This window comes from Candidatus Mycoplasma mahonii, assembly GCF_030550815.1.
In the GTDB taxonomy this organism is placed as follows: domain Bacteria; phylum Bacillota_I; class Bacilli_A; order Mycoplasmatales; family Metamycoplasmataceae; genus Mycoplasma_O; species Mycoplasma_O mahonii.
Map to the genome: position 1 here is coordinate 57,672 of NZ_CP114583.1, position 115,343 is coordinate 173,014.

The 115,343-nt window shown below is 29.5% G+C and carries 108 protein-coding genes, 5 tRNA genes and 1 other RNA gene (2 of these 114 cut by a window edge); 96 read left to right on the forward strand and 18 right to left on the reverse strand.

What is annotated here, in order from left to right; all coding sequences use genetic code 4:
- The 44 genes from lgt to topA all read left to right on the forward strand — a co-directional run.
- Positions 1–939, forward strand: the 3' portion of a protein-coding gene (lgt, locus tag O3I44_RS00270) for a prolipoprotein diacylglyceryl transferase (RefSeq protein ID WP_303717202.1). 84 nt of this gene lie to the left of the window's left edge; the window shows 939 of its 1,023 coding nt (coding positions 85–1,023); its start codon lies beyond the left edge, outside the window; the stop codon is at positions 937–939.
- 1 nt (position 940) lies between these two features.
- Positions 941–1,852, forward strand: coding sequence for an NAD(P)/FAD-dependent oxidoreductase (locus O3I44_RS00275; protein ID WP_303717203.1), 912 nt, complete (start codon positions 941–943; stop codon positions 1,850–1,852).
- 134 nt (positions 1,853–1,986) lie between these two features.
- Positions 1,987–2,814 carry a DNA-binding protein WhiA gene (whiA, locus tag O3I44_RS00280; RefSeq protein ID WP_303717204.1) on the forward strand — a complete coding sequence of 276 codons (828 nt, stop codon included), beginning with the start codon at positions 1,987–1,989 and terminating at the stop codon, positions 2,812–2,814.
- A 149-nt stretch (positions 2,815–2,963) separates the two neighbouring features.
- The gene (gene secG / locus O3I44_RS00285; protein ID WP_303717205.1) at positions 2,964–3,194 is read left to right on the forward strand and encodes a preprotein translocase subunit SecG; all 231 of its coding nucleotides are present in this window, start codon (positions 2,964–2,966) and stop codon (positions 3,192–3,194) included.
- Positions 3,194–5,296: a ribonuclease R gene (rnr, locus tag O3I44_RS00290; RefSeq protein WP_303717206.1), complete on the forward strand. Its 2,103-nt coding sequence runs from the start codon at positions 3,194–3,196 to the stop codon at positions 5,294–5,296. Before secG ends, rnr begins: the two co-directional genes overlap by 1 nt.
- Positions 5,280–7,103, forward strand: coding sequence for a translational GTPase TypA (gene typA / locus O3I44_RS00295; protein ID WP_303717207.1), 1,824 nt, complete (start codon positions 5,280–5,282; stop codon positions 7,101–7,103). The genes rnr and typA overlap by 17 nt, the downstream gene beginning before the upstream one ends.
- A gap of 80 nt (positions 7,104–7,183) precedes the next feature.
- Positions 7,184–7,615: an SsrA-binding protein SmpB gene (smpB, locus tag O3I44_RS00300; protein ID WP_303717208.1), complete on the forward strand. Its 432-nt coding sequence runs from the start codon at positions 7,184–7,186 to the stop codon at positions 7,613–7,615.
- Position 7,616: 1 nt separating this feature from the next.
- Positions 7,617–8,001: a transfer-messenger RNA gene (gene ssrA, locus O3I44_RS00305) on the forward strand.
- A gap of 49 nt (positions 8,002–8,050) precedes the next feature.
- Positions 8,051–8,563, forward strand: a complete 513-nt coding sequence (locus O3I44_RS00310) for a hypothetical protein (RefSeq protein ID WP_303717209.1) — start codon at positions 8,051–8,053, stop codon at positions 8,561–8,563.
- 167 nt (positions 8,564–8,730) lie between these two features.
- Positions 8,731–10,446: a hypothetical protein gene (locus O3I44_RS00315; protein ID WP_303717210.1), complete on the forward strand. Its 1,716-nt coding sequence runs from the start codon at positions 8,731–8,733 to the stop codon at positions 10,444–10,446.
- Positions 10,439–11,011 (forward strand): diadenylate cyclase, encoded by a 573-nt coding sequence (locus O3I44_RS00320; RefSeq protein ID WP_303717211.1) that lies wholly within the window; start codon positions 10,439–10,441, stop codon positions 11,009–11,011. Before O3I44_RS00315 ends, O3I44_RS00320 begins: the two co-directional genes overlap by 8 nt.
- A gap of 13 nt (positions 11,012–11,024) precedes the next feature.
- Positions 11,025–12,401, forward strand: a complete 1,377-nt coding sequence (gene mgtE / locus O3I44_RS00325) for a magnesium transporter (RefSeq protein ID WP_303717212.1) — start codon at positions 11,025–11,027, stop codon at positions 12,399–12,401.
- A 3-nt stretch (positions 12,402–12,404) separates the two neighbouring features.
- Positions 12,405–12,495, forward strand: a tRNA-Ser gene (locus O3I44_RS00330).
- A gap of 125 nt (positions 12,496–12,620) precedes the next feature.
- Positions 12,621–14,015 (forward strand): cardiolipin synthase, encoded by a 1,395-nt coding sequence (cls, locus tag O3I44_RS00335; RefSeq protein ID WP_303717213.1) that lies wholly within the window; start codon positions 12,621–12,623, stop codon positions 14,013–14,015.
- Between the two features lie 38 nt (positions 14,016–14,053).
- Positions 14,054–14,317 (forward strand): HPr family phosphocarrier protein, encoded by a 264-nt coding sequence (locus O3I44_RS00340; RefSeq protein WP_303717214.1) that lies wholly within the window; start codon positions 14,054–14,056, stop codon positions 14,315–14,317.
- A gap of 27 nt (positions 14,318–14,344) precedes the next feature.
- Positions 14,345–16,051 (forward strand): phosphoenolpyruvate--protein phosphotransferase, encoded by a 1,707-nt coding sequence (gene ptsP, locus O3I44_RS00345; RefSeq protein WP_303717215.1) that lies wholly within the window; start codon positions 14,345–14,347, stop codon positions 16,049–16,051.
- A gap of 180 nt (positions 16,052–16,231) precedes the next feature.
- Positions 16,232–16,717 (forward strand): dUTP diphosphatase, encoded by a 486-nt coding sequence (locus tag O3I44_RS00350; RefSeq protein ID WP_303717216.1) that lies wholly within the window; start codon positions 16,232–16,234, stop codon positions 16,715–16,717.
- Between the two features lie 111 nt (positions 16,718–16,828).
- A tRNA-Gly gene (locus O3I44_RS00355) sits at positions 16,829–16,902 on the forward strand.
- 61 nt (positions 16,903–16,963) lie between these two features.
- Complete coding sequence (locus O3I44_RS00360) at positions 16,964–17,794, forward strand: pseudouridine synthase (RefSeq protein WP_303717217.1); 831 nt, start codon at positions 16,964–16,966, stop codon at positions 17,792–17,794.
- Positions 17,795–17,808: 14 nt separating this feature from the next.
- A complete protein-coding gene (locus tag O3I44_RS00365; RefSeq protein WP_303717218.1) occupies positions 17,809–18,510 on the forward strand; it encodes a glycosyltransferase family protein in 702 nt (233 codons plus the stop codon).
- Positions 18,503–19,078: a hypothetical protein gene (locus O3I44_RS00370; RefSeq protein ID WP_303717219.1), complete on the forward strand. Its 576-nt coding sequence runs from the start codon at positions 18,503–18,505 to the stop codon at positions 19,076–19,078. The genes O3I44_RS00365 and O3I44_RS00370 overlap by 8 nt, the downstream gene beginning before the upstream one ends.
- A gap of 37 nt (positions 19,079–19,115) precedes the next feature.
- On the forward strand, positions 19,116–21,098 hold the full coding sequence (ligA, locus tag O3I44_RS00375; protein WP_303717220.1) for an NAD-dependent DNA ligase LigA: 1,983 nt from the start codon (positions 19,116–19,118) through the stop codon (positions 21,096–21,098).
- The gene (locus tag O3I44_RS00380; protein ID WP_303717221.1) at positions 21,086–21,370 is read left to right on the forward strand and encodes an Asp-tRNA(Asn)/Glu-tRNA(Gln) amidotransferase subunit GatC; all 285 of its coding nucleotides are present in this window, start codon (positions 21,086–21,088) and stop codon (positions 21,368–21,370) included. Before ligA ends, O3I44_RS00380 begins: the two co-directional genes overlap by 13 nt.
- Positions 21,363–22,667 (forward strand): amidase family protein, encoded by a 1,305-nt coding sequence (locus O3I44_RS00385; protein WP_303717222.1) that lies wholly within the window; start codon positions 21,363–21,365, stop codon positions 22,665–22,667. The genes O3I44_RS00380 and O3I44_RS00385 overlap by 8 nt, the downstream gene beginning before the upstream one ends.
- A complete protein-coding gene (gene gatB / locus O3I44_RS00390) occupies positions 22,660–24,078 on the forward strand; it encodes an Asp-tRNA(Asn)/Glu-tRNA(Gln) amidotransferase subunit GatB (protein WP_303717223.1) in 1,419 nt (472 codons plus the stop codon). Before O3I44_RS00385 ends, gatB begins: the two co-directional genes overlap by 8 nt.
- Positions 24,071–25,147, forward strand: coding sequence for a YihY/virulence factor BrkB family protein (locus O3I44_RS00395; protein WP_303717224.1), 1,077 nt, complete (start codon positions 24,071–24,073; stop codon positions 25,145–25,147). The genes gatB and O3I44_RS00395 overlap by 8 nt, the downstream gene beginning before the upstream one ends.
- 622 nt (positions 25,148–25,769) lie before the next feature.
- Positions 25,770–26,888, forward strand: a complete 1,119-nt coding sequence (ftsY, locus tag O3I44_RS00400) for a signal recognition particle-docking protein FtsY (protein WP_303717225.1) — start codon at positions 25,770–25,772, stop codon at positions 26,886–26,888.
- The gene (locus O3I44_RS00405; protein WP_303717226.1) at positions 26,875–27,090 is read left to right on the forward strand and encodes a sigma factor-like helix-turn-helix DNA-binding protein; all 216 of its coding nucleotides are present in this window, start codon (positions 26,875–26,877) and stop codon (positions 27,088–27,090) included. Before ftsY ends, O3I44_RS00405 begins: the two co-directional genes overlap by 14 nt.
- Before the next feature lie 41 nt (positions 27,091–27,131).
- Positions 27,132–27,848, forward strand: coding sequence for a UMP kinase (gene pyrH, locus O3I44_RS00410; RefSeq protein ID WP_303717227.1), 717 nt, complete (start codon positions 27,132–27,134; stop codon positions 27,846–27,848).
- Positions 27,848–28,399: a ribosome recycling factor gene (gene frr, locus O3I44_RS00415; RefSeq protein WP_303717228.1), complete on the forward strand. Its 552-nt coding sequence runs from the start codon at positions 27,848–27,850 to the stop codon at positions 28,397–28,399. Before pyrH ends, frr begins: the two co-directional genes overlap by 1 nt.
- Positions 28,400–28,469: 70 nt before the next feature.
- Positions 28,470–29,375 (forward strand): phosphatidate cytidylyltransferase, encoded by a 906-nt coding sequence (locus O3I44_RS00420; protein WP_303717229.1) that lies wholly within the window; start codon positions 28,470–28,472, stop codon positions 29,373–29,375.
- A 43-nt stretch (positions 29,376–29,418) separates the two neighbouring features.
- A complete protein-coding gene (locus O3I44_RS00425; RefSeq protein ID WP_303717230.1) occupies positions 29,419–33,696 on the forward strand; it encodes a PolC-type DNA polymerase III in 4,278 nt (1,425 codons plus the stop codon).
- A gap of 72 nt (positions 33,697–33,768) precedes the next feature.
- Positions 33,769–34,203, forward strand: coding sequence for an LSm family protein (locus O3I44_RS00430; protein WP_303717231.1), 435 nt, complete (start codon positions 33,769–33,771; stop codon positions 34,201–34,203).
- Positions 34,204–34,215: 12 nt separating this feature from the next.
- A complete protein-coding gene (gene nusA, locus O3I44_RS00435; protein ID WP_303717232.1) occupies positions 34,216–35,634 on the forward strand; it encodes a transcription termination factor NusA in 1,419 nt (472 codons plus the stop codon).
- Positions 35,627–35,875: a YlxR family protein gene (locus O3I44_RS00440; protein ID WP_303717233.1), complete on the forward strand. Its 249-nt coding sequence runs from the start codon at positions 35,627–35,629 to the stop codon at positions 35,873–35,875. The genes nusA and O3I44_RS00440 overlap by 8 nt, the downstream gene beginning before the upstream one ends.
- 3 nt (positions 35,876–35,878) lie before the next feature.
- Positions 35,879–37,678, forward strand: coding sequence for a translation initiation factor IF-2 (infB, locus tag O3I44_RS00445; RefSeq protein WP_303717234.1), 1,800 nt, complete (start codon positions 35,879–35,881; stop codon positions 37,676–37,678).
- Positions 37,678–38,028: a 30S ribosome-binding factor RbfA gene (gene rbfA, locus O3I44_RS00450; RefSeq protein WP_303717235.1), complete on the forward strand. Its 351-nt coding sequence runs from the start codon at positions 37,678–37,680 to the stop codon at positions 38,026–38,028. Before infB ends, rbfA begins: the two co-directional genes overlap by 1 nt.
- A 136-nt stretch (positions 38,029–38,164) precedes the next feature.
- Positions 38,165–38,356 carry a hypothetical protein gene (locus tag O3I44_RS00455; RefSeq protein WP_303717236.1) on the forward strand — a complete coding sequence of 64 codons (192 nt, stop codon included), beginning with the start codon at positions 38,165–38,167 and terminating at the stop codon, positions 38,354–38,356.
- Between the two features lie 261 nt (positions 38,357–38,617).
- On the forward strand, positions 38,618–38,911 hold the full coding sequence (locus tag O3I44_RS00460) for a hypothetical protein (RefSeq protein WP_303717237.1): 294 nt from the start codon (positions 38,618–38,620) through the stop codon (positions 38,909–38,911).
- A gap of 83 nt (positions 38,912–38,994) precedes the next feature.
- On the forward strand, positions 38,995–39,279 hold the full coding sequence (locus O3I44_RS00465; protein WP_303717238.1) for a hypothetical protein: 285 nt from the start codon (positions 38,995–38,997) through the stop codon (positions 39,277–39,279).
- Between the two features lie 16 nt (positions 39,280–39,295).
- Positions 39,296–40,588, forward strand: coding sequence for an MAG0480 family ComEC-like protein (locus O3I44_RS00475; RefSeq protein WP_373317536.1), 1,293 nt, complete (start codon positions 39,296–39,298; stop codon positions 40,586–40,588).
- On the forward strand, positions 40,540–41,454 hold the full coding sequence (gene holA / locus O3I44_RS00480) for a DNA polymerase III subunit delta (RefSeq protein ID WP_303717241.1): 915 nt from the start codon (positions 40,540–40,542) through the stop codon (positions 41,452–41,454). The genes O3I44_RS00475 and holA overlap by 49 nt, the downstream gene beginning before the upstream one ends.
- A 79-nt stretch (positions 41,455–41,533) precedes the next feature.
- Positions 41,534–42,256 carry a DNA-processing protein DprA gene (locus O3I44_RS00485; RefSeq protein ID WP_303717242.1) on the forward strand — a complete coding sequence of 241 codons (723 nt, stop codon included), beginning with the start codon at positions 41,534–41,536 and terminating at the stop codon, positions 42,254–42,256.
- A gap of 71 nt (positions 42,257–42,327) precedes the next feature.
- Positions 42,328–44,304 (forward strand): type I DNA topoisomerase, encoded by a 1,977-nt coding sequence (gene topA, locus O3I44_RS00490; RefSeq protein ID WP_303717243.1) that lies wholly within the window; start codon positions 42,328–42,330, stop codon positions 44,302–44,304.
- A gap of 21 nt (positions 44,305–44,325) precedes the next feature.
- Here topA and O3I44_RS00495 read toward each other — a convergent pair whose 3' ends face one another.
- Complete coding sequence (locus O3I44_RS00495; RefSeq protein WP_303717244.1) at positions 44,326–44,883, reverse strand: inorganic diphosphatase; 558 nt, start codon at positions 44,881–44,883, stop codon at positions 44,326–44,328.
- A gap of 223 nt (positions 44,884–45,106) precedes the next feature.
- Between O3I44_RS00495 and infC the strand changes: the two genes are divergently transcribed.
- From infC to metG, 15 genes are all read left to right on the forward strand, one after another.
- The gene (gene infC, locus O3I44_RS00500; protein ID WP_303717245.1) at positions 45,107–45,667 is read left to right on the forward strand and encodes a translation initiation factor IF-3; all 561 of its coding nucleotides are present in this window, start codon (positions 45,107–45,109) and stop codon (positions 45,665–45,667) included.
- Positions 45,633–45,812, forward strand: a complete 180-nt coding sequence (gene rpmI / locus O3I44_RS00505; RefSeq protein ID WP_373317543.1) for a 50S ribosomal protein L35 — start codon at positions 45,633–45,635, stop codon at positions 45,810–45,812. Before infC ends, rpmI begins: the two co-directional genes overlap by 35 nt.
- A gap of 9 nt (positions 45,813–45,821) precedes the next feature.
- A complete protein-coding gene (rplT, locus tag O3I44_RS00510) occupies positions 45,822–46,175 on the forward strand; it encodes a 50S ribosomal protein L20 (protein WP_303717247.1) in 354 nt (117 codons plus the stop codon).
- Positions 46,176–46,282: 107 nt separating this feature from the next.
- Positions 46,283–46,453: a PTS sugar transporter subunit IIB gene (locus O3I44_RS00515; protein WP_303717248.1), complete on the forward strand. Its 171-nt coding sequence runs from the start codon at positions 46,283–46,285 to the stop codon at positions 46,451–46,453.
- Positions 46,454–46,685: 232 nt separating this feature from the next.
- The gene (locus tag O3I44_RS00520; protein WP_303717249.1) at positions 46,686–47,567 is read left to right on the forward strand and encodes an ROK family protein; all 882 of its coding nucleotides are present in this window, start codon (positions 46,686–46,688) and stop codon (positions 47,565–47,567) included.
- A gap of 267 nt (positions 47,568–47,834) precedes the next feature.
- Entirely contained in the window at positions 47,835–49,283 is a 1,449-nt protein-coding gene (gene eno / locus O3I44_RS00525) for a phosphopyruvate hydratase (protein WP_444542272.1), read from the forward strand.
- A 228-nt stretch (positions 49,284–49,511) separates the two neighbouring features.
- Complete coding sequence (locus O3I44_RS00530; RefSeq protein ID WP_303717250.1) at positions 49,512–49,751, forward strand: hypothetical protein; 240 nt, start codon at positions 49,512–49,514, stop codon at positions 49,749–49,751.
- A 271-nt stretch (positions 49,752–50,022) separates the two neighbouring features.
- Entirely contained in the window at positions 50,023–50,691 is a 669-nt protein-coding gene (locus O3I44_RS00535; protein ID WP_303717251.1) for a hypothetical protein, read from the forward strand.
- The gene (gene nagA, locus O3I44_RS00540) at positions 50,657–51,751 is read left to right on the forward strand and encodes an N-acetylglucosamine-6-phosphate deacetylase (RefSeq protein ID WP_303717252.1); all 1,095 of its coding nucleotides are present in this window, start codon (positions 50,657–50,659) and stop codon (positions 51,749–51,751) included. The genes O3I44_RS00535 and nagA overlap by 35 nt, the downstream gene beginning before the upstream one ends.
- A 9-nt stretch (positions 51,752–51,760) precedes the next feature.
- The gene (nagB, locus tag O3I44_RS00545) at positions 51,761–52,489 is read left to right on the forward strand and encodes a glucosamine-6-phosphate deaminase (protein ID WP_303717253.1); all 729 of its coding nucleotides are present in this window, start codon (positions 51,761–51,763) and stop codon (positions 52,487–52,489) included.
- Positions 52,490–52,519: 30 nt separating this feature from the next.
- Positions 52,520–53,512, forward strand: coding sequence for a class-II aminoacyl-tRNA synthetase family protein (locus O3I44_RS00550; RefSeq protein WP_303717254.1), 993 nt, complete (start codon positions 52,520–52,522; stop codon positions 53,510–53,512).
- A 10-nt stretch (positions 53,513–53,522) separates the two neighbouring features.
- Entirely contained in the window at positions 53,523–53,699 is a 177-nt protein-coding gene (locus O3I44_RS00555; protein ID WP_303717255.1) for a hypothetical protein, read from the forward strand.
- Between the two features lie 101 nt (positions 53,700–53,800).
- Complete coding sequence (locus tag O3I44_RS03630; protein ID WP_373317544.1) at positions 53,801–53,884, forward strand: desulfoferrodoxin family protein; 84 nt, start codon at positions 53,801–53,803, stop codon at positions 53,882–53,884.
- Between the two features lie 95 nt (positions 53,885–53,979).
- Complete coding sequence (locus O3I44_RS00560) at positions 53,980–54,801, forward strand: tRNA1(Val) (adenine(37)-N6)-methyltransferase (protein ID WP_303717256.1); 822 nt, start codon at positions 53,980–53,982, stop codon at positions 54,799–54,801.
- Complete coding sequence (gene metG, locus O3I44_RS00565; protein ID WP_303717257.1) at positions 54,794–56,329, forward strand: methionine--tRNA ligase; 1,536 nt, start codon at positions 54,794–54,796, stop codon at positions 56,327–56,329. Before O3I44_RS00560 ends, metG begins: the two co-directional genes overlap by 8 nt.
- 1,032 nt (positions 56,330–57,361) lie before the next feature.
- On the opposite strand, the gene O3I44_RS00570 is transcribed toward metG, so the two are convergent.
- Complete coding sequence (locus tag O3I44_RS00570) at positions 57,362–57,631, reverse strand: FKBP-type peptidyl-prolyl cis-trans isomerase (RefSeq protein ID WP_303717258.1); 270 nt, start codon at positions 57,629–57,631, stop codon at positions 57,362–57,364.
- Positions 57,632–57,789: 158 nt separating this feature from the next.
- Here O3I44_RS00570 and O3I44_RS00575 point away from each other — a divergent pair.
- Both O3I44_RS00575 and O3I44_RS00580 read left to right on the forward strand, forming a co-directional pair.
- Positions 57,790–57,876, forward strand: a tRNA-Leu gene (locus tag O3I44_RS00575).
- A 4-nt stretch (positions 57,877–57,880) separates the two neighbouring features.
- Positions 57,881–57,956 (forward strand) — tRNA-Lys (locus tag O3I44_RS00580).
- Between the two features lie 36 nt (positions 57,957–57,992).
- Here O3I44_RS00580 and O3I44_RS00585 read toward each other — a convergent pair.
- A complete protein-coding gene (locus tag O3I44_RS00585) occupies positions 57,993–59,183 on the reverse strand; it encodes a phosphopentomutase (RefSeq protein WP_303717259.1) in 1,191 nt (396 codons plus the stop codon).
- Between the two features lie 82 nt (positions 59,184–59,265).
- Here O3I44_RS00585 and pfkA point away from each other — a divergent pair, with 82 nt between their 5' ends.
- The 5 genes from pfkA (at position 59,266) to O3I44_RS00610 (ending at position 65,180) form a co-directional block, all read left to right on the forward strand.
- A complete protein-coding gene (gene pfkA, locus O3I44_RS00590) occupies positions 59,266–60,234 on the forward strand; it encodes a 6-phosphofructokinase (RefSeq protein WP_303717260.1) in 969 nt (322 codons plus the stop codon).
- 992 nt (positions 60,235–61,226) lie between these two features.
- Positions 61,227–62,642 (forward strand): pyruvate kinase, encoded by a 1,416-nt coding sequence (gene pyk / locus O3I44_RS00595; protein ID WP_303717261.1) that lies wholly within the window; start codon positions 61,227–61,229, stop codon positions 62,640–62,642.
- A 702-nt stretch (positions 62,643–63,344) separates the two neighbouring features.
- Complete coding sequence (locus tag O3I44_RS00600) at positions 63,345–63,485, forward strand: hypothetical protein (RefSeq protein WP_303717262.1); 141 nt, start codon at positions 63,345–63,347, stop codon at positions 63,483–63,485.
- 205 nt (positions 63,486–63,690) lie between these two features.
- The gene (locus tag O3I44_RS00605) at positions 63,691–64,233 is read left to right on the forward strand and encodes a hypothetical protein (RefSeq protein ID WP_303717263.1); all 543 of its coding nucleotides are present in this window, start codon (positions 63,691–63,693) and stop codon (positions 64,231–64,233) included.
- Between the two features lie 59 nt (positions 64,234–64,292).
- Positions 64,293–65,180, forward strand: a complete 888-nt coding sequence (locus tag O3I44_RS00610) for an RluA family pseudouridine synthase (RefSeq protein WP_303717264.1) — start codon at positions 64,293–64,295, stop codon at positions 65,178–65,180.
- 78 nt (positions 65,181–65,258) lie between these two features.
- On the opposite strand, the gene O3I44_RS00615 is transcribed toward O3I44_RS00610, so the two are convergent.
- Both O3I44_RS00615 and coaD read right to left on the reverse strand, forming a co-directional pair.
- A complete protein-coding gene (locus O3I44_RS00615) occupies positions 65,259–65,969 on the reverse strand; it encodes a type III pantothenate kinase (protein WP_303717265.1) in 711 nt (236 codons plus the stop codon).
- Positions 65,969–66,391 (reverse strand): pantetheine-phosphate adenylyltransferase, encoded by a 423-nt coding sequence (coaD, locus tag O3I44_RS00620; protein ID WP_303717266.1) that lies wholly within the window; start codon positions 66,389–66,391, stop codon positions 65,969–65,971. The genes O3I44_RS00615 and coaD overlap by 1 nt, the downstream gene beginning before the upstream one ends.
- 157 nt (positions 66,392–66,548) lie before the next feature.
- On the opposite strand from coaD, the gene O3I44_RS00625 reads away from it, so the two are divergent.
- The gene (locus tag O3I44_RS00625) at positions 66,549–67,304 is read left to right on the forward strand and encodes an MIP/aquaporin family protein (RefSeq protein WP_303717267.1); all 756 of its coding nucleotides are present in this window, start codon (positions 66,549–66,551) and stop codon (positions 67,302–67,304) included.
- Positions 67,305–67,432: 128 nt separating this feature from the next.
- Here the strand turns inward: O3I44_RS00625 and arcC are convergent, their stop codons facing one another.
- The 4 genes from arcC to O3I44_RS00645 are packed head-to-tail and all read right to left on the reverse strand — an operon-like array spanning position 67,433 to position 72,266.
- On the reverse strand, positions 67,433–68,362 hold the full coding sequence (arcC, locus tag O3I44_RS00630; protein ID WP_303717268.1) for a carbamate kinase: 930 nt from the start codon (positions 68,360–68,362) through the stop codon (positions 67,433–67,435).
- Complete coding sequence (locus tag O3I44_RS00635) at positions 68,362–70,002, reverse strand: hypothetical protein (protein WP_303717269.1); 1,641 nt, start codon at positions 70,000–70,002, stop codon at positions 68,362–68,364. Before O3I44_RS00635 ends, arcC begins: the two co-directional genes overlap by 1 nt.
- Before the next feature lie 26 nt (positions 70,003–70,028).
- Positions 70,029–71,039 (reverse strand): ornithine carbamoyltransferase, encoded by a 1,011-nt coding sequence (argF, locus tag O3I44_RS00640; RefSeq protein WP_303717270.1) that lies wholly within the window; start codon positions 71,037–71,039, stop codon positions 70,029–70,031.
- Between the two features lie 3 nt (positions 71,040–71,042).
- On the reverse strand, positions 71,043–72,266 hold the full coding sequence (locus O3I44_RS00645) for an arginine deiminase (RefSeq protein ID WP_303717271.1): 1,224 nt from the start codon (positions 72,264–72,266) through the stop codon (positions 71,043–71,045).
- An 869-nt stretch (positions 72,267–73,135) separates the two neighbouring features.
- On the opposite strand from O3I44_RS00645, the gene O3I44_RS00650 reads away from it, so the two are divergent.
- Complete coding sequence (locus O3I44_RS00650) at positions 73,136–73,561, forward strand: iron-sulfur cluster assembly scaffold protein (RefSeq protein WP_303717272.1); 426 nt, start codon at positions 73,136–73,138, stop codon at positions 73,559–73,561.
- A gap of 79 nt (positions 73,562–73,640) precedes the next feature.
- On the opposite strand, the gene O3I44_RS00655 is transcribed toward O3I44_RS00650, so the two are convergent.
- Positions 73,641–73,716 (reverse strand) — tRNA-His (locus tag O3I44_RS00655).
- Positions 73,717–73,915: 199 nt separating this feature from the next.
- Here O3I44_RS00655 and O3I44_RS00660 point away from each other — a divergent pair.
- Positions 73,916–74,149 (forward strand): hypothetical protein, encoded by a 234-nt coding sequence (locus O3I44_RS00660; RefSeq protein ID WP_303717273.1) that lies wholly within the window; start codon positions 73,916–73,918, stop codon positions 74,147–74,149.
- 474 nt (positions 74,150–74,623) lie between these two features.
- Here O3I44_RS00660 and O3I44_RS00665 read toward each other — a convergent pair whose 3' ends face one another.
- From O3I44_RS00665 to O3I44_RS00675, 3 genes are all read right to left on the reverse strand, one after another.
- Positions 74,624–77,791: a PDDEXK-like endonuclease domain-containing protein gene (locus O3I44_RS00665; protein WP_303717274.1), complete on the reverse strand. Its 3,168-nt coding sequence runs from the start codon at positions 77,789–77,791 to the stop codon at positions 74,624–74,626.
- Positions 77,792–78,529: 738 nt separating this feature from the next.
- The gene (locus tag O3I44_RS00670; protein ID WP_303717275.1) at positions 78,530–79,084 is read right to left on the reverse strand and encodes a DUF402 domain-containing protein; all 555 of its coding nucleotides are present in this window, start codon (positions 79,082–79,084) and stop codon (positions 78,530–78,532) included.
- Positions 79,078–80,937, reverse strand: coding sequence for an MYPU_1760 family metalloprotease (locus O3I44_RS00675; protein ID WP_303717276.1), 1,860 nt, complete (start codon positions 80,935–80,937; stop codon positions 79,078–79,080). Before O3I44_RS00675 ends, O3I44_RS00670 begins: the two co-directional genes overlap by 7 nt.
- A gap of 30 nt (positions 80,938–80,967) precedes the next feature.
- Between O3I44_RS00675 and trmB the strand changes: the two genes are divergently transcribed.
- The 5 genes from trmB (at position 80,968) to O3I44_RS00700 (ending at position 84,544) form a co-directional block, all read left to right on the forward strand.
- Positions 80,968–81,573 carry a tRNA (guanosine(46)-N7)-methyltransferase TrmB gene (gene trmB, locus O3I44_RS00680; protein WP_303717277.1) on the forward strand — a complete coding sequence of 202 codons (606 nt, stop codon included), beginning with the start codon at positions 80,968–80,970 and terminating at the stop codon, positions 81,571–81,573.
- 35 nt (positions 81,574–81,608) lie between these two features.
- A complete protein-coding gene (locus O3I44_RS00685) occupies positions 81,609–81,794 on the forward strand; it encodes a hypothetical protein (RefSeq protein ID WP_303717278.1) in 186 nt (61 codons plus the stop codon).
- The gene (gene ychF / locus O3I44_RS00690; RefSeq protein WP_303717279.1) at positions 81,794–82,897 is read left to right on the forward strand and encodes a redox-regulated ATPase YchF; all 1,104 of its coding nucleotides are present in this window, start codon (positions 81,794–81,796) and stop codon (positions 82,895–82,897) included. The genes O3I44_RS00685 and ychF overlap by 1 nt, the downstream gene beginning before the upstream one ends.
- Before the next feature lie 13 nt (positions 82,898–82,910).
- Positions 82,911–83,432, forward strand: a complete 522-nt coding sequence (locus O3I44_RS00695; RefSeq protein WP_303717280.1) for a dephospho-CoA kinase — start codon at positions 82,911–82,913, stop codon at positions 83,430–83,432.
- Between the two features lie 146 nt (positions 83,433–83,578).
- Positions 83,579–84,544: a phosphotransacetylase gene (locus O3I44_RS00700; protein WP_303717281.1), complete on the forward strand. Its 966-nt coding sequence runs from the start codon at positions 83,579–83,581 to the stop codon at positions 84,542–84,544.
- Positions 84,545–84,890: 346 nt separating this feature from the next.
- On the opposite strand, the gene O3I44_RS00705 is transcribed toward O3I44_RS00700, so the two are convergent.
- Positions 84,891–85,625 (reverse strand): hypothetical protein, encoded by a 735-nt coding sequence (locus tag O3I44_RS00705; protein WP_303717282.1) that lies wholly within the window; start codon positions 85,623–85,625, stop codon positions 84,891–84,893.
- A 407-nt stretch (positions 85,626–86,032) separates the two neighbouring features.
- On the opposite strand from O3I44_RS00705, the gene O3I44_RS00710 reads away from it, so the two are divergent.
- From O3I44_RS00710 to O3I44_RS00735, 6 genes are all read left to right on the forward strand, one after another.
- Positions 86,033–89,881: an endo-beta-N-acetylglucosaminidase gene (locus tag O3I44_RS00710; protein WP_303717283.1), complete on the forward strand. Its 3,849-nt coding sequence runs from the start codon at positions 86,033–86,035 to the stop codon at positions 89,879–89,881.
- Between the two features lie 133 nt (positions 89,882–90,014).
- Positions 90,015–90,971, forward strand: a complete 957-nt coding sequence (locus O3I44_RS00715) for a carbohydrate ABC transporter permease (protein ID WP_303717284.1) — start codon at positions 90,015–90,017, stop codon at positions 90,969–90,971.
- A 1-nt stretch (position 90,972) separates the two neighbouring features.
- On the forward strand, positions 90,973–91,902 hold the full coding sequence (locus O3I44_RS00720; protein WP_303717285.1) for a carbohydrate ABC transporter permease: 930 nt from the start codon (positions 90,973–90,975) through the stop codon (positions 91,900–91,902).
- Positions 91,889–92,425: an RDD family protein gene (locus O3I44_RS00725; RefSeq protein WP_303717286.1), complete on the forward strand. Its 537-nt coding sequence runs from the start codon at positions 91,889–91,891 to the stop codon at positions 92,423–92,425. Before O3I44_RS00720 ends, O3I44_RS00725 begins: the two co-directional genes overlap by 14 nt.
- Position 92,426: 1 nt before the next feature.
- On the forward strand, positions 92,427–94,319 hold the full coding sequence (locus O3I44_RS00730; protein ID WP_303717287.1) for an ABC transporter ATP-binding protein: 1,893 nt from the start codon (positions 92,427–92,429) through the stop codon (positions 94,317–94,319).
- Between the two features lie 85 nt (positions 94,320–94,404).
- The gene (locus tag O3I44_RS00735; RefSeq protein WP_303717288.1) at positions 94,405–96,072 is read left to right on the forward strand and encodes a type 2 periplasmic-binding domain-containing protein; all 1,668 of its coding nucleotides are present in this window, start codon (positions 94,405–94,407) and stop codon (positions 96,070–96,072) included.
- A gap of 38 nt (positions 96,073–96,110) precedes the next feature.
- Here the strand turns inward: O3I44_RS00735 and O3I44_RS00740 are convergent, their stop codons facing one another.
- From O3I44_RS00740 to O3I44_RS00750, 3 genes are all read right to left on the reverse strand, one after another.
- Positions 96,111–96,821, reverse strand: a complete 711-nt coding sequence (locus tag O3I44_RS00740) for a LicD family protein (RefSeq protein ID WP_303717289.1) — start codon at positions 96,819–96,821, stop codon at positions 96,111–96,113.
- Between the two features lie 48 nt (positions 96,822–96,869).
- Complete coding sequence (locus O3I44_RS00745) at positions 96,870–97,241, reverse strand: GNAT family N-acetyltransferase (RefSeq protein WP_303717290.1); 372 nt, start codon at positions 97,239–97,241, stop codon at positions 96,870–96,872.
- A gap of 168 nt (positions 97,242–97,409) precedes the next feature.
- Positions 97,410–97,631, reverse strand: a complete 222-nt coding sequence (locus O3I44_RS00750) for a hypothetical protein (RefSeq protein ID WP_303717291.1) — start codon at positions 97,629–97,631, stop codon at positions 97,410–97,412.
- On the opposite strand from O3I44_RS00750, the gene O3I44_RS00755 reads away from it, so the two are divergent.
- The 16 genes from O3I44_RS00755 to O3I44_RS00830 all read left to right on the forward strand — a co-directional run bounded on the left by O3I44_RS00755 (position 97,619) and on the right by O3I44_RS00830 (position 114,197).
- Complete coding sequence (locus tag O3I44_RS00755; RefSeq protein ID WP_303717292.1) at positions 97,619–98,269, forward strand: glycosyltransferase family 2 protein; 651 nt, start codon at positions 97,619–97,621, stop codon at positions 98,267–98,269. The two genes, O3I44_RS00750 and O3I44_RS00755, sit on opposite strands and share 13 nt — an antisense overlap.
- Before the next feature lie 312 nt (positions 98,270–98,581).
- Positions 98,582–99,943, forward strand: coding sequence for an FAD-dependent oxidoreductase (locus tag O3I44_RS00760; protein ID WP_303717293.1), 1,362 nt, complete (start codon positions 98,582–98,584; stop codon positions 99,941–99,943).
- 114 nt (positions 99,944–100,057) lie between these two features.
- Positions 100,058–100,654, forward strand: coding sequence for an MBL fold metallo-hydrolase (locus O3I44_RS00765; RefSeq protein ID WP_303717294.1), 597 nt, complete (start codon positions 100,058–100,060; stop codon positions 100,652–100,654).
- Positions 100,655–100,683: 29 nt separating this feature from the next.
- Positions 100,684–101,871: an acetate/propionate family kinase gene (locus tag O3I44_RS00770; RefSeq protein WP_303717295.1), complete on the forward strand. Its 1,188-nt coding sequence runs from the start codon at positions 100,684–100,686 to the stop codon at positions 101,869–101,871.
- A 136-nt stretch (positions 101,872–102,007) separates the two neighbouring features.
- Positions 102,008–103,558, forward strand: a complete 1,551-nt coding sequence (locus O3I44_RS00775) for a phospho-sugar mutase (protein WP_303717296.1) — start codon at positions 102,008–102,010, stop codon at positions 103,556–103,558.
- Between the two features lie 68 nt (positions 103,559–103,626).
- Positions 103,627–104,607 carry a UDP-glucose 4-epimerase GalE gene (galE, locus tag O3I44_RS00780; protein WP_303717297.1) on the forward strand — a complete coding sequence of 327 codons (981 nt, stop codon included), beginning with the start codon at positions 103,627–103,629 and terminating at the stop codon, positions 104,605–104,607.
- An 82-nt stretch (positions 104,608–104,689) separates the two neighbouring features.
- Positions 104,690–105,718 (forward strand): 2-hydroxyacid dehydrogenase, encoded by a 1,029-nt coding sequence (locus O3I44_RS00785; protein WP_303717298.1) that lies wholly within the window; start codon positions 104,690–104,692, stop codon positions 105,716–105,718.
- A gap of 79 nt (positions 105,719–105,797) precedes the next feature.
- Positions 105,798–106,871 carry a class I SAM-dependent RNA methyltransferase gene (locus O3I44_RS00790; protein ID WP_303717299.1) on the forward strand — a complete coding sequence of 358 codons (1,074 nt, stop codon included), beginning with the start codon at positions 105,798–105,800 and terminating at the stop codon, positions 106,869–106,871.
- A 55-nt stretch (positions 106,872–106,926) separates the two neighbouring features.
- Positions 106,927–108,015 carry a DNA recombination protein RmuC gene (rmuC, locus tag O3I44_RS00795; protein ID WP_303717300.1) on the forward strand — a complete coding sequence of 363 codons (1,089 nt, stop codon included), beginning with the start codon at positions 106,927–106,929 and terminating at the stop codon, positions 108,013–108,015.
- A 969-nt stretch (positions 108,016–108,984) separates the two neighbouring features.
- Positions 108,985–110,862 (forward strand): DNA polymerase III subunit gamma/tau, encoded by a 1,878-nt coding sequence (gene dnaX, locus O3I44_RS00800; protein ID WP_303717301.1) that lies wholly within the window; start codon positions 108,985–108,987, stop codon positions 110,860–110,862.
- A gap of 11 nt (positions 110,863–110,873) precedes the next feature.
- Positions 110,874–111,167 (forward strand): YbaB/EbfC family nucleoid-associated protein, encoded by a 294-nt coding sequence (locus tag O3I44_RS00805; protein WP_303717302.1) that lies wholly within the window; start codon positions 110,874–110,876, stop codon positions 111,165–111,167.
- 17 nt (positions 111,168–111,184) lie between these two features.
- Positions 111,185–111,748 carry a recombination mediator RecR gene (gene recR / locus O3I44_RS00810; protein ID WP_303717303.1) on the forward strand — a complete coding sequence of 188 codons (564 nt, stop codon included), beginning with the start codon at positions 111,185–111,187 and terminating at the stop codon, positions 111,746–111,748.
- Positions 111,748–112,365 (forward strand): dTMP kinase, encoded by a 618-nt coding sequence (gene tmk, locus O3I44_RS00815; protein ID WP_303717304.1) that lies wholly within the window; start codon positions 111,748–111,750, stop codon positions 112,363–112,365. Before recR ends, tmk begins: the two co-directional genes overlap by 1 nt.
- Positions 112,366–112,389: 24 nt before the next feature.
- Positions 112,390–113,328 carry a DNA polymerase III delta subunit-related protein gene (locus O3I44_RS00820; protein WP_303717305.1) on the forward strand — a complete coding sequence of 313 codons (939 nt, stop codon included), beginning with the start codon at positions 112,390–112,392 and terminating at the stop codon, positions 113,326–113,328.
- Complete coding sequence (gene rsmI, locus O3I44_RS00825; protein WP_303717306.1) at positions 113,321–114,013, forward strand: 16S rRNA (cytidine(1402)-2'-O)-methyltransferase; 693 nt, start codon at positions 113,321–113,323, stop codon at positions 114,011–114,013. Before O3I44_RS00820 ends, rsmI begins: the two co-directional genes overlap by 8 nt.
- On the forward strand, positions 114,003–114,197 hold the full coding sequence (locus O3I44_RS00830; RefSeq protein WP_303717307.1) for a DUF951 domain-containing protein: 195 nt from the start codon (positions 114,003–114,005) through the stop codon (positions 114,195–114,197). Before rsmI ends, O3I44_RS00830 begins: the two co-directional genes overlap by 11 nt.
- A gap of 22 nt (positions 114,198–114,219) precedes the next feature.
- Here the strand turns inward: O3I44_RS00830 and pyrG are convergent, their stop codons facing one another.
- Positions 114,220–115,343: the 3' portion of a CTP synthase gene (gene pyrG, locus O3I44_RS00835; protein ID WP_303717308.1), read on the reverse strand. The gene runs 475 nt beyond the window's last position; 1,124 of the gene's 1,599 nt are visible here — the last part of the coding sequence; its start codon lies beyond the right edge, outside the window — the gene reads right to left on this strand; it ends in the stop codon at positions 114,220–114,222.

Below are 115,343 nucleotides of genomic sequence, written 5' to 3' on the forward strand. Positions count from 1 at the left end.
TTGGGAATTATATTTTCATTTCTTACTATTACTTACTTTTGAAAAAGACAAAAATATTCTTGAGAAATATTGCAGATGTTATTAATTATAGTTATTCCAAGTTCTATATTAGGAGCAAGAATATGATTTGGTCTTTCTGGTAGTCTTAATATTTTTTCATCAACTAAGAGTTTCTTTGAGTTCAGAGGATTATCAATTCATGGAGGAGTTTTAGGTGCAATCGCTGCCGGTGGATTTTATCTTTTATTTAGAAGGCATGTTGTTGATATAAGGACCGTGGCAGGAATCATTATTCCGTCAGTATTGCTTGGTCAAGTAATTGGTCGTTGAGGGAATTTTGCTAATCATGAAGTTTATGGAAAAATAGTGGAAAATCCATCATCATTAGATTGATTAACCTTTATTAAGCCTTACATGTTTATTGATGGCCATTTCCGTCAACCCTTCTTCTTCTATGAATCTATGCTAAATCTATTGGGTTACATAATAATTGTTTGAGTAGTTCTAAGAAAAAATAGTTTGAAGCCCGGGACAACTGCTGCTCTATACTTAATATGATATGGGATTGTTAGAGTTATCATGGAACCATTGAGAGACAAAGCGGATATCATGATGTGAGGCACATTTCAAGTTTCTGTCCTTATGTCTATATTATGATTATTAGCAGGAGTTATACTATTTATTTGATTCCAATTCTTTACTAATCCAGGCAAGTTGATTAAGAAATATTGTCCATGAATTAAAGATAGATTTAAATTAATACAACCAGTTAAGACAAGAAAGTTATTTTGATTTGGTAAAAAATCTGACACAAAAAAAAAATATATATTTTGAGGAAAAGTTATACCCAATAAGATTAATATATGATTGCATATATATAATTCTGAAGAATGATCAAAAAGAGAATTAAATAGAGTAGCAAAAGGTAAAGGTAGGTAACATGGCAAGCAAATATGATGTAATAATTATTGGTGGCGGACCAGCTGGTTTAACAGCAGCCGTTTATGCTGGAAGAGCAAATAAGAAAACAGTATTTATTGAGAAAGATGCACCTGGAGGAAAAATGGTTAAGACCCACCTTATTGAGAATTGACCTGGCGAAGAATCCATTAATGGAGCAGATCTTTCAATGAAGATGCTTAATCATGCACTTGTTAGTGCGGACTTTAAATATGGCAATGTAGTTGGCATAAAAAATGCTGGACCATTTGAACACATTGTTAAATTAGAGTCCGGTGAAGAGGTTGTAGGAGAATCTGTGATCATTGCAACTGGTACGACAGAAAAAATTCCCGAGTTTGTTAAAAACATTAATGTATTCGATGGTAAGGGAGTTTCATATTGCGCTATTTGTGATGGTCCTTTGTTTAAAGATAAAATAACTGCTGTTATTGGTGGTGGTGACTCTGCTGCTGAAGAATCAGTGTACTTATCATCAGTATCTAAAGAAGTTCATGTTTTCGTGAGAAAAAACCACATGAGAGCATCTAAACCAGCGATAAAAAACGTTGAATCTAGAGACAATATTATTATCCATTATTTATCTAATGTTCAAGAAGTAAAAGGTGGAGATTTTTTAGAAGAATTAACATATGATGAAAAAGGTGAAACCAAAACAATGAAAGTAAATGGATTATTTCCCTATATTGGGTTGTTTGCAAATACTGATTTTCTTGACGGATTAGGTATTACTGATAAGCATGGTTATGTTGTCACTAATGAAGATATGAAGACTAAGATTGAAGGAATATTTGCAATTGGTGATGTAAGAAACAAACTTATTAGGCAGATATCCACAGCAGCTTCTGACGGAACTATTGCTGGAAAATTAATTGCAAATAGAACAAGATAACAGCATAAAACATTGATGGGTTAATTACTACATGCATTTGGAATAAGTGAAAATATGAGATTCTGACATAATTATGTTGTAAAATAGCTCTCTTATTTTATTTGTTTGCATGTTTTTTATTTTATAATTTCTTTGTGTCATTCGCTTTAGAAATTAAAAAAGAAATTTTAAGTCAGGAATTCAATGAGGCTCAAGCCCAAGAATTTCTTGACGGGATAATCTCAACAGCTGGTTTCAACCAAATGCAAGAGACAATTATAAAAATTAATAACAAAGATATCTCCAATGTTTTAAAGGATATGCTTGGACAACTATATATACCATATGATAATACATACGAGAACAGGAATTGAATCATAGTAGAAGAAAGAATACCATTAAAAGAAAATAAAATCAAACTGCCCGGTTATTATTTTGCTGGCGCTTTTCTAGGAGGTGGTTCTATTTCCAATATAGATTCAACATCCTATCATCTAGAGATACAAATGTATTCTAATTTATCCGCAAATATTATTAAGAATTTTCTAAATAAATATAATTTTAATTTTAACTTAATTCAAAGACGCCAACTATGAGTTTTGTATATAAAAAAGGCAGATGAAATTTCTGATTTCCTAAAAGCAATTCAAGCATTTCAATCAATGCTTGCCTTTGAAGATTCAAGAATTAATAGGGATCTGCTAAGCATGGTGAATAGGTACTCCAACCTTGATATTTACAATCAAAAAAAATTAGTTGATTCTTATTCAGCATTTATGGACGATTATTTATATATTCAGAAACATAATATGCAAAAAAATTTCAGGGATCAAGAGCTATCTTTTTATGAACTCAAGAGTAAAAATCAATACAAATCATTAAACGAATTAATTCCTCTTTATAATAAAAAAAATAAGATTAATAAAACTAGATCAGCACTCAACCATTATTTAATCAAGTTGAGAAAAAAAGCTAATTCATAACATATGCTATTTTATTTGGAACCAAGCACAAATTTTGTTTCATTCCGACTAAAAACCACTAGACTGAAATTAATAAAAATAATAAGTATTTATTAATCATTAGCAAAAAAACCAATAACATATATAATTAAAAAATAAAAGGAGGTTAAATGACAATATTAATTTGAATATTATTTGCTGTATCAGCAGTTTTGATTGTTGTATCATTTATAATGGCCCCTTCATCAAATGCCTTCTCTGGTGCTTTGGTTGGTTCTTCTGACCTAGATTTATTTAAAGTCTCTAAAGAACGTGGTTCTAAGAAAATTCTTAAATGGATAATGTTTTCAGGAGGAATTGTTTTGATGATTACGGCTTTAATTATTAGATCGTTTATATAATGTTTGATAAAAATGAACTATTTAAAATACTAAACAATAAGACAATATCATTTATACAATTAACAAGACAAATGAATATTCCAAGAAGCAAAAATAGAGATTTTTCTACATTTTTGTTTTCATTAGTTAAAAAAGGCAAATTATTTAGTACAAAAGATGGTGATTATTTTGTGCCTGAAATTATTAAAACAGAAGAAGGGATAATTAGGTTAAATTCTAGAGGCTTTGGGTTTGTCGATCAAGCAAAAGAATCCATCTTTATTCAAAAGCCCAATATTCATGGAGCCATGGACAATGATAGAGTGGTTTTAGATGTCTTTCAAGATCCTATGAAAGATGGATCTCTTCAAGGTATTGTTAAGGATATTGTAATTAGAAACAGGACTAAGTTTGTTGGACTTTTGCAAAAATTCCAAGGCGAATTTAGTATTTTACCTGATGACATGAAAATAATCGGCCCCTTTAAGTTTGATGATGAAAAAAATTTGAAGATTGATTATGTTGCTAAAGTTCAAATAATTGAATTTGGGAAAGTTAAAAGAATAAAATTATTATATTTACTTGGTCAAAAAGATGATGTTTCAATTGACATCTTATCTTCAATCGAAGATGCTAATGTCCCATTTATCTTTGATCCTAAAACCCTGATGGAGGCTAAAAACATTCCGCTTGATGTATCAAAAAAAGATATAGAAGGTAGAAAAGATTTAAGAGAAGAGTTAATTGTAACAATAGATGGGGATGATACAAAAGATTTTGATGATGCAATCGAGGTTAAGAAATTAGATAATGGTAATTTTATTTTGTCAACACATATTGCAGATGTTACTCATTATGTTACCGAAAATACTCAACTCGATAAAGAGGCCCAAAGAAGAGGTACATCAATTTATCTTGCAGACAGAGTTATACCGATGTTACCCGAAGAGTTGTCTAATGGTATTTGTTCATTGAATCCACATGTTGATAGATTAACATTATCATGTGATATGATCATTGATAAAAATGGTCATACAATTGACTCTAAAATATACCCATCAATTATTAACTCTCGTCACAGGCTAACATATAATGAAGTTAACGATTTCTATTTTGGTAAAAGTAATTTTGAAGATAAAAAACTTGAAAATATGTTAAAAAATGCCAAAGAACTTTCAAACATTTTAAGACAGTTCAAAATAAATCAAGGTTATATAGATTTTGAAATTGAAGAATCAAAAATAATAATCAATGAAAAAGGTAAGACAAAAGACATTATCGTTAAGGAAAGAGCATTTGCAGAAATAATGATAGAAGATTTTATGGTCAGAGCAAATGAAACTGTTGCTGAAACTATCGCCAATAAAAAACTTCCATTTATCTACCGTATTCACGATACTCCTGAAGCCGATAGACTAAAAGGATTACAAAATGTTGTTGATGTATTAGGAATTGATGTGAAAATACCAACTACAAAAAAACCAATGGATTTTGCTCGGGCCGTCTTAAAGTTGAAAGAACATAGATTTGATGATTTTATTAAAGTGATGATGTTGAGAACAATGGCAAAAGCCATTTATTCAGAAAAAAATATAGGTCATTTTGGATTAGCTTCAACATCCTACACACACTTCACATCACCAATAAGAAGGTACCCCGACTTAATGGTTCATAGAATGCTAAAGGCTTATTTATTTGATAATAAAATAAATCAAGTAAAGCATTTTACGGATATTTTGCCAACTATTGCTGCAGATGCTTCTAATACGGAACAAAAATCTGTAACACTCGAAAGACATGTTGCTGATATTAAAAAAGCAGAATTCTATGAAAACAAGATTGGACAGAAATTTAATGCCGTCATTGTCTCTGTTATGAAGTTTGGTTTCTTTATTGAATTACACAATAAAGTTGCAGGTCTTGTTCATGCTAGTAATCTAATGGATGGCAGATATAATCTTGACAAAACTAACCTAAAGTTAGTTTCTGGTTCTAAGAAATTTGTCGTAGGGCAATCAGTTATAGCCATTGTTGTTGGTATAAACAAAAGGGAGGGTTCCATAGATTTTGTTTTAGAAGAGCATTATACTTCATGAAAAAAATCCAATGGCAAAAATGAATAATAAAACAAAAAGAATTATAAATGTTGCCGTAATAGCACATGTTGATGCTGGCAAATCTACCCTAGTAGATGCTTTGCTTGAACAGTCAGGAACTTTTAATGAAAGAGATGAAAAGATTGAACAAATAATGGATAGCAATGACCTTGAGAGAGAAAGAGGAATTACAATTTATTCCAAGAATTGTGCTATCGATTATAAGGATATCAAAATAAATATTGTTGATACACCAGGGCATGCAGATTTTTCAGGAGAAGTAGAAAGAATTATTAAGAATGTTGATACTGTTTTTTTATTGGTAGATTCATCTGAAGGACCAATGCCTCAGACAAGATTTGTTCTTGAAAAATCTTTAAAGCAAGGATTAAAACCTATTATCATTATTAATAAAATGGATAAAGACGAAGCTAGACCTGCTGAAGTTCTTGATATGATTTTAGAATTATTTATGGAATTGGGTGCTACAGATGAACAAATGGAATTCCCGGTTTTATATGGAACAGCAAAAAATGGAATTATGGATAGTGAAATTAGTATGACATCAAACAATTTAATACCGTTATTTGATGTATTATTAAAGCATGTTCTGGAATATCCTTTCAGTGCTTCAGATGAAACACAAATGCAAATTACATCTTTAAAATATGATAATTATTTAGGAAGAATGGGTATTGGAAGATTAAGAAAAGGCATGCTGACTTCGAAAGATAAATATGCTCTTATTAATCATGATGGTATTACAAAAAATGTTAAATTCTCCAAGATGTTTGTTAACAAAGGTCTTGATCGAGAAGAGGTATTAGAAGTTTATCCTGGTGATATTGCTATTGTAGCTGGAATAGCAGATATTACCATCGGAGATACTATTTCCGTTATTAGTAATCCTTCCGCTATGGAAAAGATCAAAATTGAAGAACCAACTATTTCGATGAATTTTCTTGTTAATAAGTCCCCACTTTCTGGTCAAGAAGGGAATATGTTAACTTCAAGAAATATTCAAGATAGACTAGAAAAAGAACTTGAGACAAACGTCTCCTTAAAAGTTGATATGCTATCCACTGATGATGAGGGATTCAAAGTTTCAGGTAGGGGAGAGTTACATTTATCAGTCTTAATAGAAAACATGAGAAGAGAGGGTTTTGAACTTTCAGTATCCAAACCAAAAGTTATTTATAAAGTTGAAGATGGAACTAGAAAAGAACCATTTGAAGAAGCTGTTATAACTTGTTCTTCTGAGTTTGCTGGAGCTGTTATTCAACAATTATCTGAAAGAAAAGGATTAATGCAAGATATGAACAATAATGGGAGTCAAACAAGAATGGTATTTCATATTCCAACTAGAGGATTAATTGGCTATAGACAATCTTTCATTACCACAACAAAAGGTACAGGGGTTTTAGAAAAAACATTTTATGAATATAGACATTTCGCTGGCGAAATTGAATCTAGAAAAAATGGTGTACTTGTTTCAACTGTTAAAGGTGAAGCAATGGCTTATTCATTATGAAAAATTTCTGAAAGAGGTGATTTATTTATTAACCCCCAGACAAAAGTTTATGAAGGTATGGTCATAGGAATTAATTCTCGAGCACAAGATATGGATGTTAATCCCATTAAAAATAAAGCTATGACTAACGTTAGATCTGCTGGGACTGATGATGCCATTAGAGTGCCAAAAGCAATTGTCTTAAGCTTAGAGGAAGCACTTGAGTTTATTGAACCAGATGAATTAGTGGAAGTAACTCCATCATCAATTAGATTAAGAAAAAAAGTGTTAAACAAAAAATATAGACACATGGAGACTTATTAATATAAATAAATAGTCCATATCTAATAACATGTTCTTTTGTTGTATAATATCATTGTCATGAAAGTGGCTAGAGAGTTTATATGGCAAAAGTGATATCCAAAAATAAAGATGCATTCTTTAATTTTCAAATATTGAGTACTTTTGAAGCAGGAATTGAGTTAAATGGTTGAGAAGTTAAATCAATTAGAGATGGTAATGTTGTCCTGAGGGGTTCTTTTTGTTCATTTGTCAAGGACGAATTATTTGTTTCAAATATGAATGTATCCAATTACATGAGCATTCCTGGCAACAGAACAAGACCAAGAAAACTTTTGTTACACAAAAGAGAACTAAGAAGATTGAAAGAAACTGTTAAAGTTAAGGGTAATTCTATTGTTGCCATAACTCTCAAATGATCAAGAAAAGGTAAGATAAAGTTAGACATCGGAATTGGTAAAGGTAAGAACAGGGCTGACAAAAGAGAAGTTATTAAAAAAAGAGACTTCGAAAGACAAAGACGTAATAAATACTAATGGGGATGTAATGGATTCGACATATATTTCCTGTTATTGACTGCAGTGGTTTGGTAGACCATAATACTACTAGGTTCCAATTTAAACGGAAACAAAAACAGTTGAAGCCACTTGAGACATCTTTCTTCAACCTTCAACCAAAACTCTCTAGCTTTTGCGTAATTGCTTGCTAGCGGATACTTAATCTCTCTCATAGATTATTTGTCTGTATTATTTTTGAGATATATTAGTGGATCCAATTAAAGCTAATGAACTCTAATTGGTCAGATTGAATATGTTTTGTTTTGATTCATATCAATTTGGTCTTTAAAAATCATAACTAAACTGTAGATGTCAATAACTTAGAAATATAATGGACCCGGGTTCGACTCCCGGCATCTCCACCATATGTTTTTCACCAAAATTTTGTATATAATTTTAACTAAGGAGATATTCATGAAATACAAACAGAAGATTTTAGCTATATTTCAATTTATATCCTTTTTTGGGATTATTTTATTTTTAATTGGAATTGCAGCATTAGGATATTCCATTATTGAAATGGATAATTCTGACCAGTACCAGTACATATGATCGGCATCAAAATGAATCTCTAATTTTAGAGATACCCTTGCATGTGAAAATAATCTAATCACAGGTATCACTAGTAGTGTATTCTTCTATTCATCATTCATCCTATTTATTGTTTCATGGATATTTGCATGAAAAATATTTAAGACTGAAGAAAGAAAGTTGTTTGATTCATTATTTCTCTTGTTTTTTGTTGTGCCTGTTTTATCTAATGTTTTTGCATTTATTGCTCAATTAGACACTAGAAGATTATTATTTACAGATGCAACTATTAACAAAAAGAAAATAATTAAGGATGAGACTATGCTTTTAAAAATGCAAATGAGCAATGATTTGAAGACGCCCGTAAATAAAGCTGCAAATTCTAAAAAGAAATAGAATACTCAGATGGTAATTTTCTTTATAATTTAAGCATGCTGATCATACACACACTATTAATAACAATACTACTCCTCGTGTTTATGCTCGTACTATATTTTTCTATAGAAAAAATAAAGGATTTAATTGTTTATACACCCTTAAATAAATTCAAAATTTTTAACAACATGATTGAAGGATTTGTGTATGGTGGTTCTATAATTATTTTTAGTATTTTCTTAAGAATTATTTATAGTGATTTTAATATTTTTGTATTTATAGCTCCATCTGTCATGTTACTAGTGGTTAGAAATGAGGGTGTTTCATCATACTCGTTGATTGTTTCATTAATTTATTGGGTATTCATGTGAGAATCAGGAGTAATCACATATATAATTTTGTCAATATACTTAATATTTTTATTTGCTGTTATTCTTTGGAAATTCTTTTGAAATATTAGAAAGATTCTTTGGATAATTTATCTTATCATGATTACAATTTCTTGAATTGGAATCATGATTGCATTTTTTTGGTTTGGATATTCATTTGATGAGGCATTAGTTTCCAAAATATTATTTACAGTTTTGGGAAGTATTATTCTTGAAGTATTTATCAACTACTTTATTAAAACATCTATTGCTGCAAATGTTTTATATGAATCATCAAATTATAAATATTTATCATTTTATAAAGCGCCACTATCTATAAGTGCAATAAGCAACAATATAAAAAAATACAAAATTAAAAAAGCTGTTTATGGGATATTTAACATTAATTTTAGTATTGGTAGCCCAAAAATGCTTAACAAGGAAATATCTGATGCTGTTTTAAGAGAAATAGAAAAGCAATTTGGTGATGGTTATATTTTATTTAATATCGATAAAGATAATTATGGTTTTTTCAAGAAATGAGAAAGACTAATGGATATTCATTTATGTGTTAAAAATAATTTAAAAATAGAAAGACCTATTGATGATCCATTAAATGAATTGGAGTTTCTACTTACTAAATGTAGTAAGACATTTGTTATTTCATCAGGAGAAAAAATAAAAGCAAACATATCTGCATCTGTTGCAATTTATGGTATTCAGTCTTCATCCATTAATGACTTAGAAAACATGGCAATGTTTTCTAAACAATACCTAGGAGCAGCAAAAAATAAAATATGGTTGTATGATTCAAAAGAATATAAAGATAGAATAAATGATTTCATTGATACTGAAGAGCTTGGCAATGTATTTAGCTTTGATGAATTATCATTAAAGTCTTCGCCTGTATTCAATATAAATAATGACATTTTATTCAATTATTTTGAGTTCATAAATGTATCAGAAGATTTCTTAATTAGTTCTCCATCTGATTTTGCTTATGAGTCAGGTGTTTTTGATTCATTTAATAGATACATATCTTTAGATGCAATTAGGAATAGTCACGGCAGAAAAAGTATTGCCGTTGCATATTCATGAAATTTTTTGAATAGGGAATTTGATATTGATAAATTTGAAAATAAAATTTCCATTATGAAAAAAACCCCCTCAGATTTAATGCTTATTTTTAGTAACAAGGAAATTAGTAATAATAAATTGAAAATAAGCAACATAGAAAAATTAAGAGAGAAAGGTTTTATAATAGGCTTGATAAATACAACAACTAATCAATCAAATATTATTTCTGAGATTAACCCTGACTACATATTACAAGAAAAATTGTTAAAGTCATCTTTTATTTTAAAGGAGAAGACAATTCTTCTAAATGTATCTTCAAAAAATCAATTAAGATTTGCATACAAAAATGGTGTAACATTATTTTCGGGGCCCTTGTTAGGAAGATTTAATAAACGAAAAATGAATAATACTAATATAATAAATATTAGAGATATAATTAAGGAGAACATAAATGACTAACGAATTAATATTTTTAACAATAATAATAGCTTTTTCTTTATTAGCTTTTTTCCTATTGCTACCTTGAATAATTAATTTACTAAGAATAATTTTTAAAAAAACAAATTACTCATCTTTAGGACAATCATCAAAAATGAGGCTTATACATAGTTTATATGAAGCTTGTGGAAATTTATCGGAAAACAAAACTGGAGCAATTATAACAATTATAAATAAACAAGATTTGATTAACTTCAGAACCGATGGCGTAAAAATCGATGCTAATATTTCATCGTTATTAATTGTCTCTTTATTTCAAAAAGAATCTCCACTTCATGATGGGGCAATACTAATTGAAAATAACAAAATTACATACGCGGGTACATATTATAAAATCACATCTAAATCCGTTGACAATAAATATGGCGCACGACATAGAGCGGCATTAGGCATTTCTGAACAGACTGATGCCTTAACAATAGTTGTTTCAGAAGAGACTGGAAGAATTACTTTTGCCTATGAAGGTAAAATAATTCCCGTTAAATATTCAGAATTTCAAGAAAAAATAACTGATTTCTTAAGCTAAAAAAAGGGGAGACATGAGTCTAAAATCCGCGATAGCCAGAAAAAATATTTCTGAAATAAGAAAAATTGCAAATGAGCATCCCACTGTTGATATAGCTGAATTATTTGAAGGCTTATCTCAAGCAGAAAGAATGATTTTTTTTAGGTTGCTAAATACAAGTTTTCAATCTGAATTATTTTCCGCTATTGATTCAAACTTTCAAGAACAATTATTGAAATCATTTTCTAATACAGAATTAAAATCCATAATTGATGATTTATACACTGATGAAATTGCGGATCTTATCGAAGAGGTTCCAGTTGATATTTCCAAAAGAATTTTATTAATGACTTCTAACGAAAGAAGAATCACAGTTAATAAAATATTAAGATATTCAGAAGATGAAGTCGGATCATTAATGTCTGTTGATATTGTAACTCTCAAACAAATAATGACCGTTAAAGATGCAATTCAATATATAAAGGTTAATAAAAATGATGCACGTCTTGCACATTATTTTTTTATTACCAATAACAAAAATAATTTACAAGGTTTTATTGCAATTGAAGATTTATTATTTTTGCCCCATTCAAAAAAACTTAAATCTTTCATGAAACCAGTTGCCTATGTTTATACGACAACTGATAAGGAAAAGGCTGCCAATATATTTGCTGATCAAGATATGTCAGTTTTACCTGTTTTAAATATTCGAAAAGAAATTATGGGCATGATTACATCTGATGATGTAATTGATATTATTATCGATGAGGCAAATGAAGATATTGAAAAAATGCATGGTATTGAAAATGATGGAGATCAAACTTATTTAAAAACGCCCAGTTATCAAATATTTAAATCAAGAGTCTTCTTATTAATGTTATTAATGATATCTGCCACACTTTCACAAATAGTTCTTGACTTATTTTTATCTTTATCAAAAACATCTTTGGCTGCTCCTTTGATTACAACGGCTATGGTGGCGATTTTCCCCTTTATTTCCTGAGCTGCAGGAAATGCCGGCAGTCAGTCTTCAACAACTATCATAAGGTCGCTAGTATTAGGGGAAATAAAAACAATGGATTACTTAAAAGTATTATTCAAAGAATTAAAAATTTCTACAATAATGGGTTTATCTCTCGGAATCGTAAACTTTATCAGGCTATTAATTTATTATCTTGCAAAAGATGATTTTACAACTGATTATATTATTCTTTCTGCAGTCGCATCTTTTGCACTATTTATTGTGATTATTTTGGCTAAACTTGTTGGAAGTAGTTTGCCTCTGCTTGCAAAAAAAATAAAAATTGACCCTACAGTTATGGCTGCACCGTTGCTTACCACGTTAATTGATGCTTTATCAACTACGATATTTTTTGGAGTGTCAATAGGTATAATGTTATTGGTTTTATAAAATGGGTAAGTACTCAAGTTGGTGAAGAGGCGTCCCTGCTAAGGATGTAGGTCGAGCGATCGGCGCGGAGGTTCGAGTCCTCTCTTACCCGCCATATGACAAAGTTAACCTAATGGTTAGCTTTTTCTTTATAATTTAAATATGAAACATTTATCTAACTTTTTTTGATATATTATCGTAATGTTATTTCTTGTATCCATAATATATGGGTTTTATTTTATGTTTATCATTGGATTATCTCGTCCATTATTAATAATCCTTTCATTTTATTTATTAACATTGATATTCAATTTATTGATACTTATTCAAAATAGACACTCAGAAGCTAAACTGTCTTGAATTATTGTTATGACTATTTTTCCTGTATTTGGCCACATTATTTTTATTATATTTGGTCAAAGATATAAGAATAGAATTTCCAAAAATGATTATTATAAAAAGGAAACATTTAAATTAGAAAAATTCAACAATAAAAATGATTTAATTATTCAAAAAAAACAATCAGAAATATCTCATCGAGGCATTTATTCCGCAAATATTAAAATACATAGAAGAGAGCAGGATATTTTTAATGCTTTATTTAATGATATAAAAAATGCTAACAAATTTATTCACATAAATTACTACATACTAAAACCGGGCGAGATATACGAACATTTTAAAAAAATATTAATTAAAAAGGCTGCACAGGGTGTTGAAATTAGATTTATTGTTGATGATTTTGGTCGTTGAGCAATGCCTTGATATGAAATAAAAGAACTTGAAGAATCAGGCATTAGAGTAGCTATTTTTGGGAAAGTTTATTTTCCATTTATCGGATCAGAAAATGGATACAGAAATCATCGAAAAATGGTCATTATTGATGGGGAAAAAGTCCATGCTGGTGGTATAAATATTGCTGATGAGTATGCTAATCTTAACAAGACATATGGTGTTTGACTCGACTATCAGTCAATTATTACGGGCGAAGCCGTCAGATCATATTCCTTGTTATTTATTGATGATTGACAAATAGTAAAAAAGGAAAAGTTAGACCCCAAAAAATATGTATTAGAGACAACTGGGGGTAATTCCAGAAATATTTTAGTTGAAGATTCTCCAGAAATTAATGAAAACATAATTGAAAAATCAATTGTTCAATGAATCCTCAATGCCGAGAAATCCATTAAATTGACAACACCATATTTTGTGCCTAGTCATGAAATTATATCCGCACTCAAAACAGCTGCAATGTCTGGGGTTGATATCACAATCTATATCCCGGGAAAACCAGATAAAAAAATTGTGCTCATTGTTTCAAAATATAATGCTTCTATTCTTTCAAAGTATGGAATCAAATTTAAAGAAACAAAAGACATTCTAATACATTCAAAAATCGGTGTATTTGATGACTGTTATGCATACTTTGGAACTGCAAATATAGATTTACGATCATTTTATTCTCAATTTGAGTTTTTGAATTTAGTATCTGGTCCTGTCATTCAAGAAGTTAATAATTTATTTGAGTTTTATGACAAATTTGCTGAAGATATGGTTTTTAAACCCATAAATAAATTTTCTTTAAAAGGATTCTTAACAAGATTAGCAGTATTTATCTTTTCACCTATAATGTAAAAAAATGTATAATGAATTATGAAAATAAAGGAGAAATAATGACATCATTCACAACAATTATAAAAGACCCAGTCGGGTTACACGCAAGACCAGCATCAGTAATTGTTGCAGCAGCATCGAAATTCGTGTCAAACATTACAATTGAATCAGAAGGCAAAACAGGTAATTTAAAATCAATTATGAATGTTATGGCCTTAGGAATTAAACAAGGTGCATCTATTACTATAACAGCTAATGGAGATGACGAAGCAGAAGCGCTAGCAGCAATTAAAGATGTGATGACAAAAAATAACTTGATTTAAGTTATTTTTATTCATAAAGGAGCAATAATGAAAATAAAAGGCATTGGAGCATCGTCTGGAGTTTCTCTAGCTAAGGTTTTTGAATTTATTGAAAAAGAAATAAAAATTACAAAAACAGAAGCTGACCCAAAAGAAGAATTAATAAAATTAGATAAAGCAATTTTAGAGACTATTGATCAAATCAAAAAAATAAAGTTAGTTGCACTTAAGAACCTAGGTGAAGGAGAAGCTGCAATCTTTGATGCCCATATTCAAGTTGCATCTGATCCAACAATGATTGATGAAATAAAGGAATTAATTAAGAGCGAAAACATTAATGCCATTTTTGCTACTGATAACATTTCTAAAAAATATTTTGATATGTTTGCAAATATGGATGATGCTTATATGAAAGAAAGAGCAGCTGATATTAAAGATGTTTCTAAAAGAATTATCAATTCTCTTGCTGGCGTTAGCCCACAAGATCTTTCAACCATTGATGAAGAAGTAGTTATTGTAGCTCATGATTTAACTCCATCTAACACGGCTCAGTTAAATAAAAAATTCGTTAAAGGATTTGCAACCAACATCGGTGGAAAAACTTCGCATTCAGCCATTATGGCAAGATCACTAGAAATTCCTGCAGTCCTTGGTTTGAAAAATATTACAGATAAAGTCAAAACTGGAGATTTTGTAGTAATAGATGGTGATCATGGTGATGTAATTATTAACCCATCTAGTAAGGTGATTGAAGATTTTCAAGATAAACAAGAACAAAATCTAAAAGAAATAAAAGCTGAAGCAAAATTCAAAGGGAAGCTTTCTATAACAAAAGACGGTCACATGGTCGAACTTGTTGCTAATATTGGTTCTGTAAGAGACGTAGAGAATGTTATCAAGAATGATTCCGAAGGTGTTGGTCTATTCAGGTCAGAATTTTTATATATGGATGCAAAGGACTGGCCTACCGAAGGAGAGCAGTTTGACTCATATTCAAGTGTTTTAAAATCAATGAATGGTAAAAGAGTTATCATAAGAACCCTTGATATTGGTGGTGATAAAACACTTTCTTATTTTAAATTCCCTGAAGAAATGAATCCATTTCTAGGATATAGAGCAATAAGATTGTCTCTTGATAAGGTCGATATATTTAAAACGCAATTAAGAGCATTAATTAGAGCATCTGAATTCGGAAAATTAGCAATTATGTTTCCTATGGTTGCCACAATAAATGAATTCAAGGAGGCTAAGGCAATTTATGATCAGGTCTTTAAAGAGGTTATTAAAGAATACCCAAAAATATCAACAAAAATAGAGATCGGCGTAATGGTAGAAGTGCCATCAACTGCAATCATAGCAAAACAATTTGCTAAATATGTTGACTTTTTATCAATTGGCACCAATGATTTAATGCAATATTCTATGGCGGCAGACAGAATGTCAGAAAAAGTTTCATACCTATATCAACCATTAAACCCCTCTATTTTAAATTTAATAAAAATGACAATTGATGGAGCCCATGCAAATGGTAAATGAGTTGGTATGTGCGGCGAAATGGCCGGGGATACAAATGTCATTCCATTCCTTATTGGACTGGGACTTGATGAATTTTCAATGGCAGCAACATCAATTTTAAAGGCCAGAAAACAAATTTCACAAATTGATTCAAAAGATGCTAAAATTTTAGCTCTAAATGCTATTTCAGCTGAGACTCAAGAAGATGTTCAGTTGTTATTGAATGAATTCAATCAATAAAACTATTTGTTAAACGGGGTATTTATGTATAAATATTTAGATATAATACCAGACATAGTAGTTAATATTTCTTTTGTCCAGACATAAAGAAAATAACCAACATTATTAGTGAATAATGTTGGTTATCTAAAAAAATTTGTTGTAAAAATTATATTAAAATAAATATATAATGAATAAGTTATGAACTTTACTAAAATAATAAACATGCAAAGAGAACTTGATAAATCTATTATCTCTACTCACAAAATAGAGGAATCAAAAGTAGTTAACGAAAGAATCTTGGCGCTTTTAGTGGAGGTTGGTGAATTTGCAAATGAATATGAATCGTTTAAATACTGAAAGATAAAAAAAAGTATCAATAAAAGCAAATTAATTGAGGAATTTGTTGATGGTATTCATTTTTTCTCATCTTTATTTATTTATCTGAATATCGAAAACAAAATTGTTGAATCCATTGTTACTTCGGAAAATAAAAACCTTCAATTAATGGAAACATTTAAGGCTATTGTGGCAATGGGGGACGATCTAAATGAAGCCACCGTTAGGTATGCTTTTGGCGTTTATCTAGGTAATGCTAGATTATTAAAACTATCAAATGAGGAAATTGAGAAATCATATATTATAAAAAATAAAGTGAATTTTCATAGAATAAAAAAAGGCTATTAATTATATATTTGCATTACTCTCTTGATAATGAGTGTTGTACAACATTAAATAAAATTGGTTATATTATTTTTTGCTAATTAGTTTATTTATGTATAATTATTTAGCATAAACGCAGGCATAGTTTAATGGTAGAACTTCAGCCTTCCAAGCTGACTATGAGGGTTCGATTCCCTTTGCCTGCTCCAATCACGAGAGTGATCAATTAAAACATTAGTCAATAATGTTTTTTATAGGTAAAATATAAATATGAAAAAATTTATAGCAACATACAACGATGACGGTAGAACCCTTACAAAATTTGTTAATAAGATGTTTCCTGGTGTTCCAAAATCTAGAATCGAAAGAGCATTCAGGCAAAAAGATATTAAAATAAATGGCAAGGGGACAAAAGATAAAACATATGTCATAAAAGAGAGAGATGTTATAACTATTTATGCACTTGTTGTGGAAGAAAAAAAAGGAATCAAGGAAATTAAGGCTAATATTAATTTTTCAAAAATATATGAAGATGATAATATTTTAATCGTTAATAAAAAATCTGGGGTTGTTGTTCATGATTCTCCTAACTGTCTAGACAACCAAGTGCTTTCGTATTTAAAATTTAAACAAACAGATTCATTTACTCCATCACATGTTGGCAGACTAGATAAAAAAACATCAGGCATAATGCTTTATGCAAAAACATACAAGGCATTAAAAATGTTTAATGAAAAAGCTGATAAACAAAAAAAAATATATGAATTTAAATCAGATCTAAAGAGTAACATTATAACAACATTCAAAATAGAACATGATGAAAATTACCAAAGAGAAAGATGTGGGAAATTTGGTAAAGACACAAAAACACTTTTTTGGATGGAAAATAATAAGCAATATGCTGAGCTTGTCACTGGAAGAAAACATCAAATAAGGGCATCGTTGTCCAAGTTAGGTGTACCGATTTATGGTGATCAAAAATATGGTGGCAAACCAGCTATGAGAATGTTTTTACATTCAGCATATTTAAAAATATTTGGACTAGAAGGTGAATTGGAACATCTAAATGGACAGGAATTTTGGTCTCGGCCAGATTGGTAGGACTAAGGATTTATATGAAAACTATTTTAATAATGCCAGTAAAAGACATTGGCGAAGAAATAATCGAAACAATTGATAATATAAAATCTAGTGCTGGAAATGTTGATTATTTATTAATTGATTATGGAGCAGACGATAGAACAAAACACTTATTGAAGAATAATAATTTTCAAAGATTGATAATCCCCATTGAATCAACATATGACAATGCTTTAAAATTAGGAATAAAGTATGCATATGAAAATAAATATGACAATTTAATTGAGTTTAATCCTGTAAAAGGTTTTGATCTTACTGACATATCATATTTTACTAAGACGATGGCCTTCAAGAAGGTGGATCTCTTAATTGGTTCAAGATTTGTTGAAGAAAAAGCTCCCCACAAATTAAGGTATTTTTATACAAGGTTATTGAAATATGCAATAGGTTTTATTTCTTTTAGAAAAGTCACTGATGCAAACATTGATTTAAGAATGATTAATAGAAGAACAATGAAGGCTTTGATGGACACAAATGAATCCATTACTCCATCATCGGTTACCTACTTAATTAGATCAAAGCATTCATTCATTGAATTGCAAATTAAAGTTAAAAACAAAAAGAGTAGACAAGCAAAATTTAAAGGCTTGAAATTAGCAAAATATATTTGACATCAAATATTATTAATATTATTTGTTCAACCATTTAAAAGAAAGGGGAATACTAAAAATGTATAACAGGCCTTGACAAGAAGAATTGGGCAATGTCATGAATCTTGGATTGCCTATATTTTTATTAATTATTGCTATATCATCTTTTGTATGATTTACAATTGAGGTTAAAAGAAAGAAAATTGAATTAAAAAATATGATTGGGTGGTTAACAACAAATATCATCTTTACCTTATTTGTTATATATATTCTAATTGTTTCCATTCTGCACTTGTTTAATATTGATAATATTCCTAATATATTCAACATGATTGCTTATTATATGTTTGGAATAAAAATGGATAACGCAAAGCAATGGATAATTTTATTAATTTTAGGATTTATTGCATACATTCTCTTAAAATCATTGAAGAATTCAATTGAAATTGCTAAGTTAAATAAAAGAGTTGACATGTTAGGTAATGAAGTTTCTATTCTTAAAGGTAAAATAAATAAAACTACAAAGTTTAATATTAAAGTACCAAAAGTTGAAAAATCAGTCAAAGTGATTAAAGATGAGTTAAAAGAAAAACGCAAAATTGCAAAAACGCTTCAAAGACATAATAAAAAAATTAATGATATAAACAATAAATAAGATATGTTCATAGGAACATTTTCTTTATAATTTATATATGGAAAACTTAAGAGATAAAATTATCAATTTAAATAAAAAACTGATTGCATGATCTAAAACATATTATTTAAATAATAATCAAATGGTTTCTGACGAGGAATATGATGGAACATATATCATTTATTCAAACCTGATTAGAAATAATCCTAAATTAGAGCCAACTGATTCAATTCTAAAGAAAGTTGGAGCAAAAGTGGATAATAGATTCCATAAGGTTACACATAAATATAAAATGTTTTCTTTAGCGAATGCTTTTAGTGAGGATGATTTATGAAAATTCGATAAACATATTAAGGATTTACTTCACATAGATTTTGATTTGGAATATATTTTAGAATACAAAATCGATGGCTTATCTATTTCTTTAATTTATGAAAATGGGGAACTTATTAGAGCCATCACTAGAGGTGATGGTTTGATTGGCGAAGATGTCACACATAATATTAAAACCTTGAAAAGTATTCCACATAAAATCAACTATAAAAAAGAAGTGGAATTCAGAGGAGAGGTTTTCATGTCAAATGATGCCTTTGATAACCTAAACAAAAATGGGAATAATTTTGCTAATCCCAGAAATGCAGCATCTGGTTCTTTAAGACAACTGAACTCATCGGTTGCAGCTAGCAGAAATTTATCTGCATTTATTTATGAGGTTCCAAACAAAAAAATTGAAGTAATCAAAACACATCAAGGACTTTTGAATTTCATCAAAAAAAATAAATTACCAATAAACAATGAAATAATCCCAGTCAAAGGTATTCAGGAGGTTATAAATACTATTAAGGAAATGTCAGAAAAAAGAAATGATTTAGGATATGTTGTTGATGGAATAGTCATTAAAGTTAATGATATTTCGCTTTATGAAGATATAGGTTATACGGTTAAATTCCCAAAATTTATGATTGCATACAAGTTTCCTGCGGAAATTGCGGCGACTACTTTAGAAGACATTTTTCCATCTATCGGGCGAACTGGTAGGGTTACATATAATGCCAAGCTATCACCAGTTAGAATTTATGGTTCCGTTATTTCTGCAGCAACCCTTCATAATGCAGATTACATAAAAAAATTGGGTATTAATTTTGGGGATATTGTTAATGTAAAAAAAGCAGGAGATATCATCCCAAAAGTGATTAGTATAAAAACAAAAAATAATGATGAAATATGAATCGAAACTAACACTTGCCCTTCATGTGGATTTCTTTTAAAAAGATTCGTTGGGGAAGTTGATCAGTATTGTATTAATGAAGATTGCATAGGAATAAAAACGGCTTCACTAGAACATTTTGTTTCTAAAAAAGCGATGAACATTGATGGAATTTCCACGGAGACAATCAAGATACTATTAGATAAAAAATTTATTACTGATGCAGCTTCAATATTCACTCTTGCCAGTAAGAAAGACAACCTTTTAAAATTGCATGGTTTTAAAGAAAAATCTGTGGATAAAATGATATCTTCTATTGAAAATTCCAAAAACACTGATTTAGGTAACTTTCTTTTTGGGTTAGGAATTAGACATTTAGGCGAAAAAGGATCAAGAATTTTAGCTAAACGTTTCAGGTCAATAGAAAATATAATAAATTCATCACAAAAAGATTTTATGTTAATAAGGGACTTAGGAAAAAAAGTATCTGATTCAGTTGTTGAATATTTTTATTTAGAAAAAAATATTAATCAAATTAAAAAAATGTTTTCATATGGTTTAAATCTAACTGAAGTTTCCGTGACTAGTTCAAAATTATTTGAGAACAAGACATTCGTTATAACCGGCACTCTTTCTAAACCAAGAAAAGTATTTCAAGACATTATTGAGAATAATAGTGGGAATGTCTCTTCTGCTATATCAAAAAATATTGATTATCTTTTGATGGGAGAAAATCCAGGAAACAAATCACTCAAAGCTAAAGAACTAAATGTTAAAATGATTAATGAAAATGAATTTAAAAGTATTTTGGAGGTGGAATCATGAAAAGAATAGATGAAGTTTCAATGAAAATAATGTTTAAAATAGATAAACAATTTTCTAATGAATTAATTAACACATGAGAAGAAATACAATCAGATATTAAAAAAATGAAGAAATATAACACCGATAACATTGAACCAATGATTACGATATTTGAAGGAAAAACAACATTTTTAAGAAGTGATATCCCTGGAAAAACTATGCCGGTTGAAGATATTATTAGCAATGCACCTGATCACAAAGGTGATTTCATCTTATTACCAAAGGTGGTTAAAAATGATTAAAAACCAGGGTAATTTTGAAAAAGCAAAAAATGAATTGAAGAATGATCTGAATAATGCTGTTGCACATATTTATGAAAAAAAGAATAAAATTAATGGTCCTTTAAGTAACGTTGTAATAACACTTAAGGATTTATATGCAACTGATGATGCACCAACCCAAGCGTCTTCAAAAATATTGGAAGGATTTGAACCCAAATATAATGCTGAAATAGTTAATAAATTGCTAAATGCAGGAGCAAATATAGTGGGAAAAATGCATTTAGATGAATTGGCTCTTGGTGGAACTGGTATGTACTCTTCCTTTGGAAAAATTAATAACCCAATCGATTCAAAAAGAATGCCTGGAGGTTCATCGGCTGGTTCTGTTGCTACTATGACAAAAAATATTTCAATTGCTATTGGTTCTGATACAGGAGATTCTATTAGACTTCCGGCAAGTTATTGTGGACTAGTAGGGTTTAAGCCTTCATATGGGGCTGTATCAAGATTTGGAATGTATCCTTTTGCTTCATCATTAGATGTTGTTGGGTGATTTTCTCATAATGTTAATGATGCAATAGAAGTTTCTAAAATTCTATATGGATTTGACAAAAAGGACTTTTCATCTACTGATGTTGAAAAGCCGGTTCTTGAATCATTAAAACCGCAAAAAATAATATTTTTAAATATGAAAAATATGCTTTCGGATAACGTTTCCCAAGAATACGATAAATTAAAATCACAAATAAAATCCGATAAAATAGAAATTATAACTATTGAGCCAAACATAGAACTGTTTGATTTATTTGGGATTGTGTACTCTATTATTTCATTTTCAGAATCATCATCAAATAATTCTAATTTATCAGGCATCCCGTTTGGTAATAGAATTGATGGCAAGAATTGAGAAGAGATAATTATAAAAACAAGAACAAACGGCTTTGGAAGAATGGTTCAAAAGAGATTTGCTTTAGGATCATACTTTTTGCTTCCAGAAAACAAAGATTTATTATTAGGGAAAGCTCAAAAAATAAGAAGATTAATCAAGAATTATTTTGATGATATTTTTCAAGATTCAATTTTAGTTTATCCGACTGCAGGAATAGCTCCACTTTGAACGGAGAGTATTAAAGAGAATTGATATAAATATTTCCTAACATATTCGAATTTTATCGGCAACCCCTCAATATCCATTCCGTGAATAAAAGATGAATCAATGCCTGTTAATCTTTCCATAGATGGAAAGATATATGATGATAAAAAGTTGCTTTCCTATTCTCTTTACATAGAGAAATTATTGGGGGACTATAATGAATAATCTTGAAGTAATAATAGGTATAGAAATACATATTGAATTAAATACACAAACAAAGATGTTTTCATCCGCACCTAATGTTTTTGGTCAGAAGGAAAATACCCTAGTGGATAAAATTGATTTAGGCTATCCTGGTACATTGCCCGCTGTCAATAAAGAAGCGGTCATAAAAGGGATTAAGTTAGGGAAAGCTCTTAATATGAAAATAGACAAGTTGTTGAGATTTGATCGAAAACATTATTTTTATGCAGATCTACCCAAAGGTTACCAGATCACTCAAAATGATTATCCAATTGGTTCAAATGGTTTTATTCCAATAAAAATTAATTCAATTAGTAAAAATATACAAATTGAAAGAATACAATTGGAAGAAGATACAGCTAAGTCATTTCACACGGAAGAAGGAACGCTATTGAACTATAATAGGGCAGGGGTTCCATTAATAGAAATTGTAACAGATCCCGTTATAAGAAGTGCTGAAGAAGCAACGGAATATGTAAAATCAATAAAAAATTTAGCTCTTGCATTAAACATTTCTGAAGCCAAAATGGAAGAGGGATCCATGAGGGCAGATATAAATATTTCATTAAGACCATATGGATCCAATGTTTTGGGAACAAAGGTAGAAATAAAAAATATTAATTCTCTTTCAAATATTAAAAGTGCCATTCAAAATGAAATTGTTGAACAGACTCAACAAATTTTATTGGGGCAAAAAATTAGTCAATCAACCAAACGCTTTGATGAAGAAACAAGAACGAACAAAATAATGAGGATAAAAAAGGAAGCATTAGATTATAGATTTATCCCGGAACCAAATATAAACCCCATTTCACTTACAAATAATTTTATAGATTCTATTCACATAAATGAATTGCCATGGGAACGGGAAAAAAGATATATAAGTTATGGGATTGATCATTCATATATAGAGAAATTATTATCAGATTATGACCATGCTAATTATTTTGATCTTATTAAATCAGATGATAAGGTCAATCTAGCAAAGGTTTTTTTCTCGGAAATAGTTTCTTTGGCAAACTTAAAGAATATGAAAGTTTCTGCTCTGGATATTGATCCTACACAAATAGAGTTAGCCATTAAATTAGTTAAAGATGGAAGTATAAGTGGAAAGCACTTGAAAACAATAATACCACTTCTTTCAGAATCGTCAAAGAATGTTGTGGATATTATTAATGATGAAAATATGAAACAAATTTCTGAAGAATCACAAATTAATATTTTAATTGATGAAGTAATAAATAGCAATATTTCCTTTATAAATAATAATATTGATAGGAAAGAAAGAGTGATAAAATATATTGTAGGAAATGTCATGAAAATTTCAAAGGGACAAGCCAATCCCGTTGTCACAAGCAACCTTGTAGAGAAAAAAATAAAAAAATATGTTTAAAAAAAACAAACCAAGAGCAGGGTATCAAACTAAACCTGAGAAAAAAGCAAAAGTTAAGAAAAATCGCGCTATGCATGACCTTTTAGTTAGCACTAAAACAAACAAAATATTTTGAACAGAGCGGCTTGTGAAATTTCTTATTTATATATCATTAAGAATCGTAATTAGACCAAAAAAATGAAAATACCCTAAAAAAAATATTGAAATAATAAATAGAACATATCGTAGAATCATGTCGAATGATTTTGTGTATATACCATCTTCAATTGCCTTCTATTTGATTATGGCATTTATGCCCATATTATCATTGATAGTAATATTTAATATGATACCTGAAGCCGATGCCTTTTTCATAAGTCTATCAACAGATGGCAAAAAAAATGCTATAGCTGAAATACTTAGTAAATTTATTCCTGGTGCATCAACTATTTTTAATCAAATTAAAGAAGCTGTAGGCAACAAAAATATTACAACATCAGCATCTATTCTTACTATTCTTTCAATTCTTATTTCTACATGAATTGCTTCCAATGGATTTTCTAAGTTAATTTATACTCAATCATATATTTATGAACATAAATATCTTGGAGGATATTGAATGAATAAATTTAAAGGAATGTTTTTAGTTATTGTTTTTACATTATTTCTATTTTTTATTCTTTCTGTTAATGTGTTATTCACAAAATGATTGTCAACTTTTGAAATAGAAGACATACTCAAGGAAGCTCTTTTATATATATATCTTTCTTTTGGGATGTTTATAGGTTTTTTTGTTGGTTTTATATTGTTGTATAAATTTTCGCCCAGATTTAAAATTAAAATTAAACACGTTGTTCCTGGGGCAATGGTATCAACACTACCTACAACCGGGTTTCTAATATTATTTGGTTTCATTTCATCTCTATGAAGTTATGATTCATACGGTGTTATAGGTGCAATCATGTATATTGGCATGTCGTCCTTAATAGTAACCTATTTTATATTTGTGGGGATATCCGCAAATGCCGCTTATTATAAAACGTTTGTCAATGATGGTTTGAAAAACAAATGAACAATATCTAAAAAGTAATGATTTAAGTTAATGTGGATGTATTTCCATTCTAAATATTTACTGATTTGAATTTGGTATATTCATTTGGTAACCTTTTAGCAATAAAGTGAAATTATGAAATAGTTCAAACTTGTAGTTATTTACAATAAAGTGTAATTACGATTGATGAATGGCACTGCAATATATGGTTATATTTTAGCATAAAATTAATTATTAAAATATAATATAGACTATAAAACCTATAACAAAAGGCTTTTAATGACTAACTTGCTAGGTAAACAATCATGAAATCTCAGAATAAATTAATAAACTTTTATAGTTTATGTATTTCCAATAAAAGATCCAACAATCTAAACATCACAAAAACTAACAAAATTGCAAATAATTTATGGTAGAAAACATCAAAAAAATATTGAGTAATTGAAAACTTAGTTTTCAATTAGAATATTTATGAAAAGACAATGTCTATGAAGTGATGGTGTCAGGTTTCTGTATTCTAATCGTATTGTAAATGAGAATTCTCAGAGTTCTTATTTATTCTTTTGCAAAAAAAATGACAAACATAAAAATATGTTTTATTAATTATAAATGTATTTAATCGCACTAACTTATTCATACTACTTTTATATATAATATTTTTATGGGATTTTTTAAAAAATTAAAAGAAAGACTTTTAGCATTAGAGGGTATTGACCCTAAAAAAGAAACTAAACCAAAACCTATCAAAGAAGGTCTTGCTGATTTTGCAATTTATAAAAGAGAAAATAAAATTAATAAAAAAAATGAAAAAAAGAAAATACAAATTAGAAAAAAAGAAAAAAAACTTGACAAGTATATTGTTGGTATGTCTAAATCAAGATCATCATTTTCAGAAAAAATAACAGAAATACAAAGTAGACATAACGAGATAGATAAAGAATTTTTTGAAGAGTTAGAGGAAATATTAATAATGTCTGATATATCAGTTAAGCTTGTAATGGACATAATTGACGAGATAAAAAAGGAAGTCAAAAAAGAGAATGTACGAGACATGTCCTTAATTGCAGAAATTATTGCAGATAAAATATTTGTTATATATACAAATCAAACAATAGTTGACACAACTTTAGATGTCAAAAACGAAAGAGTAAATGTTATTTTAATGGTTGGTGTGAATGGAGCCGGTAAAACAACAAGCATTGCTAAGTTAGCTAGTAAATTTAGCACGGAAGGCAAGAATGTTTTGATTGCAGCTGCCGATACATTTAGAGCAGGTGGCGTAGAACAGTTAAGTATTTGGGCAGAACGAATTGGTGTTGATATTATAAAATCTGAAAAACAAAATGCAGACCCAGCATCTGTTGTTTTTGATGCTGTTAAAAAAGCAAAAGAAGATAAATATGATATTTTAATCATTGATACAGCAGGAAGGTTACAAAACAAAGTTAATCTTATGAATGAATTAGCCAAAATGTCAAAAATAATTACAAAAGAAATTCCTGGAGCTCCACATGAATCATTATTGGTTGTGGATGCAACCACAGGTCAAAACGGTGTTTCACAGGCCAAACATTTTAAAGATGTAACTCCTATATCAGGAATAATTCTCACAAAAATGGATGGAACTTCAAAGGGAGGCATTATTTTAACAATCAAAGATGAGTTGGAAATGCCGGTTAAATTTATTGGATTAGGAGAATCCCTAGATGACTTGCAAGAATTTAATTTAGATGCATTTATTTATGGGATGACAAAAGGACTAATTGATGAATCTAAATAAACGAGAAGAATTAATTCATTTTTTTGAACAATACAATAAAATGTTAACGCAAACACAAAGACAAGCTTTCCACCTTCACTATATAGAAGACTTATCATTAAAAGAGATATCAGAAATAACTGCTACAACAAGAAGCGCAATTTTTGATGCAATTAAAAAAGCAGAAAAAAAATTGCTTTCCATTAACGAAAAACTTTCATAACTCATTATTTTAGTATAATTAAGTAGAAAAAAAGGGGTAATATGTCAAGAGAGAGAGTTATTATTAAATTATCTGGTGAGGGACTAGCAAATAAGAAAAAGAATTTAGCTATTGATCCAGAAGTTGTATCAGGCATCGCTTTACAAGTAAAGAAAATGCTTAAAAATGAATTTCAAGTGGGAATTATCGTTGGCGGAGGAAATTTTTGAAGAGGAGCTTCTGCTGAAAAGAATGGAATACCAAGAAATAGAGCTGACTACATTGGAATGTTGGCAACACTTATGAATGGTTTGGCTGTTCAATCAGGATTTGAAAAAGAGGGTATTATCACACATGTTCAATCTGCAATAAATATTGATGAAAAAGTAGCAAAAAATTATGTCAATGAAAAAGCCATAGCAATGCTTGAAAATGGTGATGTTGTAATCTTTGCTGGAGGAACCGGAAGACCATTTTTTACAACTGACACCGCAGCAACGCTGATTGCCTCAGAGATTAATGCTAAGAAGATTTTGATGGGCAAAAATGGTGTTTCAGGGGTATTTGATTCTGATCCAAGAATTAATTCAAATGCAAAACAATTTGAAGAGATTACATATGATGAACTTTTAGAAAGAGGACTTACAGTTATGGATTCAACAGCCGCATCTATGGCGAAAGATAATGGAATTGAATTGATAGTATTTGATATTACAGAAAAAGATTCAATAATAAGAGCAAGTAAAGGTGAAATTAAACATACAAGGGTAATAAAATAATGGAATACAAATTATACGAATTAGAAGCGATCGAAATAATGGAAAAGGCCGTAGAGTCATATAAAAGTAATTTAAAGAAAATTACCGTTGGTCGTGCTAATCCCTCTCTCTTGGACTCGATTGTTATTGATTATTTTGACTCACCTACTCCGCTTAGTCAAATAGCAGCCATTTCAATTCCTGATTCTAGGCAGTTACTTGTAAAGCCATACGATATGTCAATAAACAATGATATAGTTGCAATGATAAATAAATCATCGTTAGGTATTGTTGCTGTTGATGAGGGTGATAAAACAAGAATTACGTTTCCTGAAATTAACACGGACAGGAGGCGCGAATTGGTCAAAATGCTTGTAAAATACACCGAGGGGTCCAAAGTTTTAATTAGAGGTGCAAGACAACATGTTAATAAAGAGATCAAAGTAGATGAAGAACTTTCGAAAGATCAAAGTAGAGATTACTTAGAAGAAATTCAACAACTAACTAATAAATACACAAATAAAATTGATGTTATTACCAAAAGCAAAGAAAAAGACTTAATGACAATTTAGGTTTTTTTATATGCCTTATTATTAAGTTACTATTTCATTCATTTATTGCTTGCTTTGTTATAATTAAACAATGATAAAAGATTTTATTAAAAAACATAATTATTTTCAAAGATACACGTCAATAGTTGGAATTCTTTTAATTATTATTCCTACTTTCTTATTGTTAATATATGGCGGTAAAACTGGTAAATACATTGCATATTCAATATTTGCATTAATAGGAATACTTGGCACCTATGAAGTATTACAAAATATGAAAATGTCAAAATATTCAGCATTATTTTTATCATCACTGATATTGATAATGGTATTTTTACCATGGGATTCACTGACTAGGCCTGTGAATGAGACGCGAGAAAATTTAGGTGGGCTAATTAAGTTGTCATTCAATTGAAAGATTTTCTTAATCTTATTTTTAACATCATTTACTCCATTGATAATTGATCGGAAATTATTCGCATCTAAAAACGTTATTGCCAACCAAATTATAATAGTATTTGTTTTATTCTCAATTTTCACTTTCGTGAAGATGGTTTGGTTAGTTGCAAACTATAACTTTTTTTGATTATTATTTTTTGTCACAATTGCTATTATTGCTGATACGGCCGGTTACCTCGGTGGGAAGTATCTTAAAAAATATATATTAAATGGTGCAAAACTTGCCCCGATGATTTCACCAAAGAAAACATGAGCTGGATTCATTGTTAGTTATGTATTCACTTCAGCCTTCATTGCATCTATGGGGTGGTACTTAGGGATATTCGAGTCAACCTCAAATCCAACAGCATTTTTAGTTACATCAATAATCATATTACCTATTATTTCTATAATTGGTGACTTAGTTTTTTCATCAATAAAGAGATTTCTCAATATCAAAGATTTTTCAAAAATGATACCAGGTCATGGTGGTTTGATGGATCGCTTGGATGCAATGTCACTAGTCTTCTTTATTGTTATGATTTTTTACTTGTTATAGTAAATTGCCAATTTTTATTAGCTCTTTTTGTTAAAATTGATATATGAATAATGCATTTGAAAAGTTAGCAAAAGAGATTGATTTTACTGTCACACAACATTTTGAAAATATTAAAGTAACTGAGGCTAAATTAGAAAAAAACAATATATTCAATATTGAGTTTTTTGTTAACGAAATCATCCCATTTTATGAAATGGAGCTTTTCCTTATTAAACTAAGAGACAATTTTCAATATAAAACTAAGTTTCAATTCAATGTGCTATCTATTATATATAATGAGGCAGAAGTTAACCGATATTTAGATTGAATTGTATCTAGTTACATGAATAAAAAATATATTTCAAAAATAATTATGGCCTCAAAAAAGGAATTTTCAGAATTAGGATGCACAATATTTCTAAAATCAAAATATTCTGTTAACCAGATTCAAGAAATTAAAGATAAAATTGAAAAAATAATGAGCAAAATGGGCTTTAATAATTTCAAGATGACTTTGGAATACGACAAGGCTAATGAAGGCCTTCTCCAAGAGGAATTTAGTAAGAATCTAGAGAATGCTAAAAACGCAATATCTGCAACCACTAACGAATCCGATGAAGATGCGACCCTAACTCGTAAAAGAGCATATCAAAAATTTGCCATAAGTGAATTACCTACATCTCAAGCAAATCTAGTTATGATTGAAGGCCAAATATTTAATATTGACACAAAAAAAACCAAAACAAGTTGAGTAATAACCACATTTTCTATAACTGATTTTCATGATGCGATATATGTGAAAGTTTTTTCAAAGAATCAAAAAGAAGTTGATCAACTTGATAAATATAATGTTGGCTCTTTTGTGACTATTAATGGTAAATACGAATTAGATGCATTTCTGAAGGAACCCATTATTACCGCTAATAAAATTTCATTAATTAAATCATTCAAGGAAATAAGAACTGATAAAGCAAAACACAAGAGAATTGAGCTAAATTGTAAAACCAGAATGAGTGCTATGGACGGAATATCTTCCGCAACTGAATTAGTTAAAAAGGCAGAAGAGTGAGGTCATGAAGCTATTGCGATTGTTGATAAAGATGGTATACAATCTTTTACTGACTTTTATAATGCCACTAAAAAATCCAAAGTAAAACCAATCTATGGGGCCACATTTGATGTAATAAGCAGAAATAATAAGTCTATCTATAACCATAGCGATAAAACACTTGAAAGAACCGATTATATTGTTTTTGATATTGAGACAACTGGCCTCTCACCTATTTTTGATGAAATCATAGAATTTGGCGCAGTCAAAATATCTAGTGGCGAAATAATAGAAAAAAAACAATTCTTTATTAAACCTAGTAAACCAATTTCACAATTTACAAAAAATCTAACAGGGATTACTGATGATCATCTTCAAAACGCTGTATCACAAGAAGAGGGTGTTCAGCTTATTCGCGATTATATCCTTGGTTATACAACTGTTGCTCATAATGCAAATTTTGATATTACATTTATTAATGAAAAACTCCATAAATATAATATTGAAATAATTACAGATCCCGTTATTGATTCTATGATTGTAGCTAGAATTGTGGAACCAGATAAAAAGCGTTTCAACTTGGGTGCTGTTGCCAAAAGGCAGGGCGTTGATTATGATTCATCTGTTGCCCATAGAGGAGATTATGATGCTGATATTCTTGCTAGAATATGGTTGAAATTTTTAAATCAATTATCAAATTTAAACCTTAAAACACAAAAGGAATTATTTGATTTTATTGATAAGTCACTTTATGAAAAAACATTTTCAAATGATATGGTTATTATTGCCAAAAATCAAATTGGTCTTAAGAAATTATTTAAATTAACATCACTTGCATTAGTTGACAACTATGCTAATGGTGCCAAATTATTTATTGATGATTTAAAAGATAGAGGAGACTTTTTGATTGGATCAGGAGGATTGAATTCAAGACTTTTAGATAGAATGTTTTATGGTTCAAAAGAGCAGATTATTAAAGAAATATCATTTTATGACTACATAGAAATTCAACCTTTACAAAACTTTAAGCACTTTATAAACAGGGGTGTGGATGTTGAGGATATTAAGTTCATAATTAAATTTATTGTTGATGAATCTATTAAGCAAGAAAAAATTGTGGTAGCCACATGTGATTCTCGATATATAAACCCTGAAGATAATCTCTACCATCGCGTTTATATATCTGCCAAAGGATTAGGGGGAGTCAGACATCCGTTATTCAAATTCAATGAGGAAAATCCAGTTTATCCAGATCAACATATCCTCACAACAGAAGAGATGATACACGCTTTTGATTTTTTAGGAGACATTAAATTAATTGAAGAAGTGGTTATTACTAACACAAAAAAAATAGCAGATCAAGTTGAAAAAATTCAAGTAATAAAAGAAAAACTATATACGCCAAAATTTGGTGATTCAAACATGGATTTAACTGATCTAGTTTATAGAAACGCAAAGAAAATTTATGGAGCAGAATTACCGAAGTTAGTTGAAAATAGAATCAAAAAAGAATTAGAACCAATCATAAGTTATGGGTTTGCTGTTATCTATTGGATTTCTCACTTATTAGTGAAGAAATCTCTTGATGATGGTTATTTAGTTGGCTCTCGTGGTTCTGTTGGCTCATCACTTGTTGCAACTCTTGCCGAAATAACAGAAGTTAACCCTTTAGAACCTCATTACATTTGTGGTGGTTGTCAATATTTTGAAGTTTCAAATGATTTAAGTTTAAACTCAGGATTTGATTTACCAGAAAAAAAATGTCCTAATTGTGATGCTAATTTAATGAGAGATGGTCAAAACATTCCATTTGAAACATTTTTAGGATTTAATGCTGATAAAGTTCCTGATATTGATCTAAACTTCTCTGGTGATTATCAACCGATTATTCATCAAGAAGTTAAAAAATTATTCGGAGATAAACATGCTTTTAGAGCTGGAACCATTTCCACTGTTGCTGAAAGAACAGCCTTTGGATATGTAAAGGGTTGAGCGGAGCAAACAGGTAAAAAGTTGTCACGCCCTTTCACTGAATATTTAGCAAAAGGAGTTGCCGGGACAAAAAGAACTTCTGGACAGCACCCTGGAGGTATTATTGTTATCCCCTCTGAATTTGATGTCGAGGATTTTACACCAATTAATTACCCAGCTAATGATGTTGAATCTGCATGAAAAACAACTCACTTTGATTTTTATTCAATTCATGATAATGTGCTTAAATTAGATTTACTTGGACATGATGATCCCACCGCTTTAAAATTACTAGAAAAATTTACAGGGATTCAGGCTAAAAATATACCAATGAATGACCCGAAAATTATTTCGTTGTTTTCTTCTCCTGAAGAATTAGGAATTAGACCAAGAGATATTCTCGCTGAATCTACTGGCGCGTTAGGTATTCCTGAATTTGGTACTAATTTTGTAAGAGGCATGTTAAAAACGACGAATGTTACATCATTTGGAGATTTAGTTTCTGTTTCTGGTCTTTCACACGGAACGGATGTATGAGCAACTAATGCCGAGTTATTGGTGAGAAATGATGGGAAAACATTGACAGAAGTTATTTCTTGTCGTGATGATATTATGATCGATCTAATTAATAAAGGTGTTGATCCTTTAATATCATTTAAAATTATGGAAAATGTTCGTAAAGGACAGGGATTAAATGAAGATTGAACTACATCCATGAAAGAACATGGCGTTGAAGATTGGTATATTGACTCACTATTAAAAATAAAATATATGTTTCCTAAAGCCCATGCAGTTGCTTATGTAACCATGGCTTGAAGAGTGGCATGATTCAAACTTTATTATCCTATCCCTTACTATGCCACATATTTCACAACAAGAGCAGATGTTTTTGATATTAAAACAGTAATTTCTGGTAAAACACAAATAGAAGCTGCTATTAAGGATTTTAAATCAAGGAAATACAAAAGCGGTGATTTAAAACTTTCCAATAAAGAAATTGCGTTAATCCCTGTTCTAGAAATTGCCAACGAAGCCCTTGCTAGAGGTGTTAAAATTGGAAATATATCGATGAAGGATTCACTTGCAAATGAATGGGTCATCATGAATGATACTTTAATCCCGCCATTTTCTGCAATTGATGGTCTTGGCGATTCTGTGGCTAAATCAATTATTGCAGCTAGAACCGATAAGGCATTTGTTTCTAAAGAAGATATTAAAAAAAGGACATCTGTGAATAACACAACACTAAATAAATTCGAAGAATTAGGTATCACCAGTGAATATTCTGATTCGAACCAAATGTCATTAGATTTTGGATTTTAATATATAATAATGTTGTCAATTGAATAAATAGGGAGCCAATTGGCATCCTATTTTTGTTTGAGGGAGGATAATATGACAGTCAAGGATCAGATTATCAAAAAATTTGCGAAATATGCTTCCAAAGTTTTCTGAGAAAAAAGAGATTCTGATGAGTTCTTGTGTGTAGAACTAAACATTTCCAACTTTGATGAAGTTATTAACATATCAAAGGATATCTCATCTTTTGTTGACCAAATTGATTATTCAAGCGGAGAATATTTTTTAGATATTTATTCTCGAGGTACGGATTATGACATTGAATTTAAGAACATTAAAAACAATTTAGGGAAAACAATGAAGATTGAACTCAATAAAGCAATAGAAGATAAAATTATTTTTATTGGTGAATTAGTTTCATATGACGATAAATCATTATCGATTGAATGAAATAACAAAGGCCAATTCAAAAATATAAAAATTATCACAGAAAATATTAAGAAAATAAATTTATTTTCAAAAATAAAATAAGAAAGGACCATTATGGCAGCAGACAAAAAACTAGAAATACAAAAAGAAGCTTTCTTCGAAGCTATTGAACAATTAGCAAAACAAAATCTTTTAGAGGTGAAGGAAATAATCGAAATTATTTCAGATTCGGTTATAAAATCATTTCATACAAAATTTGATCCAGATGCAGATCTAGATTTCATCTTAGATTTTGACAAGAAAGAGATTAAATTAACTAATAATACTAAATATGTTGTTGATGAAGAAGTTGAAGATCAATATAAGTCAATTGAAATTAATATCAAAGACGCCAAAAAGATTAATAAAAATGTCAAAGTAGGAGATACAGTTTCTGAAGAAGTTGATTTTACAGCATATGCTAAAGGTATATCTGGAAGAATTAAGCAAATGATTATTCAAAGTGTTAGGGAAAAAAGAAAGCAAGCCATTTATACTAAACATAAGGGTCTCAAAGGGGAAATGGTATCTGCAGTAGTGACATCATCAGCAGCTTCACATGCTATTCTTGCACTTGAAGATGGAACAATAGCATTTATGCCTTCAAAATTAAAAAATCCTAACATTAAACTTAGTGTTGGAGAAAGAGTTGATGTTTACGTTGAAGATGTGCTAGAAAAATCCAAAGATGCGCAAGTTATAGTTTCTAATGGCTCAAAACAAATTGTTAGAAGAATTTTAGAGGTTGAGGTTCCTGAAATTGCCGAGGGTATTGTTGAAATTACTTCAATGTCTAGACTACCTGGCTTTAGAACTAAAGTGGCAGTAAGAAGTTTATCGGAAGGTGTTGATGCAGTAGGGGCTTTAATTGGAGCGCAAGGATCAAGAATTAAAACTATTATTGAAAAATTAGATGGTGAAAAACTTGATGTTATTTTATGAACAAATGATAGTGATTCATTTATTGCAAATGCCGTCTCTCCAGCTAAGGTAATTGCTGTTATTAATAAAAAAGATGAGGATGGCAATGATATTGAAGGACATAAAATTATTATTACACCAAACAAACATCAAACGTTGGCAATTGGTAAAAAAGGTACAAACGCTAGACTAGCCGTTGAGCTAACATCAACGAGAATTGATGTTTTGTCAATAGATGAAGCCAATCAAAAGAAATTAGAATTCACTTGAAATGGTAATATAAATGAAGAACAAGCTGCATTAATTGAAGATGGACAAAGATTTGATTCCAGAGATTCAAGACCAAGAAGACAAAATACTTCATTTCAGACAAAAGATTTAGCTTTTGATGGGTTTGATATGGATATTCAATCATTTAATGAAAACATGAGTGAAACAGAATTAGATGATGCGGAACTTGATCAACAAATTGATGATGATTTATTTTCAAAAGAAGAATTGGATAAATTTGATAAGGATTTCAATTTTGATGAAACACTTGCGGATATTGATCGTGATTTTTTAGATGAATAACATTAAAAGAAAGTGTATTGTAACAAATCAAATTTTAGATATTTCCAAAATGATAAGAGTAGTTAGATTAAAAAATGGAGAATTTAAAGTCAATTCTTTAGTACCTGGTCGAGGAGCATATATAATCAATGATTCAAATTTCATTGATGAAATTAAAAGAAAAAAAGTTCTTAATAAATCTTTTAAGACAAATGTATCAAGCAGCATATATAAAGAACTAGAAAAAATTATGAAAGGATAAAGTATGAAAGATAATCGTAAGTTAAATAAACAAGATATAGATAAGCAACTAAAAAGCGTTGATACAGAATTAAAAGATGGTGTGTTTACATTTTCGGGACAAATGACCATTGGTGAATTTTCTAATAAAATAAATATAAGTTCAACAGAAATTATTACCAAATATTTTAAAGAGGGGAAGATGTTTAACATCAACCATACACTTGGTGAAGAAGAGATTGCTGAATTATGTCTTGATTATGGATTTGATTTTCAAAAAGAACATCAAATAGATGCATCTAACTTTATGGATGAAGTTAAGATCCAAGATCACGATGATGATTTAATCAATAGAAGTCCTATCGTGACTATTATGGGTCATGTTGATCATGGTAAAACTACATTAATAGACAAAATAAGGAAATCAGAGATTACAAAATCAGAAGCCGGAGGAATTACACAGCACATTGGCGCTTACCAAATTTTTCATAAAGATAAGTCAATTACATTTTTAGATACACCTGGCCACGAAGCTTTTTCGGCTATGAGAGCTAGAGGCGCAAACTTAACAGATATTGTTATTTTGGTTGTTGCGGCTGATGATTTAGTCATGCCTCAAACAAAAGAAGCAATTGATCACTCCAAGGCTGCCGATGTTCCAATCATAGTTTTTGTCAATAAGATGGATAAACCTGGTGCTGATCCAGAAAAAATAAGAGCAGAACTCTCAAAGCATGATGTGTTAGCTGAAGAATGAGGTGGGCATGTTCAATTCATTGAAGGGTCTGCATTAAGTGGAGATGGTGTCGATAAATTACTTGAAGGAATCCTTATTCAGGCAGAATTAATGAAGATAAAAGCAAATCCTAAAAGACTATCAATTGGTGTGGTAGTTGAATCTAGTGTTACAACTGGCAAGGGAGTTGAAGCTACACTTATTGTTACCAACGGAACATTAATAGTCAAAGATTTTATCGTTGCTGGCTCTAATTTTGGTCGTATTAGATCAATGAAAGATGTTGTCGGAAAAACACTTGAATCTGCCGGTCCATCAATGCCAGTTGTTGTAACGGGTTTGAATTATTCTCCAGAAGCTGGGGATAAATTTTATGGATTTAAAGATGAAAAATTTGCCAAAGCACTTGCTAATAAAAAAGCTTTTACTGATAAACAAATTGATCTAAAAGCAAGAACAACCCTTCAAATTAAAGATGGGATTAAAGTTTTAAATATTATTATTAAATCAGATGTTCAAGGAACGACTGAGGCAGTTAAATATGCTTTATCCAAGATCAATAATGATGAAGCAATTGTTAATATTGTAAGAGCATCTGCTGGAGTTATCACAAAATCAGATGTTGTCTTAGCACAAGCTTCTGGAGCAATCATATATTGCTTTAACGTGAAACCAAATAAAGAAATAGCATCATTTGCTGATCATGAAAGAGTTCAAATTGTTTCCTACAATGTTATTTATAAAATGATCGAAGATGTGGAAAAAACAATTTCTGGTATGAGAGCACCTAAATATGAAGAATTTATCACTGGTGAAGCTGTTGTTAAAATGGTTATTAATTCATCTAAAGTTGGTAATATTGCAGGTTCTGAAATGGTTAAAGGATATGCACTTTCAAAATCTGGCGTCAGACTTAAAAGAGCTGATAAAGTTATTCACGAAGGTAAACTTGATTCATTACAAAGAGGACCAGATCAAACTAAAAAAGTAGAAAATGGTAAAGAATTTGGATGTCATATTTATAAATTCAATAATATCGAAGAAGGAGATATCTTGGAATTCTTTATTGATCAAGAAATTAAGGTATAGTGTCAATTGTCCATAATAAAAAAGAAGCTAGATATCTAAGATCTGTATCAGAAATTATTGCTAATGAAGTCACTAATGTTAATATTTCTGATACAACAGTTACTGGCGTGAAGTTATCTAATGATGACTCGCATTTAAATGTCTATGTAGTTTTTAGTACTAATAAAGAAAGATCAATGAAATATTTAAATAAGTCTAAAAGTTTTGTTAGAAAAAGACTAGCTCAAGGATCTAGACAAAGAAGGGTTCCTGATATACATTTTTTACATGATGAGTCCCAAGAAAAAGGATCAAAAATTGATCAATTATTACAAGAGATCAAAAATGGTAATTTAAACCAAGAAAAATAAATTCTACACGTACAAATTAAAAGGAGTGTAGTTTTTATGACAAGAAATTTAAAATACTTTCCAATGTATTGTTTTGATAGTTTTTAAGAAAATAGTGACACTTTTTTATATTGCCATATGGATATATAATAAATTAATGTCAACATTATCAACACCATCTATTATTTTACTATTAATTATTGTTGGATTCCTATCAGCAATTATCGCATCTCTAATCAGGCTATGAGGAGGACTAATTGCTATTCCTCTTATACTTTTAATCATTGATGAAGACAAGTTTCTTCATGCGAAACTTATTGCTTATGTTTCCATTTTTGCTTTATTATAGATACATGAAACAAAAAGGACACTGCAATAAGATAAAACACTTCACATTGCTCTTGGAGTTGTCCCTACTAATGTTATTTCTGAATTATATTTATACATAATCTTTTCCATACTTGTATTTGGGGTAATTATTTTAGTAAATATAAATGGAAAAGTAAAAGCCAACTTGCCACTATTTGGAGCATTCATTGGTCTTGATTAAGGATCATTAGTCATCTCTGGCGGTGTCTTATTTATTCTCTTATTAGTCACTAGCTTAGGAATGAAATTAAAAGAGACTGGAGTTAATGCTTTATTTTTAAAAATATTTGATGCATCTTCAAATATTATTGTGGGACTAGCCAGTGGTCAATATGCAGATTTCGAAGTAGATGGTATTTTATGATATTTACCATTAATTATTATCATTGGTTCTATACCTGGTTCATTATGTGGGTCACTATTATCAAAGAAAATGAATGAAAAGCATATCACTATTTTATTTCATGTTGTTATGGCAATCACACTGACATGAGAAATTATTTTTACAATATTAATATCACAAGGTATTATGTAAAAATTAAAAAAATGATTTTTTTGTAAAACTTTTCATATTTTACTACATATATTAATGTGAAGAAAAATATTTTTACAGTAATTATGATAATCATCTTATTTGGAATGGGAATTGGAGTTTATTTAATAACTCATAATTCTAAAACAAAAATAAGCAAACGAGACTATATTGTCATAAAAGGATCTGGTACTTTTTATAATGGCCCCATTACAGTTCCCAAGGGTACGACTTTTGAGTACGCCATTAAGAAATTGAATTTACAAAGAACAAGAAGCATTAATGAAATCTATGAAGGAGTGGGTAAAAATAAATTCTATCATAAAATCACTGACAAGCTTTTCAAAGATATCACCATCCACATCAAATAAATTAGATTATCTCTTCATGGCACTTCTTTCATTATTTATATACTTAACCATCATATCTTCATTTAGTCTGATATATATTTTGTTTTGCTCAGTGTTAATATTGTTATTAATTAAGAGGCCAATACTCATTTTATCTGGAATAGTCATTTTTTTTGCCGCCTGGTATTTAATGTATTTCCAAAGGCAAGAAAAAATGCACCAAAGCATTAATGGGATTTTTGAAATTAAAAAAATAATTAGCTCCGGTTACATTATTAAAGCTAATGGCAATAACGTTCTTATTAGTACCAAGAAACATTTTGAATTATTTGATGAGATAAGAATATCGGGGCAAATAGAAACTCCAACAAATTTTAATGGGGCGAAATTTGATTTTGTTTCTTACTTAAAAACGCTTAACATTGAGAATATTATAAAATTTCCTAAAATATCATTAGCTTCACACTCTGGCGACATTAGAACAAAATCACTTTCGTTTTTAACAATAGGGCCAAGTGAATATACAAAAGTGGCACCGCTTGTTATGCTTGGAGTTAAAACAAATGCAGCTAAAGACATATATCAAATGAGCATTAGGTTATCCGTTGTGCACTTATTTGTGATATCAGGTTTTCATATTTCATTTTTATATTTATTAGTAGGCAAGATTTTAAAAATTATGAAAATAGATAAATACACCAATCCATGAATGCCGTTATTTATGATATTGATTTACTTATTTTTAATTAATTTTCCATTGTCTGCCTCAAGAGCATTTATTTTAATCTTATTACTCAACATTAATAAGAAATTGCTTAAAAATAGGTTCACTTCTATGGAAATTTTAGCCATTGTCATATGTTTGATGTTTTTATACAAACCATATTCCATTAAATCATTATCATTCATTTATACATTTTTAGCAACCGGGACCGTGTTATATATTAATTCATTTAAATTTAAGAGTGATTTAATGAAATATTTATCCATATCAATCATTGTTTATTTCATAACAGTACCTATATCCATTTATATTAATCATTTTTTTGCACCACTAGGTATTCTAATGGGGATTATATTTACTCCCATTATGATGATGGTTTATACATTATCAATTTTTCTATTCCCCTTCAAGGATGTTATGAACCAAGTTTATATAGTTTTTGTATGGCTGTTAAAAGTTATGGATGGAGTCAATCCGCTAGTGAAAATAAACTTAAGTTTGTTTATTATTCAAATTTTATATTTAATAGCTCTTAGTTCTTTTATAATATGAAGGTTATGATATTTATTTACGGAGAAGAACAATATTTTATTGATAAAAAACTAAATTCAATAATAAAAAAAGAGGGTCTTGATCCCATCAAGTTCGATGAAGCATCGGACCTTGCTTCAATTATTGCTGAGATTGCAACGATCTCATGGTTTTCTGAAAAAAAATTGATTGTGCTTAAGAACATTAAAGCCTTAACTGGCGAAGAAGAAACTCAAGAAATTATTAATGCTCTTAATACTCTGGATGATAGCTTAGAAGTTGTGATCATTAATAACTTCAAAATAAAAAAAAGTAATTCACTGGTTAAATTTTTATTAAAAAATGCTGATATTCATGAAGTTAAATCATTAGATTCCAAAGATATGGCTTCCACAATTAGGGAAATTGTGATTAGTAAGGGTGGTTCCATCACTAATGCAGCTGCCATAAATTTAGGCACAAAAGTACCAAATGATTTAAGGATCATTATCTCCGAGATTGATAAACTTATGCTTGAGTCACAAGAGATTGACAAAGATCAAATCGAGAGGTCAATCGGAGAATATGTGATCGAGGATGCCTTCTCTCTCTCAAATGCAATATCTGCAATGGATAAAAATGGAATTATTTATTCTTATAATAAGATGATCAAAAATAACGAAGAGTCAACTGTCATTATTTCAAAAATAGCAAGTGTATTTTTATTTGCTTTAAAAGTGAATCAATATAAGAAGTTGCATATGAATAACATGGAAATTGCCACAAAGATGAATGCTCATATATTCCGAATTAAGAAGGCGTCTGAGTTAATATCAACCACCACAAATGAAAGTATAAAAGGCATTATCATTAAATTGGCACATCTTGATAAAAATATTAAAACAGGTAATGTTAATGACCTTATTGGTTTAAATGATTTTATGCTTAATTTAATTATGTAAAAAATAGCCATTTTTATTCAGTTATTTTTTATATTAAAAAACATTCCTTCTTTTTGAACATTATTAAATGGAGGAAGAAATGAATATAATTTTAATTTACTTTGCCATTAAGTATAAGGGCGATTGAGATAAGATTTTTAAAGCTTTAGAAGAGAAAGAGAAAGTCCCAATATCGGAAATGAACAAGTTAGAAGAAGAGTTAAAGACAAGTGACCAAAAAATAATCACCATCTTAGATATAAATTATCCAAACAAACTCAAGGAAGCCTATAAACCTCCATTTGTTCTTTGATTAAAAGGAGATGAAAAATTACTTAGTCAAAAGATGATTTCTTTTACCGGAAACATCTCTAATGAAACATCAAAGGAAAAAATTACTCAGTTTATGCCAGAGTTAACAAACCGCCATACCTTGGTATCTGCTTCATATAAAGGTGTTGATGTTGATGTTGCTAATCAAAACGGGCAAGGTATGGTTTACATCCTTGCAAATGGCATCAATAAGCCATATTTGAATCATACAGAAAAGAATATTGACCTATTGATTTCTGAGTATCCACCAGATCAACATTTAAAGAAGGAACACTTTGCAAATCGGAATCGATTGATTGCCGCGATGTGTGAAAGTCTTATTTTAATCAACTCAGAAAAAAATGGAGGTATCAACTCTTTGATTACTAATTTTTTGAATCTTGGAAAGGAAATTTATTGCTTTGTTGGAGGTGGTTCTGATGATGGCAACTCAGAGTTAATTAAACAAGGAGCTAATTTAATTACAAGTATAAAAGATATATGTGATTAATGTATAGAATTAAATATTTCACCACGAAAATATTTTTTCTTTACAAAGATTTTTTAATGTATGCTATTTATATGAGTAAATTAGTAATAGTAGAATCACCAAATAAAATAAAGTCAATTGAGAAATACCTAGGAAAAGATTATAAAGTTATGGCTTCGGTTGGTCATATAGTTTATTTACCATCATCAGGTGTTAATCAATTCGGAGTTGACATGGACACTTGGACACCAAACTATAAAATTGATCCGAAGAAAAAAAATGTTGTTTCTAAATTAAGACAAGCATCAAAAAAAGTTGAAGAAGTTTTAATCGCCACTGATCCTGATCGTGAAGGAGAAGCAATTGCTGATAACTTGGTTAAATTTTTAAAAATAGATGATAAATATAAAAGAATTAGATTTAATGAAATAACAGAAGATGCAGTTAAAGAAGCAATAAATAATCCATCAGTGGTTGATGATTTATTAGTTGATTCACAAATTGCTCGGAGAATTTTAGATCGAATTATTGGTTATAAACTATCGTCTTTAATGAGAAAGAAAATCTATAATGCACCAACAAGTCCTTCAGCAGGCAGGGTTCAATCAATTGCAATGAAGTTAACTGTTTTAAGGGAAAGAGAAATTGAGACTTTTGTACCTGTGCAATTCTTTCTTGGTAAAGCGGTTATTTCGGAAGATATAGAAGCAAAATATCATAACCGAGAAAACAAAGAACATAAAGAATGAATATTACCTGATGAAGCAGAATTAATTAAGAAAAAATTAGTCGGACCATTAATAGTTGAAGATATTAAAAGATCCATTAGAAGTGAGTCTAAAAAAACTCCATTTAAACAAGCTATTCTATACAAGAGAGCAAATTCCGCTTTAGGAATGTCAGCAAGCGCTATTCAAATGGCAGCACAAAAATTATATGAAGGCTATGGTCAAGGTGGGTTAATTACATACCCAAGAACTGATTCCACTAGAATGTCTAGTAGTTTTGTTACCAAAGCAAAACAATTTATTTCTACTAAATTCGGACCAAAATATTTAGCAGAAAAAATTAGTGGTTTTGCTGGTGCTCAAGATGCCCATGAAGCCATCAGACCCACAAGCTTAGATTTAACACCAGACGAAGCCAAAAGTTCATTCAATCTTGAAAATTCAGAATACAAAGTTTATAAATTAGTTTATATAAATACGTTGCAATCATTAATGAAGGTTCCACGAAAAGAAATTATTAGATATGAACTAGAAGTTAATGAAGTTAAATTTAGAATGTCATCATCAAAAGTAATTTTTGATGGATACTACAAAGCTTCAGGATACGATAAAAAGAGGGAGTTACCTAAATACAATATCGGAGATGCTATTCCTGTTTTAGAATACTTGGTTGAACAAAATGAAACACAACCTCCAGTAAGATTTAATGATGGTTCTTTGATTGAAAAACTTGATTCAATTGGTGTTGGTCGACCCTCAACATTTGCGACTACAATTAGAACATTGAAAAATCGTGATTATGTAACAAAAGAAGGGAATGCTCTTAAAGCGACAGACTTTGCTAAAATCGTTTTCGATAAGTTAATCACAACATTCCCGAAAATCATGGATGAAGAATATTCTTCCAAATTAGAACGTAGATTGGATGATATTTCCGGAAATAAAACAGGTTATAAAGAACTATTAGATGAATTTTGAGAACAGTTCTCTAAAGCACTTACCAGTGCCGCTGACATTATTGAGGTGACAAAAATGATGAACATTCCTGCTGGTAAGAAATGTTCTTTATGTGAGGAAGAGTTAATTGTTAGACGAAACAAAAGGGATGGAACTAAGTTTTTTGGTTGTTCAGCATTTCCAAAATGTATGCACACTGAACCAGATCCATCACAAAAGAAAAGATTTTTTGGCAAAAAGAATTATAGCAATAAAAAGTTTGTCAAGAAAGAAACTACCAAAAAAGCAACTCCAAAGAAAGCAATTGTGAAAAAATCCGCTCCTAAGAAAAAGGGCACTGGCAAAAAAGTTGCAAAGAAAAACATCATTATCAGAGATAACTAAAAAATCGCAATTTGTGATTTTTTAGTTATATCTATATTTTTTTGGATGTAGTTCTTTCATTTGGCTAATGAATTCGTTTTTTGAAAGACTTCCGTATGTATTCATTAATTCAAGACAATCATTGTATTCTCTAACACCATAATCAATATCTTCAAAACCAGATACTGATGTGATACCTTGTCTTTTTCAATTCTTGTATGTTGTAAAGAATGTTTCTACAGTTTTAATTCATCTATTTGGTAGATCATGAATTGAGTTAATGTCATTTAATTTATAATCATCTGAATGAACAACAATTAACTTAGTATCGGTTTCCCCGTCATCGATCATTTTCATTGCTCCAATAATTCTTGCATTTAATGAAACTCCTGGCATAAATGTTTCTCCGGAATAAACTAAAACATCTAATTCATCTCCGTCTCAATCTAAAGCTTCAGCAACATATCCGTAATTTGCAGGATACACAAAACCAGCTCTCAATATTCTATCTACAACAATCTTTCTTTTTTTTCTATCATATTCATATTTTATATTTGATCCCATGGGGATTTCGATATTTACTATTATTTCTTTTTTCATATAAATATTTTACTATTTTTTAAGGTTTTTTTGGTATTATTTAATAGCAACATTGTTGCAGAAAGTAGATTCACTTCTCACCTGATGTTTATTACATGGGTACTGGCTACACCAATATGAAAATTATTGTAGTTTGAGAAGTGGTTAAAACCACTTTTTTATTTTAAAGGAGATTATTATTGCTAGAAGCATAAACAGAAAAAAACCAACAGCAGAACATATAATGAATAAATTTATTCCGTTTCCAAAAGTGTTTGTCATATCATCTACAGGTGAAAAACTTGGGGTAATGACAAAATTTGAAGCATTAGCATTAGCTGAATCTGAAGGATTAGATTTAGTAATTATCTCTAATAATCCTAAGCAACCAGTGGCAAAGATATTGGACTACGGAAAATTTAAATATAAACGTAAGAAGAAAAGAAAAGATGCCAAGGCCAAACAATCTGTTACAAACAATCGAGAAATAAGGTTAACACCAATGATTGGTGAACATGACCTTATGACAAAGTCTAGAAAAGCTAGAGAATTTATTGAAAAAGGAGATAGAGTTAAAATATCTCTTAAATTTAGAGGTCGTGAAATGGCAAGAAAAAATTTAGGATACGATAAACTAGACGAATTTTATAAAACTCTTGAAGATACAGCTATGGTCGAGAAAAAACCTACACTTAGTGGTGGTAGATTCTTGGACATGTATTTACAGCAAGATAAGAGGAAGAAAATTAAGGAGGCACCTAATGCCAAAGATGAAGACCAAAAGCGCCTTGACAAAGAGGATTAAAGTAACAGGCACAGGAAAAGTTGTGAGAGGTCATGCATTTAGATCACACTTAGCACAAAACAAAACAACAAAACAAAAACGCCAGTCAAGAAAATCAACACTGATGTCAGCGTCAGATGTGAAAAGATTTAAGGGATTATACTAGGGGGTTACTATGAGAGTAAAAGGTGGAGTAGTATCAAGAAAAAGAAGAAAAAGATGACTCAAACTTGCTAAAGGTTATTGAGGACATAAATCAATCGGGTTTAAAGTTGCTAAGCAACAAGTTGTTAAATCATGAACATATGGATTTAGAGATAGAAAAACTGTAAAAAGAAATTTTAGAAAACTTTGAATTGCGAGAATTAATGCAGCAGTTAGAAGTCGAGGTCTTACATATTCAGTCTTTATGAATGGACTTAAAAAAGCTAATATCGAGGTTAACAGAAAAATGTTATCAGAATTAGCTATTCATGAACCAAAGGCATTTGAATTAATCCTTGCCGAAGCAAAAAAAGCTTTAAAATAAAAGTTCATTTACAAAAACACGTAATTTTTCTCTTATGAAGATTAACGTTTTTTTTATTAAAATAAAGTTTCATTTGTTAAAATTGCAGAGTAAAGAAACGAGAAAATATGAATATATTATTAGCTTGTTCTGCAGGAATGTCAACATCATTATTTAAAAAATCACTTAATGATTGTATGAAAGATCAAGACATTGAAGGTCATACAGAAGCCCATGAATCCGAAGTGACCAAAGGCAAGATAAAGGATTTTGATATTGTCTTCTTGAGCCACAAGTAAGATTTATGCTTAAAAATTTTCAAAAGAATTAGCTGGAGATATTCCGGTTGCTGTTATTAGCCCAGTGGATTATGATATGGCTAAAGCAGAAAATGTTTATAAAATCGCAAAAGAACTGTTAGGATAATTTCTAGATTATTTATAAATATTAAATCAATTAAAAACATGATATAGAAATTATGTTTTTTGTTTATTAAAACATATTTATAAATTTACTATGTATAATCATTTCATGATATTAGGAATAGATATTGGTGGTACAACAATTAAAATAGGTGTTGTTAAAGATAAAAAAATAGTTAAAAAATATATTCTAAAAACTAATAAAAATAATGTGATTAATGATATTATTGATTCATTTTCTTTAAACAATATAAACCTTGATGATATTAAAGCAATTGGATGTGCTGTTCCTGGTTTTATAGATCATAAAAATGGCATTGTTACATTATCCGGAAACTTAAATCTTAAAAATTACAAATTTAAAGAAGAATTTGAGAGGAAAATCAAGAGAGATGTTTTTGTGGTTAATGATGCAAATGCTGCCGCACTTGGAGAATATTGAGTTGGTGCTGGATCAGATTATAATTCACTTGTTCTATATACCATAGGAGCTGGCATCGGTGGAGGAATAGTTATTAATGGGCAATTGATATTTGGAGAAAATGGATATGCTGGAGAGTTTGGACATGGTGGATTTTTTCAAGACGAAAGAGAATGTACGTGTGGATTGAAAAATTGCGTTGAGCCCATGTCATCAGCAATTGGAATTGAAAAATCACTTTTTGAAATAACAGGTAAAAAGAGTACAGTGAGAGAAGCTGCTCAGTCTTTTATCGATGGAGATAGTAAAATCGTAGAAGCTTTTAGCAAATCATTAAGACCACTTGCAGAACATATTTCTATCATGGAGTCAGCCATAAATCCCGCTGTCATAATAATTGCAGGGAGTCCGTCAACCATTGGGAAACCACTTACAGATTTATTAAAATGAATGGTTGAGGATTTTCAGCATGATTTTATTGCAAAACCAACCAAAATATTATCTGCCAAAACAGGCGCTGATGCTGGTATCTATGGTGCAGCATATTGAACATTCAATAATAATCTATAATGGTAAATAAATTTATGGGTAATTATCCCTTAATAGTTAGTAAGTGAATGCAGTCATATGTAGATGAATTTACATTTAGACAAAACAATCAATCCACCAAAGAAAAAGAATGACAAATAAGTCATTTTTCTTTATATTTTATTATACTAATAATTAGGGAATAATTACCATCTTTTTTAATCTATTAAAATAGAAATAAAAATGTTATATAATAACCAAGTATATTGCATACATAATGTACGATTAAATAAACTAAAAGGAGAATAAATGTCAGTTATTACAAACATTCACGCTAGAGAAGTTTTGGATTCACGTGGTAATCCAACCATACAAGTAGAGGTAGAGACGGATTTTGGAGGATTTGGTACAACAATTGCTCCATCAGGAGCATCAACTGGCATGCTGGAAGCTTATGAATTAAGGGACAAAGGTACTAAATACGAAAAAAATTGATTCGGTGGTAAAGGTGTTATGACGGCAGTTGATAATGTTAATAAAATAATTGCACCTAAACTTGTTGGGCTAGAAGTTTCTAATCAAAGGTCTTTGGATTTAACAATGATTAAACTGGATGGAACTAAAAATAAATTAAAATTAGGAGCTAATGCAATTCTTGCTGTTTCACTAGCAATTGCAAAAGCTGCTGCTGATGAAACTGGGTTACCTTTATATAGATATATTGGTGGGACTAACGCTAGAAAATTACCAGTTCCCATGCTAAATGTTATTAATGGTGGTGAACATGCTTCAAATACACTTGATTTTCAAGAATTTATGATTATGCCCGTTGGGGCTTCTACAATTAGAGAAGCACTTCAAATGGCTAATAAGGTTTTCCATAATCTTGCTAAACTATTGCACGATGCAGGTCACGGAACGCAAGTTGGAGACGAAGGTGGATTTGCCCCTAACCTTAGGTCTCATGAAGAAGCACTTGAATTCATGGTTAAAGCGATTAAAATAGCAGGATTTAAACCTGCAACAAAAGGTAAAGGTGCAGTTGCTATTGCAATGGATCCAGCTATATCAGAGTTATATAACGGAAACAAATATGTATTTGGAAAACTGAAGGCAGCCATTAAAGCTAAGAAACCAGGATTCATAACTGATGCAATCAAAAAATCTAAAGTAGAATTTACCTCTAAAGAAATTATTGAATATTTCCAAGCATTAGTTAAAAAATTCCCAATTATTTCCATCGAAGATGGACTTGATGAAACAGATTGAGTTGGTTTTCAATTAATGACTAAAAAAATGGGTGGAGATCTTCAAATCATGGGTGATGATATCACTGTAACTAATAAAAATATTCTGACATATGCAATTAAAACAGATGCAATGAATTCAATTCTTATTAAGTTAAACCAAATTGGTTCACTATCTGAAACAATTGATACTATTGAACTTGCTCATAAAGCTGGATATACATGTGTTGTTTCACATCGTTCAGGAGAAACAGAAGATACAACAATTGCTGATCTAGCTGTTGCACTTAACACTGGACAAATTAAAACTGGTTCAATGTCAAGAACAGATAGAATTGCAAAATACAATAGACTTCTTAAAATTGAAGAAGAGCTTGGAGTTGCGGCTGAATTTGATGGGGATAAAACATTCCATAACCTTGGCAGAAATGTTGAAAATGCTAAAAAACCATCTGTTGTGGGTGCTAAAAAACATGCTTCAACAAATGAGCCAAAGAAAAAAAGATACTAAAAAATAAATATTATGACTAATTAATGTTGGTTGTTTTTATTAGCATCTAAATATCAATTTATTTTATAAATAATTTTGTTTTAATGAATGATGATATTCGTTTGAATATATATTTTATGGCAATGGTAAGTTTGCATATTTTTTTATAACAAAAATTGGTAATTTTGATTTATTAATTATAAGTAATTGAAGACCATAGAATAATATGAATTTCCAAAATGATTTAGGATGAAAATTATTTTTAATTTGTTTTGCCCAAGGATAAGTGGATCTGGTGTTCAAGTAACACAAATTACAAAAACAATGAAACATGAGATAGCATTCTCTAAAGATGTTGGACATAAGGTGATTATGCTAAATGTTGCAAGATATAATCAATGAGAAATAACAACTGATCTGGAAGAGGGAGGAGTTAACTTTTCTGAAATATATGAACTTCATTCTGATATTGTTTTACATACAAGGTAACTGAAGCCATCTTATAAAATTCCTGCTGCAGAAACGGGCTCAGTGGGTATTGCAAGTATATTGAAAAACCTTGTTTATTAGTTCAAGATAGTCATTAAAATGTTAAATAAATGTATCATTATTTAATAAAGACTTTTTGAATTAAACTTATTTAGAAGATTAAGCATAATTTCTCTAAAATGTTTAAAAGCAAAAATTCCTACTAAATAATTATGCACACCCTCCCAAACATATTTACCTCATTTCATGAATGTATTATATACTATATTATATGAGACTAAATCAGCACAAATCACATATTTTATTTTTATTAATGGAAGAGCAATATAGAGATAAAATAAATTATAAAAACATAAATATTATTCCTTGGTATAAGATTTATTTTATTTTGAAAAATGAAACACACAGAGACAGAGAGATGTTCTTACATAATTTAGTAGATAAATGGATTGTTAACAGCAAATTGGATGATGAAAGATTATTTATTAATATTAAAAGAATAATAAGGAAAACAAGAATAAGGCTGAATGATATTGAGTTATCACAGTTATTTACATTGGAAGAAAGAGCATTTTCCATTGATCGCCATATCAAAATAATTAATAGCAATATCAAGTTATCTAAAAGAGAATCTATAGGCGTTAAATTTACGAATGCAATCTTATTTAGGGAAAAGAATATGGAAAAAATCAGCAAAGGTGATTTATTAGTTTCCAACAAGCGAATAATTGTTATTGGATCTGATATTGAGTTATCATTTCCGTTTTCAAAAATAGAATCTTATGAATACAAGGAATATGGTTTTTTATTCATATCGAATAATAATGAAAAATATTTATTAAGAATTCATGACCAAATAACATTAAACAACACAATTTGTAATATAATACAGAAGAAAGTGAAATATGCAATTAAAAAACGTAAAAATAATCAATCATAATTTAATAATTAGCAATGCCAATATTGAAATAAAAGATAACAAAATAGTTAGCATTGAAAGAATTAAAGGCAATGGTGTAAAAATTATTGTTCCAGGTTTTATTGATACACACATTCATGGTTTCATGGGTAACGATGCTATGGACTCTCGAGAAGCTGTTGAACAATTATCTATCGATCTTGGCAACCATGGAACAACTTCCTTTTTTCCTGTCGTTATGACAGAATCACTAGAAAATATTCATCAATCATTAAAAAATATTTCTGATGCAAAATTTAATGGTTCTAAAATATTAGGTATACATTTAGAGGGCCCATATATTTCTCATGAAAAAAAAGGTGCACATGATCCTCAATACATTATTAAACCAAAGTATGGAGATATTACAAAATTACAAAAAAAAGCTAATGGATTAATTAAGAAGATCACTTTTGCACCTGAGGTCACGCCAAACAATGTTGTTAGAGAAATGGTATCATTGGGAATATCTCCATCTATTGGTCATACAAACGCATCATATGATCATGTTATAAATGCCATTAATTTAGGGGCTAATTCTTGTACTCATTTATGAAATGCTATGAGTGGTGTTCAAAATAGAAAACCAGGTGTTGTTGAAGCTATTTTAAATACCGACACAGTATATGCAGAGCTAATTACCGATTTAGTTCATGTTGATAAAGAAGCAATTAAGCTTTCAATAAAATCTAAGGGACCCAATAAGATAGTTATAGTAACAGATTCCATTAGGCCATCTGGTCTTCCTGACGGAAATTCAAAAAGTGGTGGTCTAGAAATAACCAAGTCAGGAGATAAGATAACTCTTAAGGGCTCAAACACCATTGCCGGATCAGCAGCAACAATGTATTCAAATTTTTCCAAATTAATATTATTGGGTTATGATATTCAAGATATTGTGGCAATGACATCATATAATGCAGCCAAAAATATGAATCTAATTGGTGTTGGCAAAATTAAAGAAGGCTATTTTGCAGACATCATTATGATGGATAAAAATTTTAATATTAAAGAAGTGTATATAAATGGAAACAAACAATAAAGGGCATATATGAAATTAATTATTACAAATGATCATAAAGAAATGTCAGAAAAAGCTTATCAATTAGTGAAGCAACAAATTACAAATAAGCTAAATTCAGTTTTAGGGCTTCCAACTGGTGCAACACCTGAAGAAATGTATGAATTATTAATTAGATCAAATAAAGACAAAGAAATTACTTTTAAAGATATATCTACATTTAACTTAGATGAATATGTTGGGATAAATAAAGACCATGCTACTTCTTATTTTTCATATATGAATAATAAATTTTTTAATCATATTGATATTAATAAAGAAAACACTTACATTCCATCTGGCCAGGGAAACGTAAAAGCAAATGCAACAAAATATGATGAATTAATCACAAAACATGATGGTGTTGATTTACAAATACTTGGTATTGGTGAAAATGGTCATATTGGTTTCAACGAACCAGGCTCATCAGAGACATCGGGGACAATTATTGTGCAATTAACACAATCGACAATTGATGCTAATTCTAGATATTTTGATAATAAAAATAATGTTCCAACAACAGCAATTACCATGGGTATTAAGACAATTTTGAAAGCTAAAAAAATCATTTTAATGGCATCTGGTAAAAAGAAGGCAGAGGCAATAAGAAAATTAGTTGATGGACCAATAACAACAAATGTACCAGCATCATTTTTACAAAATCACGATAATGTTGTTGTGATAATCGACAAAGATGCTGCATCTCTTTTAATGCGATAAATTATACATGTATTTTTATATAATTAGGATATGAAATTCAATTCAACATACACATCTAGCACAACAAAAAAAGAAACAATAATTAAGATAGACTTGTATAAAAACAAACTCATAAATTATTTAAAAAAACAATTTAAATCTATAAGAATTGATTCGCCACTATTTTTAGAGGAACATGCAGATGAGGCAATTGATATGCCAAATATTACAAGACCCATCAGTTTTGATTCAGGACATGAGTATAAAGTGAATAAAATCTATTTATCTCATACTAATTGGCTCAGAAAAATGATTGATCAAATTGATGTTAATAATCACGAAGGTCTTTTGACTGAATCAAAAACAATCTGAAGAGATATAGAATTTTCTCCATCGATATTTTCATCTAAGAGTGAATTACTCCTTCAATATAAAATAGACAAGGAAAAAGCAACTAATACATATCTAAAAAATATTGCCTTTGACATCTATGATTTATTATTCTCATTTCTAGAAGATTCATATAACTCAATGAATGAAAAAAATCCGTTTCCTGAAGATGTGAAAATATTCTCTTCACAAAATCTGAATATAGAATATGTAAACTTATCCGCGTCAGAAAAGGAATATGAAAAGATTTTAAAAGAAGATGCATTCATCTTGTCTGAACCCGGAATCAAATTGTTTTCAAATAAGAAACACAAGTTTGTGCCTGAACAATTATATGAACTCAAAAAGCATTATGAAATTATCTTTAAAGATGTGATCAGCTCTGATATTATAAATGTTGCTTCAATAGCTATTTTGGCAAATGGCAATGAACTAGAAGACCAGTTAAGATATTATAAAAAAATGCAATACCTTGAGCTTGACTTCTATAAAAAATTAACTAAGCAAAAATTTAAAATATTAGAGATCAAAATTGATCTATATAGAATTATGATGGTTATACTCAGAAAGGGCCACATAGGGGAAGTACAATCTGGTGTTGATACAAAAGAAACAAAAACAATTATTGAAAAATATAAAATCAATATTATTTAAAGAAGAAATAGTGAAATATTACAAAAAAGCTTGAATACTATTTGAAATGTTAGCAAATGATGTTGGCAAAATGTCCACTGATTTATCAGTAGCAAAACCACAAACTAATAATCCTGATACAAACAAGCAGGTTCCATTTATTGAGGGAACAAAAACAAGTTATATTGTTAAAACTGATAAAAATTAGTATCACTCTAACAATGATTAATATAAGATGGTTTTTCTGGAGTTGTTGATTGATGGTAAATACAGCTATAGAAAATATTGGGTCACAACGAAGATCCAATTGTGGAATTCAATGTCCCAAAAGATAAAAAAGTTACAGCCATTGCATTTTGTCACCTGCATGGTTTATGGGTATATACTTTATAATTAAATAAATATCAAAACTGTAATTCTGGTGGTTATGAACCGGTTAGTTTAAAAGATTAATTCACTATACGAATATAGAGTCTTTTGGGGGTGGTATGTTAGCCCCCTACTTGATATTTTTATTAGAAAGGATAATAGCTGTGGGTAAATTAGTTAAAAATTCATTAGGATATGATTCAGATCTCTTTGTCTACCAAGATAAAGAAATGTTTAACTATTCTATTGATACAATTCTTTTAGGAAATTTTGTTTCTATAAGTTCTTCAACAAAAAACATGCTTGAAGTTGGTACAAATAATGGAGCATTATCAATATTTGTTTCCGAAAGAAATAAATCCCTCATGATTCATGCCATAGAAATCCAACAAGAGCCTCTTGAAATTGCCAAAAAAAATGTCAAGTTAAATAAAAAAGAAAAACAAATACATCTAGAACATATTGACTTCAATGATTATCATAAAAAACACGCTAAATTACAAATGAAAAAATTTGATTCCATAATTTGTAATCCGCCATTTTATAAGATAGATGCATCTATTAGAAGAAATGGTAGTGATATACTTCACAACGCAACACATGAAGTTCATCTTAATCTCGAACAACTAATTGTTGGGTCTGCAAAGATCATTGAACAAAAGGGTTATTTAGCTATTGTTGAACCAACCGAGAGACTTGTTGATATATTTGTTTTAATGAGAAAATATGGCTTTGAGCCAAAAAGGGTTCAGTTTATCCATCCGCGGGAAAATCAAAAGTCAAACTTAGTATTAGTTGAAGGAAGATATAAAGCTGGATGAGGAACACATTTTCTTAAAAACCTTTATTTACACACAGATGACTTTAACGAACATGAATACAAGGATGAAATTAAGAAACTTTATAAGCCTATAAAGATTAAGGAGAATACAAATGAGTAAAAAAACATTTTATATAACAACACCAATTTATTATCCATCAGGAGATTTGCATATTGGGCATGTTTATACAACCACACTTGCAAGGACTTTTGCTAACTATAAAATAATGAATGGTTATGATGTAAAATTTTTGACCGGAGCTGATGAGCACGGACAAAAAATTGAAAAAAAAGCCCAAGAATTTAACGTAAATCCACAAGCATATGTTGATAAAATGGCATTATCATTTAAAAATCTATGAGATAAATTAGGTATAGAATATGATTTTTTTTCTAGAACAACTGACAAAGACCACATGATAGCGATTTCAAAAATATTTTCACAACTCCTTAATGATGGATTAATGTACAAAGGGACATATAAAGGGTTATATTCTATTTCTGATGAGGAATTTTTAACAGAAACACAAGCAAAACTGGATAAAGGAAAATATTATCATCCCTTATCAGGACATGATCTTGTCGAGGTTGAAGAAGAATCATATTTTTTTAGGATAAGTGCTTATGAGAATTGGTTAAAAAAATATATTCACGAGAACAAAGACTTCATTATGCCTCATAAAATTATAAAAGAATTGCTTTCTAATTTTCTCGATAAAGGCATAGATGATTTATCTATATCAAGAACCTCTTTTAGCTGAGGAGTGCCTGTTTCCGAGGATAAGACTCATGTTATTTATGTATGAATTGATGCTCTAAGTAATTATATTACAGCACTTGGTTATAATTCAGAAAATGATGATGATTTTAACAAATATTGAGTTAACGGTGATGAAATTGTTCATTTGGTTGGCAAGGAAATTACAAGATTTCATTGCATATATTGACCAATAATATTGAAATCACTTGGACTTAGACAACCAACAAAAATATTGTCTCATGGATGAATTATTACACCAGATGGGAAAATGTCTAAGTCAAAGGGCAATGTTGTTGATCCGATAAAACTAATTGATAAATTTGGATCTGAGCAAGTGAAGTATTTCTTTTCTGCTAAATTAAAACTTGGTAATGATGGTATATTTGATGAAGAAATTTTGAAGAATGCTATTAACTCAGATCTTTCCAATAATTATGGCAATCTTCTTTCAAGGACAATTGCTATGATGCATCAAAATTTCGATGCACCAGTTAAGTATAGAGATTCTTTAACAAAAGTTGATGAAAAAATATTCTCATTAATTAGTGAAACATTAATTATTTTTAAAGATAAATTTAATGAGTTCAACCCAACAGATGCATTTGACTCTGTTATGAATCTTTCTCGAGAATTAAATGGATATATTGATATTACAAAACCATGGACATTAAAAGAAAATAAATCCAGACTAGAAATAATTTTAAACACTCTTCTGAATGGTATTTATGCCGTTACAGCATTGTTGTCAATCGTGATTCCTAATAAAGCTAAGGAAGCAAGTGATATGTTAGGGATCACTGAGTTGTCATTTGAAAATATAACTGATTTTACTAAATTTGATAAAGTAATTGTTAAAACTGGTGGACCATTATTTGAAAGAATTAAATAATTATCATGTATGTTGGACTAAAAATTATATAGACTTATGAAAATGGCTTTACATTGGATAAATATCTTCTCTATTTTAAAATTAATAAAGATGAATAATTAGTACATTACTAATATATATAAATATAATCTATATGAATCCTGTTTTTGACATAAATATCCCTTTAATTATTTTTATGTTTTTTATCTTTAACATTTTTATTGATCATATAATTCTTTAATATTCATAGCATAACAATCAATGCGATAATAATTACTACTGCTTATATGATAATGTAATTATCAATCAATTCCTATTCAATGTCATCCCGTTAACTAGTGACAAAGAATTGAACATATTATAATCTTGTGTTAATGTATTTTAACATTCTCTAGTCTTGTAAAAGATACAGAATCTATATATGTTCTATGGGCATCTGTTTCATATTTTGTTTCTTTTCTCATATGAAAATTATCAACATAGATCTTTTCAGTATTTTCATTAACTGCAATGATTTTAAAATAATTAGTATTTGTATTAGTAACATCATTACCGTTTGAAAGTTCATTAATGTTTGTTTTGCTTTGCTTTTACTATTGCATTTATTTTTACTTTAAAGATAACAGCTTTACCAGCCAAGTTTGGATAATAATTTAACGGAAAAGTTACTGGTATATCTTTTGTATTACCTACAGATAATCCTATCTATCCTTCTTCAAAATCTTAAACTAAAGTATGAGATCCAATTACTAATGTGTAATCTTTTGTTGTTCTTCTTTTAAATCTTACACCATTTAAATATCTTGTAAAATTAAATTTAACTCTCTCACTTATATTTGATTTGAATGCAGATAATCTAAATTGATATCTTTTGTTTGTGTATTATCTGAACCACATGATATTACGATATTGTTGGTACTATTATTAATGTTAAGAAACCAAGATGAATAATTAATTTATGTTTTTTGTTTTTCATATATATCTCCTTGCTTCTTTTTATTTTATAGATATTTAACACATAATAAAAACAAACATTTTAATTGTTTGTTTTACTTAGTTTTTTTTGATTGAAATGATTTTTACTTTAAATACTACGTCTTGACCCACTAGTTCTTTAGCGTGATAATCTTCCGGAAAAGGTAATTTTATATTTTTAGTATCTCCAATAGTTAGACCAATCATTCCTTCTTCAAATCCAGGAATGAATTGTCCAGATCCTATTACTAATGTGTAATCTTTGGCTCTTCCTCCATCAAAAGCTTTACCATCTAAATATCCTGCAAAGTCAAATGTGACTCTATCTCCGCTTGTTATATTTTTCATATTAATATTATATAGATTACTATTCAATAATTTCTTTAAGTCTTGGAATGAACCATGAAACTCATAAATGATTTATGTAATTTATGTTTCTCACGAATTAAAATAATTATCATGTGTGTTTTTATTTTTTTGTCTATAATTATAAGGCACTCAAATATGCCCGGGTGGCGGAATAGGTAGACGCAGGGGACTTAAAATCCCCCGGTAGTAATACTGTGCTGGTTCAATTCCAGTCCCGGGTACCATATAGCGCTGTTAGCTCAGTAGGTAGAGCAGTTGGCTTTTAACCAATTGGTCAGAGGTTCAAATCCTCTACAGCGTACCATATCACCCTTGGGTGCTTTTTTATGCATTAAAAATATTATTTAATTTCATCAAATCTATCTTCACCAGTATCAACATTATCTATCCCAAATACTCTTGCAACTATGTTTCCAACTGTTCCAAAACCTTTAAATTCTTTAAGTGACTTTGGTTTTGCTTCAAATGATTTTGAAAATATTGTCACAGGAACTTGCTCCCTTGTGTGATTTGAACCGGGAAATGTTGGATCATTACCATGGTCAGAAGTAATAATTAGTAAGTCATCTTCTTTCATTGCGTTTATTAATTTTGCTAGTTTAATATCAAATCTATTAATATTTTTTGCATACCCTTCAGGGTCTCTTCTATGACCATAGTCTGAATCAAATTGAACTAAATTAATAAAAATAAATTCATTTTTTGTGTCTTTTGTAACAAGGTCTATTGTGATGTCCATTCCATTATCATCACTTGTACTTCTATGAGATTCATTTATCCCTTGCCCAACAAAAATGTCATTTATTTTTCCAACTCCAATAACCTTTGTCCCCTTTTTGCTTAACTCATCTAAAATAGTAATCTTGGGTGGGGTTACTGCATAGTCGTGTCTATTTGAGGTTCTCTTTCAACTTCCGTTTTCACTTATATATGGCCTAGCAATGATCCGGCCAACCCTTCATTTGGGATTTGAATCACAAATCGCTCTTGCTTTCTGAGAATATTCATATAGTTTATCAAGCCCCATATGTTCTTCATGGCCACATATTTGTAAAACTGAATCCGAAGAAGTATAAACAATAATTTTATTATCATTAATTTCTTGATTTGCAAATTTATTCAAAACAACTGTTCCTGAATATGATGCATTGGCAACAATTTTTCTACCATCAAATGCTTTTTCAAGAACCTTAATCATATCATCAGGAAAACCTGTATCAGTAAATACAGGAAATGGTGTTTCAGTTTTAATTCCCATCATTTCTCAGTGTCCAGCTAAAGTATCTTTGGCATTTGATATTTCCTGCATTCTTGCCATGTAAGCAGTTTGATTAACAGCTTTATTAAAACCAGTTAATTTTGCAATGGAGTCAATTCCTAATTTTTTCCATGTTGGAATTTCTAATAAATTAGTTTGACTAATATGTAAAAATGTGTTGGCTCCCTTATCTCTATATTTAGCAGCCTCTTTATCTCCACCAATTCCTAAGGAATCAGTAACAATCATTATTACTCTATTTTGTTTTTTCATTATTACCTCTTTATATAAAAGTATATTCTAAAATAAAGTATAATAATTGAAAACAATAAAGTATAAATAAAGGTAGGAAAAAATGATTAAAAAAATAGCTATTTTAACTTCTGGCGGAGATGCTCCAGGAATGAATAATGCCATAAGAGCAATTGTCAAAACGGCAAAAATTAATAATGTTGAGCCTTTTTTAGTGTATGAAGGATACAGTGGTCTTTACAAAGGTGATATCATTTCGGCAAGTGATGTGAATGTAGATCAATATATTTCCAAAGGTGGGACATTTATTTACTCTGCAAGATTTCCAAAATTTTTAGAACCAAAAATAAGAGAAGTTGCTAAAAATAACTTAAAAAAAATGGGGATTGATGCTTTAGTTGTCATTGGTGGAGATGGTTCCTATCGTGGGGCTCAGCGGTTACATGAATTAGGTGTCAAGACAATTGCTTTGCCTGGAACAATTGATAATGATATTACTTCATCAGATTTCACCATTGGTTATAATACTGCTTTGAATACAGTTGTTGAAAATGTTGAAAAGATTAGAGACACAATGAACTCACATGGTAGGGCAGCGATCATCGAAGTAATGGGTCACGGTTGTGGAGATTTAGCGCTATATGGCGGGATTGCAACTGGTGTAGAAATCATTGTTACAAATGAAGTTCAAATGTCAATAGAGAAGGTTGCACAAAAAGTTAAAGAACAAAAAGAAAATGGAAAACGTTCTGTGATTGTCTTGATATCTGAGTTTATTTTTGAAGATATTCATGAGGCTGCTAAAACAATTTCTGAAATATCTGGCGTGGCAACAAGAGGTATTTCATTTGCACATATTCAAAGGGGTGGGATTCCGTCTGCACAAGAAAAAATTTTGGCCACTAGAATGGGAATTAAATCCGTTGAGTTATTATTAGAAAATAAATCTGGTTTTGCTGTTGGTGAAATTTCTGGGTCAATGAAAGCAATACCAATTATGGACGCCTTAAAAATTTCTAGAAGAAAAAGAGTGGAGCTTACAAATAAAATCAATAAAATAAACCAAGCGTAATTAATTGTAAATTTTTATTATTAATGAAATATTTTTTAATAAACTTTATTTTTGAAAAGTAATTATGTTAGTACGCATAAGAATTTAGTAGGAATAACAGAATAAAGTTTTTATTTTGATGAGGATTTTTTGTTTTTGATAAAAAAAATACCCCAATGAGAGGATAGTCCTTTAAAATAATGGTAACCAAGCCAAGAAAGGACACTTTTATTTTAAATTAAAAGAAAAACAATTTTTGAAAAAGAAATTTTCTTGCAATGGCAAGATCACAAAAGAAGTGGTTTAAGAACAATTTTCACTTCCTTTGGAGACATCATTTTTGAAAGAAAAATATATTTAATTTAGATGGAGCTACCAAAATATGTATGATTCTATTTGATAAGTTTATCGGGCTTGAACCATAAGCATATATCCAAAAATGTTTTTATCATTTTTTTACTAAAGACGTAAATTCAGTAACTTATTATAAGGCACTTGTAAAAATATTTAAAGAAAAAATCAGCTCATATCAAATTACTAAAATGATGAAGCAAGAGGAATTTTATTTTAAGTCAGTGAAGTTGACAACAAAATTAAACACATTAACTATCAATGTGGATGGTATCTATCTTCTGGAAAACAAGGCAAGCAAATATGAAAATAAATTTGCTGTCATGTATACCAAAACCATACTAGCAAATAGACGAATTCACAAAACCAAAAAGAGGGTTACCCATCTTATAAAATTCATGCTACAGAAACAAGCTCAATGGGTATTGCAAGTATATTAAAAAAGCCTTGTTTATTAATTCAAGATAATTATTAAAATGTTAAAATAAATTTATCATTATTTGATAAAGACTTTTTGTATTAAACTTATTTAGAGGATTAAGCATAATTTCTCTAAAATGTTTAAAAGCAAAAATTCCTATTAAATAATTCTGAGCATCACAAATAAAATAGTTTTTTTAGAAAATTTATTTGTAGTAAAATAAAAATGCAAGGGAGATAAAATGATTGAAAAAAGAACGAAAATTATTACAACAATTGGTCCTGCATCAGAATCCAAAGAGGTTATGGGTAAATTGTTTGATGCTGGTATGACAACCATTAGAATGAATTTTTCACATGGTGATCATATAGAGCAAGGACCAAGAATTGTAACAGCAAGAGAAATTTCTAAGGAAAAAGGTAAACCAATTTCTTTGATGTTAGATACTAAAGGTCCAGAAATAAGAATTGGTAAAATGAAAGATGGAGTTCAAGAAATTGCTGAAAATGAAATTGTAACAATTTACACAGACGCTGATTCTTATAAAAATAGGGAAGGCACAACAACTTCATTTACAACTGCTTATGATATGTCAATAGATTTAGAGATTGGTAAAATTGTATTAGTAGATGATGGTAAGCTAGTACTTGATGTTACTGATGTTAAGCCTGGAGTGATTCTTGCAAAAACAAGAAACCATCATATTCTAAAAAATAACAAACGTATTAATCTTCCTGGAACAAAATTTTCAATGGCGTTTTTAGCCGATCAAGACAGAGCAGACATTAGATTTGGTGCCAAACAAGGAGTCGACTTTATTGCAGCCTCATTTGTTAATACACCAGAAGACATAAAGGAAATTAGAACAATTCTTAAAGAAGAAAAGGCAGAAGAAATTCTAATATATTCTAAAATAGAATCTCAATATGCAGTTGATCATTTTGATGAAATATTAAAAGTAACCGATGGTGTTATGGTTGCTCGTGGAGATTTAGGACTTGAGATTCCTTATTATAAAGTCCCGGGTGCTCAAAAAATGATGATTAGAAAATGTAGAAAAGCCGGTAAACCAGTTATTGTGGCAACACAAATGCTTGATTCAATGGAGTCGACACCATATCCAACTAGAGCTGAAGTAACTGATGTTTACTTTGCTACTGAATTAGGAGCAGATGCAACAATGTTGTCAGGTGAATCAGCTGCCGGAGACTTTCCAGTAGAGGCTGTTAAGGTTATGGCAAAGATTAATGAAACAGCTGAAGTAGATTTCTATAATAAACTATTTTATAAAGTTCAATTAGATGAAGTTGCCAAGGCATCTACTGGGCAAAGAGCTGTTATAGCTGAAATGATTGCTCGAAAGGCTATTTCTAGTGAATATAAATTTGCCGTTGTTCTCTCTAGTACAGGTGCTTTACTAAAAGAGGTTGCTAAGTTTAGACCAAATCTTGCTATTCTTGGTGTCGTTGCAGATCCTAAACAAATAACTAAATTTGGAATTACATCTTCAGTATTTGTTTTTCCAGAAACTTCAATGTTTACTACAATCAAAGAAAATTTAAATGCTGCTAAAAATGTTGCGACAAGATTCAATGGCAAACTTGGTGATAAAATACTTGTTGTTCAAAATGATAAAATCTCTGAATTAACATTATAGTTTTGTGATTTAACCTCATTTGGGATTTTTTAATGGCTATTATGAATAAATTCTCATCCCAAACAATTAAAAAACTAAATTTCTATGTATATTTATTGACAATAGGCAAAAATAAAGATTAAACAGCATTTTATATTGGCAAAGGAAAAGGTAATAGAGTATTTGAACATTTTGATATTAGAAATAAAGTAAATGCTTCAATTCTTAATGATGCATCATTAACAATTAAATAAAAAACTATATTAAATAATGAACGTAATGCATATTATAGTAGAAGTTGATTTAACAACAAAAGATGTACTCAAATTAGAAACACTACTAATTAATGTTTTTATCCATACTCCCAAATGTTTCTCTTGCAAATATAGTTAAAGAGCATTGCCAATTCTAGGCTATTAATGTCAACGACATTTAATTTCAATATGCTAAACCCATTGTTTTAGAAGAGTTTTGCAATAAAAACAAAATAAAAATTTCAATTCCTAAATCAAATATAGAATCATATTTTTCATGTCTAAAAAATGATTTAGGGTAGTTTTAGAAAGCATGTGAAAATTCAATAATGAAAAACTAAAAAACGTTGATTATATTTTGGGTATACATGAAGACTCAATATATGGAATATAGAGACATATTAAAAGTTCAATAAAAATGGCAAATTCATTTACTCAAGATTCATTATACAGGTAGAATCAAGTTCATATGGTCATGGGTAGACCAGAAGAATATACTTTAAATCTTGATCGGATGCTTAAAAATGTTGACTCAAATAAAAAGATATTTGAACTAGCCCCTATTTCTATTCCAGAATCACAATACATAAAAGTCATAAGTGAATTATAAAATAAGGATAAATTCATCAGCAAAAAGCTGTTAAATAGAACAATCAAAAATTCAAAAATATATGTAAGAGCATGAAGAAATTATTTTGGCTTCTAATATAAAAATGATGTAATGTTATGACATTTGTCATATGGTTTAATTCAAAATCCAATGTTTTGGAATGTTTAAATAGGCATTTTTTCTTTTTTTTATTTATAATTAGTTTATGAACTCAACTGAAAACATTATCTTATGAACGGTTTCACTAACTTTAGGAGTAACAGGTATTTTGTTTGGAATTATTGCTTCCTATAACTCTAGAAAAGCTAACAAATCATTAACAGAGTTAATTCATAACAGCAGAAATGATGATTTAGCTCGGAAATTCTTTTTTGATCATCCTGAAGAACTAATTGCTGCAAATAAAAAAGCCATAAGATGTTTACAAAATGTTGAATCCACTTACTTTGATTATTCCATTATTAATACTGGCACAAGACTTATTCCCATTAATCAGGAAAATCAAAATAAGTTAAAAGAAAGTATTTATGCTGATTTAGCATCTGATTTTTTAGAAATTAAAAAAGCTTTGGATCCCTTGTTTATCAAAGTTCTTGGTGGCAAAAGTTTTTTATATTCTACACAGAAAATGCCATCAACTAAAAGAAAATTATTGATTGAATATCACAGAAGAGTTATTGATTCAGCAACCGTCATTATCAAGACGTTTGCAAACGGAATGGATTCACTAAATACTAGTAAAATATAAATGTTATAGTAAATATCTAATGATATTTTTCTATTTGTCATATGTATAATGTAATTACAATGGAAACAAGATTAAAAGTTGAAAGCAAAGATAGAATTGATAAATATATAGCATCTAATTCTGAAATATCACGATCCGATATAAAAAAATTAATCGATGGTCATGCAGTTTTTGTTGATGGCATTCAAGTGAGGAAAACAAATTTTACTGTACAAGAAGGAAATGAAATACTTGTAACAAGAATTATCCAAAGAGAAATCCAGGCAATTCCTCAGGATATTAAAATCGATGTTATTTATGAAGATGATGACATCATTGTTGTTAATAAAGCGTCAGGTATGGTGGTTCATCCAGCGCCTGGTCACAAAGATGGTACACTTGTGAATGCCCTACTATATAGGTTCAAAGATTTATCTGATATAAATGGAGTGACTCGCCCAGGAATTGTTCATAGAATTGATAAAGATACTTCTGGTCTCTTGGTTGTTGCAAAAACAAACGATGCCCATAAATTTCTCTCCGAACAACTAAAAGATCATTTAATTAAAAGAACTTACTTTGCATTAATAAAGGGTAGAATGGAAAATAAAGTTGTTCATATTAAAGTTCCAATTGGAAGAGATCCAAGAAACAGGAAGAGAATGTCAGTTACAAGGCTTAATTCAAAAGATGCAATTACACATGTTTATGCACATACCAACTATTATGACACATCTTTGGTCAGGTGTGAGTTAGAGACAGGTAGAACGCATCAGATAAGGGTCCATTTAGCCCATATAAAGCATGCAATCATTGGTGATCCTTTATACGGAGCAAAAATAGATGACTTTGGACAGAGACTACATGCTACAAAGCTACAATTAGTTCATCCTTTGACAAAAAAATTAATGATGTTTGAATGTCCTTTGCCAGAACAATTGACAATAAATAATATCCAAAAAACTTAATGGTAATGGCTCAATCATTAACATTAAGTGTTTTTCTCAGAACAATATATTGGCATTAATTATTTAGGAATGTGATAACTACATATCTTTTACAATTATTTTCATACCCTCAATTGTTGCTTCTTTGACATATTTAAAATTAGTAAGATATTTTGCAATATTTTTAGAATTACCGCCTGATAATATTAATTTTGCGTTGGGGTCAATATCATTAACCAAACCATTAATCATATGAACATGGCCACGGATCATTCCAATTGAAATTGATTCTTCCGTGCTATGTCCGATTTTTTTATTTGTTGGGACATAGAGCGCTGTTTCACCAATTGCGGCAGCAGATTTAAACAATGAATAAAGAGATGTCATGAAGCCAGGCAAAATAACACAGCCCATAAAAGCATGATCAACTACATGGGTAATGGTTGTAGCTGTTCCCATATTAACAATGATACAGTTACTACCTTTTGTGGTAGCAAACGCAGCAAGACAAACAAGATCAGCACCAACTTTTTTTGGCTGATCAGCATTTATTTTAATACCTGTTTTCATAGGGTAGGCAATATTATTGGGTAAAACACCTCAATATTTTTTACTAACACCATTTATTAAGTCCAAAACACTAGGAGCAACTGACGAGATAAAGACTTTAGTGATTCTCCCTTTTAGTTCCTTAGGAAGAGCATTATAAAATGAATCAACAGAATATTTCTGCTTAGTTGGATACGAAACATAATATTTATTAAAATTTATCTTTATGTTTGTATTTCCGATATCTATATATATAACCATTATTTATTGTCCTTTATAACAAAGTCTTTAAAAGTAGATGAACTATATATAATATCCTCATAATCAGGAATAATTAAAACAGTTTCAAGATTATTATTAATTTCTCTATTCAGTTTAGCCATGTCTAATTCATAATTAAAGTCAATATTATTTCGAGCTGAACGAACTAAGTATTTTATATTCATTTCTTTTGCAAATGTTCCGATGTATTTTTCATTAACATATGTAATAAAAACATTAGAGGGAAATTTATTTTTTCTCATAATTTTTAGTCTATCTTCAATATTGTTTTGATTTGTCTTTAAGTGGTTATTTGCTACAACCACATGCAGTTCATCAAATAGTTGTGATGCTTTAGTAATTATTTGGATATGTCCCTTATGGACCGGATCAAAAGACCCTGCGAATATTGCTTTTCTCATAATATAATTATATAAAATATATGATTAAATTTAAAATTCATTTTATTTTAAACACTATTTTCTATAAAAATATCAATATGTTAATATAAGGTTATTTTATTAACTATATAGTATAATATTTTAATCTTAATTTAAGATATACATTGAAAGGGAGAGTATGATAGAATGATTTAATTGAAAAAACGAAACTGGGGAAATGATTGGTTCATTTACACTCACATTTGCGGTTTTATTGGCAATGATTATTGTCCATAGGAAAAAATACGGTATTGACACTGTATTCAAGAAAAGAATGTTTATGGGTGTCATAGTCGCACTCGCAGTTTTGTTCTCTGCGACTGCTGCTGTAGGATTTGGCGGATTTGGACAGATCAATCCAGGTATTACATTAATGGTTGCTGCAATAGAAGGTCATTGAAACCAAGTTCCTGCTATTATCGGATTCCAATTAATAGGTTCTATTATGGCAACAATTGGTGCCTTGCTATTTACAACATATTTTATTAAAGACGTTAAACTGAATAGTGTTTTTAATTGAACTAAGCAATCCGTGGGGCACACGGTCGGTATTGAAGTGGTAGGAAATATTTTTTGATTCTTACCAATTGCAGGTTATGTGCTCTTATTAATTAACCAAAATGGTAGTATAGGTAACCTGGATTATTCAACATTTGGTCATTTCCAACTTGCCTTAACAGCTGCCGCTGGTAAATTCATATTAGTGGGCATGTTTGAAGAATTTGGAGCAGCTAATTTTAATGCTCAAATCTGATTTGGTAAGATGTTGGCGACAATTGTTATTACTAAGAAATTACCCAAAAAACCTGTTGTATCTGAACTATCGGGGTTACTTGCTAACTTATCAATTGGTATTGGACTTGGATACTTAGCTAATTACTACTTAAAACATTAACCACCAAGTCAATAAAACAAGTTAAAACAAAAAATATCCTAACTTATTTTGGTTTAAATTACATATCATAAATAAAAACAACTCCTTTTGAAGTTGTTTGTTTTTTATGGTTTAGTCATAATGGTTAATTAATTTTTTGTTATTATTGTTCCAGCTTTACCAGCGATGATTTTATGTGCATCTTTCAAGTCGCCAATAAATGCAGGCATACTTGTATTTTTAACAAATTCCATAGCTGCTAATATTTTTGGCAACATCGAACCGGGTGCAAATTGATTTTCTTTGATGTAAACATTAAGATCATCTAGATTAGTTGTAGCAAGTGATTCTTCATTTTCTTTTCCGTAATTGATTTTCACTTGATCAACAGCTGTCAAAATAATAAATTTGTCTGCTTTTAATTTATCAGCAATAAATGAAGCTGTGGAATCTTTATCAATAACTGCATCCACTCCTTCAATTGAGCCATTATTAATAACAGGTATTCCTCCACCTCCACCAACAATTGTAATAATATTGTCTTTTAACAAATTCCTTACTATTGGTAAAACGGGCATATCTACTGGTTTTGGTGAAGCAACAACTCTTCTTCATCCTCTTCCGGCATCTTCTTTCACTTTTCAATTATTTTTTGTGGCAATTTCTTTAGCTTCTTTTTCTGACATAAAATCACCAATTGGTTTAGAAGGATCTTTAAATCCGGGATCATTTTTATCAACAATAGTTTGACAAACTAGAGATATTACATTGCCTTTTATTTTTCTGTCTAATAATTCGTTTTGAACTGCGTTTTGAATGTGATAACCAATATATCCTTGGGACATAGCTCCACATTCAGGAAAAGGAAGAATTTCCTTAGAAATTTTATCCTGAAAAGATTTCATGAAAGAATTATTTATTCAACCAACTTGAGGTCCATTTCCATGAACAATTACTACATTATGATTATCATTGTATAAATCTACAATTGTTTTAGCTGTTGTTTTAACAGTTATTTTTTGTTCAGAAGGTGTTTTTCCTAAGGCGTTTCCACCTAGTGCTAACACTATTGTATTCATTAGAATAATGCGCTTCCACCAGCTGCTGCTAATGAGAATGCTAGTATTAACACAAATCCAACTATGAATAAACTTAGTGTGATTTTTCAAGTTTGTTTAATTCAAACATTATATGGTACTCCTGCATAAGCGGTGTAACCCATTAACGCTGCTGATGTTGGGGTAATTAAGTTTGCAATTCCACTTGCAAATAAGAATCCCATCATAGCAAGTCCTATCGCTGTTGTTTCTCTACCAGGAAATGCGGTAACAGCGATGTTTGCAAATATTGGTATAAAGGCTGCTGCGAATCCTGATGTTGAAGGAACAAGCATTGATAAAATAATAGAAATAATAAATATAACAATACCAAATCCAACTCATGAAGTTAGTCCTCTAGCTGATTTATCAGCTATAAATTTACCAAATCCTGTTGCGTTTAATATTGATCCTAACCCTGCGGCTGTTCCAATCAATAAACAAACAGTTAAAACATCTTTAACCCCTGCCATATATGATGAAATAAATCCTTCCTCAACATTTTCATTTTCAGATTTAAATTCTTTAACATTCATTGCGAAAACCAATACTGCAACAATTAAGAATAATGCAGCAACAGAAGTAAAGTATCAATCTCCAATTGGAGCATAACCTGACCCTTTTGTTGAAGCAAATCAGAACATGTATTTTTCATAAGTTGCAGTCGGTGTGGTAAGATCAGATATTCAGTTACCTCATGGCAAATACATAATAATCATTAACACAAAAGCAAGAACAAACAATGCAAGTGATAATTTTCTTTTTCTTGTAAATTCAATTAATTCAACTTCTTTAAATCTTGATTCAATTAGTTTGTTGTCCAGTCCATCTACTATTCTTCCTCTTCTTACAGAAGAAACCATACTTACACCAATACCTTTAACTGATTCTATAAATCCGCCTCCAGATTTTTTTGTATATCCTCATTTTTCTTTGGCTTCAAAATCAGTTTTCATATTAGCTCCGATTCCTTTTTTATATTTTGCAGCTATTAATGTTACCATTAAAATTCCAACTATTTCATATATAAAGAATGAAACCCATCTTGTTCCTTGCATAACTCCAGAAGTTATGCTGATACCGGCATCAACCATACTTTTGTTATCATTAATGGCAGCAACTGCGGCCCCCACTGAAAATGGGTTAACTGTTGATGCTAAACAACCAATGCCAGATCCCATTAATATAACTAGTATAGCTGTAAAAGCACCATAGCCAGCTTTCTTAAATACCGGTATTAAAACAGGTATAAAAGCAATAGTTTCTTCTCACATACCATATGATGTACCACCCATACCAAATACAAACATAAGTACAGGTATTAATAATCAAACTTTATTACCTAATTTTCCAACTAGGGCATCTATTCCTGCATCTATACTCTTGATCTTGGTCATAACACCTAAGGTACCGCCAATTGAGAATATAAATAGAATTACATCTGCCTTGTCTTTAAATCCATGTCAAATAGAAGTAAAGATATCTAATAGACCTACACCAGTTATATCACTAGAAAGTCCTTGTCCTATTCATGAAGCTACAATAAATGCAACCATGATAGAAATAATTACTAAAAATGATGAAGGTATATATTTTTTCTTTTTCATTTGTTTATCTTTCATTTTTATCTCCTTTTAATATCTAAAACTTACTGACCAATAGTAGCTAACATAATTGCTTTTATAGAGTGAAGTCTATTTTCTGCTTCTTCAAATACTTTTGAGTATTTTGATCTGAAAACAGCATTTGTCACTTCAAATTCTCCATTTTTTACATTAGGATACTTATTTCCATATTCTTTTGCTTTTTCATAACTGACAGTTGTATGAGTGTCATGAAAAGCAGGTAAACAATGAAGGAAAATAACATCTTCATGTGCATTTTTGATCATATCCATATTTACTTGATATTTATGAAGTGATTTTAAACGACCATTTCAGTCAGATTCCCCCATTGAAACTCAAACATCAGTATAGATAACATGAGCTCCTTTTGTCGCTATTTTTCAATCAGAACTTAATTCTATTTTTCCATCAGTTTCGCTAGCTATTTTTTCACATTTGGTAACTAGGCCTTTTGCTGGCATTAATTCTTTAGGAGATAGCATCACAAAATGCATTCCTAATTTAGCAGCAGAAACCATTAATGAATTGGCCATATTATTTCTTCCGTCTCCAGAATAAACAATTTTTTTACCTTTTAAGTCAGTTCCAAAATATTCTTGAATTGTCATAAAATCAGCGATCATTTGTGTAGGATGTCAATCATCTGTAAGACCGTTTCAGACTGGAACTCCTGAATGTTGAGCTAAAAGCTCAACATCTTTGTGAGCATATCCCCTGAATTGAATTCCATCAAACATTCTTCCTAAAACTTTTGCAGTATCTTCTATGGATTCTTTTTTTCCAAATTGAGATCCAGATGGACCAATGTACACAGTATGCATTCCTAAATCAGCGGCCCCTATTTCAAAAGAACACCTTGTTCTAGTTGAATCTTTTTGAAATAGCAATGCAACTGATTTACCATTTAGTGGTTTATCTACAATTCCGTTGTATTTTTGAGCTTTTAGATTATGGGAAAGCTTTAATAAATATTTAAACTCATCATTTGATAAATCCAATATTTTAATGAAATTTTTTCCTCTCATATTTTGCATATATTAAATATTCTCCCTTTCTAGTGGCATGGACATACATCTTGGTCCACCTCTTCCACTGGATAATTCACTTGATTTAATTTCAATAGTTTCTATACCTGCGGCTTTAACAGCTTTGTTTGTGTAGACGTTTCTGTTATAAACAATAATTTTACCTGGTTCAATGCATAGACAATTTGCACCATCATTTCATTGTTCTCTTTTAGATCTAACATATTCGTCTCCTCCAACAATAATTAATTGTGTTTTTGGGTGAATGTGTTTTTGTAAAATAGTTAAAATATTGTCATTTGATTTTTTAATATTCAATTCATCGTTTAATCCTCTAGTTATTTCAAAAGATGTGTATTTATCGTGAGCAAAATCAGCATCTATTGAAAATTTATCGTGATCCATTTGAGTTAAAATGGTGTCTAAGTGCATTGTTGCATGACTTTTTGGGATTTCGATTCCAACTACAATTTTTAGGTGATCATATCTTTTAAATAATTTTTTAGACAATATTTCAACACCAACAGCGGTTGTTCTCTGAGAAATACCGACAAAAATATTTTCCTTGTTCATTACCAAAACATCTCCACCTTCTATGGTTCCATCATCGCTTGGATCCATAATATATTTTATATTTTTAAACTCTGGATGAAGTTTAAATCCGTATTCATAATAAACACTTTCTCTTCTTCTTGTTACTGAATACATTTTGTGAAGATTCATTCCATCGAAAATTGTTGCAATTGGATCTCTTTGAAATAAAATATTTGGAATTGGATCTGCATAAAATGGATAAGCATCATCTTTTAAAACTAGATCCGTCAAATTATTGGAAAAGTCAGGTTTAATTTCTGATTTTTTAACTCCAGCAATTGTTGCTCTTACCATCTCCAAATTATTTTTCATATCTAAAAAGAATTTTTTTGCAGCGACATAAATTGATTTGCTTCTTATGTCTGCTTCTTTTAGATAAGAATCAATAAATTTTTCTCTTTGGCTTGGATTAGCATCCAATACTTCAGCTACCAATTTTTCTATATAAAATACTTTAACGCCTTCTTCTTTTAATTTATCAGTAAAATAATCATGCTCTTCTTGAGCAACTTTTAGATACATTATGTCGTCAAATAAAAGCCTTTCAAATATTTCTGGATAAATTCTTTGTACTTCTTTGCCAGGTCTGTGAACTAGAATTTTTTTTAGTTTGCCTATTTCACTATATACTTTTAATTCCATGTTTCTCCTTTTCATATTGGTTTGTTTTAATATATAAAAAGCAGAAACGGGCCTCAGGTTCCTCGAGGGATATTAATAAAGAAAGAAGTTATATTGATATAAATTCAATTTAAAAAGATTTGTACATTTGTTGAAAGAAAATATAAATATTCATTCATACTAATATTATATATCAAATAACAGGTTTACATAATAAATATACAATATAATAATATCCCATAAATTATTTATAACTTTGTTAGTTTTTGTGTTTAGTGCCTTTATTGTAAATAATTACAAGTTTAAACTATTTAGTATTTTCACTCTATTGTTAAAAGGTTATCATAATAATGTCCGCTATGAAAGGCCCCTTTGCCTTACAATTGATTTAGAGACTAATCAGGAAGAAAAGGGACGCTAGAAAATAAACATAAAATTATAAGACGATTAATTTCTAAGAAAAAAAGTTTAAATAAATATATAAATAAAGATTTATTAATCCTAAATAAATTTATCAATAATTACTATTCAAAAACATTTAATAAAATATAATCCAGCATAACCAATAACTGCACTGAAAAACCTTATTTTTATTACTGAAAATTATGTCACTTATCCTTGCACAAAACAGTATTTATTTTTGTTCTATTGGTACCAAGATGAACCTATATTAAAATGAAAATGTTCCATGTAAACCTGAAAAAATATTTCTACACTTTAGATTGCATATTAAGTTAGGATAAAAATTGATAAACAAATTATGTGAAATGAGTGGCGTTTTTTTATAAAAATATATAATATATGCAAAGGTTGCTAGTTTGATGAGTTTAAAAGGCCCATTATATTTGAGCAATTAAAGAACTATATACAACTAAAAGATTGGAGAAATTATGAATAAAAGAAACGCATATCGGTCAATAATTATGGATAATTACAAAAATCCATCTAATTTTACAAGGAATATTCCGGGAGGATACATAGAATTGAAGGCGTCCTCGCTGACATGTTTAGATCATTTCAATATTTTTATAAAGACATCCAATAATTTAATTTTCGATATTCTTTTCAATGGTGAAGGGTGTTCTATTTCCACATCAGCTCTTAATATAATGGCTAAATACTTAAAAGGCAAAAATAAAAAAGATGCCATAGTCTTTTTAAAAAACTACGAGGTGTTTATTAAAGAAGGAAAAACCGACAACATAGAATTAGGGGATTTTGTTGTTTTTGAGAATGTTCATATTCACCTTAATCGGATTACATGTGCCCTTATGGGATCAAACACAATCCTGACTGAACTTGAATCATCTAATTAGTAATTTAAATACTATCAATCATTTTATGTGTAATAGTCTTTTCATATTGACTTCATTAGGCAAAAAAGTTATAAAAAAATGGGGCGACTGACGAGAATCGAACTCGCGAATGTCGGCACCACAAGCCGATGTGTTAACCACTTCACCACAATCGCCATTTATTTGCTTAATCATTATATGATAAAAAGGAAATACTTATAATATTTTTTGATTTTATGAATTATTCAAATAAGGTGTTTATAATAATTCTATGCCTATTCATTGGGTATGTATGTAGGCAAAAAATTTAAAACAAAGACATTCTTGTTGAATTTTAATAATATAGACATAACAAATATTTTTGAAATATTAAGGATGCAAATATTAAAAGACATCAGAGTTATTATTGGTAATAAAAGTTTTTTCATTAATAGAGAAAATGTGGAATTTGTTACATTTGCACCAATTTTACAAAGGAAGATCTTATTTAAAGTTTATAAAGGAGTTAAGTTGATTGATATTTCCAAAGGTAAAATGATTTTGCTTGCAAGAGCAACCAAAAAAATATTCCGGCTAATAATTATTTTCCAAAATTCAAAAATTCTTTAGCAATAATATTGAGGAAGAATTTATTATCAAAAGAGAACTTTTTCATGATGGAGCTTTAGCTGCATTTGCTAGTTATGTGTTGTATGGAAGTGCAAGGAACATTGAACTTAAATGGTATAAAAAACCAATAAATATGAGAACTTTAATTAAGGAAATTGTTAATTATTCAAAGGGCGATGTGATTAGAATGAAATATATTCACGAAAACATGCAATAATTTTTAAAATTGTCCAATAAATGGTAAAAATTCATTGTAAAAAAACTCTTTAACTTTAAAAATTTCTAAACTTGCAAAACAATCATTATTTTTAAATTTACTAGACGATTTTAAAACAATAAAAGAAGCAAAAAAATGATATTTTGATTAATGTCAAAAAATCTCATAAAGAAATGAAGAATTTAACTGATAAAGAAGAAAATTCAAGCATTAAATTATAGTGGCATTTTGTATTGCAAAAACTTCCTGCATTCTAATTATTTTATTTTTTTTAGTAAAGATTCTATTTTTTTAATTTCCTCTTTTTTATTCATCTTTCAATTTAGCTCTGTTATTCTATAAATAGGGTAATTTTTAGCTTCAAGAAATTTTTGTCTTTCAATATCTTTAACCATTTTTTCAAAACCCGAATGATATTTATAACCATCAACCTCAATTCCGAGCATAAATTTGTGAGTTTTATTGTTCATAATAGATATATCAATTTTATATGAACCGACTGAATATTGTGTCATTATGTAAACTTTTTTAGAAGTTTTTAAATTTTCTTTAATATAGTCATACACATCTTCTTCAAAGGACGAATCAAATGTTTCGCTTTCTTTATGACTATCAACACTAAGATAGTTTCCTTTTCGTTCTTTTGAAGATAGCTCAAGATATTCCAATCATGATTTAAATGTATTAATGGAAGCGTTTTTATTGGAACCAGTAACCTCAAATGAGGATATTGATTTAAACACAATCATTTTTGATTTGGCTCTGGAAATTGCTACATTTAAAGCATTCCTACCGGTAGACTTAGCAACATATGTTGCAGATAATCTTGCGGTTTTATCATAGGCAACAGAAATAATAACCAAGTCAGCTTCGTCACCCTGGATATTTTCAAGATTCCTAAGTTTAATTTGATCATTTTCTAGGGCATCAATAATATTTTTAAAATTAGGATCTTCATATATCAATGCATCAATATGTTGTTTTTGTGTAGAGTTCAGAGTAAGAATAATTATTGACTTAAATGTTTTTAAATTATTTAATGCACATTCAAGTGTAGCTTTTGCTTCTGTTTCATTAACTCTGCCTTCTCATTTACCCTTTACATCAAAAACAATAATTGACTCTATATCAAAACCATGCGCATCCACGGTATCGAGCTCGGAATTATAAAACTCTTTTGATGAAAAAATCATTAATTCAGAATTCATGGATCTGTAATTTTTTGAAAGCATATATTCCCTACTATCTCCAAGCCCTTTTCTATAGGCATATTCAAGTAATGAATCAACATTAACCTCACTATCGTCTTCCACATCAGAGTTATCTCTACTTATGAAGTAATTTGTTGGCCTCATTTGTTGATTATCTCCTGAAATAATAGACTTATCTGCAATACTAATAAATGGAATCGCTTTTTCTAAATGCAGTTGTGATGCTTCGTCAAATATAGCGAAATCATACTGAGCATCCATATTAATTATTCCAGCTAATGTATCTGGTGTTGAAACAAATACAGAAAATAATTCATCAATAATATCTTTGTATATATTTGCAAATTTATAAGGAACCCTAAATCCAGAATTAACATTTTTTAAAAAAGTTATAATTTTTTTTTCATACTTTGGCATTTGTTTAATCCGATTTATTTTTTCTCTGAAACGACTTGCTAATAAATTGTCTAAGTAAGCCATGTGATCTACATTATCATTTGATTGTAAAATGTATTTTTTTTCAGTCTCAATTATTTCATTTGACTGAAAAATATTTTCATGGTTCTTGATATCCATAAATGATTTAACATAAGTTTTCTCTATTTTATTTTTATTCAATAAATAATCCATAACTCGAACATCTTTTGGGTATCTTCTGAAAAAAAAGCCAGTCTTTTTGATATTCATTGAAGTTATTGCTTCCAAGTAACTTTCGCCATTTGTTATTTTCTGTACAAACAAAGATTCCCTTAATATTAGGTTATTATCAAACATTTTTTTGACGCACTTATGATTATTGTTATTCAATGAAGATAACCGTGAAACCGCACTTAAATCTTCATCAGCTAACGCAGATGCCTGTTCTAGGTATTCTAATTGATTATTTGTTATTGAAGGAGAACCATCATTATGTATTAATTGTGTGGATGAAACAACCATTTTCAATAGTTCCTGAAAAGGTTTATAAAATTCATCTTTGTTTACATATTTTTTATCAACAAGACCAAAAAACATATATTTTGCCAACAAACCCATTCTCTCTTTAATTACATCTAAAGCAGCCTTCTTTTCAGATGTTATTATTACGTTTTTGTCTTGTTCAAGTAAATTTGCAATTATGTTTGATATTGTTTGTGATTTACCTGTCCCAGGGGGTCCCCATATAATTGATGAATCAATTAATGATCCAATGATTGCCTTTTCTTGTGATAAATCAGTCTTTGTTATTCTAAATATGTGTTTTTGATTTTTTAAATAATCATCCACTTCTTTATTTATATTTTTTAACGGATCTATGTCAAGAAGATCTTCTATTTTTTGAGTGTCTAAAATGTCAATCAACTTATTGCGTAGTTCCCCACCCGATGGAGAAACAAATGTGAGGACAACACCTGCCTCATATTTTAATTCAAGGTTTTTAACTGTGGCTTTTGTCATAAATTGAAATTTAGCTTGAAAACTGAAATTAGAATCAATAATCTTGTTTAGATCATTACTATATTTTTCGGCAACATCATTAATAGAATATTTTTCTTCAGCGTCTAAAGCTGATAAACTGAATTTGTATTCCTTTTGTAAAAGGAATAATAATTTTTCGTTGATATCCACTGATGGGTCTATCGACTTTAGATACACTTTATTGGAATGTGTTATTTCTATTTCAACTTTTTTCATAATTAGTGGTGCATAAAGTGTTGACGAAGTTGTTCTCACACTTATGAACATACTGCCAATATAAAGTGGTCAACTGTTAGTTTGTGATTGCATGTCTAAATACTTATTTTTAATTTTCTTTCATTTTGCTATAAATTTATTTTTTTGTTTTTTTAATTTGTTTATGATTCCGACTTTATTGTCAATGAAATTATCTTCCAAGAGCTTTCTATCTGTGATAGAAATATATATAGCGTTGTTATCTGCAAACCAAATAAACTCATCGATTGTTTTTGATGAAATTAATGATTTTATTGCTATGTCATCATTGGTATTAGTAATTTCCACTTTGAATGTTTCTGATTTAAAAATTTTTTTATAGTCTGATGGTGATAACAAACTTAATAAATCCATATTATTTATTTTGGAAGAAGAAAAAATAGCATTATCTCGATTCCCAATCCCCAGAAGATTATTTAACATCTTTTTATATTCTGGCCTATTTTCCAATTTCTTGTTAACATTCATAAAAGCAGCTTTATTTTCATTAAATTTTTTCATAGATAAATTATATATAAAATAATAGTCTATGCAAATAAAACAGCGTATCTTATTTGCAGAAAGCTAAAATCATACTTATTGACATTAAGTTTAAACCATGCACCTTATATATGTTTAAAAACAAAAAATATGAAGAGATCAATAAATGAATAAAACAAGACAAAATAATTGGTAAGGTTAAACTTGCAGCTAATACATATGGTTGTAGCTGCCTATATATGATGTATAGTTGTGATGCTTTCATTTATTTTAACTTAAAGGGTATATAGTTCAGGAAATCATAAAGAGTAAAAGTTGTAAAAGAGATTCTAAAAGAAAAATCATCGTTGAATAAGACTTATAAATTAATAGGAGAAAAAATTATTGACGAGTTAGTGTCTACTGTAAAACAAATGATATTGAGTATGTTGTTGAACCTTACTATCCTTTATAAGGTAGGGTGATTAGGCTAGATTTTGTTTGATGGAGAAAATGGGAAGAGGACAAATTATTTGAAATAAAAATAGTTTCATTAAGTAGTGCAATTAATTTTTTTAAACATTGAACAACTTGAAATAATCTTGAATGAAAACAGTAAAAATATTTATTGTTTGATTTAGAAATTGATGATGTGTTACCAAAAGACTTAAGGAATTAGATGGAAATAATATTAAAATTATTGATGTTAAAAATATAAATAGTTATTTTAAAAGCAGCTTTGAAAAATAAATTATAGTTTCTAAAATTATCTACACTTATCTATTTAATGAATTTTTCGCTGATATAATTTTTATTAACTAATTCTTCTACTCATTGTGCTATGACCTCTTCATCAAAATAAGAGTCACCAGAATTAATTAATTTGACAATAATTTTTGTTTCGTTCTCGATAATATGAATTAATTTTTCAGGATATTTCATCTCTATTTTGTTTTCTTCAAATTCACGTCTATCAACAATTTTAATAGGTTTTTCTGGATATGCTTTTACATCCAAATCATAATCAATATATTTTATTGTGCCCTCTTCATATATAAAAGGAGAAGCTAAGTTAGTATAAAAGTAAGTACCTGATGATCTTATTAATCCGGTTGTATTGTGTCACTTTTCCTTGGATAATCACCAGAGCATTGGTTCCCTGACGGTTCACTTTTGCTGTTTTTCTTCAATTACTTTAGTTTTATAAACTAGTAACACGACGTCTTGGTCAGATACCTCAATAACCTTAGCGCCATTTCATTGTCTATATAACAACCCGCTATGTTTATATGCTTGAATATTAACGATCTGTCCTTCTTTCATTTTATCTATCATGTTTTTTCACCTATCATTATTTTAACACCACCCTCTATTGATGAATCATTTTGTTGTATACCTGCATATGTTTTATATTTATCATTTGTATACAATTTATAATCAATAGATGAAGGTGACCAAGTTGTTGCATAACCAGTTTCATCAGAGTTTCTAACTGACTTTAATGGGCTTGTGGCATTTTCGCCATTAGCTAATTTACCATTTCTGGTTTGGGAAAAAAATAATGTTTTGTTTTGGATGTCATCAACGATAACCCAATTATCAAGGATATAAAATTTGTTTTCCATTTCAATATTCAAAGGTTCATATTCAGTCGCCGTTAATGTTTCTTTGCTTTTATATGTAAAATCATGAATGTCGATTGGAATTGAAATGAATACCCCACCATTATTTCAATAACCAATATATTTATATTTTTTTGATTCTGCTTCGTTTATATAACCGCCAAATTTAATTTTTTCATTCATATCATCAACGGATATATAAATTTGATCAGTATTCAAAAGTTTAGAATCATTTTTTGACCAAATAAATGAAATGTCATCACCTGAAGAATGACCAAAATGCTTATCCAAATTTTCATATAATTTTATAGACCGCTCATTCTTTTCTCCATTTGGTTCAAAGGGGCCATCATCCAAATATCTTTGAACTATCACTTCATGAGAAAAAGGGTATATGTGTTTTCGTTCTGATAGACTTTCATAACTACTTCTGTTGTAAAGTAATTCTGATGTTAGCAGTTTCTTTCCTTCTGTACGCACAACACCAGGAATACCAATGTTAGGGAAATATTTATTATAGTAGTATGGTTCAATTAGCTGTTGGTATTTTCTTACAAACAATTCACTCATAGAATTTGTGTATATTAGTGATTTGTTGGTTACAGGTATTAAGAAAGACGGTTCACCAACCGCACTCACGTAACCATCAAAACCAGGGTGATGGCCTAATTTGGAAAAATTTGGTGTCCTCCTCCCATTAGCTATATCAAAAATATTCTTTGAGTTATATATACTCCCTAATGACTTATATACTTTATCATTTCATCGAATTGGTTCTTCCAGTTTATCAAAATTATTATTAGAAATATCTTTGTTACGATCGTAATAAAGATTCTTTTTAAAAGTATCCAAAAAATCTTTATTTCATGGTGTGGCGACTCTTGATAATTCAAGATTATCATCATTTGTTTTATCTGAATAAATGTCACTAGATGAAGCAGTTGTACCAAGCGGCTCGTTATTCAAATATGAATTAGCAATATGATGGTAATATTCGTGAAAAATGATTTGGTATACTAACTCGACTTTAGCATCAGTTAAGGCCTCCGTGTCATTTTCCGAATTAGTGGGAAAATACTCCTTTATCAAGTTTTTTGTATTAATAAATATCTCATTTGTGAATGGAATATAAGAACCATTATTATCTTCATTAATAAAATTCTCATCACCAATACTAATGGATTTTAATAGAAATATTTCAGGCCCATATGTTAACTTTTTTATTATTTTTTCCTTTAATTTTTCTAAACCTTCAGGACCCAACCAATATAAGTTTTCTTGATCAGTTATGTTCACTTCACTAATGTAGGGACCATTTCTATCATTATCTTCAATAACTTCGCCCATGCTTGCCCCACCATCACTAAAAATATATTTGGTGTGTGAGGTATATTCATATTTATCTTTTTCTTTTAAAGTAGATGGATTAGAGTTATTTTTATCTTTTTCTTTTGGATTAGAGTTATCAACCAAAATATAATAAGTAGCAAAACATGAGCCAGCTAATACTGATCCTATGATTACTCCTAGTGTGATCACTTTTAAAGTGTTGCTTATTTTAATCATATTAACATCATTATAGTTTAATATATTAATATGAGATTAAGAAATAATGCAAATGCAATGAATGAATTAATAGAGTCGAAAATACTTATTAGTGATTTTCCATTGAATATTGACAACAATACTGTTATTGAGTTGGGAATGGGCAAGGGTGAAATGATTGTTGAACTTGCAAGGAAAAATCCAACAATTAATTTTATTGGTATCGAAAAATATGCCACAGTCGCAGCAAGGGCAGCCAAAATTGCAGATCAAATGGAAATTAAAAATTTCAAAATAATTTGCGAAGATATTATCAGCATCCCTAAAATGTTTGTTGGAAAAGTAGATTTAATATGATTAACATTTTGTGACCCTTGACCTAAAAATCGACATGAAAAAAGAAGATTAACACACATTAATTTTTTAAATATATATAAAGAAATACTAACAAATGATGGGGTTTTAAAATTTAAAACTGATAATGATAAATTATTTGATTGATCAGTTGAACATATAAAAGAACACAATATAAAGTTATTTAATATAACAAAAGATTTTCATACTTCAAATTACTCCAAAGGCAATATTATGACTGGATATGAAAAAAAATGAGCAAAACAAGGGAAAACAATTAATTATTTAGAAATTAAATTTTAATAGTTATTTTAATTTGATTTGTTTATAATTTAATTATGGAAAATAAGGAATTTGAAAAAAATAATGTTGTTCATACAAAAGAATTTGTATCATTGAACAATAAAAAATTAAATGTTAAAAAATACAAGTATTTGATACTTTCTCTTTTATTTTTATTTGTCACATTTCTTTCGGCATTTTTACTTGTTTATGGAATCAATTGAGTAAGGGATAGCATTTAATGGCTTTAAAAGCCGGGATTGTCGGGTTACCAAATGTAGGTAAATCAACTTTATTTAATGCCATCACAAATTCACAAGTTGAAGCTGCTAATTATCCTTTTGCAACGATTGAACCAAATATTGGAGTGGTTGAATTATCAGATGAAAGGTTACCAAAATTAGTAAAAATAGTTAACCCTAAAAGGGTTTTACCTGCAACATTTGAGTTCACTGACATTGCCGGTCTTGTTGAAGGGGCCTCAAAAGGTGAAGGACTCGGAAATAAGTTTCTCGCTAATATTAGGGAAACTGATGCGATTATTCAAGTTGTGAGATGTTTTGAAGATGAAAATATAACACATATTTATGGAAATATCGATCCCGTTAGAGACATGCAAACTATTAATTTAGAGTTAATCCTAGCCGATTTAGATACTGTTTTAAATGTTATCAGAAGAACAGAAAGACTTGTTAAAAACACTAGTGACAAATTTGCTAAAGCTGAATTTTGTGTTGTACTCAAATTAAAGGATGCTTTTGAAAAAGAAATTCCGGGCCGATTATTAGCATTTACAAGTGATGAAATGAAAATAGCAAAGGGTTATAACTTATTAACCATGAAACCACTTTTATATGTTGGCAATGTTGCTGAAGAATTTGTAGCAACCCCTGAAGATTCTGAACTATTTAAGTTGATGAAAGATGAGGCTTCGAAGCTTGGAGTTGGATCAATTGGTATTTCTGCAGCTATCGAGGGTGAATTATCACAGCTTGAGGGTGAAGATAAGCAAATGTTTTTGACAGATCTTGGCATTAAAAGTTCAGGACTTGATAGACTAACAAGAGCATCATTTCAATTGTTAAATCTCTCTACTTATTTTACAGCTGGAGTTAAAGAAGTTAGAGCATGAACTTTCAAAAATGGTTATACAGCTCCTCAATGTGCAGGAATTATTCATACAGACTTTGAAAAAGGCTTTATAAGGGCAGAAGTTATTTCTTATGATGAATATGTTTCAAATGGCGGAGAAAACGGGGCCAAAGAAGCTGGTAAAGCGAGGCTTGAGGGTAAAGATTATATTATGGTTGATGGAGATATTGTTCATTTTCGGTTTAATGTTTAATTAAGGAGTCTAAATGTTGATTTTAGTTACTGGTAAATCAGGTTCAGGGAAAACAACGTTATTAAAGGCAACAGGTTTGTCAAATATTTATGATGCAGATGAATTTGTTAAAAAAACTTTATACGTTAAAGGTCATGTTGTCTATTATCAAATTTGTAAACTTTACCCAACGGCAATTAAAAATGATGAAGTTAATAGAGAAATTTTGGGAAAAATTTTATTTTCAGATTCATCTAAAATGAATCAAATGAACAATATTGTTTACCCGCATGTTGTAAATTGACTAACTAACTTAGAATCTGGTAGCATTGTAGAAATGGCAGCTTATATTAATTTAGAAAAGTTGTATAAAAAATATTTTCATATTGTTATTTTAATTATAAGAGGTGAAAACGATTTATCAAAATTTAAATATTATGACGTTATGAAACAACCCATTCATAATATTAAAATAAAATATAAATACAAAATAGAAAATGATCATGATATTACGAATTCTGCTACAAGGTTAAAAAAAATCTTATTATTGATCTAATTAAAGGGTTCTTCTAATCTACAAAAATTTATTTTAAGGTTATTGAGTAATGATAAAATCTTTTTTTAATTCATTAGATATTTCTGTAATTATATATTTGAAATTAATTTATTTTTTTTATTACTAAGAATATAATAGTCTATGTTATGACATTTAAAAAATATATAGTTAACAAATTAAACGAAAAAAGTGGTGATTCTAAAAAGAAAATTCTTTTTATGGATGGTAATGACACTAGAGCTCAAAATGCTGCATATCTACATGCCGCAGATGGTCATTTGGAACCTATTTTATTAGTTGAAACAAACGCAGAAAAAGAAAAGCTTCACGGCACAATTATTTCAATTGAGGAATGAAATAATAACCAAGACATTCTTATTAAAAAATATGTTGAAAGAAGAAAAGGTAAAGAAAGTGAAGAACAAGCAAAAATGGTCGTTAATAAAAAACCTATTTTTGCTATGCTCATGCTTGAACTAGGAGAAGTTGATGGAGTAATCGGTGGGCTAGTAGATACTTCAGCCGTTGTGCTAAGCTCGGCATTTAAAGTCATTGGACCAAAACCAGAAATAAAAACTATTTCATCAGTAATGTTAATGGAAAAAGCACATGAATGATATATTTTTTCAGATATTTCGGTTAATATTGTTCCGACAAAAGATCAACTTGTGGACATTGCTAAAAATGCTTCTATGTTCGCAGAAGCGCTTGACTTTAAAACAAAAATAGCATTTTTATCATTTTCAACTTCAGGATCTGCAGTTCATGAGAGATCAACTATGGTGAGAGAAGCAACAGTGAAATTCAATGATGATTATAAACCGGCTTATACTGCAATTGGGGAAATACAATTTGATGCTGCCTTTTCTCCTGAAGTAAGAAAATTAAAATATAAATATAAAGGGTTCCCAAAAAATCCCACAATCTTTATTTTTCCTTCATTAGAAGCTGGAAACATTGGCTACAAAATCGCTCAAAGAATGGGTGGATTTGGTGCTATTGGACCCATCATTACTGGGATTAATAAACCTGTTAATGATTTATCGCGTGGTGCAGAAACAATAGATGTATATAATACAGCCTTAGTAACCGCCTTACAAACATTCAATTAACATGATATTAATAAAAGCGATTAAATATTTTTTTATAATTTTAGATATTTCCTTAATTTACTTATGATTATTTATATTAAACAAGTTATAACAAAATAATTTAAAGATAAATTCACAGGAATGATTTCACAAAATAAATGAGTTTTGTTGCTGATAAATCAGGATAAAAATAAAATGTTTATGGAAATGAAGTTTTAATAAAAAAATAATTTGCAAAACAAGGAACAATTATCCTGAAACATTCTTTATTGAAAAAAAGTTATTTGTAAATGAGATTTAGGGTACTTCAGAAATAATGTTATTAAAACAGCATGCATATAATAATAGATAAATACTTCAAATATTTTTAATTATTTTTAGTTTTTATTTTATATAGCTCTTTAAGTAAAGGGCATAAAAAGGCTATCATTCTTAAACATGCAAAGTTGTATCCATCAAATGTCTCTACTTGGTAATTCGTTCTATCAATTTTAGAGATGGAAAAATGTTTTATCTTATGATGATATTTTATTTTTTCATTAGCTGTAAGAACAACCACTCTATTAACTTTTTTGCTATTAGTTAATTCATCCAAGATTTTATTTGCAAGATTTGAAGCTCCATTCATAGTAATTATAATTGCTGTGTCATTTAATGATATTCTATTCACGACATTAGTGATATTTCTTTCTCATGATTCATGAAAATATTCATTTGATATATTTGCGCTATTGAGTCTTTCGTTAAGAAATTTTCCAATTGATTTAGCTCTTATTGAATTGAATATAAATATCTTTCCAGTTAATAGCAGAGACACCTCTTTGGCAGGGTTTTCATATCATATTAAATCATTATTTTCATGTTTGAGTTCCTCTTCTTCATTGCTAGTAAATTCATAGAAAAAGTGTTTAAAAGAAGGGAACCCTAATGATTTCACCATGCGAGTAACAGAGGAATTTGAACACTTCAATATACTAGAGAGGTGTTCTAAATTTTTTATTTTTATATTATTATCATTAAGGAGTTTTGTACAAATGGTTATTTGCTGTTTTGTTCCTGTAATTATTCTTTCTATTAATCTTTTTCTCACATTGTTTGTCATAAAATTATTATATATCAATGGGAAAATTTCCTATAATTATTTTCTGCGCACCAGATATATGATTATGGGGATAAATATGATATTTCATATAGAATGGGATTATGTATGCAAAGCAGACCAAGAGAAAATGCACACAAATAAAGGTAAAATCATCTACTGGAGACACTCCCAAGAAATGCTTAGTTATTTTTTGATGGGTCATCAGATTCTCCACGGCTGCCGATGAAACAAAACACTTATAAAGAGGACATTAAAAATAGTGCAATTAAATAAATTGCATTTTTCTTTTTGGAAATTTTTCCTTTTTGAAATTATGTTGCATATAAATATAATAATATGTATATAAAAATTAAATATGCAACTTAATTATTTGTCAATAAAGTGTTACATAAAAGATGGAGATTAAAATGAAAAAAATATATTATAAATTAAGAGGACTTGGTGCAATAGTTATTCCGGTATCTACTGCATTGTTTTTTGGCTTAAGTTGTTCAGATAATGTCAACATAGAAAATGACTCTCACATTCAAGATGATGACCCTTCCGTTCAAGTTGATGATCCTTCTGTTCAAGATAATGACTATTCCGTTCAAGATGATGACTCTTCCGTTCAAGATGATGTTAGAATATCTTCATCTCCAAGAATACTTACAAAAGATGATATGACCAGAAATTTCTCCAATCCAACAAGCACATTAGTTGATGGTAACAACAGAGGTGAATTGCAGGAAAGATTTTTATCAGGACAACCATTTGGGTTACATTATCATGCAAGAGATCTTCAACAATGAGATGCAAATAACGATATTGATAGATATTATAATAGGGCAACAGTTCCACTAAGAGATAGAAGACTTGCTGCAAAATATATTTCAAGCCAAAACCCCAAGGATTTAGATATTTTAGCATCCCTAAATGCTTCAACATCTCGTAATAAAATTGGGACTGTACCAAAAAATTATGAAAAAACCAGAATTTTCTCAATGTGACAACATATTTCAAAAATGATTGGTTGAGGAGGTTCCACTTCTGAAGGGAACTGAGTAATCCCTAAAGGTGATGATATAAATACAGCTCACAGAAATGGTGTACCAGTCATAGGAACAGTCTTTATGGCTCCAAACTCCTTTGGTGGATCAACTTCTCAATATGAGGATATGGTTGTTAAGGATGGCGATAAGTTTCCAGTTGCAGATTCAATGGTGAAAATGGCTGAGTATTATGGATTTGATGGATGATTCCTAAATCTAGAAACTACAGGAGTTTCAGGTGAATTAACCAGAAAAATTGGTGACTTTATTGAGTACTTATATGGAAAAATGAGAGAAAAACAACAGTTTATGATTTTATATGATTATGGAGAAGGACAAAAATATTTTGGTGCAGGAAATTTTGATTTAGCAGCTATTGACTTCCAATTTAGAGATAGGACATATGATCTTCCACCAGAAAAAAGATCATACGGATATGACTATGACCGTGGGGTACTAACAAGTACCGATCAAGGTGGTAGATATGAGTATGATGGAAATAATCTTTGGATATATACTTATTTTAAAAGGAATGATCCAGTTCTAAATGGTGATGAAAAAGATCTTAAATTTTTCTCTGATTCAGAAGGTTCAAGAGATCCAAGATCAAGAGGAACAGATGCTTGGACTGAAATGTCTAAATATTTCCAAGATAAAACAGTAATAAACGGCAGAAAAACATTTACTAGTTCATTCGAACAGGGATTTGGCGATAAATTTTATGTAAAAGGCGTAGAACAAAAACTTGGGAAGCAACTAACTAATAATGGTTATAGAAATGCAGGATTACAAGATGTATTTCCAACATATAATTGAATAAATGACTATTATAATGCCGAAGGAGTAAGGATTTCCATACCCGGAGATAAGATTAATATTGATAGCGATGATTGAGTTTCAAAAATTGTTAATAATGATCCAACATATTATGGATCTTCATCGCTCAAGTACACAGGTAAACTCGAAGCAAATCATTCAATGATTAGTACTCTATATGGTTCCAATATAGTATTAAAAGAAAATGATAATTTTTCAATTATTGTAAAAGGAAGTCAAACAAGACCCAAAATAGTTATATGAACAGAAGATTCTGATCAAGATGATTTAACATTTGATCAATATATTGTTGACATTGCAGAAACAACGAATCTTGAAAATGATTTTTTCAGTTTAACTTACACAATACCAGCAAATCTCGCAACTCAGACAATGAAAAAATTTGGTCTTAAATTTATAAATGATAATGAGCAAATAGCAGATGCTAATTACTTAATTTCAAAAATTACTTTCACTCCAGAGGAACAATTGGCAGAGCAATCTACACCAAATATTGTTACAAATCTAAGACATGATGGGGATTTCATATTTTCAGGAGAAAAAAACATAAGAATAAATTGAGATATGACAGATTCATCTAAAGTTGATCACTATAGAATATATTCAACGAAAGGTGATTTTACAAAAGATTCTTTATTGACCATATCCGCATTACCAGCAGCATTTTTACAAGACATTCCATCTTCAACTGGGTCTGAAGTTAAAATAATTATTGAAGCTATCAATGAAAAAAATGAAGTTATTTCCGCAACTAATTCAATAGTTCTGACAAACTTCATAAATATGGATGATCTTTCTCAAATGAATGATCTTTCTAAATGAACCGCAACATGAGAAAGAACAAGTACTGATGATTCTGCAAAATTTATAACCCAAACAGGTTATGGACAAGCAGGTGATCAACAAGCAAGTGATGGATATAATGCAAAATTTAAAGATACTAACGGTGAAATATACTTTGGAGACGATTATACAAGAGTTCATAAATTATCTAATGATGGACAATTTATGTCAAATGGATCATATGAATGAGGCAAAAAACTCTTGGGACCTATTTATTCTATAGACACACATATTAGAAAAATATTTAATTGAGATGCTACACACATCGCAGTAGTAACCCAAAAAGGTACTTTGCATATCTTGAATAAAGAAACCGGTGAAGCTACTAATGATGTTAATATTAATGTAATTAATAAATTCTTGACAACTAAAAACAATTTAACATTTAATATAGAAAACCTATATAGAGAAGATGAAAATATAAGTTGAGAAATAAAAAATGTTTATTTTGCAAATTCTAAAAATGGAAATACAGAATTAGTATTAAGTGTTAACACAAAAAACAGAACAAATGGTACTGAATCTACTTTACCTTTATTGTTGAATATTAATCAAAGTGATTATGCAGTTAGTGAAGAAACCATTGCCGATAATGTAACAATCGATAAAATATCAATAACACCATCCGGTAGTTACATAGTGGCTTATAAAGTAGAAGTTAATGGAGAACAAAGAATTAATATCGTTAAACAAGATACACTTAACTTAGCAACGTTAACTAATACATCAAATATATCTACAAAATTAGAGGAGTTTGTAAATTCTGTTGAATTTAAGAATCAAATTCAATCGGGAGGAAGAGTTAATGCTGATAAAGTTGATTTCTTGACTAAGGGAGATATTGTTGATCTAAGAGAAGTCAATGGGAAAATTATGGCATTAAATTCTTGAGGATTAGCATTTACCATTGGTTTAGATGGAAATATAGAAAATATTACTTCCATTGTTGACTCAAGTACTTGAGGAACTTTAGCTGATTTCTTTAATAATTATGAGATTTCATATTGATTTAACGAGAATGATCCATTACATAGTAAATATAGTTCATTCTTTGATTCGACGCCACTAGATAATAAATTATCAACATTATACAATATATGAAATGAGCAATTTAACGGAAGAAGTGGTTTACCGATGTCTATCTTAGGTTCTATCCTGTTTGATGATGCTAATAAATTGTACATATCATCACAGGTTGTTAGTTTTAGAAGTAATTGATCAGGTGTCTGAGAGTTCCAATGTGAGATAGTTACAACTAATATTTCTACTTTATTAGATGGTTCCAACCCTAAAATGATAAATAAAGTGATGAGTGTAGCCCTAAGCAACGAAGATACTAAACAAGTTGATTCAATAAGATTTATGGATTCAATTAATGAAGTTTATGTTGTTGGAGGTTCTTTTGGTAAAGTGGCATTATTGGATTCTAACTTTGAACAAATTGCATATGGTATCAAAGTATACTCCTATGATTCTGAAATAGTTCTTAGAGAATCAAGATTATTTGATGATGGTCATGCAATTCCCAAAGAATTAAGAGAATAGTGTTTTGTGCTAAATAGTTGAATTATGTTCGACTATTTTAATAATCATATTTAGGAAAAATTTCCATATATGGAATATGCATTTTATATCTTTATAATTATATATATTCATAATCAAGGATTGGAGAACATAAATGACAAAAGTTGAAATACGTAAATTACTTAAGGAACGCTATTATGTTGCAAGTGGTAAATCTAATAGACAAATAAAAAAAATAAGAAGAAGAAACAATGTGACTGGTTCTATTTTTGTTTTTACCCCAATCTTAATATTATTTATATATGTTTTTGCTGCATTTGGAATAGCAATATGATTAAGTTTTTATGCAGGAAGACTAGATCCTTCATTATCCAAAATAAGATATGTTGGATGAGCCAATTGAGGCTTGTTGTTTAACCAACAAAAGAGTATATTTCTTATAGCCATAAAAAACACATTTATATATGCCTCTATTACAACTGGATTTAATATTATTGGTGCACTAATAATTTCATCAATATTAAATTCCAAAACAGTGAAGAAGAAGAATATTTTTATGACATTTTATTTTCTGCCACAAGTGACTTCTGGAATTGCTGTAGCCATTATATTCATTAAATTGACGGGGACTAATTCATTTTTTGGATTCAACATTATAAAAAATCCTAGTGATGCCATTTGAATTATGATTATATCATCTGTGTGAACAGGAATTTCTGGTGGGCTTGTAACATTTAATACAGCATTTTCTGGTATTGATTCTACACAATATGAATCTGCTTCTTTGGATGGAGCAGGCACATTTAAAAAATTCTTGCGAATAACAGTGCCGTCACTAGGTCCAATACTTGCTTATACAGTTGTCACATCCATTATTGGTGGTATGGGTGTGTTTGATCAAGCCTATGTCATGAGTGTCGCTGGTGGAGATTCATCATCAGTTATGACTTGGACACTCCTAGGATTTGCAAGGATTATAGGGCTGCCAAATAGTGGTTCAGGATTTGCACCCAATGTAGGATTGGGTGTTGCAACGCTTGTCTTATTGGGTATTACAATATTTGTGTTAACAAGAATTGCAAATATCATACGGCCACTGGAGAGGAAATAAAATGACTAAACTAGAGCGCTCCATTATTGATTCTCACAGAAGAGAGAAGTCAATAAAGAGAAATTGAATAAATAAAAAAGTTTTAAAAATCATTTTATACACATTTTTGTCATTATATATATTAATCTCAATGTGACCTTTTATATGGGCCCTTGTAGTGTCATTTGAAAATCCTAATAAAATAAATTCTATAGGTTTAAACCCATTTATTAAGGATGCAGGTTGAACTACAGATAATTACTCAGCATTTTTTAATTCCTCATTGACAAAAGACTATGCACAAACATGAATAATTAATTCAGTTGTATATAGTACTTTGAATGCAACGATTAATTGTTTCTTTAATTTCTTAGCTGGGTATGCTTTAGCCAGAATTGCTTTTAAAGCTAAGAAAGTTGTTATTTGATATATTATTGCTGGAATGATGATACCTGTTCAGGCAACACAGATCCCACAATTATTAATTCTTATGAAATTAGGTCTTATTAGTGCTAGAACTCCTAACTTTCTTTGGTTTATCGGTATTATAACAACCGGAATGACCTCTGGGGTGTTAATCTTCATGATTAGACAGTTCTATCTTAATAACTCTGCATCTATTGAAGAAGCGGGATTAATAGATGGTTTAAGTTATTGGAAAGTCTTTTATAAAATATCGATTAAGAGTATGCTTCCCTTATTAGCAACTCAGTGAGCAATGGTATTTATAGGTTCATGAAACAATTTTATAATGTTCACATTATGGGCTTCTGGTATACCTGAGCGTATGACGTTTATGCCGGCACTAGTGAGTTTATCTGAAACTAAACACGGAAATGCTGGACAAGGCAGGGCACTTGCAGCCACCAATCTATCTGTCTTGCCTGTATTATTTGTGTATATGGTTTCACTAAGATTCCAAAAAAGGGTAAATATAGATGGCGAAAAATAAAATAAATGTTGAAATTGATAATATTATTGAAATGCCATTTTATTCAAAAAAAGGTATCCTTGTTGAATTTCCAAAATATAATAAAAAATATTATAAGTTTATTTTTTTAAGAGTTATTGGATTTGCGATTGATTTTTTGATACCAGGAGTAATACAGTTTTTGATTTGGTCCATATTCAAGAAGGGGATAATTTTATCAGGATTAGCAACTATTATGTATTACAACTTTTATTATTTCACAACTATGATGATACTTAAAAATAGAACAATTGGTATGGTCATATGCAGACAACATGTGATTCATAAAACGGGATTCTTGACATCAATGGCAAACATTTACCTAAGATCAATAATTATGTCTGTTTATGCATTGCCATATATTGGATGAGGATTTATGTTTTTAAATTTTATGTCATTATTCTTATTAAGAGGATTAACTATATTTGACCTAATCAGTCAAACAATAGTTATATCAAATCATCAGTATGAAACATTAAAGTACATAGAAAGAGAGGAGTTGTAATATGTTAAGAGAATTTATTATAAGAGCACATGCAAAATTTGAAATAATTTTAAATGGACAAAAGACATTCCTAAATATTCTTAAGGATGAAGGTTTGGAAAATTCAACAGGTGATTTATTTAAGTTGTATCGTAAGATATTCGGGGAATCTCATAATCAAGGTGGAATTCAATTAGAAAAAATTGGAAAAGTCTATGAAAATGGTTTCAAGGCTGTTCATAATTTTGACCTTAAAATAAATGAGCATGAATTTATTTCTCTTTTGGGCCCTTCTGGTTGTGGTAAGACAACTATTTTAAGAATGATAGCAGGGTTAGAGCTAATCTCCGAAGGCCAATTAAAAATCGGAAATGTTGTTATGAATTCATCTCTTCCAAAAGAAAGGGGCTTAGCAATGGTTTTTCAAAATTATGCTTTATACCCATACATGACTGTATACGATAATATCGCCTTTGGTTTAAAGATAAGGACATTTAGTAATGGTATATCAAGTTCTCTGCTTTTTGAGGCATTAGATATTTTGAATCCGAATTATTCTAAAATCAAATATTTAAAGGCAGAAATTTATAATTCAAAATACAAAAATAAAGTGTTATTAGATGAACTAAAGTTGAAAATAAAAAAAGAGAGAAAAGTTGGTAGCGATCACGACCTTTTAAAATCATTATTAGAAAGAAGAAAATTATTAGTAGCTGAAGAAAAATCCCACAGATGTACCATTGGGCTAGAAGAAATTACTAAGTTCAAAGATGAAATAAGACATTTAAAAAAGAAAAAAATAGTGAACAAAAACATAGAAGAGTACAAAAAAGCATTAAAAAGATACACTACATCTCTAATAATTTGAAAAAAAACTATCCCTGCCAGAATTCAATATTTCTCAGAAATGGTTGGGATTCAAGATTATTTAAGAAGAAAACCCAATGCTTTATCGGGCGGACAAAGACAAAGGGTTGCATTAGTTAGAGCAATATCAAAAGATGCTAGTTTATTTTTATTTGATGAACCACTATCTAATTTAGATGCAAAATTAAGATCATCAATGAGAACTGAAATTAGAAGACTCCATGATCTATTAAATTCTTCTTCAATATTTGTTACGCATGATCAGATTGAAGCCATGACAATGTCTGACAGAATTGTTTTGATGAATAAAGGGTACATACAACAAATAGGTACACCTAGTGAATTGTTTAATCTCCCGACTAACGTTTTTGTTGCTGATTTTATTGGGACACCAGGAATAAATTTTATTGAGGGAAAATTAGAATCAATAGATAAAATAAAAATTGGCAAAAAAATAATAAAGTTAAGTAAAAGGAGTCCCGAAATAGTGGAACAAATGAAGGGATATATTGGTAAGCATATTATTGTGGGTATAAGGCCACAAAATGTTATTTCTAATCTAAACATAATATCACACTGAAAAGAAAATATTTTTGATGTGGAGACAATCTCCGTCGAATCCATTGGACATGAAAATATAGTTAATGTTAAGTCTAAGGAGTTGGGGAGTTTGTTTAAGATTATTGGAGGAAGATATTTTAATCCAAAAGTAGGAGAAAAAATAAAGATACTTATTGATTCAAATACTGTTCAAATTTTTGATGGTGAAAATGGATTTTCTATTTCAACAATACCAAATAAAGAAACAATGATCGCAAGAGACATTTGGATTAATTCCAATGATGAAAGAGCAAAGAACACAATTTTATCAACAAAGGAAAAATCAAAAGAAAAACTATCTCATAAAATTGTTAAGGACTTATACGGATTCATTAATAAGAAATATGGCAAAAAAAGAAAAGCAGAAAAAATTCAATTTAAATATGATAATGAAAATGTTAAAGATGATAATCTTATGGATCAAGTTGCCGGAAAAGGAGGCAATTAAAGTCGATTTCAAAATAAATTTAAATAGAAAATTAAGACGAAAAATAATTATAAAAGAAATGAAATGAAATGAAAAGGAGAATAATATGAATAAAAGAAAATTTTATTTAATAGCTGGGTCAACTTTGATGTTAGCAGCACCCATTGTTGGAGTTGTTGCTTGTGGAAATAGTACTGATACCCCAATGACACTTACACTTTCTATGAGATCAGAAGATATAAACCCATGAAGAAATGCTATGGATAAATTTACTGAAAAAACAGGAATAAAAGTTAAAACAGTATTAGTGGGTGATCAAAAAGCCAATTATGCAACTTGATCTGGAACTGACTCAATGCCAGATATTGCATTAATAGATCAAAATACAGCTAAAGATGCAATAAAAGAGAATAAATGATTTCAACCTATAGATTTAACAGAAATAAAAGATGCCAAATACGATGTAGTTAATGCTACACCACAGGAATTTGACTTTGAGAACGAAGACAAATATGCTGCATCCAAGGTTTTTGCATCATTCTATTCAAATAATGTAGCAAATGGAGGCGGTGATCATAATGTAATCGGAATTCCTTACGGATATGGGTCACAAGGGATTTTCTTTAATAAGTTAAATTTGGACTTAACCAAGCCTCTTAATGCATATGTTCCAAAAAAGGATGGGACATTCGCAGAAATTGAAATAGCACAAAATCCCACAATGGATACAATTAAAACATTTTTGGCTAATTCTGGTACTGTAACAGATTTAAAAACAAACAATGTATCCAAATCTGATCAAGAGATAGACACTGCTATTAAATTAGTTAATCCAAATCTTGAGTGATACAATAAAGGTCCATATGCTATGTACCAAAGACTGGGTTCAATCGGAAAATCTTTGGGTGCAAATAATAGTCCAGGTTGAATTAAGGATATTGGATTCCCATTCGAATTAATTGCTTCATCAGGTGATGGAATATTTAACGGAACAGTACTAGATGATGCTAAATTACAAACACTATTTCCTGTAGAAAGTGGTGAAAAATCAAGTGAAGCTGAATTTTTAAAGTTATATCAATCATATTTTGGTTACTTTAACAGAAATGGAAGTGGTTCATATGCAGCAAATCCTAAATCAGTTGGTACTCCAGGTGAAGCGGATGCTCTTTGGGAAGGACAAGGCAATATTATGCTTGGTTATAAATGACAATCAAAAATGATCAAAGATAATTGATATAGAAGAACTTCTCCTAATGATAATAATGAATTATATGATAATGCAATAGAGGTTCTTCCATCACCATATGGATCAATTGGTGTCGATGCACTGGCTCTATTCAAGAATTTGTTAGGGCAAAAATTGGAAAATGCTAAAAAATTCTTGAGATTTGTTTTTGAACAAGATGAAACAGATAATGCTTATAAAATCACTTTACAAAAAACTATTTCACCAATTATTGCAGCAGAAAGTAAACAAAAAAATGCTATAGATTCAAACAATGCACTTACTATTAATGAGAGATTAAGGCAAAAAGCATTTTTTGATTCTTCAAAAGGTGAAAGTTATAATAACGTTAGTGGTGGAATAATGGCGTCATCAACCGATGGAATATATGATATATATAATGGACAGTATGGTGGTGATGATGGCCTGAAAGGTGTATTGTTAGGTGATTCAAGACCAAATGATTACACAACATGAAAAGCTAAATTTGATTCAATTTTAAGCAATGTCCGAAATGAAATAGCAATTAAAAATGTTGGAATATAGTAATACACTATTAATGATTTTAATCAAATTATATTAATCTATTTTTTAAAAATTTCATATTTTTTAGGGATCATGTAATTTTTTCCATATTTATTGATAAGAATATTTTTATATTCAATTGGAATATAAATTTCAAAGTCTTCGAACTTAATTTTATCTCTTTTAAGTGATAAAATTTTTTGTTTATTCATCTTGATTGGATCAATAGAATTATCTATTGTATAAAAATACATAGCTTGCTTTTTGGGAACTTCCAAGATTGAAATCGCCTCTTCATAGGACATTTTCTTTGATATGCATTTAACCCATAATGTTATTAATCATAATATTTTTGTCCCGATGTTAAAATTATTTCATTTTGAATGAACACATTGCATTGCAAATCGAGTTTTATTTCTAAATGATGTGAATTTTTTAATATTTTTATCATTTGATGGGACTATTAAAAAAATATCAACAAAAACAACTGATGATAAATATAGCATTCTTGATACCAAGAATTTTGGAATCAAAAGAGGATGCCCCTTTTCATTGGTATCTATTATCCTCTCCGGAAAAAGTTTTTTTAATTTTTTAAATGAATGAATTGTCATTGAAACATCAAAATCATCATCCCAAGGGATAATTTTGTTGTTTCTAATTGCGCCAAGCAAAGTGCCATTATCAGCTATATATCATATATTATTTTTCTCACATATATTAACAAATTCCTTTGCTAATTTTAAGACTTTTTGTCTGTCATTTCACATGAGTATATTATATATTTTTCGAATACATATTTATATTAAGAATTAACATTATTTTCAATATTTATCATATACAGCTTTACCGCGATCTCCATTTAAGGTTGTGCCTTTTCAAAGTATCTTTTCTGAGCCCCCAAATTGCTTTTTAAATCAAATGATTCCTTCATATTTAGTGTTATCACCATTTACATTTCCAATTCCGCCAAAATCATAAACATCATATTTTACTTCTTTAAAGTGAAGAATATCATGATGTGTAAGAGCTCTGTTAGCAATTGCATTTGTTTTATTATCAAATTCATTATTGGTGGAAAAAGAATGATATAAACGTGTTCTACCAGTTGCGGTGTAATGGGAATGACAAATAATTAATTGTCTATTTTTTGTTAATTCCGAAATAACTATTTTCTTATCATTGACCATTTGCTTGATTAAATCATATGAAGCTTTTTGTAATTTCTTAAAATCAGCAAACTCATTACATCGTTTTACATATTCTTTAATTTCATCATTACTTAATACATCTTTAAAAATAATATTAAATTCATAAGAGTCTACTTTACTTAGTTGATTTCTTGTTGATGAACTATATTAAGAAAATATTTCTTCAGTGCTTTTATTTTTTATGTCGATTTCTAATGTTTTAAAACCATATCGTTGTTCTGCACATTTTTGATAATCATGAATATAAAAATATATGTCAACATCAGCATTTAGATCTATTTCAGAGTCTCATCAAATAATTCCCTCTTTGAATTTTCCATTGTTTGAAATATATATATATGAATTATAATCTATACATGAAATATTCATTTTTAATTTGTGCATATAATGCAGAGAAATATTTGGAAAAATGTCTTGAATCAATTATGAATCAAGAATTTGAAAAAGTTTACAAAGTCGTTATTATTAATGATGGTTCAGCTGATAATACTGAAAAAATAGCAAGATCATTTAAAGGCGTAAAGATTATTAGCCAATTAAATGGTGGCTTACCCGGGGCACGAAACTCGGCATTGAAGAATTCTGTTGGCAATTGAATATTATTTGTTGATACTGATGATTATGTTAGTTCAAATTATCTTAAAGAAATTGATAATGCAATTTTATCGGATGGATCGCTTAATTTTATTAAAATAAAAGAAAAAAAAGATAGCAAAGCTGATAAAAATGACAAGAAAATTCAATCAAATAAAATGGACGACTCAGTTGTTTCAAGGGCAATAAATAGAGTGGTCTTTAAAGATTATAAATTTCCAAATGAATATAGATTTGCTGTTGAAGATTGAGATTTTTATGTTCATAATCTTCACAAGCTAGTTACCAAAGATATTTCTGATCATGATAATTTATATTATTTTTATAATTATACCTTTGGATCACTTTCGAAAACAAATAAAATTTATAGGTCAATGTTTGATCATGCTTTATCTATTATTTGAAGATGATAAACTGAGAAAACTAAATCTAGATCAAAATATTATTGGCCACTATTGGGAGCACTTATTATATGGTTGCAAGATTATGACATACAAATTTAATGCCAAGAGTCATGGCTTGTTGCTATAAAACCAAAGTTAGATTTCATATAAAACTACAATATTAAATTGTGAAAATAGGTGTTTTTAATTGAATCATTAAAAAAACAGGCAACCCATGCGATGTTTAAAACATGAGATGCTATGATATAATTAAAATAAATCACTTAATTTTTGGATATATTGAAAACAAGTATATAATTTAAGCGAAAATAAAGGAGAAATATGAAAGTAGTATCGATAGGAACTAATCATGCTGGAACATCATTTTTGCGGACATTAGCTAAATTAGATATAAAGAAGGAACATGAGATTGTAACATACGACATGAATGATAATATATCATTTTTAGGTTGTGGAATTGCATTATGAGTCGGAGGAGAATTTACATCACCCGAAGGTTTATTTTACTCAAATCCAAAAGAACTAATGAAGATGGGAATTAAAGTAAAAATGCAACACAAGGTTATAGAAGTAAACCAAAAAGATAAATATGTTGTTGTAAAAAATCTTAAAACTGGTGAGGAATTTAAGGATAACTATGATAAATTAGTTTATTCAGCAGGAACATGGCCAATTGTTCCTCCCTTTAAAGGGATTGAACTGAAAAACATTTTTATGTCTAAAATATTTCAGCATGCACAATTAATTATCAAGTGTTTGGAGCAACCACACATCAAAGACGTTGTTGTAATTGGAGCTGGTTATATTGGGATAGAATTAGTTGAAGCATTCCAAAAACATGGTAAGAATGTAACTTTAATTGATATGGAATCAAGGGTTATACCCAATTATTTTGATGAAGAATTTACAAAACCATTAGAAGATAATATAAAAAAAGTTGGTGTAAAATTAGCTATGGAAGCAAAAGTTCAAAAATTCCTTGGCAAGGATGGTAAAGTCACAGAAGTTGTAACTGATAAAGGAATACACAAAGCTGATATGGTTCTTATGTCAATTGGGTTTAAACCACTAACAGATTTAATTGATGGAGATAAACTTCCAAATGGAGCAATTAAGGTTAATGAGTTTCAACAGTCTCATACTGATAAAGATATTTATGTTCTTGGAGATGCTGCCTCAATGATGCATAACTCAGTTAATAAACATATGCATGTGGCTTTAGCAACAAATGCAGTTAAAACTGGAGTTGTAGCTGCATTCAATATTATGGGCACAAATGTTCCCATGCCAGGTGTTACAGGCACCAATGCAATTAATGTTTTTGGTGTGCATTATTCATCAACAGGCGTTTCATGTGTAACGGCTGAAAAATTAGGAATTGAAGTTAAAAGCCAATTTCTATTAGATGATGATAGACCAAGATTTATGCATAATTCTGAAAAAGTTGGATTTAAAATTGTTTATGATCCAAAAACACTAAGACTTTTAGGAGCTCAAATTGGCTCATGAGGTAAACATCCTCATACTGAAATCATGCATGCAATGTCTTTAGCCATCCAAAAACAAATGACATTAACGGAAATTGCTTTAATGGATGTTTATTTCTTACCGCACTACAACAAACCATTTAACTTTGTCTTGCAAACAATTTTAAATGCTTTGGGAATGAAATATTTGCAGTAGATAAAACATAATAGTTTGAGGATTAATTTCATTAATGCTTAAAACTATTTTTTATAAATTTATTCTATGTATAAAGTAATTAGGGTAAAATTTAATAGTTAATAAGGGAGATTTATGAAGATAATTAAGTCGTTGATATATGATCAAAGAACTTATATATTAGAAATTGATGGCAAGTTAGTAATCATCGATCCTGGTTATAACGACAAGGAAATTATCAAATATTTAGGAGAACAAAAGCCGGATTTACTTTTATTAACACATTTCCATTTTGATCATATGGCCTGTGCTGACATATTGTGCGAAAAGTATGATATTAAATCATATATAAGCAGAAGAGATTATGACTTATTGCTAAACAATCATTTGGCTTCCAGAATGGGATATACAGATGTAACTATCAAAAAGAAATATATAAAACTTTTTGATAATAAAATTGATGCACTTCCAAATTTGGAAATAATCAATGCACCAGGTCATAGTGATGGTTCGGTTCTTTTTAAATATGAAAATATGATTTTTACTGGTGACGTATTATTTACCAATTCCTATGGTAGAACTGATCTCATTGGATCGGATCCTAAAAAACAATTAGAATCTATTGCTGCTTTTAAAAATTATGATTCTAATTTACATGTATATCCAGGACATGGCAACAATGATAAACTTGCAAACATTATTAAAAATAATGATTTTTTTAAAGAAATGTAGTTAGAACATTTTAAAATAAAGGAGACTATATGAAAAAAGTATTAGTTGTAAATGCTGGTTCTTCAACGATAAAATGAAAATTATTCACTAAAGATAATTTGGATGTTTTAGCAGAGGGAGTTGCAGACAGAATCTTTGTTGATGGCTTAATCGAGACAAAGTTTAATGGAAAAAAACACAAAAGAGATGTTTCTTTAAATTCTCATATTGAAGCATCAAAGGAAATTGTTAAAGATCTAGAAACGCTCAAGATTATTGATAATATATCTGATGTTCAAAATATTGGTTATAGAGTTGTTCAAGGCGGTACAGTCTTTTATCAATCAATTGTATTAGATGAAAAAGCTATTAATATAATAGAAGACTTTTCGCCCTTAGCACCATTGCATAATCCTGGTGCTGTACAAGCAATCAAAGCATTTTCTAGTATATTTAAAGATGCTATTGGTACTGCTACTTTTGACACTGCTTTTCATACTACAATTTCCGAAGTAAATTCCACATATCCAATAGAACAAAAACTAGCTAAAGAATTAAAAATTAAAAAATATGGAATGCATGGAACATCACATAAATTTATTACACAAAAGCTTGAGAAAATACTTGGGAAGGATAAAGTCACATTTGTTAACTTGCACATCGGTAACGGGGCTTCTATTTGCGCAATAAAAGATTCTAGATCAATTGACACATCAATGGGAATGTCCCCTTTAGCCGGAATAATGATGGGGACAAGATCCGGAGATATTGACCCATCGATTCATGCTTATGTTTATAAACAAAAAGGAATTAAACCTGAAGAATTTGAAAGAATTCTCAATAAGGATTCAGGACTTAAGGGTGTATCAAGTATTTCACAAGACATGAGAGATATCTTGGAGGAAATTGAAAAAGGCAATAAACAAGCGATCTTTACTTTAGATCTATATTGTCAAAAAATTATTGACTACACATCAATATACTTAAATAAAATTGGTGGTAAATCTGATGCTATAGTATTTACTGCAGGTGTTGGAGAAAATGGTTCTTTAATGAGAAAAAAAGTAATCGATGGCTTGAACATTTTAGGAATTGAAATAGATGATGAAAGAAACAAGAAAAGAAATGAAGACGTTATCTTGATTTCTAGCAACTCTTCTAAGGTTCCTGTTTATGTTATTGCTACTGATGAAGAAATAATGATTGCTAGAGATAATTTAGAAATAGCAAATAACTAGTCACTATTGTATAAAGTAACAAATTTCATATATCTAATTTCCATTTTATTATTTTATAAATTTAATGTAAAGCATTGTTTATCCATTTATATAAAATGGATTTTTTATTAAGTTATAATTGAATAAGGAGTTAGCAATGGATATAAAAACTAAAATTGAATTTTGGATCACACACGCTAGTGCGGAATTGGTGGATCAGATAAAAAAAATGTCACCAAAGGATCTTGAAGACGCATTTTCTCATCAATTAACTTTTGGCACTGCTGGAATTAGAGGCAAAATTGGACCTGGTTCTAACAATATGAACATCTATAACATTGCAAAGTTCACATATGGTTATGCAAAATTATTGAAAGAAAAATATGGAAATCAAGATATTTCTGTTGTCATAGGTACAGACAACAGACATAAAAAAGATGAATTTTCTGAAATAACTGCTTGTGTTTTGTCATCATTTGGTATAAAATCATATAAATCACTAATTGTTCCTACTCCATTTGTTTCTTTTGCTATTAGAGATTTGCGAGCACAAGGTGGAATCATAATTACTGCTTCTCATAACTCTGCTAATAACAATGGTTATAAAATATATAATGATATAGGTGCGCAATTATTGCCAATTGATTCAGATAAAGTTTCTAAATATTCAGAAGAAAGAAATGAATATTTAACTTATCAATTTGACATAAATACTAATCTGATTTCTCCCATTCCTTCTGAAACTTTTTTAAAGTATGAAGAATTAGTTAAAAAAATTGGGTACAAGTCAGGACCAAAGAAAATCAAAATTATTTTTTCACCTCAACATGGTGCTTCTGCAAAGTTTATACCTAAATACTTAAAAGATTTAGGCTATGTTGTTATTAATGTTGAGGAACAAATGAGTCATGATCCAGACTTCAAAGGGACACCTTCACCAAATCCAGAATTACCAGAGGCCTATGGCTTAGGTATTGAATATGCTAAAAAAAATTGTGCGGATATTTTCATCACGACCGATCCAGATGCGGATCGAATAGGTGTTGTAGCTCTTAAAGGTGATGAGTATAAGATATTAAACGGCAATCAAACAGCAGCAATTATTTTTAACTATATAGTTAAAAATGAAAGTTTAGATAATGCTTATTTAGTTTATTCTTATGTTTCATCGCCATTATGTAAGTTGATTGCCGATAGTAAAGGAATAGCGGCAATTGAGGTCGCCACTGGTTTTAAATGAATTAGTGACATCATTGAAAAATTCAAAGATAAAAAATATATCTTTGGGTTTGAAGAATCATTTGGATCATTAATCAACCCTAATATATCAAGAGATAAGGACTCTATTCAAGCAGCTGTTTTAATATCGGAAATTGCTAACATGGCAAAAATAGAAAATAAAACTTTATGAGATTTACTTGAAGATATTTATAAAGAATACATGTTTCTAAATGAAGACACTCAAACAAAATCGTTTTTTGGTCTTGGTGCTATCGAAGATAGAATAAAATTTATGGAAAATATAAGAAACAAGGCGGATGGATTATTTGAAGATGAATATGATATTATTGATTTATCAAAAGGACTAAAATATGTTGCCCCTATGAATTTAATCAAGTTCTTATTTAAAAATGGTTCTTGAATTGCGGTACGACCATCTAAAACTGAACCTAAAATTAAATTTTATAAAATTGCCATTGCAAAATAAGAAGTTGATTTAGTTAAAGAAAACAGCAAAATGTTATCATATTTGAAAGTGATTAAGGAGTTGAAATAATGAATATATTGCTAACTGGAGGAGCAGGATATATTGGTTCTCATACAACTTATGAATTAATTCGAGATGGCCATTCTGTGATTATTTTGGATAACTTATCTACTGGAAATAAACAAGTCGTCCATCCACAAGCAAAATTTTATGAAGAAGATCAGCTTGATAAAAATGTCATGAAAAAAATATTTTCAGAAAATAATTTTGATGTTGTCATGTATTTTTCAGCCAAATTAATTGTGCCTAAGTCCGTTGAACAACCTCTTGTTTATTTTGAAAATAATGTTTATGGTCTTGGTCTTATTTTAGAGGTAATGAAGGAATACGGAGTCAAAAATATTGTTTTTTCTTTGACGGCAGCTGTTTATGGAGATCAAAATTTAGACACCTTAAAAGAAGACTCACCTAAGGAGCCATTCACACCATATGGAACTTCGAAGCTTTCCTGCGAGCGGCTTATTCAAGGAGCGGCAAAGGCTTATAAAATGAATTATGTAATTTTTAGATATTTCAACGTGGCTGGAGCTGATGCTTTTGGCGAAATTGGTCAATCAACAAAAAGTCGAGAACTAACACACTTGATTCCTGTTGTCATTGAATCAGCTTCAGGCATCAGAAAAAATATGTCTATTTTTGGAAATGATTATAAGACAAAGGATGGCACATGTGTTAGAGACTATATTCATGTAAGTGATCTAGCTAAGGCTCATGTTTTTGGTGCTAAATATGCCTTTAATGGAAAATCAAATATTTTTAACCTTGGTTCCAATAATGGATTTTCTGTTCAAGAAATTGTGAACAGTGTTGAATCAACACCAGCTTTAAAAGTGCCTTATAATGTTGAAGGTAGAAGAGATTGTGACCCTGCTAAACTAGTTGCCTCAAATGATAGAGCTCTCAAGGAACTTCACTGGAGCCCAAGTTTTGATTTGGATATAATGATCAAATCAGATTATTTATGGAGAAATAATAATTTTTTTAGTTAATTGCTAATATATTTTAATGATTTTTATACAATAACTACTGCATTGTGTTTTATTATGTATAATTAAAATGAAAGAGGCTGATATGAAAATATTATTTTTCGATTCAAAGAGATACGATGAAAAAACATTTACTTTAGCAAACAATAATAAACACGAATTGGTCTTCCGTACTGAGAGACTTACTATAAAAAATGTTAATGAAGCCATGGGTTATGATGCAGTTTGTGTGTTTGTAAATTGTAATGGTAGTAAAAAAATCTTAAAAATAATTCATGAACTAGGCATCAAGTTTTGATTCCAAAGATCTGCTGGATATAATAATGTCGATCTTAAGACAGCTAAAAAATATGACATCAAAGTTTTCAGAGTTCCTGCTTATTCTCCTGAGGCAGTAGCTGAACATGCTATAACCTTAATTACAGCAATAAATAGAAATATTCATATTGCTTATATTAGAACATCAATGAAGAATTTTGCTTTAAATGGCTTAGAAGGTGAAACTATTTATGGACAGACTATTGGAGTTTTAGGTGCTGGTAGAATTGGACAGTCTTTTATTAAAATTGCCAAAGGCTTTGGAGCAAAAGTAATTGTTTATGATGAATACGCAGAAAAAAACTTTCCAGATACAGCTAAACAATTAGGATTCGAATACGTTAATAAAGAAACCGTCTTTAAAGAATCTAATTATATTTCATTGCACTTACCACTATTACCTTCTACAAAGTATATAGTTAACAAAGAAACATTGAAACTCATGAAGGAAAATGCCATCATTGTTAATACATCAAGAGGTCAATTAATTAATACCTCTGATTTACTTGATGCTTTAGACCATGGCATAATAAGGGGTGCAGGGTTAGATGTTTATGAGAATGAGAATGGTGTTTTCTTCTTTGATCGATCAAATGATTTAATTGCCGATCCATTATTAAATAGGTTAAGAGCGCACAGAAATGTGATCATGACTTCTCACCAAGCATTCTTTACTAATCTAGCTTTAAAGCAAATAGCCGAAACTACAATGGATAATGTTGAATTATCTCTTAAAGGTGAAGATGGTAAGACAAGGCTAATTATTCAAGAAGATGGCATGATTATAAATGGCTAATCAATGCATTGCTTATCTAATTACATAAATATGACATTTATATTAATTTATAAGTGTTTTTTATTTGTATAATAAACAAATGAAATTAAAAGCAACTGGGTACAATGCAAACGGTGATGCCATCACAAAATATAATGATAAAGTTTTCTATGTTCGTGGACTTATTGTAGGCGAAATAGCTAAATGTGAGATCACAAAAGAAGAAGAAAAATGAGGTGTAGCTAAAATAATTAATATCTTAGAAGAGTCACCCAATCGAGTTCAAAAACTGCCCCAAAATCATTCAGAAATAGGTGGTTATGAAATTATGCACATGAACCGTGAAGAACAAACGTCTTTTAAGCTAAACAAAATTATAGATGACTTCAAAAGAAATGCTGAAGAAAATATCAAACTAGAGAAAATGTTTATTGGTAAAAAGCAATTACACTATCGCAATAAAGTGACTTTACATGATGGCGGTTTTTACAAGAGAGGCACAAAAGAAATCATTAAGATTACCGATTTCTTACTAACTTCAATTGATCTTAATACTGATCATGATGGTGATGTCATCATAAGAGAACTTGACACCAGAATAGAAGGTCATAAAAAAGAAAAATTGTTTACAACAGATACCATGATGGGTATGAAATTTAATATTAGATTGAATGCTTTTTATCAAATTAATAAGGAAGTTGCTGAAGAAGCATATAAAGAAATTCTTTCATTCTTGGATGATGATAAAACTGTATTTGATCTCTATTCAGGAATTGGTATTATTGGTCTTCTTGCTGCTAAGCGTTCAAGAAGAGTTATTGGTGTTGAGTGAAATAAATCATCGCATAAATCAGCTCTTATGAATCTAAAACAAAATCCTATCAAAAATATTCAATTTCTTTTAGATGATGTTGATAAATTTTTGAAGTATACTAATGCCAAACCAGAAATTGTTATTGTTGATCCGTCACGAAAAGGTCTTGGAAAATCCGCATGTAATTCATTATTAAATTTTATGCCACAAAGAATCATTTATTTATCATGTAATCCTGGTTCACAAGCAGCAGACTTTAATCGCCTAAAAGAGCAATATAACATTGTTTATGCTAAGCCGTTTGATATGTTTCCCATGACTCATCATATTGAAAACTTAATTGTTTTAGATAGGAAATAATTGGGCAATTTTGTAAAATTACAATGTAGTATAATTCGATAAGAAAGTAGGATAAATGAAAAAAATAAATTGATTCTCTAGATTATTCATGAGTTGAAAATCTCTTCAAGAACATATGAATAATTCTGAAATTAATGAGGAATTAATCACTCTAAGAATTGAAAAAAAATCATTTGAAGAAAGATTGCTTGAAAAAGACAAAGTCTATGAACAAGCAATTTTGACTATGCAACAACAACGAGTTGAGATTGCGAAGATATCAAGAGAAATATTAAAGAATAATGCATCGAAGGAATCCATTAATGATAAAAACATGGAGCAAGAAAAAGAATTAGCTCTTAAAAATCAAGAAATTAATAATTTAAAAGATACTATTCTTGAAAACAAGAATAATCTTGCTAATCTTAAAAAGGATATTAACGAGAAACTTGATCCATTAAAAAGAATCCAAAAAACATTTTTTGCTGAATCTGGTAATAAAGGAAAAGGTGAGCTTGGAGAAATGCAAGTTAAGACTATTTTGGAAAAATCTGGTTTAGAAGATGATTTTTGGACTGAAAACTTGATTGTGAACGATAAGCATCAAGTAGAATTTGCCATCAAATCAGGACATGAACAAAAATGAGTTCCTGTAGATTCTAAAGTCTTGGACACCGAAGTGGATGTTGATGGAAAAGTTGTTATTAATTCTACATTCAAGTCAAGAGTTTTAACCCAAGTAAAGGAAGTGAAAAAATATCTAGGCAAGCCAAAAACGGCTGATTATGGATTGCTAGTATTGCAAAATGATGAAATTTATATGAGTTTATTTAACGAATATCCTTTGTTTTTCCAAACTATGATCAGAGAACACAAAATTTATATATGCGGACCATCATCATTTGTTCAGTTTGCATGGTCTATATCACAAATACTTGATATTTATGAAAGAGTACATAATGATGAAAAAATTTATAATCAGATGTTAGATACACTAACATCCATTACAAAATTATCTGCCTCATTACTTAAGGTGCATAAAGATTTCAACATTGCCATGAATACTCATTATCCTACTCTTCAAAAAAGACAAAAGAAGTTGCAAAACAAATTGGTTAAAGATGAAAAAATAAAAGAATTGCAGAAGATTGAACTAATTGAATAGCGGAAAAATATATTATTGTATTTTATTTGTCTATACACTCAATAATTATTGTAGATGCTCTGAGCGTTTTAATTTTTGTGATATTCTTTTAGACACTCATTAAAATTTATAATTAAAAACCCAAGAGAAAACTCCAATAATAATTGGCAACATGCATAAATTATTTAGAAGCATTTCTCGAAAATTGTGGAAGGTGAGTTTGTGTTACTAACTTTGCAAAAGTGAAAATTATGTTAGAAAATCTTGCAAAATATTTTTTACTTTAAGAATATGCTAGAATGATAAAATATATATTTCCAACACATCGTGAATTAAATATTTTGAAAAACGAATAGTTTGATTTTACAAATTGAGGAATAATTTCCTTAATAATAGACTTTATTCATACTTAAATTGCAATATTTATAAACAACAAAATAATTTTGTCCATCTAATATATATAATTAATCTATGTTTATTCAATATTCTATTAAAAAAGGAACAAATTTTAAAATGATAAAAAGTCAGCATCACAATAATTTACAAAGAATGATTAAAGATAGAGAATTAATAGAAAGTTGCTTATCCGCTAAAAAACTTTAAAATGATTATGATTCTAAATTAAAAATATATACAAGTAAAAAAGTAGATATTCAAAGTACTTGTATTAGCTTTATTTTTGGGGAAAGATTTATTAGATAACAACATATTCAAGACTATACTGAATTAATAGATTTTTGTGCAAAAATGGAATAGTATTGATTTTTATAAATTTTATGTTCTAAAATTGTATTTATTTCTATTAGAAATACAACTAAGAAATGAAATATTACCATTATAGACTGTAAATAATTTATAACCCATTGTCAATAATATTTAATTTAGAAAGTTAAATTTCAATATATAAGCTTAGCTGTAAACTATTTTTATCTTTCACAAATGTTACAAAAATATTATCTTTACATGTTGCTAGGGTGCTATAATTTATGCATGTCTTATAAAGCACTATACAGATCATATCGGCCAAAATCATTTGATGATGTTGTTGGTCAAGATCACATCACTGAAACATTAAAAAATATCTTAAAAACAGATAAGATCTCGCATGCTTATCTTTTTGCTGGTCCTAGAGGAACTGGTAAAACATCCGTTGCTCATATTTTTGCTAATGTTTTAAATTGTAGTGATGTATTATCAAAAACAAGTTCTTGTGGCAAGTGTGAACAATGTTTAGTTAAAATAAATATGGATATTGTTGAAATTGATGCCGCATCAAATAATGGTGTTGGAGAAATTAGAAAATTAATTGATGATTCAAAATATGCCCCATCAATGTCTAAATATAAAATCTATATTATCGATGAGATTCATATGTTATCTAAAGGAGCTTTTAATGCTCTATTAAAGACCTTGGAAGAACCATCTGAGCATATTATCTTCATTCTTGCAACAACAGAACCGCACAAAATTCCCATTACCATTCTCTCAAGAACACAAAGATTTAATTTTAGAAGAATTTCTAATGAAGCTATTGAGGGACGATTAAAATTTGTTTTAAATAAAGAAGGGATTGCATTTGATGAGGAATCTATTGAGACTATCACCAGATTATCAAATGGTGGAATGAGAGATGCTCTTTCAATGGCCGATCAAGCATCTGCATTTTCCAATCAAAATCTATCATTTCATGCTATTTCAACTGTTTTTGGAATTGTTTCTACTTCTAAAATTATTGAATTACTTAATAAGATTTACATGACAGAAACAAAAGAAGTATTGATTTTGTCCAACTTATTTTTAAGCAGTGGAACAAATATTACAAAATTAATTGAGAATATTTTAGAAATTATTAAAGACTTCATTATCTTTAAAAAAACAAGTGACATTAACTTATTAACAACATTGAATCAGGAAAAAATGAAAATGCTTAATATTTCAATATTGTTTTCATATAATGTTTTAGAGGAGTTTGGTGAATTATTGACAAAACTAAGATTTTCAGAGTATCCATCTCAAACATTTGAACTATCATTATTAAAATTATTGAATAAAAATTATACTTCAAGTACCGAAATGCCAATAATCAATGATTCATATCAGGAAAAGATTGCATCAAGAGTTGATGGAGTTGTAAAAGTACCAATAAAATCATTAGAAGATACAAGCATTTTTGAAACAAACACCACCGAAATTAAAAAAGAAATAAATCATGATAACTTAACTTCAGAAATACAAATAGCTGATGAAGCTCTTGAAAATGAGTCAGATTTAATTGAGGAAGATATTTTGAATACACAAGAGATTAACTTGCAAAATGCATCCAAAGAGATTGACTCAACAGATGAAATTGATATAATGAATATGTTTCAACTTGACAATGAAGTTGCCATGGATGAACCAACAACAAGTCCAACCACCTTCGATCTTGATGAGATAATTAATTTAATAGTTCTTGGAAATAAAGACCATGTGACTAAATTAAAGAGCAAGTGGTCAAATATCGTTGACTATATATCTGAGCCAAAATTTCATAATGATGCAACATTGCTTCAAGGAACAAAAATAATAACAGCAAGCGAAGCCTTTATTTTAATTACTTCTAAAGAGGATTTAATTGTTCGTGAAGTTAATGACATTATTGGCACAGACACATTTAATGAGCTTATAAATTATGTGTTGGGAGAACCATATCGTATATTTGCTATAACGCTTGAAGAGTTTGAAAAAGTGAAAGAAGAATATAAAATGGCTAATGCATTAGGCAATTTGCCAGAACCTAAAGAGATTAAAAAGCCAGAAATTAAAAAAGAAGAAAACAAGGCACAATCATTTGGAGAAGAAATATTTGGTGATATATTTGGTTCTTAAAAGGAGAACATATGAACATGAATGCAATGATTCAGCAAGCAAAAAAAATGCAAGAGGAAATGGAAAAAAGTAAGAAGAAATTAGCTTTAAAAGAATTTACAGTTGAAAAACAAGGTGTTACCCTAGTTATAACAGGTGACAAGAGAATAAAATCCATTAATATTAATGAGGCTTTAGTGGACCCGGAAGATAAGGACATACTAGAGGATCTAATGATTATTGCCTTTAATGATGCTATCAAATTAATTGAAGAAGAAGAAACGTTAATGACACCAACAATGCCTGGTGGAGGAATGCCTTTCTAATGAGGCCCAATTCATTAATGGAATTAATCAATGAGTTTTCGTCATTGCCAGGAGTCAGCAAGAAACAAGCTGAAAAGATTGCATTTTTTTTAGTTACTTCTAAGCATGCAAATAGCAATGATTTATCAGATGCAATATTAAACGCTTCACAAAAAATTAAAAGATGTCAAGTATGTAATCATTTAACTGAAAATGATAAATGTTATATTTGTTTAGATACAACTCGCAACAATGTTTTAGTTGTTGTAGAAAACTCTGTTGATGTATTTAAATTTGATGAGACACAAGACATAAAGCCATATTTCCATGTTCTTAATGGCTTGATTAATATTTCCAAAAATATTAAATTTGATGATCTTAATATTGATAAGTTAAAATCAAGGGCAAAAGATTATAAAGAGGTTATTATCGCCTTATCTCCAAATCTTGAGGGAATTGTCACAGCTAATTACATCAAGCAATTATTAAGAAATCAAAAAGTAACACAGCTTGCTCAAGGTATCCCATTAGGAGCAGCAATGGAGTATGTTGATGAATTGACTTTGAAAGCTTCAATAGAAAATAGAAAAGAGATCAAATAATGTTTATAACTTTTGAAGGAGTTGATGGTTCTGGAAAAACAACCGTCATTGAAAAATTAAAAAAGTATTTAAATAGCAAAAATTTTGAATATGTTTTTACAAGAGAACCAGGTTCAACAGAGTCAAAAGAAGCTGAACAAATTAGAAATATTATTTTAAATCCCGATAATGCATTAACTCCGATGACCGAGGCGATTTTATTTACAGCAGATCGCAGATTGCATCTTGAAACATTAATTTGACCAGCATTAGCACAAAATAAAACTGTTTTATGCGACAGGTATGTAGACTCTTCACTTGCTTATCAAGGAGGTGGCAAAGATCTTGGTGTAGAAAATATTTTACAATTAAATAGAACTGTCATTGACGATACTATGCCAGATCTAACAATCTTTTTTGACCTCAAACCAGAAGAAGCTGCAAAACGTGTTGAAGAAAGATCGATCAAAGACCGCATGGAATTGGAAAGTGATTTATTTAGACAAAAGGTTTATGATGGATACAAAAAAGTGATCAAAATGTTTCCAAATCGTTTTAAAGTTGTTGATGCATCAAAATCAAGAGAAGAAGTCTTCAATGATGTTAAAAAGATAATTGATAAAACACTTAATTTATAAAGTGCTTTTCTTTATAATTGAGGTATGAGTTTTATTGAAAAAGTCAAAAAAGAAAATAAAATTGTTTATCAAATCCTGGCAAACAGTTATAGTAATAACAAGATAGTTCATGCATATCTTTTTTCTGCTATGAAATATCAAGAAATTATTAATGAACCAAATATGCTCATTGACTTGTTAATTAATGAAAAACCATTTTCTGGTAAAACTAGAAGTATCAATTCGTATGCTGATTTAATTGTCTTAGATGGGTCTAATGCCCTTATTAAAAAAGGGCTTGTAATTGATGCAGCAAATAAATTACAAGAGTCAGCACTTGATGATCGTGGGATCAAAATTCTATTAATCAAAAATGTTGAAAACACTAATATTCAATCCATTAATTCGTTGCTTAAATTTATTGAGGAGCCCACACCAAATACATTTATTATTATGACAACAAATAATATATCCGCGGTTATCCCAACCATAAAATCAAGATCACAAATTATCAATGTTAAAAAGCTAGATAAAAATATTATTGAGAAGAAATTATCTGAGTCCGATATTCCTTCCATATACACGACATTACTTGCAAATATTGCTGATTCATATGAAGAAGCAATGAAAATTTTTAGATCAAATGTTTTCCAAAAACAATACAATGAAATTATTATAATTCTTCAAAAATCTATCGTTAACAAAGACAATATGATCAATGAATTAATGACCCTTATTTTGAAATTTGATTACAAAACTATTCTTTATATGATAAAAGAATTTTTCAATGATATTTGAAAAACGGAAACAGGATTAAACACATCATTTAAAAACCAAGAGAAATTATTGCATTCATATAAAAGTTTTAACTATAAAAAGGCCATACCGTTAATTAATGATTTTCTTATTTCTCAAAATAGTTATGTGAATTTTGAATTATATAAGACTAGTTTTCTAATTCATTTAGAGGAATGCTATGAGTAAATTATATGTTATTGGAACACCGATCGGAAACCTAAAAGACATCACTCTTAGAGCCATTGAAACACTCAATGATGTTGATGTTATTGCTTGCGAAGATACCAGAGTAACTAAAAAATTGTTAAATCATTTAGAAATAATTGGCAAAAGAACAATTGCATACCATGATAAAAACGAAAAATCTTCTGCTAAAGGAATTATTGAAATGATTTTATCTGGCAAAAATGTAGGTCTTGTTTCAGATGCTGGTATGCCAGTTATTAATGATCCAGGATATGAGGTTATCAGACTTGCAATTGGTAGTGGCGTAGAAATTGTTGTTATACCTAGTGTTTCTGCGGTACTCACAACACTTGTATTATCTAATTTTGATACTCATTTTACATTTATTGGATTTTTAAAACCAAAATCAGGACAACGCCAAAATCAACTTAAAAAGTTGTCTCCCGGAACATATGTAGCTTTTGTATCACCTCATAGAATCATGAGTGAACTCGAGGACATAAAAACAGTATTTACTGAAAATATTAAATTATTTTTAGGCAGAGAATTAACGAAGAAATTTGAAACACATTATCGTGGAACTGTTGTTGATGTAATGGAGGCGATTAAGGATGAAATCAAAGGTGAGATGTCGATTGCATTTGAAGTTCCTAAATTCAAAAAGGTGAATAAATATGCTAAGTAATGATCAATACGAATTAGGGACAATAGTCCATCTCAAAAAACCTCACCCGTCAGGCACCATAGAGTGAGAAGTTGTAAGGGTTGGAGCGGATATTAAGATTAAATCAACAATAAAAAATGATCTTTTTATTATGATGACTAGAAGAGAATTTAATCGTAAAGGCAAAAAAGTTGTAAAAAAATAGTAAGAATACTTATGAATAATATCTATCCGTTTTTTTTGTTTTTAATTACAGCTTTAATAAATCCTCTAAACAAAGGATGCTCAAACATGGGTGTGGAGCTAAACTCTGGATGAGCCTGTACTCCCAAATAAAATTTTTTCTTGGGCATTTCAACAACTTCAGCTAAGTTTTGTTTTTTATCAAAACCAGTGAATTTGAATTCGTTATTTTGAATTTGCATTAAATATCTTGGATTAGCCTCATATCTGTGGCGGTGTCTTTCAATTGATTGGTCTGATGTATATAATTTAGAAATTAATGATCCTCTAATGTGTAATGTTGTTGATTCTCCTAATCTTAGAGTTCCTCCAATATTACCGTCTTTTCCTTTAATTATGTCTATAACAAACGTTCCTTCATCGGATACTTCTGAAGAAGTCGCATCGTCAATGCCTTGACGCCTAGCTTCAGCTATAACCATAGCTTGGAAACCATAACAAATCCCAAAAGTTGGAATATCTTTATCGCGATTATATTCAGCTACAATAACTTTTCCCGAGAAACCTCTTGCACCAAATCCTGGCAAGATAATTGTCCCATCGGTTCCAGAAATTTTACTCTTGATATTTTTCTCTGATATACCATCAGATTTAATTCATTTAAATGAAACATCAAACATTTGATTAATTGCTGATACTTTAACTGCTTCAACAATTGATTTATATGCCTCCGGAAATTGAGCGTATTTACCCACCATGGCAATCTTAATTTCACCTTTTTTTTCAGCATCAATTAATTTAATGAATTTATTCCATTTGGTTAAATCAGGTTTTTGTGTTTTCATTCCAAAGTAGTTTAAAACCATTTCAGACATTTTATATTTGGCAAAATAATTAGGTATCTTATAAATATTAGATACATTAGGAACAGGTATAACAAATTTTTCATTTAGAAACGAAGTGATAGCTATTTTCTTAACAATAAAAGCTTCTGGTTCTTTGTTCCCTCTTAATAAGATGATATTCGGTCTTAATCCATTTGATTGAAGAAGCGAAATAGATTGTTGTGTTGGTTTGGACTTGAATTCATTTGAAGCACTCAAAAAAGGAACATAAGTTGTATGAATAAGCATTGATTTTTTTTCGTTCATTCTGATGAATTGGGAAA